This is a genomic window from Thalassovita sp. (assembly GCF_034670005.1).
GTDB lineage: Bacteria > Pseudomonadota > Alphaproteobacteria > Rhodobacterales > Rhodobacteraceae > Thalassobius.
This window is the reverse complement of the sequence record NZ_JAXMOH010000011.1, coordinates 1-111841: the sequence shown is the minus strand read 5'-3', so window position 1 is coordinate 111841 and position 111841 is coordinate 1. Positions and strand designations below refer to the sequence as shown.

Annotated in this window: 117 protein-coding genes and 1 tRNA gene (1 of these 118 cut by a window edge); 84 read left to right on the top strand and 34 right to left on the bottom strand. The window is 58.1% G+C overall.

What is annotated here, in order from left to right; genetic code table 11:
* Window positions 1-1523, top strand: the 3' portion of a protein-coding gene (locus VOI23_RS16355; RefSeq protein ID WP_323786041.1) for a proton-conducting transporter membrane subunit. The gene continues 28 nt to the left of window position 1, outside the view; 1523 of the gene's 1551 nt are visible here — the last part of the coding sequence; its start codon lies beyond the left edge, outside the window; its stop codon occupies window positions 1521-1523.
* 14 nt (window positions 1524-1537) lie between these two features.
* The gene (locus tag VOI23_RS16350) at window positions 1538-3946 is read left to right on the top strand and encodes a DUF2309 domain-containing protein (protein ID WP_323786039.1); all 2409 of its coding nucleotides are present in this window, start codon (window positions 1538-1540) and stop codon (window positions 3944-3946) included.
* Window positions 3947-4693: 747 nt separating this feature from the next.
* On the opposite strand, the gene VOI23_RS16345 is transcribed toward VOI23_RS16350, so the two are convergent.
* The 5 genes from VOI23_RS16345 to VOI23_RS16325 all read right to left on the bottom strand — a co-directional run bounded on the left by VOI23_RS16345 (window position 4694) and on the right by VOI23_RS16325 (window position 10775).
* Entirely contained in the window at window positions 4694-6319 is a 1626-nt protein-coding gene (locus VOI23_RS16345; RefSeq protein ID WP_323786037.1) for an ABC transporter ATP-binding protein, read from the bottom strand.
* Window positions 6316-7155 (bottom strand): ABC transporter permease, encoded by an 840-nt coding sequence (locus VOI23_RS16340; protein ID WP_323786036.1) that lies wholly within the window; start codon window positions 7153-7155, stop codon window positions 6316-6318. Before VOI23_RS16340 ends, VOI23_RS16345 begins: the two co-directional genes overlap by 4 nt.
* 10 nt (window positions 7156-7165) lie before the next feature.
* On the bottom strand, window positions 7166-8143 hold the full coding sequence (locus tag VOI23_RS16335; RefSeq protein ID WP_323786034.1) for an ABC transporter permease: 978 nt from the start codon (window positions 8141-8143) through the stop codon (window positions 7166-7168).
* 116 nt (window positions 8144-8259) lie between these two features.
* On the bottom strand, window positions 8260-9804 hold the full coding sequence (locus tag VOI23_RS16330) for an ABC transporter substrate-binding protein (protein ID WP_323786033.1): 1545 nt from the start codon (window positions 9802-9804) through the stop codon (window positions 8260-8262).
* An 89-nt stretch (window positions 9805-9893) separates the two neighbouring features.
* Window positions 9894-10775 (bottom strand): class II aldolase/adducin family protein, encoded by an 882-nt coding sequence (locus VOI23_RS16325; RefSeq protein WP_323786032.1) that lies wholly within the window; start codon window positions 10773-10775, stop codon window positions 9894-9896.
* Window positions 10776-10912: 137 nt separating this feature from the next.
* Between VOI23_RS16325 and VOI23_RS16320 the strand changes: the two genes are divergently transcribed.
* From VOI23_RS16320 to VOI23_RS16310, 3 genes are read left to right on the top strand one after another with little or no spacing between them, the layout of a single operon-like run.
* On the top strand, window positions 10913-11629 hold the full coding sequence (locus VOI23_RS16320; RefSeq protein WP_323786031.1) for a GntR family transcriptional regulator: 717 nt from the start codon (window positions 10913-10915) through the stop codon (window positions 11627-11629).
* Entirely contained in the window at window positions 11626-12654 is a 1029-nt protein-coding gene (locus tag VOI23_RS16315; protein ID WP_323786029.1) for a histone deacetylase family protein, read from the top strand. The genes VOI23_RS16320 and VOI23_RS16315 overlap by 4 nt, the downstream gene beginning before the upstream one ends.
* A gap of 48 nt (window positions 12655-12702) precedes the next feature.
* Complete coding sequence (locus VOI23_RS16310; RefSeq protein ID WP_323786028.1) at window positions 12703-14061, top strand: aspartate aminotransferase family protein; 1359 nt, start codon at window positions 12703-12705, stop codon at window positions 14059-14061.
* Between the two features lie 192 nt (window positions 14062-14253).
* Here VOI23_RS16310 and VOI23_RS16305 read toward each other — a convergent pair whose 3' ends face one another.
* Window positions 14254-15414 carry an NADH:flavin oxidoreductase/NADH oxidase gene (locus VOI23_RS16305; RefSeq protein ID WP_323786027.1) on the bottom strand — a complete coding sequence of 387 codons (1161 nt, stop codon included), beginning with the start codon at window positions 15412-15414 and terminating at the stop codon, window positions 14254-14256.
* 193 nt (window positions 15415-15607) lie between these two features.
* Here VOI23_RS16305 and VOI23_RS16300 point away from each other — a divergent pair, with 193 nt between their 5' ends.
* Both VOI23_RS16300 and VOI23_RS16295 read left to right on the top strand, forming a co-directional pair.
* Window positions 15608-16507 carry a LysR family transcriptional regulator gene (locus tag VOI23_RS16300; protein WP_323786025.1) on the top strand — a complete coding sequence of 300 codons (900 nt, stop codon included), beginning with the start codon at window positions 15608-15610 and terminating at the stop codon, window positions 16505-16507.
* Between the two features lie 421 nt (window positions 16508-16928).
* On the top strand, window positions 16929-18212 hold the full coding sequence (locus VOI23_RS16295) for an acyl-CoA dehydrogenase family protein (protein ID WP_323786075.1): 1284 nt from the start codon (window positions 16929-16931) through the stop codon (window positions 18210-18212).
* Window positions 18213-18474: 262 nt separating this feature from the next.
* Here the strand turns inward: VOI23_RS16295 and VOI23_RS16290 are convergent, their stop codons facing one another.
* The 3 genes from VOI23_RS16290 to VOI23_RS16280 form a co-directional block, all read right to left on the bottom strand.
* On the bottom strand, window positions 18475-18870 hold the full coding sequence (locus tag VOI23_RS16290; protein ID WP_323786023.1) for a GFA family protein: 396 nt from the start codon (window positions 18868-18870) through the stop codon (window positions 18475-18477).
* Window positions 18867-19454, bottom strand: a complete 588-nt coding sequence (locus VOI23_RS16285; RefSeq protein ID WP_323786022.1) for a hypothetical protein — start codon at window positions 19452-19454, stop codon at window positions 18867-18869. The genes VOI23_RS16290 and VOI23_RS16285 overlap by 4 nt, the downstream gene beginning before the upstream one ends.
* A gap of 203 nt (window positions 19455-19657) precedes the next feature.
* On the bottom strand, window positions 19658-20086 hold the full coding sequence (locus VOI23_RS16280) for a peptidylprolyl isomerase (protein WP_323786020.1): 429 nt from the start codon (window positions 20084-20086) through the stop codon (window positions 19658-19660).
* Between the two features lie 233 nt (window positions 20087-20319).
* On the opposite strand from VOI23_RS16280, the gene VOI23_RS16275 reads away from it, so the two are divergent.
* From VOI23_RS16275 to pcaD, 5 genes are all read left to right on the top strand, one after another.
* Window positions 20320-21006: a haloacid dehalogenase type II gene (locus tag VOI23_RS16275; protein WP_323786018.1), complete on the top strand. Its 687-nt coding sequence runs from the start codon at window positions 20320-20322 to the stop codon at window positions 21004-21006.
* On the top strand, window positions 21006-21839 hold the full coding sequence (locus VOI23_RS16270; RefSeq protein WP_323786017.1) for an alpha/beta hydrolase: 834 nt from the start codon (window positions 21006-21008) through the stop codon (window positions 21837-21839). Before VOI23_RS16275 ends, VOI23_RS16270 begins: the two co-directional genes overlap by 1 nt.
* A 4-nt stretch (window positions 21840-21843) precedes the next feature.
* Window positions 21844-22815 (top strand): threonine/serine dehydratase, encoded by a 972-nt coding sequence (locus VOI23_RS16265; protein ID WP_323786016.1) that lies wholly within the window; start codon window positions 21844-21846, stop codon window positions 22813-22815.
* Window positions 22816-23020: 205 nt separating this feature from the next.
* Complete coding sequence (locus VOI23_RS16260; RefSeq protein WP_323786015.1) at window positions 23021-24223, top strand: endonuclease/exonuclease/phosphatase family protein; 1203 nt, start codon at window positions 23021-23023, stop codon at window positions 24221-24223.
* A gap of 104 nt (window positions 24224-24327) precedes the next feature.
* Window positions 24328-25116 carry a 3-oxoadipate enol-lactonase gene (gene pcaD, locus VOI23_RS16255; protein WP_323786014.1) on the top strand — a complete coding sequence of 263 codons (789 nt, stop codon included), beginning with the start codon at window positions 24328-24330 and terminating at the stop codon, window positions 25114-25116.
* Window positions 25117-25153: 37 nt separating this feature from the next.
* On the opposite strand, the gene VOI23_RS16250 is transcribed toward pcaD, so the two are convergent.
* From VOI23_RS16250 to VOI23_RS16240, 3 genes are read right to left on the bottom strand one after another with little or no spacing between them, the layout of a single operon-like run.
* Window positions 25154-25900, bottom strand: a complete 747-nt coding sequence (locus VOI23_RS16250; RefSeq protein WP_323786013.1) for an aspartate/glutamate racemase family protein — start codon at window positions 25898-25900, stop codon at window positions 25154-25156.
* Window positions 25900-27063 carry a Xaa-Pro peptidase family protein gene (locus VOI23_RS16245; protein WP_323786012.1) on the bottom strand — a complete coding sequence of 388 codons (1164 nt, stop codon included), beginning with the start codon at window positions 27061-27063 and terminating at the stop codon, window positions 25900-25902. Before VOI23_RS16245 ends, VOI23_RS16250 begins: the two co-directional genes overlap by 1 nt.
* Window positions 27056-28105 (bottom strand): diaminopropionate ammonia-lyase, encoded by a 1050-nt coding sequence (locus VOI23_RS16240; protein ID WP_323786010.1) that lies wholly within the window; start codon window positions 28103-28105, stop codon window positions 27056-27058. The genes VOI23_RS16245 and VOI23_RS16240 overlap by 8 nt, the downstream gene beginning before the upstream one ends.
* A gap of 245 nt (window positions 28106-28350) precedes the next feature.
* Here VOI23_RS16240 and VOI23_RS16235 point away from each other — a divergent pair, with 245 nt between their 5' ends.
* A complete protein-coding gene (locus VOI23_RS16235; protein WP_323786008.1) occupies window positions 28351-29184 on the top strand; it encodes a transglutaminase family protein in 834 nt (277 codons plus the stop codon).
* A 219-nt stretch (window positions 29185-29403) separates the two neighbouring features.
* On the opposite strand, the gene VOI23_RS16230 is transcribed toward VOI23_RS16235, so the two are convergent.
* Window positions 29404-30144, bottom strand: a complete 741-nt coding sequence (locus VOI23_RS16230; RefSeq protein WP_323786006.1) for an N-formylglutamate amidohydrolase — start codon at window positions 30142-30144, stop codon at window positions 29404-29406.
* A gap of 118 nt (window positions 30145-30262) precedes the next feature.
* Here VOI23_RS16230 and pyk point away from each other — a divergent pair, with 118 nt between their 5' ends.
* From pyk to pheT, 7 genes are all read left to right on the top strand, one after another.
* Window positions 30263-31711: a pyruvate kinase gene (gene pyk / locus VOI23_RS16225; RefSeq protein WP_323786005.1), complete on the top strand. Its 1449-nt coding sequence runs from the start codon at window positions 30263-30265 to the stop codon at window positions 31709-31711.
* 29 nt (window positions 31712-31740) lie between these two features.
* Window positions 31741-31965, top strand: a complete 225-nt coding sequence (locus VOI23_RS16220; RefSeq protein ID WP_323786004.1) for a hypothetical protein — start codon at window positions 31741-31743, stop codon at window positions 31963-31965.
* Window positions 31966-32077: 112 nt separating this feature from the next.
* Window positions 32078-32278 carry a 50S ribosomal protein L35 gene (rpmI, locus tag VOI23_RS16215; RefSeq protein WP_323786003.1) on the top strand — a complete coding sequence of 67 codons (201 nt, stop codon included), beginning with the start codon at window positions 32078-32080 and terminating at the stop codon, window positions 32276-32278.
* A 15-nt stretch (window positions 32279-32293) separates the two neighbouring features.
* Window positions 32294-32656: a 50S ribosomal protein L20 gene (gene rplT / locus VOI23_RS16210; protein ID WP_058262815.1), complete on the top strand. Its 363-nt coding sequence runs from the start codon at window positions 32294-32296 to the stop codon at window positions 32654-32656.
* Between the two features lie 113 nt (window positions 32657-32769).
* Entirely contained in the window at window positions 32770-33843 is a 1074-nt protein-coding gene (gene pheS, locus VOI23_RS16205; protein WP_323786001.1) for a phenylalanine--tRNA ligase subunit alpha, read from the top strand.
* Window positions 33844-33933: 90 nt separating this feature from the next.
* Window positions 33934-34356 carry an ASCH domain-containing protein gene (locus tag VOI23_RS16200; protein ID WP_323785999.1) on the top strand — a complete coding sequence of 141 codons (423 nt, stop codon included), beginning with the start codon at window positions 33934-33936 and terminating at the stop codon, window positions 34354-34356.
* A gap of 24 nt (window positions 34357-34380) precedes the next feature.
* The gene (pheT, locus tag VOI23_RS16195; RefSeq protein ID WP_323785997.1) at window positions 34381-36780 is read left to right on the top strand and encodes a phenylalanine--tRNA ligase subunit beta; all 2400 of its coding nucleotides are present in this window, start codon (window positions 34381-34383) and stop codon (window positions 36778-36780) included.
* A 164-nt stretch (window positions 36781-36944) separates the two neighbouring features.
* On the opposite strand, the gene VOI23_RS16190 is transcribed toward pheT, so the two are convergent.
* Window positions 36945-37838 (bottom strand): LysR family transcriptional regulator, encoded by an 894-nt coding sequence (locus VOI23_RS16190; RefSeq protein WP_323785996.1) that lies wholly within the window; start codon window positions 37836-37838, stop codon window positions 36945-36947.
* 85 nt (window positions 37839-37923) lie between these two features.
* On the opposite strand from VOI23_RS16190, the gene VOI23_RS16185 reads away from it, so the two are divergent.
* From VOI23_RS16185 to VOI23_RS16090, 20 genes are all read left to right on the top strand, one after another.
* Entirely contained in the window at window positions 37924-38562 is a 639-nt protein-coding gene (locus tag VOI23_RS16185; protein ID WP_323785994.1) for a class I SAM-dependent methyltransferase, read from the top strand.
* A 76-nt stretch (window positions 38563-38638) separates the two neighbouring features.
* A complete protein-coding gene (locus VOI23_RS16180) occupies window positions 38639-39088 on the top strand; it encodes a YtoQ family protein (protein ID WP_323785993.1) in 450 nt (149 codons plus the stop codon).
* A gap of 65 nt (window positions 39089-39153) precedes the next feature.
* Window positions 39154-39351: a preprotein translocase subunit SecE gene (gene secE / locus VOI23_RS16175; protein WP_323785992.1), complete on the top strand. Its 198-nt coding sequence runs from the start codon at window positions 39154-39156 to the stop codon at window positions 39349-39351.
* Between the two features lie 196 nt (window positions 39352-39547).
* Window positions 39548-40081: a transcription termination/antitermination protein NusG gene (gene nusG / locus VOI23_RS16170; protein ID WP_323785991.1), complete on the top strand. Its 534-nt coding sequence runs from the start codon at window positions 39548-39550 to the stop codon at window positions 40079-40081.
* Between the two features lie 127 nt (window positions 40082-40208).
* Window positions 40209-40634, top strand: a complete 426-nt coding sequence (gene rplK / locus VOI23_RS16165; RefSeq protein WP_058262807.1) for a 50S ribosomal protein L11 — start codon at window positions 40209-40211, stop codon at window positions 40632-40634.
* Between the two features lies 1 nt (window position 40635).
* A complete protein-coding gene (gene rplA / locus VOI23_RS16160) occupies window positions 40636-41334 on the top strand; it encodes a 50S ribosomal protein L1 (protein ID WP_323785989.1) in 699 nt (232 codons plus the stop codon).
* Window positions 41335-41703: 369 nt separating this feature from the next.
* Window positions 41704-42222 carry a 50S ribosomal protein L10 gene (gene rplJ / locus VOI23_RS16155; RefSeq protein ID WP_323785988.1) on the top strand — a complete coding sequence of 173 codons (519 nt, stop codon included), beginning with the start codon at window positions 41704-41706 and terminating at the stop codon, window positions 42220-42222.
* Between the two features lie 71 nt (window positions 42223-42293).
* Window positions 42294-42674 carry a 50S ribosomal protein L7/L12 gene (gene rplL, locus VOI23_RS16150; RefSeq protein ID WP_058262804.1) on the top strand — a complete coding sequence of 127 codons (381 nt, stop codon included), beginning with the start codon at window positions 42294-42296 and terminating at the stop codon, window positions 42672-42674.
* A 252-nt stretch (window positions 42675-42926) separates the two neighbouring features.
* A complete protein-coding gene (rpoB, locus tag VOI23_RS16145; protein WP_323786074.1) occupies window positions 42927-47063 on the top strand; it encodes a DNA-directed RNA polymerase subunit beta in 4137 nt (1378 codons plus the stop codon).
* A 53-nt stretch (window positions 47064-47116) separates the two neighbouring features.
* Window positions 47117-51358, top strand: coding sequence for a DNA-directed RNA polymerase subunit beta' (gene rpoC / locus VOI23_RS16140; RefSeq protein ID WP_323785987.1), 4242 nt, complete (start codon window positions 47117-47119; stop codon window positions 51356-51358).
* 152 nt (window positions 51359-51510) lie between these two features.
* Window positions 51511-52398, top strand: a complete 888-nt coding sequence (locus tag VOI23_RS16135; RefSeq protein ID WP_323785986.1) for a DMT family transporter — start codon at window positions 51511-51513, stop codon at window positions 52396-52398.
* 7 nt (window positions 52399-52405) lie between these two features.
* Window positions 52406-53251, top strand: a complete 846-nt coding sequence (locus VOI23_RS16130) for a glycosyltransferase (protein WP_323785984.1) — start codon at window positions 52406-52408, stop codon at window positions 53249-53251.
* Between the two features lie 279 nt (window positions 53252-53530).
* The gene (gene rpsL, locus VOI23_RS16125; RefSeq protein ID WP_005621086.1) at window positions 53531-53902 is read left to right on the top strand and encodes a 30S ribosomal protein S12; all 372 of its coding nucleotides are present in this window, start codon (window positions 53531-53533) and stop codon (window positions 53900-53902) included.
* Between the two features lie 12 nt (window positions 53903-53914).
* A complete protein-coding gene (gene rpsG / locus VOI23_RS16120; protein WP_323785981.1) occupies window positions 53915-54385 on the top strand; it encodes a 30S ribosomal protein S7 in 471 nt (156 codons plus the stop codon).
* A gap of 21 nt (window positions 54386-54406) precedes the next feature.
* Window positions 54407-56524: an elongation factor G gene (gene fusA / locus VOI23_RS16115; RefSeq protein WP_323785980.1), complete on the top strand. Its 2118-nt coding sequence runs from the start codon at window positions 54407-54409 to the stop codon at window positions 56522-56524.
* A 54-nt stretch (window positions 56525-56578) separates the two neighbouring features.
* Complete coding sequence (gene tuf / locus VOI23_RS16110; protein WP_323785979.1) at window positions 56579-57754, top strand: elongation factor Tu; 1176 nt, start codon at window positions 56579-56581, stop codon at window positions 57752-57754.
* Window positions 57755-58190: 436 nt separating this feature from the next.
* The gene (rpsJ, locus tag VOI23_RS16105; RefSeq protein WP_058262002.1) at window positions 58191-58505 is read left to right on the top strand and encodes a 30S ribosomal protein S10; all 315 of its coding nucleotides are present in this window, start codon (window positions 58191-58193) and stop codon (window positions 58503-58505) included.
* A gap of 17 nt (window positions 58506-58522) precedes the next feature.
* A complete protein-coding gene (gene rplC, locus VOI23_RS16100) occupies window positions 58523-59248 on the top strand; it encodes a 50S ribosomal protein L3 (protein ID WP_058262001.1) in 726 nt (241 codons plus the stop codon).
* Window positions 59245-59862, top strand: a complete 618-nt coding sequence (gene rplD, locus VOI23_RS16095; RefSeq protein WP_323785978.1) for a 50S ribosomal protein L4 — start codon at window positions 59245-59247, stop codon at window positions 59860-59862. Before rplC ends, rplD begins: the two co-directional genes overlap by 4 nt.
* Window positions 59859-60155, top strand: coding sequence for a 50S ribosomal protein L23 (locus VOI23_RS16090; protein ID WP_058261999.1), 297 nt, complete (start codon window positions 59859-59861; stop codon window positions 60153-60155). Before rplD ends, VOI23_RS16090 begins: the two co-directional genes overlap by 4 nt.
* 138 nt (window positions 60156-60293) lie before the next feature.
* On the opposite strand, the gene VOI23_RS16085 is transcribed toward VOI23_RS16090, so the two are convergent.
* Window positions 60294-60623 (bottom strand): hypothetical protein, encoded by a 330-nt coding sequence (locus tag VOI23_RS16085; RefSeq protein ID WP_323785977.1) that lies wholly within the window; start codon window positions 60621-60623, stop codon window positions 60294-60296.
* Window positions 60624-61125: 502 nt separating this feature from the next.
* Here VOI23_RS16085 and rplB point away from each other — a divergent pair.
* From rplB to rplP, 5 genes are read left to right on the top strand one after another with little or no spacing between them, the layout of a single operon-like run.
* Window positions 61126-61968, top strand: coding sequence for a 50S ribosomal protein L2 (gene rplB / locus VOI23_RS16080; protein WP_323785975.1), 843 nt, complete (start codon window positions 61126-61128; stop codon window positions 61966-61968).
* 3 nt (window positions 61969-61971) lie between these two features.
* A complete protein-coding gene (rpsS, locus tag VOI23_RS16075; RefSeq protein ID WP_163848892.1) occupies window positions 61972-62250 on the top strand; it encodes a 30S ribosomal protein S19 in 279 nt (92 codons plus the stop codon).
* A 3-nt stretch (window positions 62251-62253) separates the two neighbouring features.
* Window positions 62254-62634, top strand: a complete 381-nt coding sequence (gene rplV / locus VOI23_RS16070) for a 50S ribosomal protein L22 (protein WP_323785974.1) — start codon at window positions 62254-62256, stop codon at window positions 62632-62634.
* Window positions 62634-63347 carry a 30S ribosomal protein S3 gene (rpsC, locus tag VOI23_RS16065; protein ID WP_323785973.1) on the top strand — a complete coding sequence of 238 codons (714 nt, stop codon included), beginning with the start codon at window positions 62634-62636 and terminating at the stop codon, window positions 63345-63347. Before rplV ends, rpsC begins: the two co-directional genes overlap by 1 nt.
* A gap of 13 nt (window positions 63348-63360) precedes the next feature.
* A complete protein-coding gene (rplP, locus tag VOI23_RS16060; protein WP_323785972.1) occupies window positions 63361-63774 on the top strand; it encodes a 50S ribosomal protein L16 in 414 nt (137 codons plus the stop codon).
* 83 nt (window positions 63775-63857) lie between these two features.
* Here rplP and VOI23_RS16055 read toward each other — a convergent pair whose 3' ends face one another.
* The 3 genes from VOI23_RS16055 to VOI23_RS16045 all read right to left on the bottom strand — a co-directional run bounded on the left by VOI23_RS16055 (window position 63858) and on the right by VOI23_RS16045 (window position 67044).
* Window positions 63858-64577 carry a hypothetical protein gene (locus VOI23_RS16055; RefSeq protein WP_323785971.1) on the bottom strand — a complete coding sequence of 240 codons (720 nt, stop codon included), beginning with the start codon at window positions 64575-64577 and terminating at the stop codon, window positions 63858-63860.
* A gap of 102 nt (window positions 64578-64679) precedes the next feature.
* Window positions 64680-65303: a 2OG-Fe(II) oxygenase family protein gene (locus VOI23_RS16050; RefSeq protein WP_323785970.1), complete on the bottom strand. Its 624-nt coding sequence runs from the start codon at window positions 65301-65303 to the stop codon at window positions 64680-64682.
* 103 nt (window positions 65304-65406) lie between these two features.
* Window positions 65407-67044, bottom strand: a complete 1638-nt coding sequence (locus VOI23_RS16045; protein WP_323785968.1) for a methyl-accepting chemotaxis protein — start codon at window positions 67042-67044, stop codon at window positions 65407-65409.
* Window positions 67045-67609: 565 nt separating this feature from the next.
* Between VOI23_RS16045 and rpmC the strand changes: the two genes are divergently transcribed.
* From rpmC to rpmD, 11 genes are all read left to right on the top strand, one after another.
* On the top strand, window positions 67610-67810 hold the full coding sequence (rpmC, locus tag VOI23_RS16040; protein WP_323785966.1) for a 50S ribosomal protein L29: 201 nt from the start codon (window positions 67610-67612) through the stop codon (window positions 67808-67810).
* Window positions 67811-67821: 11 nt separating this feature from the next.
* Window positions 67822-68052: a 30S ribosomal protein S17 gene (gene rpsQ, locus VOI23_RS16035; protein ID WP_323785965.1), complete on the top strand. Its 231-nt coding sequence runs from the start codon at window positions 67822-67824 to the stop codon at window positions 68050-68052.
* Between the two features lie 81 nt (window positions 68053-68133).
* Window positions 68134-68502 carry a 50S ribosomal protein L14 gene (gene rplN, locus VOI23_RS16030; protein ID WP_009805806.1) on the top strand — a complete coding sequence of 123 codons (369 nt, stop codon included), beginning with the start codon at window positions 68134-68136 and terminating at the stop codon, window positions 68500-68502.
* A 1-nt stretch (window position 68503) separates the two neighbouring features.
* Window positions 68504-68815, top strand: a complete 312-nt coding sequence (rplX, locus tag VOI23_RS16025) for a 50S ribosomal protein L24 (protein WP_323785964.1) — start codon at window positions 68504-68506, stop codon at window positions 68813-68815.
* Window positions 68808-69371: a 50S ribosomal protein L5 gene (gene rplE / locus VOI23_RS16020; protein WP_323785963.1), complete on the top strand. Its 564-nt coding sequence runs from the start codon at window positions 68808-68810 to the stop codon at window positions 69369-69371. Before rplX ends, rplE begins: the two co-directional genes overlap by 8 nt.
* A 17-nt stretch (window positions 69372-69388) precedes the next feature.
* Window positions 69389-69694 carry a 30S ribosomal protein S14 gene (rpsN, locus tag VOI23_RS16015; RefSeq protein ID WP_323785962.1) on the top strand — a complete coding sequence of 102 codons (306 nt, stop codon included), beginning with the start codon at window positions 69389-69391 and terminating at the stop codon, window positions 69692-69694.
* A gap of 13 nt (window positions 69695-69707) precedes the next feature.
* The gene (gene rpsH, locus VOI23_RS16010) at window positions 69708-70100 is read left to right on the top strand and encodes a 30S ribosomal protein S8 (protein WP_323785961.1); all 393 of its coding nucleotides are present in this window, start codon (window positions 69708-69710) and stop codon (window positions 70098-70100) included.
* A gap of 10 nt (window positions 70101-70110) precedes the next feature.
* Window positions 70111-70644: a 50S ribosomal protein L6 gene (rplF, locus tag VOI23_RS16005; RefSeq protein ID WP_058260865.1), complete on the top strand. Its 534-nt coding sequence runs from the start codon at window positions 70111-70113 to the stop codon at window positions 70642-70644.
* An 11-nt stretch (window positions 70645-70655) separates the two neighbouring features.
* Complete coding sequence (gene rplR, locus VOI23_RS16000; protein WP_323785959.1) at window positions 70656-71015, top strand: 50S ribosomal protein L18; 360 nt, start codon at window positions 70656-70658, stop codon at window positions 71013-71015.
* A 118-nt stretch (window positions 71016-71133) separates the two neighbouring features.
* Window positions 71134-71709 (top strand): 30S ribosomal protein S5, encoded by a 576-nt coding sequence (gene rpsE / locus VOI23_RS15995; protein ID WP_323785958.1) that lies wholly within the window; start codon window positions 71134-71136, stop codon window positions 71707-71709.
* A 12-nt stretch (window positions 71710-71721) separates the two neighbouring features.
* Window positions 71722-71907, top strand: coding sequence for a 50S ribosomal protein L30 (gene rpmD / locus VOI23_RS15990; protein ID WP_323785957.1), 186 nt, complete (start codon window positions 71722-71724; stop codon window positions 71905-71907).
* A gap of 134 nt (window positions 71908-72041) precedes the next feature.
* Here the strand turns inward: rpmD and VOI23_RS15985 are convergent, their stop codons facing one another.
* The gene (locus VOI23_RS15985; RefSeq protein ID WP_323785955.1) at window positions 72042-72887 is read right to left on the bottom strand and encodes a glycosyl hydrolase; all 846 of its coding nucleotides are present in this window, start codon (window positions 72885-72887) and stop codon (window positions 72042-72044) included.
* 319 nt (window positions 72888-73206) lie between these two features.
* Here VOI23_RS15985 and VOI23_RS15980 point away from each other — a divergent pair, with 319 nt between their 5' ends.
* From VOI23_RS15980 to VOI23_RS15960, 5 genes are all read left to right on the top strand, one after another.
* Entirely contained in the window at window positions 73207-74388 is a 1182-nt protein-coding gene (locus VOI23_RS15980) for an ATP-binding protein (RefSeq protein WP_323785954.1), read from the top strand.
* Window positions 74389-74555: 167 nt separating this feature from the next.
* Window positions 74556-75812 carry a PAS domain-containing sensor histidine kinase gene (locus VOI23_RS15975; RefSeq protein ID WP_323785953.1) on the top strand — a complete coding sequence of 419 codons (1257 nt, stop codon included), beginning with the start codon at window positions 74556-74558 and terminating at the stop codon, window positions 75810-75812.
* Between the two features lie 156 nt (window positions 75813-75968).
* Complete coding sequence (rplO, locus tag VOI23_RS15970) at window positions 75969-76427, top strand: 50S ribosomal protein L15 (RefSeq protein ID WP_323785952.1); 459 nt, start codon at window positions 75969-75971, stop codon at window positions 76425-76427.
* A gap of 121 nt (window positions 76428-76548) precedes the next feature.
* Window positions 76549-77910, top strand: coding sequence for a preprotein translocase subunit SecY (secY, locus tag VOI23_RS15965; protein ID WP_323785950.1), 1362 nt, complete (start codon window positions 76549-76551; stop codon window positions 77908-77910).
* Window positions 77907-78548 (top strand): adenylate kinase, encoded by a 642-nt coding sequence (locus VOI23_RS15960; protein ID WP_323785949.1) that lies wholly within the window; start codon window positions 77907-77909, stop codon window positions 78546-78548. Before secY ends, VOI23_RS15960 begins: the two co-directional genes overlap by 4 nt.
* 15 nt (window positions 78549-78563) lie before the next feature.
* Here the strand turns inward: VOI23_RS15960 and VOI23_RS15955 are convergent, their stop codons facing one another.
* The gene (locus VOI23_RS15955) at window positions 78564-78962 is read right to left on the bottom strand and encodes a BLUF domain-containing protein (protein WP_323785948.1); all 399 of its coding nucleotides are present in this window, start codon (window positions 78960-78962) and stop codon (window positions 78564-78566) included.
* Window positions 78963-79365: 403 nt separating this feature from the next.
* Between VOI23_RS15955 and rpsM the strand changes: the two genes are divergently transcribed.
* From rpsM to VOI23_RS15880, 15 genes are all read left to right on the top strand, one after another.
* Window positions 79366-79734: a 30S ribosomal protein S13 gene (gene rpsM / locus VOI23_RS15950; RefSeq protein WP_323785947.1), complete on the top strand. Its 369-nt coding sequence runs from the start codon at window positions 79366-79368 to the stop codon at window positions 79732-79734.
* 15 nt (window positions 79735-79749) lie between these two features.
* On the top strand, window positions 79750-80142 hold the full coding sequence (gene rpsK, locus VOI23_RS15945; RefSeq protein WP_058260853.1) for a 30S ribosomal protein S11: 393 nt from the start codon (window positions 79750-79752) through the stop codon (window positions 80140-80142).
* A gap of 110 nt (window positions 80143-80252) precedes the next feature.
* Window positions 80253-81269, top strand: coding sequence for a DNA-directed RNA polymerase subunit alpha (locus VOI23_RS15940; protein WP_323785945.1), 1017 nt, complete (start codon window positions 80253-80255; stop codon window positions 81267-81269).
* 137 nt (window positions 81270-81406) lie between these two features.
* Window positions 81407-81826: a 50S ribosomal protein L17 gene (rplQ, locus tag VOI23_RS15935; RefSeq protein ID WP_323785944.1), complete on the top strand. Its 420-nt coding sequence runs from the start codon at window positions 81407-81409 to the stop codon at window positions 81824-81826.
* Window positions 81827-82123: 297 nt separating this feature from the next.
* Window positions 82124-83188 (top strand): 3-deoxy-7-phosphoheptulonate synthase, encoded by a 1065-nt coding sequence (locus VOI23_RS15930; RefSeq protein ID WP_323785943.1) that lies wholly within the window; start codon window positions 82124-82126, stop codon window positions 83186-83188.
* Window positions 83189-83290: 102 nt separating this feature from the next.
* The gene (locus tag VOI23_RS15925; RefSeq protein WP_323785942.1) at window positions 83291-84670 is read left to right on the top strand and encodes a trypsin-like peptidase domain-containing protein; all 1380 of its coding nucleotides are present in this window, start codon (window positions 83291-83293) and stop codon (window positions 84668-84670) included.
* A 3-nt stretch (window positions 84671-84673) separates the two neighbouring features.
* Window positions 84674-85990, top strand: coding sequence for a replication-associated recombination protein A (locus VOI23_RS15920; RefSeq protein ID WP_323785941.1), 1317 nt, complete (start codon window positions 84674-84676; stop codon window positions 85988-85990).
* Between the two features lie 156 nt (window positions 85991-86146).
* Window positions 86147-86524 carry a fluoride efflux transporter CrcB gene (crcB, locus tag VOI23_RS15915; RefSeq protein WP_323785940.1) on the top strand — a complete coding sequence of 126 codons (378 nt, stop codon included), beginning with the start codon at window positions 86147-86149 and terminating at the stop codon, window positions 86522-86524.
* A complete protein-coding gene (locus tag VOI23_RS15910; RefSeq protein ID WP_323785939.1) occupies window positions 86521-87576 on the top strand; it encodes an RluA family pseudouridine synthase in 1056 nt (351 codons plus the stop codon). The genes crcB and VOI23_RS15910 overlap by 4 nt, the downstream gene beginning before the upstream one ends.
* Window positions 87573-88259: an HAD-IA family hydrolase gene (locus tag VOI23_RS15905; protein WP_323785938.1), complete on the top strand. Its 687-nt coding sequence runs from the start codon at window positions 87573-87575 to the stop codon at window positions 88257-88259. The genes VOI23_RS15910 and VOI23_RS15905 overlap by 4 nt, the downstream gene beginning before the upstream one ends.
* Entirely contained in the window at window positions 88256-88969 is a 714-nt protein-coding gene (locus VOI23_RS15900; RefSeq protein ID WP_323785937.1) for an ATP12 family chaperone protein, read from the top strand. The genes VOI23_RS15905 and VOI23_RS15900 overlap by 4 nt, the downstream gene beginning before the upstream one ends.
* Window positions 88970-89189: 220 nt before the next feature.
* Window positions 89190-90206 carry an amino acid ABC transporter substrate-binding protein gene (locus tag VOI23_RS15895; RefSeq protein WP_323785936.1) on the top strand — a complete coding sequence of 339 codons (1017 nt, stop codon included), beginning with the start codon at window positions 89190-89192 and terminating at the stop codon, window positions 90204-90206.
* Window positions 90207-90328: 122 nt separating this feature from the next.
* Window positions 90329-91576, top strand: a complete 1248-nt coding sequence (locus VOI23_RS15890) for an ABC transporter permease subunit (RefSeq protein ID WP_323785935.1) — start codon at window positions 90329-90331, stop codon at window positions 91574-91576.
* Window position 91577: 1 nt separating this feature from the next.
* Window positions 91578-92903, top strand: coding sequence for an amino acid ABC transporter permease (locus VOI23_RS15885; protein WP_323785934.1), 1326 nt, complete (start codon window positions 91578-91580; stop codon window positions 92901-92903).
* A gap of 11 nt (window positions 92904-92914) precedes the next feature.
* Window positions 92915-93706 carry an amino acid ABC transporter ATP-binding protein gene (locus VOI23_RS15880; RefSeq protein ID WP_323785933.1) on the top strand — a complete coding sequence of 264 codons (792 nt, stop codon included), beginning with the start codon at window positions 92915-92917 and terminating at the stop codon, window positions 93704-93706.
* Between the two features lie 78 nt (window positions 93707-93784).
* Here the strand turns inward: VOI23_RS15880 and VOI23_RS15875 are convergent, their stop codons facing one another.
* Entirely contained in the window at window positions 93785-94195 is a 411-nt protein-coding gene (locus tag VOI23_RS15875; protein ID WP_323785932.1) for a MarR family transcriptional regulator, read from the bottom strand.
* A gap of 169 nt (window positions 94196-94364) precedes the next feature.
* Here VOI23_RS15875 and VOI23_RS15870 point away from each other — a divergent pair, with 169 nt between their 5' ends.
* On the top strand, window positions 94365-95243 hold the full coding sequence (locus VOI23_RS15870; protein ID WP_323785931.1) for an EamA family transporter: 879 nt from the start codon (window positions 94365-94367) through the stop codon (window positions 95241-95243).
* Here VOI23_RS15870 and VOI23_RS15865 read toward each other — a convergent pair.
* Genes VOI23_RS15865 through argB form a run of 4 tightly spaced genes read right to left on the bottom strand, consistent with a single transcriptional unit; the run spans window position 95240 to window position 98066 of the window.
* Window positions 95240-95731 carry a histidine phosphatase family protein gene (locus VOI23_RS15865; protein ID WP_323785930.1) on the bottom strand — a complete coding sequence of 164 codons (492 nt, stop codon included), beginning with the start codon at window positions 95729-95731 and terminating at the stop codon, window positions 95240-95242. The genes VOI23_RS15870 and VOI23_RS15865 overlap by 4 nt on opposite strands.
* Complete coding sequence (locus VOI23_RS15860) at window positions 95728-96396, bottom strand: ferredoxin (RefSeq protein ID WP_323785929.1); 669 nt, start codon at window positions 96394-96396, stop codon at window positions 95728-95730. Before VOI23_RS15860 ends, VOI23_RS15865 begins: the two co-directional genes overlap by 4 nt.
* On the bottom strand, window positions 96363-97157 hold the full coding sequence (locus tag VOI23_RS15855) for a sterol desaturase family protein (RefSeq protein ID WP_295537426.1): 795 nt from the start codon (window positions 97155-97157) through the stop codon (window positions 96363-96365). The genes VOI23_RS15860 and VOI23_RS15855 overlap by 34 nt, the downstream gene beginning before the upstream one ends.
* A 60-nt stretch (window positions 97158-97217) precedes the next feature.
* Window positions 97218-98066 carry an acetylglutamate kinase gene (argB, locus tag VOI23_RS15850; protein ID WP_323786073.1) on the bottom strand — a complete coding sequence of 283 codons (849 nt, stop codon included), beginning with the start codon at window positions 98064-98066 and terminating at the stop codon, window positions 97218-97220.
* 131 nt (window positions 98067-98197) lie between these two features.
* Between argB and VOI23_RS15845 the strand changes: the two genes are divergently transcribed.
* Window positions 98198-98932 (top strand): SDR family oxidoreductase, encoded by a 735-nt coding sequence (locus VOI23_RS15845; RefSeq protein ID WP_323785927.1) that lies wholly within the window; start codon window positions 98198-98200, stop codon window positions 98930-98932.
* Between the two features lie 41 nt (window positions 98933-98973).
* Here VOI23_RS15845 and yihA read toward each other — a convergent pair whose 3' ends face one another.
* From yihA to ttcA, 5 genes are all read right to left on the bottom strand, one after another.
* The gene (yihA, locus tag VOI23_RS15840) at window positions 98974-99624 is read right to left on the bottom strand and encodes a ribosome biogenesis GTP-binding protein YihA/YsxC (RefSeq protein ID WP_323785926.1); all 651 of its coding nucleotides are present in this window, start codon (window positions 99622-99624) and stop codon (window positions 98974-98976) included.
* Window positions 99624-100373 carry an MOSC domain-containing protein gene (locus VOI23_RS15835; RefSeq protein WP_323785925.1) on the bottom strand — a complete coding sequence of 250 codons (750 nt, stop codon included), beginning with the start codon at window positions 100371-100373 and terminating at the stop codon, window positions 99624-99626. Before VOI23_RS15835 ends, yihA begins: the two co-directional genes overlap by 1 nt.
* Window positions 100370-102181, bottom strand: a complete 1812-nt coding sequence (yidC, locus tag VOI23_RS15830; protein WP_323785924.1) for a membrane protein insertase YidC — start codon at window positions 102179-102181, stop codon at window positions 100370-100372. Before yidC ends, VOI23_RS15835 begins: the two co-directional genes overlap by 4 nt.
* A 112-nt stretch (window positions 102182-102293) precedes the next feature.
* Window positions 102294-103814 carry a putative bifunctional diguanylate cyclase/phosphodiesterase gene (locus VOI23_RS15825; RefSeq protein WP_323785923.1) on the bottom strand — a complete coding sequence of 507 codons (1521 nt, stop codon included), beginning with the start codon at window positions 103812-103814 and terminating at the stop codon, window positions 102294-102296.
* 59 nt (window positions 103815-103873) lie between these two features.
* Complete coding sequence (ttcA, locus tag VOI23_RS15820) at window positions 103874-104743, bottom strand: tRNA 2-thiocytidine(32) synthetase TtcA (protein ID WP_323785922.1); 870 nt, start codon at window positions 104741-104743, stop codon at window positions 103874-103876.
* 460 nt (window positions 104744-105203) lie between these two features.
* Between ttcA and VOI23_RS15815 the strand changes: the two genes are divergently transcribed.
* Both VOI23_RS15815 and VOI23_RS15810 read left to right on the top strand, forming a co-directional pair.
* Window positions 105204-105863, top strand: a complete 660-nt coding sequence (locus VOI23_RS15815) for a DUF2202 domain-containing protein (RefSeq protein ID WP_323785921.1) — start codon at window positions 105204-105206, stop codon at window positions 105861-105863.
* 239 nt (window positions 105864-106102) lie between these two features.
* The gene (locus tag VOI23_RS15810; protein ID WP_323785920.1) at window positions 106103-106432 is read left to right on the top strand and encodes a hypothetical protein; all 330 of its coding nucleotides are present in this window, start codon (window positions 106103-106105) and stop codon (window positions 106430-106432) included.
* 2 nt (window positions 106433-106434) lie between these two features.
* Here VOI23_RS15810 and yidD read toward each other — a convergent pair whose 3' ends face one another.
* Genes yidD through rpmH form a run of 3 tightly spaced genes read right to left on the bottom strand, consistent with a single transcriptional unit; the run spans window position 106435 to window position 107271 of the window.
* A complete protein-coding gene (gene yidD, locus VOI23_RS15805; protein ID WP_323785919.1) occupies window positions 106435-106698 on the bottom strand; it encodes a membrane protein insertion efficiency factor YidD in 264 nt (87 codons plus the stop codon).
* The gene (gene rnpA, locus VOI23_RS15800) at window positions 106695-107114 is read right to left on the bottom strand and encodes a ribonuclease P protein component (RefSeq protein WP_323785918.1); all 420 of its coding nucleotides are present in this window, start codon (window positions 107112-107114) and stop codon (window positions 106695-106697) included. The genes yidD and rnpA overlap by 4 nt, the downstream gene beginning before the upstream one ends.
* 22 nt (window positions 107115-107136) lie before the next feature.
* Window positions 107137-107271, bottom strand: a complete 135-nt coding sequence (rpmH, locus tag VOI23_RS15795) for a 50S ribosomal protein L34 (RefSeq protein ID WP_005632162.1) — start codon at window positions 107269-107271, stop codon at window positions 107137-107139.
* Window positions 107272-107558: 287 nt separating this feature from the next.
* On the opposite strand from rpmH, the gene VOI23_RS15790 reads away from it, so the two are divergent.
* From VOI23_RS15790 to VOI23_RS15775, 4 genes are all read left to right on the top strand, one after another.
* Entirely contained in the window at window positions 107559-108299 is a 741-nt protein-coding gene (locus tag VOI23_RS15790; protein WP_323785917.1) for a TVP38/TMEM64 family protein, read from the top strand.
* Window positions 108299-109714 (top strand): dihydrolipoyl dehydrogenase family protein, encoded by a 1416-nt coding sequence (locus VOI23_RS15785; protein WP_323785916.1) that lies wholly within the window; start codon window positions 108299-108301, stop codon window positions 109712-109714. The genes VOI23_RS15790 and VOI23_RS15785 overlap by 1 nt, the downstream gene beginning before the upstream one ends.
* Before the next feature lie 19 nt (window positions 109715-109733).
* Window positions 109734-111152 carry a HAMP domain-containing sensor histidine kinase gene (locus tag VOI23_RS15780; protein ID WP_323785915.1) on the top strand — a complete coding sequence of 473 codons (1419 nt, stop codon included), beginning with the start codon at window positions 109734-109736 and terminating at the stop codon, window positions 111150-111152.
* Window positions 111153-111259: 107 nt separating this feature from the next.
* Window positions 111260-111336: transfer RNA gene (locus VOI23_RS15775), tRNA-Arg, on the top strand.
* A 251-nt stretch (window positions 111337-111587) separates the two neighbouring features.
* On the opposite strand, the gene VOI23_RS15770 is transcribed toward VOI23_RS15775, so the two are convergent.
* The coding region (locus tag VOI23_RS15770; protein WP_323785914.1) for a hypothetical protein at window positions 111588-111841 on the bottom strand (254 nt) is incomplete at its 5' end.

The following is a 111841-nucleotide window of genomic DNA, read 5'->3' as shown; positions in this document are numbered from 1 at the left end:
GCCCGCTCGTCTTGCTGGTGGCGGCGTTTTATGCGGCGCGGCATCCAGGGAGACGTCCCGGACTGGTGCCGAAGTTGACCGAGGCGGCCGCATTCGCCGCCTTCGCGACCACGGTAGTTGTTGCAACGCTCCTTGAGGTCAAAGGCCCCGGCACCTCGGCGCTGATCGGCCTGTTTGGCGTCGGCCTGTCCGTGCGGCTCGACGCAGTGAGCGCGGTGATGCTGGTTCTGGTCAGCTTCATCGGCTGGATCGTTCTGCGCTATTCGAAGACCTACATGGATGGAGAGGCCCGGCAGGGGGCATTCACAAGCTGGATGTCCGCGACGCTGGCTGCGGTTCTATTCCTTGTGATGTCTGGTAATTTGCTTCAGCTTTTCGTGGCCTGGACGCTCACAAGCCTGTCGTTGAACCGGCTGCTGCTGTTTTACCCCGAACGTGCGACGGCTCAGCGGGCGGCCCACAAGAAAGCCATAGTCGCGCGGCTGAGCGAAGGCGCACTGGCCGGCGCGGTCATCCTGCTGATCGCTGAAACAGGCACCACCGACATCGAAACGATCCTTGCGTCAGTCGAAGCCAACTGGCTGACGATGGCGGCGGCGTTGCTGATTGCCATGTCGGCGGCGCTGGCATCGGCACAATTCCCGGTGCATGGCTGGTTGACCGAGGTGATGGAGGCCCCAACGCCGGTATCCGCCCTGCTGCATGCGGGGGTTATCAATGCGGGCGGGTTCCTCTTGATCCGGTTCGCGGATGTGATGCTCCTGGCTCCGGGGGTCATGGCGCTTCTTGTCATGCTCGGTGGTTTCACGGCGCTGTTCGGTGGTTTGGTGATGCTGACACAGCCAGCGGTCAAGACGTCGCTGGCATGGTCGACCATCGCGCAGATGGCTTTCATGGTCATGCAATGCGGTCTGGCGCTTTTCCCGCTGGCCTTGCTGCATATCGTGGCGCACTCGCTGTACAAGGCGCACGCGTTCCTCAGTTCCGGTGAGGCCGTGCGCAATGTCGCGGCGATCCGCCGCCCCGGACCGATTGCAGTGCCGAGTGCGCGTAACGTCTTGCAGGCCTTCGCTGCAGCCATCGTAATCTACGGTCTTGTCGGCATCATTCTGGGGTTTGATGAAAAATCTATTCAGGCCATTGCCTTGGGCGTGATCCTTATCTTTGGTGTTGCCTACCTGCTAGCGCAGGGTTTTGCCGATGCGGCGCCGCGTGAGTTGATGCAGCGCACTGCAATCTATGCGCTGGTGACCTCGGTGAGCTATTTCGCGCTTCAGGTCGTTGCGCTGTCTCTCACAGATGGCAGCCTGCCTCCGACCCCGGCCCCGGGTCCCTTGGAGTGGGCCCTTATCATCCTCGCTCTTGTCAGCTTTGGCTGTGTAGCCGTGGCTCAGGCGACATTCCCGCTTTGGGCGTCGCACCCTGCAGCGGCAGGACTCCGCGTTCACCTGACTAACGGCCTCTATGCCAATGCTATCTTCGACAAGCTTCTGGACGGCTGGTCCAGGCGCCCAGCAGCCTGAAAGGAACAAACCTCATGTTTGCAAAACTTGAATCCTACCCCGCCGCCCTGTTGGAACTTGTCGCCGAGGCCAACAATGCTGCTAGGGCAATCCCGCCGCTGTTCCCGCTTTCCGCGAATGTCGCGGTGAATCCGTTTCTTGGTCAGGCCGGCGAGCCGCTCGCGGTCACCGCTGCGCGTCTGGCGCGGGTTGGCGGTGTCCGGATTACACCTTCGCGCGCGCATTGGGCAAGGAAACTGGACGCAGGTGAAATCGCTGAAACGGACCTTTTGGATGCGTTGTCCGCGATTGATGGGCGTTTCACTGCGCCGAGTCTGCAGGACATCAAAGCCGCGTTGGAAGACGAGGCAGCCGCGCCCAATGCCATTCCCACCGTGGCTGAGCTGGCGGCAGACGTGTCAGGCATTGACTGGCCGGCGCTGATCGAGGATCGCATCGGCGCATGGGCCGCCGGTCATTTTGACCAAGGTCAGGCTCTCTGGCAGCAGGTCAACACCGGCGGCGCCTTCAACGCATGGCGGGATTTCGCGTCGCGCGATCTGACGCCCGAGATCCAAGGCCTGAAGGGCTTTTGTTCGTTTGTGTCCAAAACCAACCGGTCGCATTGGCGTGCGATAGGCCGCGCGTCGGAAAAGCTCGGAGTGACCACCGGCGCCGCGCCGACAGCGTTCCACCGTTGGCTGATGACGCTGGGCGGATGGGCGCAATATGGGCGTTACCTTTTGTGGCAGGCAGAACTGGACGGCGAACAGGAAAGTACAGTGACCGAGCTTCTGGCAGTCCGGATGGTGTTCGACCAAGCGCTGTTTAACCTCTATGAAGACCAGATTTCGGCGCGTTGGTCGGAAGCTGTTGCGGCCCACCAGACCCCTGTCACACCGACAGGGGACATTGTCATCGACGCGGTGCTACAGGACGCGGCAGAAAGGGCTGAGCAGCGTGTTCTGGCCGACAGGTTGCTGCGGGCCACACCACGAACGGTCCGGGGCCGTCCGGATGTACAGGCGGTCTTCTGTATCGACGTTCGGTCAGAAGTCTTCCGCCGCGCCCTGGAATCTCAGGATGAAAACATCGAAACCATCGGTTTTGCCGGTTTCTTCGGGTTGGCGAGCGCGCACAAGGCCGCTGGCTCAGATGTGATCGAACGGCGCGGCCCGGTGCTCTTGAACCCCGGCGTGACAACACAGGCGGCCGAACCCGAGAAGACAAATCTCGATCGCAGGTATGCCGCGCGGGCCAAGCGGGCCTGGGGGCGGTTCAAGCTGGCTGCGGTCTCGTCTTTCGCCTTTGTCGAGGCGACAGGGCCGCTTTACGCCGGGAAACTGGTGCGGGATGCGCTGGGGTTGGGCGGGGTGGCCAAGGTCGATCCTGCTCCGCAGCTGGACCAGAAAATCGACCTGCAAACGCGTGTTGGAATGGCAAACTCAGTGCTGACGGCCATGTCGCTTACAGACAATTTTGCGCGGATCGTCATGCTGACCGGTCACGGTGCCGATGTGGTCAACAACCCGCACGAAAGCGCGCTGCACTGTGGTGCATGCGGCGGCTATACGGGGGATGTGAACGCCCGGCTTCTGGCGGGTTTGCTGAACGATCCCGAGGTGCAGCTTGGGTTGCGTAAAGAAGGGACCGAAATCCCCGCTGACACCGTTTTCCTTCCCGCAATGCACCACACGACGACGGACAGCGTCACACTCTATGAATACGATCTGCCTCAGGGCGATTCGACTGCCGGGCTTGCGCAACTGAAAGAGTGGCTGGCCACAGCAGGGAAACTCGCCCGTGCAGAACGTGCGAAACGCCTGCCGCGTGCGACCGGCGCGGGGACAATCCAGCAGCGGGCACGCGACTGGGCGGAAACGAGGCCTGAATGGGGGTTGGCAGGGTGCCGCGCCTTTGTCGCGGCGCCGCGCTACCGTACCGGCGGCGCGAACCTGTCGGGCCAGGCGTTCCTGCACAATTATGACTGGAAACGCGATGAGGGGTTCGGTGTTCTCGAGTTGATCATGACAGCCCCGGTGGTCGTCGCAAGCTGGATCAGCCTGCAGTATTATGGTTCGACCGTGGCCCCGGCCCTGTTCGGTGGTGGCAACAAGCTGCTGCACAACGTAGTGGGCGGCATCGGAGTCCTGGAGGGCAACAACGGCGCTCCACGCCCAGGTTTGCCGTGGCAATCCGTCCACGACGGAAACGGGCTCCAACATGATCCGCTGCGCTTGTCCGTGATCATCGAAGCCCCGCGCGAGGCGATGTCCGAGATCCTCGCGCGGCATCCCGGTATACGTGAGCTGTTCGATAACGGTTGGCTGCACCTGATCGCCATGGATGACAAAGGCGCGCTGGCCTGGCGCTATAGCGGGGACCTGAAATGGACCCCATTCAGAGGGCAGCCTGATGTCGCTTGCGCAATAGCGGCGGAATAGTCGGTCTTTGCGCCCGTGCGGGTATGACATAGGGACTACACCATTCTGCTTGAAGCAGAATGGTGTAGTCCCAGTTTTGCTGCATATCAGTGTTTCAATCAGTCTGCGACGCTACCTAAAAGCGTCAGGCCAGTGCGACGGGCCTCTCTGCACGTGGATAGTGCAGCTTTCGGCCGTCTCCGCGAGATCAACACGATTTTACAAATGAAGCTTCGTGCCTAATGCTGCACTTGTTGGGGCGGAGCAACATGAGTGGTCGGGGGTGCGGTCTATGAATGACTGCTTTTTCTTACCGGATCTTCAGGGCTGCTGCAGCCGATGGCGCTTGCACCTCATTCCAGCACTTTGAACCGGTTGGTGTCAGAAAACGCTATGCCGCGTACTTGGACTTTCAGGCATAAAAGGTGCATTTCGACATTCCCTGCTTTCGGCGCAGTTTAGCGCGCAGCGCCCCTACACCATGCTTGGTCAGGATGTTGATGATCTGATTTCGCTGTATCTCGTTTGCACCATTCTGCATCCTCAAGTTGATTCGAGCTCGAATTCCAATGGGAAGAAAATTTCCGGGGCGGAACACCTTCACCGCTAAGTACGGTACAAACAGAGTGATAAACCCAGTAAAAAGCCCGCCTCCCGGTGGGCCTTTTCGTGGTCGTGTTTGGCGCGCAAGGCGCGACAACAACAAGCGCGGTGCAACGCGGCCCGAGTTCTTCGTGTCTGCTTGCCTGTAAATCGACCAAGCAGCGCTTATAAACTCAGCGGTGCCTTGGCGAGATCCCAACCGCCCCCGGGGACGGCGGCAAGCAGGCGTTGGGTATAGTCGTTCTGCGGGTTCAGGAATACGTCTGACACTGGCCCGATTTCGACGAGATTGCCCTTCTGCATGACCGCGATACGGTCGCAAAGCTGGGCTGCAACGCGCAGATCATGAGTTATAAAGAGGATCGACAGGTTCAGCTGGCTGCGCAACTCGCGGAGCAAGTCCAGAACCTGTGCCTGGATCGACACGTCGAGGGCCGAAACGGCTTCATCCGCGATGATCAAGTCCGGGTCCATCGCGAGTGCGCGGGCGATACCGATACGCTGCCGTTGCCCACCAGAGAATTCATGCGGGAACCGATCCACGGCGTCCGAGCCGAGGCCGACGATTTCCATCAGCTCGCGCGCGCGGGACCGGGCCTGCTCCTTGGCGACACCCTTGGCGATCGGGCCGTCTGTCAGCGCGCGCAGAATCTTGTGTCGCGGGTTGAGCGAGGCATAGGGATCTTGGAACACCATTTGCACTTTGTATCGTGCGCGGCGCAGCTCGGATTCGCTCAACGCGGCCATGTCGATGCCGCCGACGAGGATTTGACCGCTGTCCGGCGTGACAAGCCGCACCACCGCCCGGCCCAGCGTGGATTTCCCCGAGCCGGATTCACCGACCAGCCCCAAGACTTCGCCCTTGGCGATGGACAGAGAAATATTATCGATGGCACACACTTCGCGGTGTGGCTTCATGAACCCGCCACCGGTGCGAAAAACCTTGTTGAGCGCTTTTACTTCTAGCGCCGGAGAGTTCTGAACCTCGGCATTTTGCGGGACCAGACCTGATGGGATCGCAGCCAAAAGGTGCTTGGTATAGTCGTGTTGCGGGTTTTTCAGTACCGCGTCGGCGGTGCCCCGTTCAACGATTTTTCCGTATCGCATGACAAGCACCTTGTCGGCGATCTCGGCCACGACGCCAAAATCATGGGTGATGAATATCACTGCCATGTCACGTTTTTTCCGCAGGTCGAGGATCAGCTTGAGGATTTGCGCCTGCGTTGTCACATCGAGCGCCGTTGTCGGTTCGTCGGCGATCAAAATTTGCGGTTCCAAAGCCAGAGCCATTGCGATCATCGCCCGCTGACGTTGCCCTCCGGAAAGCTGGAACGGGTAGGCGCGGATGATTTTTTCCGGGTCGGGTAAGTCGACTTCGCGCACCAGATCCAGCGCCCTTTTGCGCCGTTCCGATGGGGTGTGCCGTTTATGCGCCTCGAACACTTCGCTGATCTGGTCACCAATGCGCATAAGCGGATTGAGCGCAGTCATAGGTTCTTGAAAAATCATTGCGATCTTGGCGCCGCGCAGGTTTTGGCTTTCCGCTTCGGATTGGCGCAGGATGTCCTTGCCTTCGAAAACTGCGCGGCCCGCACCGACGCTCACGCCTTCAGGCAACAGACCCATGAGGGCGTTTGCCGTCATTGATTTACCCGAGCCGCTTTCGCCGACGACGCAAAGGATTTCACCCTTGTCGAGCGTGTAGCTGCAATCGTCCACGGCGAATTGCCGGTCCGCCCCGTCGGGCAGCTTGATGCTGAGATGCTCGATCGAGAGAACTGGATTGGTCATGTGCGACCCTTCCTTGACAGATGGGGATTCAAGGCGTCGTTCAGTCCTTCACCGATTAGGTTCAACGCCAGCACGGTTAGTACGATGGCGAGACCCGGAAAGAAGCTGAGCCACCAGGCCGAACGGATCACGGTACGTGCCGCGCCAATCTGATATCCCCAAGACATGATGTTGGGATCGCCAAGACCGAGGAAAGATAGCGAGCTTTCAAGCAGGATCGCAGTTGCAACCATGAGCGAGGCCATGACGATGATCGGTGAAACGGTGTTGGGCAGAACCTGACCCACAAGGATACGCAGGTTCGAAAGACCGGCCAGACGGGCGGCATCGACATATTCGCGCTTTGACACCGACATGACCTCGGCCCGCACGAGGCGCGCTACGGGGGGCCAACTGACGATGGCAATCGACAGTGTGATTGATGTCAGGGAAGGTTCGAGAATGGCCACCAGAACAATAGCCAGAGCAAAGTTCGGGATGGTTTGAAAGAACTCGGTAAAGCGCATTGCGCCTTCATCCAGCCAACCACCATAAAACCCCGCCGCTGCACCAAGGGGCACACCGATCAACAGGGCCATGACGGTCGAAATCAACCCGACCAATAACGAGACCTGCGCGCCATAAACAAGGCCCGCAGCCACGTTTCGCCCCAGCGTATCGGTGCCAAGCGGCAGCCCATCCACGGTATAGGGGGCGAGAAAGGGGCGTTGCACCATTGGCCAGGGGCCACGTGGGTAAAGCATCGGCGCAATCAGCGCGATGACGATAACTGCCAGCAGCAGCACCAGCCCGAGGACAGCGCCGCGATTCCTGGCAAAGCGTTTCCAGAAGCTCATGTCAGTCTCCTCAGGCCGAATGACGAATGCGTGGATCGATCAGGCGATAGACGATGTCGGTCACGATGTTGAACAGGATCACCATTGCGGCCGAAACCAAAAACACGCCTAGGATGGTGTTATAGTCCCGCGCCGCGAGGCTTTCGAACATCAGTCGCCCAATACCCGGCCATGCGAACACCGTTTCGGTCAGAACCGCGCCGCCAATAAGCTGTCCCGCCTGCAAACCGGCCAGTGTAACCACGGGCAAAAGCGCGTTGCGCAGAATATGGCGGCGACGGATCACTGCCGGGGAAAGGCCCTTTGCCCGCGCGGTCTTAACGAAATCCTGTTGCGCGACTTCCAGCATCGAGGCCCGTGTCATGCGCATATAGACCGCCATGAAAAACAGTCCCAGCGTCAGCGCCGGCAGGACCAGATGAGCCAGAATATCGCCGACGCGCTGGAACCCCGAATAATCTGCGCCAACGGTTTCGTAGCCAAATCCGGGCAGCCATCCAAGCTGTACCGAAAACACCAACACTGCCATCAGCGCCGCCCAGTATAGCGGAGTCGCATAGAAAATCAGGGCGAAGCCGGTCAATAGACTGTCGGCAAGCTTGCCCACGCGCGCCGAAGCCGCCACGCCCAGCATGATCCCGCATGTCAGTGATATCCCGAACGCCGACATGGTCAGGATGAGAGTGGCGGGCAACCGGTCAAGGATGAGTTCCAGCACGGGGGCACCTTGACGGAAGGAGTAACCGAGATCGAGCGTCAGCACGTTTCTGACATAAGTCCAGAGCTGGATGTAAAAGGGTTGGTCCAGTCCGAACTGGGCTCGCAGATCCGCGATCATCTGTTCATCTGCGGCACCTGCTTCACCTGCCAGCACCGCAGCAGGGTCGCCAGGCGCGGCGTGAATCAGAAAGAAGTTCAGAACCGCGATGGCAAGCAGCGTCAGAACAGCCTTTATCAAGCGTCCTAGAACAGCTCCGGCAATGTTCATTGGTCGTCCTTTGTCGGGAAGGCGGAAAGGAATGGCCAGGGGCACATTGTCCGCCGTGGCCGTATGGAGGAAGCACTGATCGGTACGGGGCGGGAATTCCCGCCCCGTACCTTCGATTACTCTTCGATCCAGGCGTCGCGCAGACCGTTGTTGAGCCCGACACCGGTGGTGATCAGGTTCTTAACGTTGCAGCGATAGATCGTCGGGAACTCGATTTCGAGCAACCATGCAACGGGTACATCTTCGACAATCTCCTTCTGGATTTCGGCGTAGAGCGCGGCCCGTTTTGCCAGATCGGGTTCAATCGCGGCGGCTTCCCATTTCTTGTCGAGCTCGGGGTTTTCATACCCTTCGACGTTGTTCCACGGGCTGCCTTTCTTGATCTGGCTCACGGTATAATTACGCGACACACCCAAGGCCGGATCGCCATACTGGTAGAGATAGGTGAAGGCCATATCGTAATCCCAATTGGCCGTCTTCTCGTTCCAGCCGGCAACATCGGCGGATTCGATGTCGACCACGATGCCGACTTCGCCAAGGTTCTGCTTGACCGCTTCAGCCCAGCGTTGCCAGGTTTCACCATAGGGCAGGGGCAGCAGGCGGACCGGTGTCCCGTCATAGCCCATGTCTGCCAGCAGCGCCTTGGCTTTTTCCGGGTCATGCGGGTACATCGGCACATCGTCGGAATAGAAGTTGGTCTTGGTCGAAACCGGACCCGTGGGCACGGTTCCAAAGCCGTTCCAGACCACGTCTTTTACGAATTCACGATCCAGCGCGAACATCACAGCTTGGCGGAACCGCTTGTCAGCGGTGGGGCCTTCGCGGTTGTTCAGCCACATCCAGGCGTGCGGTGCGAAGAATTCCCAGCCAGCCGAGGTCGAGCAGACATTGTCCATTTCGGTCAGGCGCTTCACGTCCCAGTTTTCGACGGCGCCACCGGGTAACACGTCGACTTCACCGGTTTCAAAGGCCACCGCGCGCGCGGCGGCGTCGGGAACCACGCGATAGTACACCTCATCCAGATGCGGCAGGCCATCGAGATAATAGTCATCGTTCTTGACCAGATGGATATAGCTGCCCTTGACCCATTCCTTGAACTTGAACGGACCGGTCCCGATCGGCGTCGCGTTCATCGGGTTGGTGGCGTAATCAGTGCCTTCATAAATGTGTTTGGGCACGATCGGCATCGAGCCGGTCTCGAAAGCGTTGATGAAAGGCCCGTAGGGTTCCTTCATATGGATGATCACGGTCAGATCGTCGGGTGTTTCGATGCCTTCCACATGGCTGAACGATGCGCGGAAACGTGCATGGCTGTCCTTGAGGAATTCGGTGGTGAACAGAACATCAGCCGAGGTGAAGGGTTCTCCATCATGCCATGTCACGCCTTCGTTCAGGTGGAACGTGTAGGTCATGCCATCTTCGGAGATTTCCCAGCTCTTGGCGAGCGAAGGCTGCGGTTCAAGATCAGAGTTATAGCGCAGCAGGCCTTCGTAAATCTGACCGGCAACCATCTGTGTCGGACCGTTTTGCACCAGCCCCAGCATCAGCCCGGGTGGTTCAGGCTGGACGACCACGTCCAGACGACCACCATCGGTCTGAGCCGATACGCTTTGAGCAAAGGCGGCTGCAACCAGAAAAGTTGTGAGCTTAAAGAACTTCATTTTTTCATCCCTGTTAATTTGGTTTTGGTGATGAGGTGTCCATGTTTGCATGGACTTTTTTTGTTCTTGGCCGCGGTCAGGCCGTGGTCTCAATCGGCATAGCCGGGCATTTTTTTGTCGAGAAGTCGCAGCATGGCCATCCATTCCGGATCATTGCCGGAACTGATGACTTTGTCATATCCGCTGGCATATTGTCCGGCGGTATGTGCGGCGACGTTGTCTGACAGCGGCGTGGGCGTCAATCCCATCGACAGTGCTGCGACCTGGGCCTTGCATGACCGTTCGAGATTCAGAGCCAGCCGAACGGCTTCGGCAATGGTGCGGCCACAGACCAGCACGCCGTGATTGCGCAGAATCATCACGTTCTTGTCGCCAAGGTCTGCAACGATGCGGGTGCGTTCGTCCAGATCGAGCGCAATCCCTTCGTAGTCATGATAGGCGATGGCATCGTGGAATTGGACAGCCCATTGATTCAGCGGCAGTAGGCCTTCCTTGACCGAACTGACGGCGACGCCCGCTACGGTATGGGTGTGCAAGACGCAAGCTGCGTCATGACGGGCCATGTGAACCGCAGAATGGATCGTAAATCCAGCGGCATTCACCCCCGCGCCATAGGGGTCATCCAGAATATTGCCCAATTCGTCGATGGTCACGAGGGTCGAGGCCGTAACTTCGTCAAAGCGCAGTCCAAACGGGTTCAGCAAGAAACGTTTTTGACCGTCCGGACCATCGGCCAGCCGGGCAGAAATGTGAGTATAGATGCTGTCATCCATCCCCATCAGCGCGATCATTCTGTAAGCGGCGGCCAGATCGTGGCGCAGCGAGGCTTCGTCTGGTGCGGCGGGGAATGTTGCCCTGACGGATTGCCCCTCCGCGGTTTGGTTTTTCGACGTGTGGACCATGTTCGGGTGGTCCGGCATCTCGCTGTTTCGAACCGACTGCTGGGGTCGGTTTGCTGTAATATCTGTCATTTTTTACCCAGTTTACTTGGTTGATGACAGCAAAAGGGCGTTGACCTGAGGAGTCAAGTAAATAGTCGACAATCGACAAATGATCAGATAGTCAAAAAGAGAAATGCGCTAAATATTGAGCCGATAAGGGGCGGTGTATGGGCAAGGGTGACGATGGTTTGCAGGATCAGGGTGGGGGCTTTTTACCACTGACGCGGGATGGGTTGGTTGATCAGGTGGCGAAGTCGCTGGCCGAAGCGATCCTGACGGGGCGGCTTTCCCCTGGTGACCGGCTGGCCGAATCAACCATCGCCCGACAGATGGACCTGAGCCGCGCGCCGGTGCGTGAAGCGTTGCGGCTGTTGGAAAGCTCCGGTCTTGTCGACTATAAGACAAATCGAGGTTTTTTTGTGCATTCCGTGTCCGCGGCGACGATGGACAACCTGTATGAGCTGCGGATCGTGATTGAATCCGCCGCCATCGCCCGGCTGGTTGAAACCAATGCCGAAGCTGCGCTTCCCGGTCTCAAGGCTCAGTTGAGAGAGCTCTATCGTTTGGCAGATAAGGCTACCGACATGATCACGCATGTGAATGCCGATCTTCAGTTTCACCGCCTGATATGCGAGGGGTCGGGGAACCCGCGCTATTTGCAGGTCTTCGACCAGATTGCGAATGAAACCAAACTGGGGCTTATGGTGATCGGACGTCTGTATGACGACCCCCATAAGATGGCGGAGACCCATGAACCCATCTTGGCCGCGATCGAGGCGCGCGATAGTGCTGCAGCTATAGCCGCTATTGACTATCATATCGGCGTTGCGCGTGAGGCGGTGACCAAATTGTTTGAAACGGATGAAGAAAGCTCTGACAGATGAAGTGTTATTATGCGGCCGCTACCGAATTGCATGACCCGGTGTTTCGACTCTCTGCCGGTGTGGTTGCACAGAACGCCGAACAGGCAGAGCGTGCGCATCTGCTTCTGGCGGGGCTGGCGAAGCTTGGCTACGTCACCGAGGAACCTTCGGCAGGTATCCCGCGAGAGATTCTCGAAAAGGTTCATACCGAAAATTTCCTTAAATTCATGGAAACGGCGTGGACCGAATGGCAGACACTGCCGGCTGCAGGCAAGGAAGTGATCCCCAACGTTCATGCGCTGAACGCGGTCAAAACTTATCCAGCTCATATTCTGGGAAAGGCAGGGTGGCATCTTGGCGATACCTCGGCCCCGATCGGCGAACATAGCTGGGTAGCGGCATTGGCCGGGGCCGCCACGGCTTATGCCGCCGCGCAGGCCGTGTTGCAGGGCGCTGATGCCGCCTATGGCCTGTGCCGACCACCGGGGCATCACAGTTCGGCCGATGTCGCGGCCGGGCATTGCATCGTGAATAACACCGCGATCGCTGTGGAAACGCTGCGAACAAAATATGGCAAGGTCGCTGTGCTGGATATCGACGTGCATCATGGGAACGGGACCCAGGACATCTTTTTTGAGCGTGACGACGTGTTGACGATCTCGATTCACGCCACGCCGGAAAGCTATTATCCTTTCTTTGTCGGTTATGAGCATGAAACCGGGGCCGGTGCGGGCGAAGGGTTTAACGTCAATATGCCTCTGGCGCGCTCGACCTCGGACGACGGATGGTGTGACGCGATCGCGGCCGCCCTTGACCGGATCGCGGAATTCGCGCCAGATGCGCTTGTCGTCGCCCTTGGGCTGGATGCGCACGAAAATGACCCGCTCAAGGGGCTGGAAGTGACGTTCGACGGATTTACCCGGGCTGGCAGCATGATTGCCGCGGCGGACCTGCCAACAGTTCTGATCCAAGAGGGGGGATACCTCTCGCCTGATCTGAGCATGTCACTTACTGCATTTCTTTCGGGCTATACCGGAAGAACCTAACGCTTACGAACACGGCGCAAATTGCCCACCGAGAAACCGGAGAACCTGATGACTACACGTTCAAATTCGCTGCAAGAAACCGACATCGCCCATCAATTGCACCCCTACACAAATGCCCGTGTGCACGAAAAGCAGGGTCCGATGATCATCACCAAAGGTGACGGTTGCTATGTCTATGACAGCGAGGGTAAAAAATACCTCGAAGGGCTTGCCGGGCTGTGGTCGGTTGGCGTCGGGTTTTCCCAGCCGCGTCTCGTCGAGGCGGCGGCCAAGCAAATGGCCGAGCTGCCCTATTATCAGAACTTTGCCCATAAGGCGCACGCACCGGGCATCCTGTTGTCCGAAAAGCTGGTGGAAATCACGCCGGAACATTTGACCAAGGTCTTCTATACCAACTCGGGTTCCGAGGCGAACGACACCGTGGTGAAGTTCGTTTGGTTCATGAACAACATGCTGGGTCGTCCGGAAAAGAAAAAGTTTCTGTCGCGTAACAAAGCCTATCACGGCATCACTGTCGCCTCTGGCTCGTTGACCGGCCTGCCTGGCAACCAGAAAGGCTTCGATCTGCCCGCGATCCCGGTCGTTCACCTGACCTGCCCGCATTACTATCGCTGGGCCGAAGAAGGTGAGACCGAGGCGGAGTTCACCGCGCGCCTGCTGAGAGAGGCCGAAGAAACGATCCTTGCCGAAGGTCCTGAAACCATTGCCGCCTTTATTGGCGAACCGGTGATGGGCGCGGGCGGCGTGATGACCCCGCCCGAAGGTTACTGGCCGGGCATCGAAGCATTGTGCCGCAAATATGATATCCTGCTTGTCTCGGACGAGGTGATCAACGGGTTCGGCCGCACCGGCAAACCCTTTGGCTGCGAACGCTACGGTTTCAAGCCCGACATTCTGGTGACATCGAAACAGTTGACGTCGTCCTACATGCCCTTGGCGGCGATCCTGATGTCAGACGAGGTTTATCAGGTGATCGCTGATTACACCGAACAGTTGGGCACTTTGGGTCATGGCTTCACTGCCGGGGGCAATCCGGTGGCTTGTGCCGTCGCTTTGGAAAACATCAAGATCATCGAAGAAGAGGATCTGATGGGCAACGTGGTGCGTCTTGAGGACAAGTTTCAATCGGGATTGCGCAAGTTTTCGGATCATCCGATGGTGGGTGAGGTGCGCGGTGTCGGCTTGATCGCCGGGATCGAGCTGGTGGCCGACAAGGCAACCAAGAAAAGCTATGAACCCGCAGGATATCTCGCTGCGACGGCTGCGAAACTCGCCGCAGAGCAGGGGCTGATCGTGCGCAATATCTATGAAACGATTGGCCTGTGCCCGCCGATGATCATTGATGACGCTCAGATTGACGAGCTCTTGGAAAAACTGGGTGCTGCGCTTGAACGTCTGCCGGCCTGATTTGCGGCACAGCGATCACTGATCCTGATGAGGGTTGGATAACGCTACCGGTGGGGACCATTTCGGGAAAAAACCGGTTTGGTCCCAGTCAGATCACCAAGCTTGGCCCGCCATTCGGAAATGGCGGGCCAATTATGTCTGGCGATTAGAGCGGGGCCCGGAACCGGCCCGCCGAAGCCGAGACCAATGGGGTCAGGAGTCGTCGTCGCCCTTGGGCACATAGAATTCAGATGTCTTTTGCCGGCCTGCCAGCCACCAACCCGACTGTTCGGGCCAGGTTTCAAACATCGTATCGTGGCCCAGATCACGCGCCGCATGAAGCGCCCAGTTGGGATCGACCAGCGCTTCGCGGCCGATGGCGATCAAATCCGCGCTTCCCTCAGCCAGAATGTTTTCGGCCTGCTGAGGGTGGGTGATAAGCCCGACGGCCATGGTGGTCATGTCAGCATCTTTACGGACCCGTTCCGCATAGCCGACCTGGAAACCCGGCTGGCGTTTCTGACCCTTAGAGGATGTCGCCGATCCTGCGATCCCGCTGGAAGAACAGTCCATAACATCGACCCCGATGCGGTTCAGTTCGCGGGCCAGTACGACGGTATCCTCAAGCGACCAGCCGTCTGGATGCCCGTCGACAGCAGAGGTGCGGAAAAACAGCGGTAGGTCGTCGGGCCAGACCGCACGTACCTTTTGCGCAATTTCCAGCGCCAGCCGCATGCGCCCGGACAAATCGCCGCCATATTCGTCGGTCCGCTGATTGGACAGGGGGGATAGGAAACTGTGAACCAGATAGCCATGCGCGCCGTGAATTTCCGCGATCTTATACCCGGCGGCAAGCGCCCGCGCCGTGGCTGAGGCGTAGTCGTCAAGCAACGCGTCGATGTCGGCCTTGGTCATGGCGTGTGGTTCTGGCCAGCCTTCAGCGACAGGCACCGCAGACGGGCCAACCGGTGTCCAGGGCATGTCGCCGCGCGCGATGTCCGCGTCATCCAAAGGACCGTTGCCGAACCATGGGCGCTGCATGCCGCCCTTACGGCCCGCATGTCCCAGTTGGATGGCCGGAATGGCGCCGTTCCGCAATGCGAATTGGGCAATGCGCGCATGACCGGGGATTTGGCTGTCGGTCCACAATCCAGGGCATCCGTGGGTGATCCGGCCCCGTTTCTGTACAGCTGTGGCTTCTGTAAAAATGATTCCGGCCCCACCCATAGCGAAGCGGCCGAGATGCGCCAGATGCCAATCTTCCATATGTCCGTCATGCGCGGAATATTGACACATCGGGGAAATCACGACGCGGTTGCGGGTCGTAACACCGCGCAGCGTCAGTGGCTGAAACAGGTGGGGTTCGGTGGTCATTGTCGATCCTTTGGTTGTTCAGACGCGACGCTATCTTGCGATTCCGCGAGTGGCAATCAATCACCGATACCAATTGTAGATTAGGATCGGGTGGGCGGGGACCAACGGGAAGGCCTTTATGGGTGAGGCACTGGCATCACCCAAATTTACCCGCTAGACAGAATCTATTCATAGGATAAATGGGGCTGGCCCGGTGAAACTGACGCAGATAGACCTAAATCTGTTCGTTGTCTTCGACACCATCTATGCCGAACGCAACCTGACCCGCGCAGCGGACCGGCTGTCGATCACACAGCCTGCAGTTAGCAATGCGCTGGCGCGCCTGCGGACCAATTTCAAGGATCCGTTGTTTATTCGCACCAGTAGCGGCATGCAGCCCACCGCCTTTGCCGAAAGCATTGCCGGTCGGGTCGGGGAAGCGCTTCAATCGCTACAGATCGCGGCTCAGCCAGCGGTGTTTTTCAACCCTGCTGCCAGTGACCGGCGGTTCCAGATCAGCATGTTGGATTTCAACGAGGCAAGCTTTCTGCCGCTGATCGGCAGAGCATTGCAAACAGAAGCGCCCGCGACAACGCTGCACAGTTTCCGGGTGCCACGCGCCGAACTGCGTCATACATTGGAACGCGGACATGTCGATCTGGCGATCGATATCCCGATCAACGATAATGCCGATCTGATCAGCCATACCCTGCGTTCGGAACATTTCGTCTGCGCGGTCCGCAAGGGGCACCCCGCTTTGCAGAAGGACTTTACCCTCGATAGTTATCTGGCTTTGGGCCACGTGCATGTGTCGGGTCGGCCCCGGGGCCGGGGGGCGATTGATATTGCGCTTCGGCGTATGAGACTGAAAAGAAATATTATCTTTCAACTTCAAAGCTATCTGGCGGTCAATACTTTGGTGCAGGATTCTGACCTTGCGGTCACGGTTACCGCGGGGTGGGCACGGGCGCTGAATCTGGAGGTGCTGCCTCTGCCCATCGACCTTGCCCCGATGGAGGTCAGGCTGCACAGGCATGTGCGCTCCAACGGCGACGCTGCGATTGTCTGGCTGTTCGACCTGATCAAAGACTTGCCGATGGTACTGGGCGATTGACATAGTCGGGTTTCGCAACGGGATGGCTGCGGATCAGGGGATTTCAATAAAATTCCAGGCACGGTTTCCACCGGGGTTGTCGTCGCGCAGTATTATAACTGCCGTGAATGGCTCCAATTATCAAAATAAATTTCATAAACGGTGTGACTTGAGGCACTATGACTACGAGGGTCACAATCCGAAGCAGCTCTGGCGCGTCACTATCTTGCGCCGATGTTTCGGTAAACCGATCCGATGGGAGGGAGAGTTGAACGCGATCTTCGGAGAGGACTGCGGCACGCCAAAAAGGTTGGTCCGGAATGGGCCGCGCTGCGCCGGGATCTCAAACGCCAACCCGCAACTGACATAGCCACAAATATATCGGGCGCCAAGGCTGCCGATACTGATACTGGAGCGCTGAATGGTACAAACCGCAGACAACATGAACAACCTGGAAATGTCCGAAAAGGCCCGGCCTTTGCTGGATGCCGTGATCAAGCATATTCAGGAAAACGTCGAACCCATCACCAAGGAATTCTTCGAACTTGGCGAAGGCCGGGCTGATCGCTGGTCTTATGCGCCGGGTCAACTGGAACTGCTGGAAAGCGTCAAGCAAAAGGCTCGCGATGCCGGGCTTTGGAACTTCTTCCTGCCCAACGCTGAAACCGGCGAGGGTCTGTCAAATCTCGATTATGCCTATATCGCTGCCGAGCTGGGCAAGAACCCGCTGGCACCGGAATCGCTGAATTGCTCGGCACCCGATACCGGCAATATGGAAGTGCTGGAACGTGTCGGTACGCCAGAGCAGAAAGAACAGTGGCTCAAGCCGCTGCTGGCTGGTGAAATCCGGTCTGCCTTTGCGATGACCGAACCGAATGTTGCATCTTCCGATGCGCGCAATATCTCCACCAGCGCGGTTTTGAAAAACGGCGAATGGGTGATCAACGGCGAGAAATACTATATTTCCGGCGCCGGCGATCCGCGCTGCAAGATCATGATCGTGATGGCCAAGACGTCGCCTGACGCTGAAACCTTCCGTCAACAGAGCCAAATTCTGGTACCGATGGATACGCCGGGCGTTGAGGTCCTTGGCCCGATGCATGTGTTCGGTCACGACGATGCGCCGCACGGCCATATGCATATTCGCTTCACCGATGTGCGTGTACCCGAGGAAAACATTCTGTGGGGTGAAGGCCGTGGCTTTGAGATCAGCCAGGTTCGCCTGGGGCCGGGCCGGATTCACCACTGCATGCGGTCGATTGGTGCCGCTGAAAGCGCACTGGAAATGTTGATTGCGCGCGGTGTCAGCCGTGAAGCCTTTGGCAAGCGGATCGTCGATCTGGGCAAGAACATGGAAACCATCAGCCGCGCCCGGATCGATATCGAGGCAATGCGCCTGATGGTTCTGAAGGCCGCCAAGGCGATGGACCTGCTGGGCAACAAGGAAGCCCGCATTTGGGTGTCGATGATCAAAGCGATGGTGCCCGAAAAGGCATGCGAAATCATCGACGCGGCAATGCAGGTGCATGGCGCGACGGGTCTGTCGCAATGGACGCCACTGTCGGGCATGTATACCGGCCAGCGCACCCTGCGGTTTGCTGACGGGCCGGACGAGGTGCATCATCAGGTCGTGGCACGCGCCGAGGTCAAAGAATTCGAGGCTTCGAACGAACGTCAGGCATCTGTGCGTGGTAAAATGTTGGGCAACATTTTTGCAGGGCCGTAAGGTCTGCTGGAGTGGTCTGGGAAGCGAAATCACAAAATCGCATCCATAGTCTCGAAGAAGCGGTGAGACCGGCGGTTCGATAGCTGCTTGGCGATAGTCACCGGCTCTACCGGGCGCTGCGCTTTCTTGTCTCGCTGGGCGGGGATTTGTCCCCGCCCGCGCTATGCGTAGCGATCAGATCAAAGCGCGCCATGCCTCACCTCCAAACCGGAGGTGAAGAAAAATACGATGGTCTTGTGAATTCCGTTTGTGGGGTCAGAATCTAGTCGACCACGATCTCACTGCCATGCACCCGCACGACTGACACCGAGACCGGGTCGAACCCGGTCAGGCAGCGGGTGTTGACCGCCCAGCCATAAAACCTCTGCCCCCCTTCTTGGCGTTCCTGCGGCGACGGGGCCGAAGGCCGGCGAAACGGCAAGATACCGCAATGCGGACAGAAATAGTCTTTTGCCGTATGGCTGCCCCATTCATACTGGCGCAAATCGTCCAGACCCGGGCTATGTAAAACCAACGCCGCTTCTGGAACCCGGAAAATCAGCGCTCCGCGCTGATGACAGATCGAACAATCGCAGACCCGAACATGATCAATATCTGCGGTGACCTCAAAGCAAATGAAACCACAATGGCAGCCCCCTTGCCAAACCCGTAGCGTCATTCCAAATCTTTCAATTCACGGCGCGATTTTGCCAGGCCGGCTTGAAAGCGTTCACCATCGCCATAATCCACGAAGCCGGTGTAGTAGTCATGCGGGGCTTCGATCCGGTCGGAATGTTTGATCGGGCACCAATAAGCTTCGGTCCGGCCAGCGATTTCACGGGTATAACCGATTACCCCGTTGCAATATCCGCAATAAATACAGTTCAGCTTTTGCAATCCGTTGAGATAGGCCAGATGTTGACGATCTAACCGTATATGATCGCGGCGCCGCACCTTGGGGATGCCGTAAACCGGGAAACAGATCGCGTGGTAGATGGTCACGAACAGGTCCAGAATGGCAAAGGGCACGATCAACGCATAGATCACCGGCGCGGACAGCACCACCAACGGCCTTGTCCGGGCCAGAAAGCGCAGCAGCGTCACCCGCAATAGCCGGTGCTGCTTGCGCACCTCTTCGTCAAAAACCACGCGCCCGTTTTCCAGCTCATACCGGAACGCGCGGCGACGCTTGGCTAGCTCCACCTCGACCTGTTCCTGCAACTCGCGGATACGCTCAAGAAGGGTTTCGGTTTTGTTGCTCATTTGGGTGCCTCACGTCAGGTTGATTGGCTAGCCTAGCACAGCTTGACTGCAAACCAAGTCTTTCGCCCAACGCCGCGCTGGTTCGTTTCGGATGGAAGCAGGCAAAAAGCAAGGCGCTTACGCGCCTTGCGGAAACGCCTTTACGACGCTTGCAAACGTAACTCGGTTTTCCGATCGAACCCGATGAAGCAGGAATGCCCCGCTCAGGCGATGCTGACCAGTTCGATGGCAAAGGTCAGTGCTTCGCCGGCCAGCGGATGATTGGCGTCCAGCGTCACTGTTTCGTCGGTCACTTCGGCGATGGTGACCGGCAATACCTGACCATCAGCGGTCTGTACCTGCAGCTGGGATCCGACCTCAAGCGGCAGATCAGCGGGAATTTCGGTGCGTGGCACGGCCTGAACGGCCTGTGGATTGGCTTCGCCATAGGCTTGGTCGCAAGGCACTTCGACAACTTTCTTGTCACCGACCTTCATCCCCGGCATCGCCGCGTCGAGTCCCGGAATGATCTGCCCGGCATCAACCTGGAATTCCAGCGGTTCCCGACCTTCTGAACTGTCGAAAACCGATCCATCTGCCAAAGTGCCGGTATAGTGAATACGAACGGTGTCTCCCGTTTTAACCTGAGTCATTGAATGTCCTGTGATGTGGGGGGATTGGAAAATGAGGCCGCCGTATCTGGTCAGGCGGGTGCTCTGGATGATGGAGCAAGCCTAACCGCAGCCGAACGCGATTGCAAATCTGCCCGGATCGCGTCCAGTAGTTGATCAGACCGGTCCTGAACTGCAAACGTACTACTACGTAAAACTCCGATCTTTCGCTGACGTGTCAGAAGTGCAAACGTTGCAGAAGGGAGGAAATCTTCATGAAGATTACAACGTGCGTATTCGACGCCTACGGAACTTTGTTCGACGTCGCTGCCGCCGCACGGCAGGCTGCCGCCGGGCCGGGAGGTGACAAATTGGCTGAAACCTGGCCCAAACTGGCCGAATACTGGCGCCTAAAGCAGTTGCAGTACAGCTGGATGCGTGCCCTGACCGGCAATCACACCGATTTCTGGCAAGTCACCCAAGATGGCCTCGACTGGGCATTGGAAGCCTGCGGATTGCAAGGCGATACCGACCTGCGCGAACGACTGCTGGCTCTGTATTGGCAATTGCAGGCATATCCGGAAGTACCGAAGATGCTAGCCGATCTGAAAGCAGCCGGACTGAATACCGCGATCCTGTCGAACGGGTCGCCGGACATGCTTCAGGGTGCGGTAGACAGCGCCGGGATTGGCGATCTGCTCGACGATGTGCTGTCAGTTGAAAGCGTTGGCATCTTCAAACCCGCCCCAGCGGTCTATGAACTTGTCGGCCAACGCTTTGGCTGCAGCAATGAACAGGCGTTGTTCGTGTCCTCAAACGGCTGGGATGCGGCGGCGGCGGGCGGCTATGGCTTTGTCACCGCTTGGGTGAATCGCGCCGGTGACCCGATGGATCGACTGCATTCCACCCCCGACCATGTCTTGACAGATTTGACCCAGATCCCCGATTTAGCGAGGTCCTGATGCCCCGATTTACCACCTCTGACGGCCTGTCCCTGCATTACGAAGACCAAGGGCAGGGCATGCCGGTTTTGTGCCTGTCGGGACTGACCCGAAACGCACGCGATTTCGATTTTGTCGCGCCGCAACTGGCTGGATACCGGATGATCCGGCTCGATTATCGTGGTCGCGGCCAATCGGACTGGGCTGAAGATTATCTCAGCTACAACGTCCCGCGTGAATCCAAGGATGCGCTGGAATTGCTCGATCACCTCGGCATCGACAAGACCGCGATCCTCGGCACCTCGCGTGGCGGACTGATTTCGATGGGATTGGCAGCGGTTGCCAAGGATCGGTTGCTGGGCATCTGTCTGAACGATATCGGCCCGGTACTGGAAACTGGCGGACTTGATTACATCATGGGCCATCTTGGCCGCCATCCGGATTTCAAGGATTTTGACGAAGCCGCCGCCATGCGCAAAAAGGCGATGGAACCGCTTTTCCCCGGTGTCCCGCTGAACCGCTGGCGCAAGGAGGTCACCCATACCCATGTCGAGACCCCAGAAGGTGTCAGGCTGAACTATGATCCGAAACTGCGCGACGCGGTGATCGAGGCCGGAGCGACCGGTACGGCCGATCTCTGGCCCTATTTCGACGCAATCGCTCCGCTGCCCTGCGCCATTATCCACGGTGCAAATTCCGACCTGCTCAGTTTTGAAACAGTTGCGGAGATGAAGCGGCGCAATCCTGATCTGATCGTTGCCCATGTTCCCGACCGGGCGCATATTCCGTTTCTGGACGAAGCCGAAGCGCAAGTTGCCCTGTCGGATTGGCTGGAAAAACTGAAGCAGGCATAAAGCAATGAATATCGACATGATCGAAGCCGCCGCAGAACGGCTCTCGGGACATGCCCGGCAAACCCCGCTACTGTCGTCGCCGTTTCTCGATGACATTGCCGGGCGCCGGGTTTTCGTGAAACCCGAATGCCTGCAACATACCGGCAGCTTCAAATTTCGTGGCGGCTGGTCTGCGCTGTCGGCGCTTGATCCCGAAACCCGCTCCCGTGGTGTGATCGCCTTTTCCAGCGGCAACCATGCTCAGGGCGTGGCTTATGCCGCTCAACAGCATGGCGTACCGGCGGTGATCGTGATGCCTTCCGACGCCCCAAAGCTGAAAATCGACAACACCCGCGCATTGGGTGCCGAAGTGGTGCTATATGACCGCACGACCGAAGACCGCGACGCGCTCGGGGCAGCATTGGCAGAAGACCGCGGATTGGTCCTGATCAAGCCCTTCGACGACCCGCAGGTGATCGCGGGTCAGGGAACAGCGGGTCTGGAAATCGCGCAACAAGCCTCCGTGTATGGCGTTGAGCAGGCCGAAGTCCTGATCCCTTGCGGCGGCGGCGGGTTGACCTCGGGCGTGGCGCTGGCGCTGGAAAAATACGCGCCCGAAATGGTCGTGCGCCCCTGCGAACCCGAAGGGTTCGACGATGTGAAACGGTCGATTGCCAGCGGCCATATCGAACGCAATCCGCGGCTTTCCGGCTCAATCTGCGACGCGATCATCACGCCGCAGCCGGGCGATCTGACCTTCCCGATCATGCAGCGGCTTTGCGGTAGCGGCATCGCGGTCAGCGACACAGACTGCCTGCGTGCCATGGCATTGGCCTTCTTGCGGTTGAAGATCGTGATCGAACCGGGGGGCGCGGCTGCGTTGGCGGCAGCGCTGTTTCATCGCGACGAAATCGAGGGTGCCACGGTGATCGCGATCGCTTCAGGCGGCAATGTGGACCCGGCCATGTTCATTCAGGCTTTGCAGGATCACGCCTGACACGGCCCGCTATGATCAAGCGTCCGTCCGGCGGCAGACAGCAACCCGGTTTCTTTGTTCGCCCATTGGGAATTGCGATACCTTCAAACAGGCATCCGCCGTCAATTTAGGCGCCCCCGGCTTGATTGCAAAGCTGTTTCGCGGTTGTCTGGGGCCAACGCATCTGCTGCCGCAGACTGCCACCTTTTTGACAGGCCCCATTCCCATGACCCATTTCACCATCGCCAGTTTCAATATCAAAAACCTGATCGGTGCCGAGCAGGAATATTATCAGTTCCAGACCTACACGCAGGAAGAATACGCCTGGAAACTCGACTGGGTCGCTGATCAGGTTCTGACCATGGACGCCGATATCGTCGGGTTTCAGGAAGTGTTCGAGGAAGCCGCCCTGCGCGAGGTGATCGAAGAGGCCGATATCCGGGGTGAGGCCTATAACGCCGCAGTGATCCCCGACGCGTCGAAACGCTATCACAAAAAGGCGATATTCAGAAAATTGGGCTATACGCCTTACCGCGATGCCGCGTTGGCCTTTGCCCCCAACAGCAACGATACCGGCGTGCCGGGGCAACGTCGCCCGGGCGTTGCCATCCTGTCGCGCATGGGCTTTGCCGAAGACCCTGAGATCATTCAGGACCTTGATCACCCTCTCACCATCCCGTTCCGCGAACTGACCGGCGAAGATGCAGGTCACTATACGATTTCCCGCCTATCGCGCCCGATCCTCAAGGTTCGGGTCCCGATCGGAGGTCAGGTGGTCACCGTTTTCTGTTGCCATTTCAAATCGAAACTGGGCGAATATATCAAGCCGCCCGGCGCGCCCTTCGCGCCCGAAGCGGACCTGACCCGCTATGACCCGGCGGGCCGTGCAATGGGCAGCCTGGGCAGCGCGTTGCGCCGCATGGCCGAAGCCTGGGTGCTGCGCCGCGCCATTCTGGCCGAACTGGACATGGGCCGTCCGGTCATCGCGCTTGGCGATTTCAACGACGGCGAACATTCGGTCAGCTCCGAAATCGTCGCGGGTGAAATCCCGTTCATCAACTATGCTTGGATGCTGCGCCACAATGCTCAGCACGAAGCCGACCGCTATTCCCGTGAAGAGGCCAAGCTGATCACCGACGCGGTCGACCGGGTGCGGCTGCATTCGGCGGAAAAGCTGTTCGTGCGCAAATCCATGCGCGACATGGTCTACACGGCGGCCTTCGGCGGTGTCTACGAATCCATCGACCAGATTTTCCTAAGTCGCCATTTCCATCCCGATTACAAGAAACGGATCGGCGAAATGAAATATTTCAGTACCTTCAACGATCACATCACGGACGGATCGCACCCTGAGGCACCCTATAACAAGCTCGCCTCCGACCACGGTCAGATCATGGCGCATATCCGGATGGGGGTTGAGGAGGGTTAAAAGGCGAAAGCCGGGCCAGTTTCATCGCTCGGATGAATCCCCATTTGACCCCGGCCCGATTTTCCCCGACTTTCCCAAAAACCCGACTACCGAAGGACCCAGCCATGCAAATCGCCGATCTCGGAGACATCAAGCTGCACTACCGCGAAGACGGCGATCCCGCGGGCGCTCCGATCGTCTTCGCCAATTCGCTCGGCACCGATTTCCGGCTCTGGGATAAGATCGTACCGCGCTTGCCCGAGGGCCTGCGCATCATCCGCTTCGACAAACGTGGCCACGGGCTTTCCGATTGCCCGCCCGGTCCCTATTCGATGGGTATGCTGGTACGCGATACCGAACGGCTGCTCGACCATCTGGAGATCAAGGATTGCGTCTTCGTCGGCCTGTCCATCGGTGGCATGATCGCACAAGGCTTGGCGGTCAAGCGGCTTGATCTGGTGCGTGCGCTGGTGCTGTCGAACACCGCAGCCAAGATCGGCCAACCCGAAATGTGGCAAGACCGGATCGCCGCGACCCGGCAGAACGGTATCGAAGCACTGGCCGACGCCACTATGGAACGCTGGTTTTCCCGCCCCTTCCGCGAAACCGTCGAATTGAGCGCATGGCGCAATATGATGGTGCGACAGCCGGTCGAGGGCTATATCGGCTGCTGTGCGGCGATTTCGGGCACTGATTTCTACACGCCCACCAGCGGTTTGCGCCTGCCTGCGCTCGGGATCGCCGGATCAGAAGACGGATCGACTCCGCCCGATCTGGTGCGCGAAACGGTAAACCTGATCCCCGGCTCGAAATTCCACCTGATCCGCAAGGCCGGCCATCTGCCCTGTGTCGAACAGCCAGAGGAATACACCGCCGCACTGACCGAATTCCTGCGCGAAATCGGGCACATCTGACTAGGCGCCTGCCCGGACCACGGTAGGCCGCGCCGGATCAGAGCCGGAACAAACCGCCCGGCGCTTGGGCGGTCAGCGGCGCACCTGCGCTGCGGGCCATGTGCCAGATCAGCGCCTGATTGCTGCTGATCACCGGCATGCCAAGCCGGTTTTCCAGATCGTCAATAATGTCGAATGTGCGTAGATTAGTGCAGGATAGAAACACCGCTTCAGCTCCTTCCGTCCTTCCCGCTTGCATCGCCGCGTCATGGATCGACTGCGGGTCGATCCTCGCAACCCGGGCCTCGATTTCTTCGCCGAAGGAAATCGTGTTGCGCACATCGAAGCCGTGCGCGCCGAACGTCGCGGAAACGGAATCGGCGACCGAAGCGATATAGGGGGATACGATGGCGATTGACCGGGCATTGACCGCCTGCAATGCTGCGACGCTGGCGGTTAACGGATTGCTGACAGCACGGGTGTTCACGCTGCCCGAAACAAGAGACGCGACCCTCTGGGCCCCGATCAGCGTGGTGCCCGAGGTACAGGCATATCCGACGGCATCGAACGCCGCTGCGGGTGGCAACAAAGCGGCGGCGCGCGGTAATTCTGCCTCCATCGCGGCAATCGTATCCGGGGTTAATTCAGCCCCTGACGGGATGCGCGAAATATGAAGGGCGACATCGGGCAGCGCAAAGGCCCGGCGGAAATCCTGTTCCACCGTTTCATCGACCTGCAGCACGATCAGGCCAAGCGTTGCCTTGGTTCCGATCGGACCGGTCAGACGGTAGGGAAAGGATGCCATCAGTGGAACTCCGGTAATTCGGGCGGGGTACGGGCCGACAGAAGTTCGGCCCCATCCGCGCGAAGTACGATGTTTTCTTCGTGTACCATGATCTTTCCCGGCGCGATTTCGACGCCTGGTTCCAGTGTCAAAACCATGCCTTCGCGCAGCACTGTGCCGTCCTTTGCTGTGACTGATGGCCATTCGGTCAACGTGACGCCAAGCCCGTGGCCCAAGCGACCGCTGCCGGGCTTGGCACCCTGCATGTGCAGCGCTCCGGTCAGAAGGTCATACAGATCGCGCGCGGTCATGCCCGGGCGCAGATCCGACAGCGCCACATCTGTTGCCGTAAACAGCGCGGCATGGGCCCGGCGCGCGGCGTCATCGGCTTTGCCAATGGCATAATTCCGGTCAAAATCGCAGAAATACCCATCGCGCACCGCCCCGGTGTCAAGCATCAGCACATCACCCGGGGCAAGCGGGCGCGACCCTGCCGGAGAAATCACATCGCCATACCCGCCCGGACCGGCGCCGCCGGCGACATAGCTCACCCAATCCGCGCCTTCCTGCAACAGGGCGATCTGGAAATCGCGGAACACCTGATCAAGCGGACGGCCCGCCCCGGCAAAATCCGGCACACGGGCAAAAGTGCGATCTGCAACGCCGCAAATCGCCCGGATCTTTTCGATCTCAGCCTCGGATTTGACCTCGCGCACTCGTTGTACCGTATCGGTCGCATCGACGAAACGGCGCGGCGCGATGCGCGCGCCCACCCGGGCGTAGTCGGCCAGTGGCATCCGCAGTTGGGTTTCAAGCCGCATCGGCACCCCGATAGACCCCGTTTCGGGTACCAAAGCGGTCAGTGTGTCGGCCAGCAGGCTCACACCGTCATCTTCCGGGTCCGGCGCATCCCATATGCGAATATCCGTCACCCAACAGCGCCGCATCAGGTCGGCCCCGATGGCGGGGATCACGGCGATGGGGGCGCCTGTGGCAGGGACGACAATGAACCACGGCCGCGCCGGGCTTTCCCAGAACCGGGTCAAGAAGCCAGTGACATAAAACACATCTGCGGGCGTCGTCAGTAAAAGCGCGTCCTGCCCGTCCGCCTGCATCCGCCGTTGCAGGCGCGTCACCCGTAGCCGGTATTCCGTTGCCGGAAAGATCAGCGACGGTTCAGCCATCTTCGGGTCCTTCGCTCAGAATGGCGAGAACGCGGGCTTGCGCACCAAGTTCGGGACGCGCGGCGAACAATGCGGCCAATCCGGCCCCGCCGGACGGGGTTGTCGGCAATCCGCTTTCGGCCAGCCGGGCAACCGCCGTTGCAGCCTCGTCTTCGCTGATCGTCACGAACAGATCGGCATCGCGTGCCAGACCGGCCAGCGCGATCATCGACGGCGTTTTGCAATCCAGACGTCCCATCGACGACACAGGACCTTCGGTTGTGATCAGGCGTCCGGCGCGGATGCTTTCAATCAGTGCCGGGGCGGCGTCGGGTTCCACGACGATAATGACCGGGTTCGCTCCCCAGACCGCCCGCGCATAGGCGGCAACCGCCGCCGCCAATCCGCCAACACCGGCCTGAAGGAAAATATGCGTGGGCGGCGTTTCAATCTGCTCTGCAATCTCGGCTGCGAGCTGCAAATAGCCTTCCATTACCCGCGTGGGCAGGTCCTCATATCCGGGCCATGAGCTGTCCGACAGCAGGGTCCAGCCGTTATCGTCGGCCGCCGCTTCCGCCGCCTCCATGCTGGCACCATAGGTTGCCCCGGCGCGCACCACATCGGCACCTTTCGCCCGCAATCGTTCTGCGAAGGCCTCGGGCACCGTCTTGGCCAGGTAAATCACTGCTCTGGCGCCGAACAGCCGCGCGCCCACTGCAACCGATAACCCGTGATTTCCTGCACTTGCGGTGACGAAAACCCGACCGGCAAGCGCCTGTATCCAGTCGTCGTCCTGAACAACTCCGGCCGCTTCCCGCGCGATAGCATAGGAGGCGCCAAGTGCCTTGAAGCTGCCCAGCCCCATACGGTCCCGTTCATCCTTGACATAAAGCTTGGCAATGCCCATCTGCGCGGCCAGGTTCGGCAAGTCCAGCAACGCGGTTTGGCTGTGCGCCGGGCATAGGGACAGCAATTCACCAACCGCTGTCGCGTCGCTCAGTGGAAATCGGGTCGCATCGGGCAGGCCGGTTCCGCGAAGGGGATTCTCAAAAAGGTCAGTCATGGTCGGGAACTCCTTTCTTTCCCGAGGCATAGCAGCGGTGCCCACACTCAGCCAACCTTTTCGTAACCGGATCGAATGCGGGGGGCTGTTTTCTCTTCGTGTTAAGGCAAGGCAATGCGGACAAAGCTTGCCCGGATGGTTATAGTACCCCAGACGCAAGACCGAGCGAATATGTTCGCAACCCTGCCAGAACTCTGGCGCAGCTCACCGACTTTTAAACAAAAACAATCTTCCGGAGCATTATAATGCGTATGCAACTGGGATGCCGACTGTCTTTCTGGCTTCCGCAACCGACCCCTATGATATTACTGCTAAACGTTCATTATTCACGCGCCAGCGATCTTGTCCGGCCGGATCTGTTGATGACCGATCCACCGGTCGAGATAGAGGCCTATCGGGATAGCTTTGGAAATTGGTGCAACCGATTGGTGGCGCCTCCGGGCATGATGACGGTCTCGACCGACGGGATTATCAAAGATTCCGGACTACCCGACCCGATTGATCTGTCAGCCGAGCAGCAACCGGTTGATCAGCTTCCAAGCGAGGTGCTGCCTTTTCTGCTGCCGAGCCGTTACTGCGAAAGCGACGTCCTTTCGGATTTCGCATGGAACCGTTTCAATCACGAACCTCTTGGTTGGCCGCGGGTTCAGGCGGTTTGCGACTTCGTCCACAATCATGTCCGGTTCGGCTATGAAAATTCGCGACCGACCCGGACAGCCGTGGAAACGCTGAATGAAGCTGTCGGTGTTTGCCGGGACTTCACGCATCTTGCGGTCGCCTTGTGTCGGTGTCTCAACATCCCGACAAGGTATTGCACAGGGTATATCAGCGATATCGGGCAACCACCGCCCTATGGCGCGATGGATTTTGCAGCCTGGATGGAAGTATATCTCGGTGGGAAATGGTGGGTGTTCGATCCGCGCAACAACGACGCCCGGCTTGGCCGCGTCCTGATCGCGCGTGGGCGTGATGCGGCTGATGTACCGTTGACCCACAGTTTCGGTCAGCACGAACTTAAAAATTTCGAGGTTTGGATCGGCGAAGTCGGGGAAACGACAGAACCGTCATCGGGGCAGTAACTTCCCGTTTGAACAAATCGATCTTGGTGCGGCGAGCGTTTGTATTGTGTTCAAATTTGTGAGTTCGCTTCCTGCGGGCGATTATTCTATTTTGGGTGAGCCCCCTGCAGGGCGACGATGGATCGGGAGCAGGCCCGCAACAGGTTGGATGCCATCCGGCTGCGTTTCGCGCTTACGGTCCGGATGGGCGCGATTCTAGTGCTGTTGCACTAGGGTTTTTCAGGCTCCCGACTGTTTAAGCGCCTGCTCCATGATCGGTGCCAGCCGATTACCCCACTCGCCCTGATGGTCTTTGGTTTCGATCAGGTCGTTGCGCAGTTCGATCAGGACGTTGGGCCGCTGATAGGCAATCGCGTGACGGGCAATCGCGTCCCCCGGTAGGTGACCGCCATAGGGTTCATTTTCCCCGACGCAAAGATCCTTTTCATCGCGCAGCAGCCGCAACATCGGTTTGGCCAGCCGGGTATCGGAGGCATATAGCAGGCCGATATGCCAGGGTCGCGGTTCGCGCCCCTGCAATTGCCGGGTGAAGCTGTGCACAGACACGATGACGGTGTCGTCCCGCCGCGCGGCCAGTTCTGCCAGCGCGGTGTGATAGGGGCGATAGCAGGCATTCAATCGGCGTTCCAGTTCGTCCGGACCGGCATGGCGATTGGCCGGTATGATGGTGCCGTCATAAAGCTTCATCAGCAGGGTCGGATCGTCTTCGCCCCGGTTGGGGTCGATCACCAGCCGGGAAAAGTTCGACAGGATGGCGGGCGCGTTCATTGCTTCGGCCAGTGCTTCGGCCAGTCCGGCTGCGCCGACATCATAGGCAATGTGGCGTTCCATGTCGCCCCGGGCCAGACCCAACTGGCCGTCGTTGACAAAGGGCGGCACCGTATTGGCGGCGTGGTCGCAGGTGATCAACCAGCGTGAGGGGCGATCCGCCCCGATTATGCGATAAGGTTCATAAGTCATGAAAGTTTCACTTCCTTTCATGCCCCTGTACGGCAGAATGCTACAAATGGGAATTGTCTGTATCGCCACAATCGCTATAAGTTAGCGGTAACACGTTCTGACGCAGCTAGGAGACGGAATGAGACGCTTTCGCAATGTTAAGATCGTGGCGACACTTGGGCCGGCTTCGAACGATTATGCAATGATCCGCAAATTGCACGAAGCCGGTGCAGATGTGTTTCGGCTGAATATGAGCCATGGCAGCCACGATGAGATCCGCGAACGCCATGCGATGATTCGTCAGGTCGAAAGCGATCTGGACAATCCGATCGGCATTCTGGCCGATCTGCAGGGACCCAAGCTGCGTGTTGGGGTTTTTGCCAAAAACGAAGAGATATTGGAAAACGGCGCGTCCTTCCGTTTGGATCTGGACCCGGCACCGGGCGATGTGAACCGGGTCTGCCTGCCGCATCCGGAGATTTTTGCCGCACTCGAAGTCGGGGCGGGCCTGCTGGTCAACGACGGCAAGATCCGGTTGCGGGTGACCGATTGCGGGACCGATTTCGCCGAATGCGAAGTGATCAATGGCGGCATGATTTCGAACCGGAAAGGGGTCAATGTACCCGACGTGGTTCTGCCGCTGGCGGCGCTGTCGGACAAGGATCGCAAGGATCTCGAATTTGTCTGTCAGCTTGGGGTGGACTGGCTGGCGTTGAGCTTCGTTCAGCGGCCCGAGGATGTCTGGGAAGCGCGGCAACTGGCCAATGGCCGGGCCTCGATCCTGTCGAAGATCGAAAAACCGGCGGCGGTGAAAGATTTTGATGCGATCCTTGATGTCAGCGACGGGGTAATGGTGGCGCGCGGCGATCTGGGCGTGGAATTGCCGGTGCAGAACGTGCCGTCGATCCAGAAGCAACTGATCCGCAAATGTCGTAAAGTGGCCAAGCCGGTGATCGTCGCCACCCAGATGTTGGAATCGATGATTGAATCGCCTATGCCAACGCGGGCCGAAGTGTCCGACGTGGCCAATGCGATTTATGAAGGGACCGACGCGATCATGTTGAGCGCGGAATCGGCGGCGGGTGAATTCCCGGTCGAAGCGGTCACCATGATGAACGATATCGCCATCGAGGTCGAAAGCGACGAGACCTATCGCGATGTCATCGACGCGTCGCGGTCGGCGGATCGCAAAACCGTTGCCGACGGCATCGTTGCCGCCGCCCGTGAAATAGCTGAAACCACCCATATCAAGGCCATCTGCTGTTTTACCCAATCGGGTACCACCGCTGCGCTGGTGGCGCGCGAACGGCCGAGGGTGCCGATCATCGCGATGACGCCCTTGCGCGACACCGCGCGGTGCCTGGCTCTGACCTGGGGCACCGATTGCGTGGTCATCAAAGAACCCGTCGACCGGTTCAAGCAGGCGGTGGTCAATTCGGCGCGCGCCGCGAGGATGGGCGGCTATGCCGGTGAAGAAGATCAGATCCTCGTTACCGCTGGTGTTCCCTTCAACGTGCCCGGCACCACGAACATTTTGCGTGTTGCGCCCTGCGCGGAACATTTGATCTATGCCACCGACCCGGAGTAACCTTTTCCGATAGAGGCGTGGAGAAGGCGATGGATTCCGATCTCATACTTGTCATTGGAGTGACCGTCGCGGGGTTTTCCATCCCGTCGATGGTATCAGCCTGGAGCGATGGCCTGATGCCGCGCGTGCCGATACTGAGCTTCCTGCTGGGCATGGCCTTGACGGTCTATGCTTATGTGCTCAAAGCGGATGGCGTTGACCTTACCGATATTCCGATGGCCTATATCCGAGTGGTCGGACGTATCTTGAACTGAATTATGCTTGCAATCGCGGCGGTTCCTTCGTAAAGGGGCGGCCTGTCTGCGCGGCCGGCCGATAGTGGCATGCCGAGTCGCGTGTAATCGTTGAATAGACAAGGAGACGAAAATGCCCAAGATGAAGACGAAGTCGAGCGCCAAGAAGCGCTTCAAGGTGACCGCGACCGGTAAGGTCATGGGGGGTCAGGCCGGCAAACGCCACGGCATGATCAAGCGCACCAAGAAATTCATCCGCGACGCACGCGGCAACACCACGCTGTCGGCTCCCGACGCCAAAATCGTCAAGGGCTTCATGCCCTACGACCGCTAAGAGAGGAGAGCTGATATGTCCCGCGTTAAAGGTGGTACCACAACTCACGCCCGTCACAAGAAGGTCATCAAGGCAGCCAAGGGTTACTATGGCCGCCGCAAGAATACCTTCAAGGTCGCCCGTCAGGCCGTCGACAAGGCGAATCAATACGCAACCCGCGACCGTAAGAACCGCAAGCGTAATTTCCGCGCATTGTGGATTCAGCGGATCAATGCCGCAGTTCGCAGCCATGACGAAGCGCTGACCTATTCGCGTTTCATCAACGGTCTGGGCCTGGCTGGCATCGAAGTTGACCGTAAGGTTCTGGCCGATCTGGCCGTGCATGAACCCGAAGCGTTTGGCGCCATCGTCGAAAAGGCGAAGGCCGCGCTCGCGTAAATCCCACACTGGGATCAAGATTAAAGAAGCCGCGGACCTTATCGGGTCTCGCGGCTTCTTGCGTTTTGGGCCCGCGCTGGGTAGCAGAGGCTTAACGGAATTGGAGGGGTCGGATGGACGATCTGAAACAGAAATACCTCAGCGCCATCGCCGATGCAGGCGATGAAGCCACGCTGGAGGAACTGCGCCTGCAGGCGGTGGGCAAAAAGGGCGAAGTGAGCCTGAGAATGCGTGCGCTGGGCAAGATGAGCCCGGAAGAGCGCCAGGTGGCCGGTCCCGCGCTGAACGCGCTGAAGGATGAAATCAATTCGGCGCTGGCGGCGAAAAAATCCGCGCTGGCCGATGCCGCGCTGGATGAACGGCTGCGCACCGAATGGCTGGACGTGACCCTGCCGGGGCGCGGCGACCGTCACGGCACAATCCACCCCGTCAGCCAGGTCAGCGAAGAAATCGCCGCGATCTTCGCCAATCTGGGCTTCGCCGTGGCCGAGGGTCCGCAGATCGAAACTGACTGGTACAATTTCGACAGCCTGAACATCCCGCCGCATCACCCCGCGCGGCAGGAATTCGATACGTTTTACATGCACCGGGACGCAGGCGACGACCGCCCGCCGCACGTGCTGCGCACCCATACCTCGCCGGTGCAGACCCGCGCGATGGAAAAGCAGGGCGCGCCGATCCGCGTGATCGCGCCGGGCCGGGTGTATCGTTCCGACTATGACCAGACCCACACGCCGATGTTCCATCAGGTCGAAGGATTGGCCATCGACCGCGACATTTCGATGGCCAACCTGAAATGGGTGCTGGAGGAATTCTTTGCCGCGTTTTTCGAAATCGACGGCATCAAGACCCGTTTCCGCGCGTCGCATTTCCCCTTCACCGAACCCTCGGCCGAGGTCGATATTCAGTGCAGCTGGGTCGATGGTCAGCTGAAGATCGGCGAAGGCGACGACTGGATGGAGGTTCTGGGATCGGGCATGGTGCATCCGAATGTTCTGCAGGCCGCAGGCGTGAACCCGGACGAATGGCAGGGCTTTGCCTTCGGCATGGGGATCGACCGTCTGGCGATGCTGAAATACGGCATCCCCGACCTGCGGGCGTTCTTCGACAGCGATCTGCGCTGGCTGCGCCATTACGGGTTCGCGTCGCTTGACGTGCCGACCCTGCATGGGGGGCTGAGCAGGTGATCCACCTGACCGTCTCTTGCAGGGCGGTCGCGACGGCAGCCTGTTGCCCAACGGAATTGATGCGCCGACTCTGCGATTGGGGATTAAGCAATGATTGACGAAATGGAAGACCTGCAAGTTACCTTTCCAGGGGCGGGAACGTTTACGTTCAGCGATGACAAGGTCCAGTCTGACGCTTTGCTGGCGTTGGTGCGTGCTGGTAAGAAAACCGCGAATTGTGCGGCTTTGGCTGATTTCGACGATGATCCCGAAGCATTGCCTAAAGTGGGCCGTCACGACATTGCCGCCAATTGGGACGGCACACCTGCCCTGATCATCCGCACCATATCGGTTCAGAATACCCGATTTTGCGACATCACCGAAGCGTTGGCTTTAACCGAAGGCGAAGACGATACGCTTGATGCTTGGCGTAAGCGGCATGAAGTCGCTTTCAGGGGTGAGGGCCGCTTTGACAACGAAATGATGCTGGTGTTCGAAACATTCGAACTGGTTGAGGATTTGGCAGACCGCTGAGCGGTGCCTTTGGAGGACATAAAAATGAAATTCACCCTTTCTTGGCTGAAAGAACACCTCGAAACTGAGGCGTCTCTGGACGAAATTCTCTACGCCCTGACCGATCTGGGTCTGGAAGTGGAAGGGGTCGAAGATCCGGCCTCGAAACTGGCCTCCTTCACCTTGGCCAAGGTCAAGCACGCCGAACAGCACCCCGATGCCGACCGTCTGCGCGTCTGCACGGTGGAAACCGACGAGGGCGACAAGCAGATCGTCTGCGGCGCGCCGAACGCGCGCGAAGGCATCACCGTGGTCCTGTGCAAGCCCGGCGATTACGTGCCCGGCATCGACGTGAGCCTGAGCGTCGGCAACATCCGCGGCGTCGAAAGCCACGGCATGATGGCGTCGGAACGCGAACTGGAGCTGTCGGACGAACATAACGGCATCATCGAACTGCCTTCGGGCGAGGTGGGGCAGAAATTCATCGACTGGCTGGCCCAGAACGATCCGGTGAAAGTCGATCCGGTGATCGACATCGCCATCACGCCAAACCGTCCCGATGCTCTGGGTGTGCGCGGTATCGCCCGCGATCTGGCAGCAAGGGGCCTGGGCGAATTGAAGCCGGTTACCGAGCATAATATCGACGGTCAGTTTTCCTGCCCGATCAAGGTGGTGATCGACGAAGACGCGCAAGAGGGCGGCTGCGAAGTGTTTGCAGGTCGGCTGATCCGGGGCGTGAAAAACGGGCCCAGCCCGGACTGGCTGCAACAGCGATTGAAGGCGATCGGTCTGCGGCCGATTTCGGCGCTGGTCGATGTGACCAATTTCTTCACCTATGATCGCAACCGGCCGCTGCACGTGTTCGACGCGGGCAAGGTCAAGGGCGACCTGCATGTGCATCGCACCAAGGGCGGCGAAACCCTGATTGGTCTGGACGAGAAGGAATACAGTTTCCCCGAAGATGCGGTGGTGATTTCCGATGACAATGGTATCGAATCCATCGGTGGCATCATGGGCGGATTGGCGTCTGGCTGTACCCTGGACACGGTCGATGTGTTTCTGGAAGCTGCCGTCTGGGACCCGATCCAGATCGCCAAGACCGGCCGCGCACTGAAGATCAACACCGACGCGCGCTATCGCAATGAACGCGGCATTGATCCGGCCTATAACATGCAGGCAATGGAAGACGCGGCGCAGATGATCCTTGATCTGTGCGGCGGCGAAGCGTCGGATGTGGTGGTGGCGGGGGCTGTGCCGGATGTGGCGCGGGCCTATACCCTGAATGCGGGCCGGGTCGTGTCGCTGGTCGGTATGGATATCGCCGAATCCGAACAGCGTCAGACCCTGACCAAGCTGGGTTTCCGGATGGAAGGCAATCTGGCGCACGTGCCCAGCTGGCGCCCCGATGTGCAGGGGCCGGCCGACCTGGTCGAGGAGGTGGCGCGGATTGCGTCGCTGACCAAGCTGGAACCCAAGCCGCTGGCGCGGCCTTCGGTCGGGGTTCCGCGCCCGATCCTGTCGCCGATACAGGTGCGCGAACAGATGGCGCGGCGCACGGCAGCGCAGCTGGGTTATAATGAATGCGTGACCTATTCCTTCATCGACAAGGCCTCGGCCATGCTGTTCGGCGGCGGGACGGATGCGACGATGCTGGATAACCCGATTTCCAGCGAGATGAGCCATATGCGCCCCGACCTGTTGCCCGGGCTGTTGCAGGCGGCGGCGCGCAATCAGGCACGTGGGTTCCACGATCTGGCCTTGTTCGAATGCGGTCCGGCCTTTGTCGGTGGCGAACCGGGCGAGCAGCGGTTGCAGGTCAGCGGCCTGCTGGTTGGGCGCACCGGGCCGAAGGATGTGCATGTCGCATCGCGGGTGGTCGATGTTTATGACGCTAAGGCCGATGCCGAGGCGGTTCTGGCCGCCATCGGGGCCCCCGCCAAGGTGCAGGTGTTGCGGAACGGTGAAGGCTGGTGGCATCCGGGCCGCCATGGCCAAATCTGTCTGGGACCGAAAAAGGTGCTGGGTGTCTTTGGCGAATTGCATCCCAAGGTTCTGGCCGAGATGGATGTGAAAGGACCTGCCGTGGCCTTCACGATCTGGCCCGAAGAGGTGCCGCTGCCGAAGAAGAAAGCGGCCACGCGCCCGGCACTGGAGCTGCGCGATCTGCAGGCGGTGGAACGCGATTTCGCCTTCGTGGTCGATGAAAAAGTCGAGGTGCTGACTTTGGTCAATGCCGCCGCCGGGGCCGATAAGTCCCTGATCGAAGCGGTCCGGGTGTTTGACCAGTTCATCGGCGGCAGCTTGGGCGAGGGCAAGAAATCCATTGCCATCACCGTGCGGTTGCAGCCGACACAAACGACGCTGAAGGAAAAGGACATTGAGGCTGTCGCGGCCAAGATCGTCGAGAAGGTCAGCAAGGCCACCGGCGGGGCGCTGCGTGGCTGAGTACAGCTTCGGTCGGCGGGGTTAAAGCCCGTCTGCCGGATTTGACAAGGGGGCCGCTCTAGGGTGGCCCTTTTCTTGTGGTGAGCGGAATTGGAGGCGCTGCCCCCGTCACCTTGCACGCGCCTCCCCCGGGGTGTTTCGGCTAATATGAAGCGCAGGTGGATTTAGCGGCTTTTCGACAGGAAATCGGCGAGCAGGTCGAAGACCAGACGGATGCGGCGGCTGGTGTGTAATTCGCGGTGGGTGGCGAGCCAGACCGGGAAGAGGATCGGCCCGAGGTCGGGCAGCACCCGTTCCATGTCGGGGGACATCCGCGCCACTGTCTCATCCATCGGGACGATCCCGAAGCCCTGACGCGCCAGTTCCCAGCCGACGAGTCCGCTGCCTGACCCGATGCGGAAATTGTCCTGCGTGACCGGCAGGCCCAGCGGGGTGAGATAGTCCCGCATGTTTTCGGCGTCGCCGTAATGGATGAAGTCATGATTTGCCAGGTCCGCCGGGCTTTGCGGACGACCCATCCGGTCGAGGTAATCGCGGGAGGCGTAGAAATGCGCCGTCGCTTCCTTCACCAACCGGGCGACCAGGTCGGGTTGTTCGGGGCGCCGATTGCGGATGGCGATATCGGCTTCGCGCCGCATCAGGTCGCGGATATCGTTGGCGGCTACGATATCGATCTGCAGGCGCGGGGCCTGAACGCGCAGTCGTTTCAGCGCCTGCGGCAGCACAAAGGCCGAAAACACATCCGAGGCGGTGATCCGGATCAGCCCCTCGATCGACTGCGATTGCCCTGAGGCGACCAGCGCCACGCGGTCGGCGGCTTCGCCCATGGCCCGGACATGGTCGAGCAGCTCTGTCCCCGCACGGGTCAGAAGCAGGCTGCGCCCGACCCGTTCAAACAACATCAGTCCGAGTTCTTGTTCTAATGCGGCGACCTGCCGGCCCAGTGTCGGCTGGGTCAGCCCTAGCCTGCGCGCGGCGGCGGAAAGCGAGCCTTCTTCGGCGGTGGCGAGAAAGGCGCGGACATGGTTCCAATCGAAAGGCAGAAGTGGGCTATCCATGCGATTACGTATAAAGCCGCTGCGGATTTTCGCAATTTCTTATGGCTTCCTGACTTTGTAGAGTGCGGCATGAAGGAGACCCGACATGCACAGTAGCGCAGATTTCTGGGACAAACTTGCAGTCCGCTATGCCAAATCGCCGATCCGCGATATGGAAGCATATGAATATACACTGGACCGGACCCGGTCCTACCTGAAGCCGACCGATCGGGTTCTGGAGCTGGGCTGTGGTACCGGCACTACCGCCGTCAAGCTGTCGGGTGACGCGGGGGAAATCGTCGCCAGCGACGTGGCGGCGCAGATGGTGGAGATCGGCAAGGTGCGTGCGGCGGAAGCCGGGGCCGGTAATGTCCACTTTGTGCAGGCCGACATGGATGATCCGGGATTGCGCGGAGTGCCCTATGATGTGGTCATGGCGTTTAACCTGTTGCATTTGATCGAAGCCACCGATGTGGCTCTGGCGCATATTTCCGACATGGTGAAGCCGGGTGGACTGTTCATTTCGAAAACAGCCTGTCTGGCCGAAGGTGGCGGTTCGTTGAAGCTGCGGGCGATCAAGCTGGCCTTGCCGCTGATGCGGTTGCTGGGCAAGGCACCTTTTGTACATTTTTTGACCATCGGCGCATTGGAACGGGCGGTTGAGCGCGCCGGCTTTGAGATCATCGAGGCAGGGAATTTCCCGGCCAATCCGCCCAGTCGCTATCTGGTCGCCCGCCGGAAATGAGAGGCAAGGCCCGCCCGGAGGCTGGGCTTTTATTGTCCGGCAGGTTATGACAGCCTCAAAAAACGAGGAGGCTGCAATGGCGTTGAAGGTCTATCTATCCGGCGAAATCCACACTGATTGGCGCGAACAGATTATCGACGGAGCCGCGGGGCTGGATGTCGAGTTCAGCGCACCGGTGACCGATCACGGCGCCAGCGACGATTGCGGCGTGGCGATCATGGGGGCAGAGCCGAATAAGTTCTGGCATGATCACAAGGGGGCCAAGCTGAATGCGATCCGTACCCGCAAGGGCATCGCCGATGCCGATATCGTCGTGGTGCGCTTTGGCGAGAAATACAAGCAGTGGAATGCGGCCTTCGATGCGGGTTATGCCGCCGCGCTTGGAAAGTCACTGATCGTGCTGCACGGGGCCGATCATCAACATGCGTTGAAAGAGGTCGATGCCGCCGCTTTGGCCGTGGCCGAAGAGCCGCGCCAGGTGGTCGAAATGCTGCGTTATGTGCTGAGTGGGGCACTGCCGGGCTGAGCCCTCTTGAATTCGTCCCGCGATACGCGTATCTGCGGCGCATTCCAGACAGAAAAGACGAAAGCATGGCACGCACAAATCCGCTTCAGTTCATTCAGCAGGTCCGCAGCGAAGTGGGCAAGGTCGCCTGGCCGACCCGGCGCGAGGTACTGCTGACCACCGTGATGGTGTTCATCATGGCGACGGTGACCGCGATTTTCTTTGCGCTGGTGGATCTGGCGATCAAGGGCGGATTACGCGGGCTGTTGTCGCTGTTTGGCTGAGGCCAGAGGCCTTGGATTGGAGCCTTTCCTCTTGAATTCGAATGGGTTCGGGGGTAGGTGACAGGCCTTATCCGGAAATGGCGTGCGGCGATTCGAGTTGCACGCCGCTTTTTTATTTCCGGGAGAAACGGGCAAGGGCCCGGGATTGATTGGAATTTTGCCCTTCGGGGCGCGTGGATGCAAGGACGGGATCAAGATGGCGAAGCGTTGGTATTCGGTGAGCGTTCTCTCGAACTTCGAGAAGAAAGTCGCCGAGCAGATTCGTCAGTCCGCAGAAGAAAACGGTCTGCAGGACGAAATCGAAGAAGTTTTGGTTCCCACCGAAGAAGTGATCGAGGTGCGCCGAGGCAAGAAAGTGACTTCCGAGCGACGCTTCATGCCCGGTTATGTGCTGGTGCGGATGGAAATGAGCGATCAGGGTTATCATCTGATCAACTCGATCAACCGCGTCACCGGATTCTTGGGGCCGCAAGGTCGCCCGATGCCGATGCGCGATGCCGAGGTGAACCAGATACTGAACCGTGTGCAGGAAGGCGAAGAAGCGCCGCGCACGCTGATCCGCTTTGAAGTGGGCGAGAAGGTCAAGGTTAACGATGGCCCGTTCGAAGATTTCGACGGCATGATCGAGGAGGTGGACGAAGATACACAGAAGCTGAAAGTGTCTGTGTCGATCTTTGGCCGCGAAACCCCGGTCGAACTGGATTTCACTCAGGTCACCAAACAGATCTGAGCGAACGGCCGCCCTGGTGGCGGCCCCCGAGAGTGGGAGGCGAGGGCATCGCGATGTCCGGACCAGACCACACAACTGAGAACCCCCGAGAACGCGTTCGAGGGGTGTTGGAAAAAGGAGAAGGCCAATGGCCAAGAAACTCGTCGGCACGCTGAAACTGCAGGTGCCCGCCGGTCAGGCAAACCCGTCCCCGCCGGTTGGTCCGGCACTGGGTCAGCGCGGCATCAACATAATGGAATTCTGTAAGGCGTTTAACGCCAAGACGCAGGACATGGAAGCTGGCGCACCGTGCCCGACCATCATCAGCTATTACCAGGACAAGTCCTTCACCATGGACATCAAGACGCCGCCCGCGTCTTATTACCTGAAAAAGGCTGCCAAGCTGAAGTCGGGCGCCAAGACGCCCGGTCGCGAAACCGTTGGGTCGGTGAGCGTGGCGCAGGTGAAAGAAATCGCCGAAGCCAAGATGAAGGATCTGAACGCCAACGATATCGAAGCGGCGATGCAGATCATCCTCGGGTCCGCCCGGTCCATGGGCATTGAGGTGAAGTAAGATGGCAAAGTTTGGAAAACGCACCACCGCTGCCCGTGAAGCTTTCGCCGGCAAGGAAAACCTGACTGTCGAAGAAGCCGTAGCGCTGGTTAAGGCCAATGCGACCGCCAAATTCGACGAAACCATCGAAATCGCGATGAATCTGGGTGTCGACACACGTCACGCCGATCAGATGGTCCGCGGCGTTGTTAGCCTGCCCAACGGCACCGGCAAAACCGTGCGAGTCGCCGTTTTCGCCCGGGGCCCCAAGGCGGAAGAAGCCCAGGCCGCAGGCGCAGATATCGTTGGCGCCGAGGATCTGATGGAAGCCATCCAGGGCGGCAAGATCGATTTCGATCGCTGCATTGCGACCCCTGACATGATGCCGGTTGTTGGCCGTCTGGGTAAAATCCTGGGTCCGCGCAACCTGATGCCGAACCCCAAGGTCGGTACTGTGACCATGGACGTGAAAGACGCTGTCGCGGCTGCAAAGGGTGGTGAAGTTCAGTTCCGCGCTGAAAAAGCCGGTGTGGTTCACGCCGGTGTCGGCAAGGCATCCTTCGACGAAGCCAAGCTGGTCGAGAATGTCAAAGCGTTCGTAGCGGCCGTGGCCAAGGCCAAGCCGTCGGGAGCCAAAGGCGCCTACATGAAGAAGATCGCGATCAGCTCGACCATGGGTCCGGGTGTAAGCGTCGACGTGTCGGCCGCCAACGCCGAGTAAGCTTTCTTTAGATCGATTTCGGATAAGGGCGCCCTCGTGGCGCCCTTATTCTTTGTAGCGAGAGCGGCAGCGGTTACCGGCGCGCGGGAGAATGTCAAATATTTTACCTTCCCCCCTTGGAAAGCTCCGGGAACTGGTCTAGACAGCATTGCGGAATAAAGCGTGCGATTCTTCGTGCGCTTTATTTTGTTTCGTCCAAGACGGTGGGTGGTGTCATCTGATGCCTTAATTTCCTGCCTGAGACGGGAATAACCAATTCAGCCTGGGTTCCTCGGGTGATTTTGGCTTTGCCCCGTAATTCGGACTTAGTCGCCGGGTTCGCCCGGCAGTGAAGAGCCGGGGGGCAACCCCCATAATTGGAGTGAAACTGTGGATAGAGCACAAAAAGAGAAGTTGGTCGACGAACTCGGCCAGATCTTTGAAAGCTCTGGCGTTGTGGTCGTAGCCCACTACGCAGGTCTCACGGTTGCTGAGATGCAGGACCTACGTGCTCGCGCCCGCGAAGCCGGTGGGTCCGTACGTGTCGCCAAGAACAAGCTCGCCAAAATCGCTCTGGAAGGAAAGCCCTGCGCAAGCATTGCTGATTACCTTTCGGGCATGACCGTTCTGACCTATTCCGAGGACCCCGTGGCAGCTGCCAAGGTGGCCGAGGACTTCGCCAAGGATAATTCGAAATTCGAAATCCTCGGCGGTGCAATGGGTGAGAACGCTCTGGATCGTGACGGCGTAACAGCCGTGTCGAAAATGCCCTCTCGTGACGAGCTTATTGCTTCGATCGTTGGCTGCATCGGCGCGCCTGCTTCGAATATTGCCGGCGCGATTGGCGCACCTGCTTCGAACATCGCGAGCATTCTTTCGACCATCGAAGAGAAGGCGGAAGCCGCGTAAGCAACCTTTTGATCTGCGTGGGGTAAAAACTCTCACGTTGGAACACATCTAAACGAACGGAAAACAGTAAAATGGCTGATCTGAAAGCACTTGCTGAGCAAATCGTAGGTCTGACCCTGCTGGAAGCTCAAGAACTGAAAACCATCCTGAAAGACGAATACGGCATCGAGCCCGCCGCTGGTGGCGCTGTGATGATGGCGGCAGCTGGTGGCGACGCCGGTGGCGCAGCCGCTGAAGAGCAGACCGAATTCGACGTCATCCTGAAGTCGGCCGGCGCTTCGAAGATCAACGTGATCAAAGAAGTCCGCGGCATCACCGGTCTGGGCCTGAAAGAAGCCAAAGAACTGGTCGAAGCAGGTGGCAAAGCCGTGAAAGAAGGCGTGTCGAAAGACGAAGCCGAAGAAATCAAAGGCAAGCTGGAAGCAGCTGGCGCCGAAGTCGAACTGAAGTAATCGGCTTTGGGGACGCAATTGTCCCGCTAAATTCAGGCTGGGTCCGGAATATCCGGGCCCAGCCGAACCTGTCTTAGCAAGGGCCTCTCTGATGCGAGAGGAGGGGCGTTTTCTAAGGTTTGGTTCTGTGATCGGGAGGTTTCTGGTGGGACAGAAACCATGAATGGATCGTAATCAACCTGTTTCAAATGGACGTGCTGCCGGGGCCCGACGGCAGGCGCGACCGATTGGAAACGAAAGGTGACGACTGTCATGGCTCAAAGCTTCCTTGGCCAGAAACGTTTGCGTAAATACTATGGCAAAATCCGCGAAGTGCTGGAGATGCCGAACCTGATCGAGGTTCAGAAATCCTCGTATGATCTATTCCTCCGTTCCGGCGATGCCGCTCAGCCCACCGAGGGCGAAGGCATCATGGGCGTGTTCCAGTCGGTTTTCCCGATCAAGGATTTCAACGAAACCAGTGTGCTGGAATTCGTGAAATACGAGCTGGAAAAGCCGAAATATGACGTCGAGGAATGCATGCAGCGCGACATGACTTACAGCGCGCCGCTGAAAGTCACCCTACGTCTGATCGTGTTCGATGTCGATGAAGACACCGGTGCCAAATCGGTCAAGGACATCAAGGAACAGGATGTTTTCATGGGCGATATGCCCCTGATGACGCCGAACGGTACCTTCGTCGTGAACGGCACCGAACGGGTGATCGTTTCCCAGATGCATCGGTCGCCCGGCGTGTTCTTTGATCATGATAAAGGCAAGACCCACAGCTCGGGCAAGTTGCTGTTCGCCTGCCGCATCATCCCATATCGCGGTTCGTGGCTGGATTTCGAATTCGATGCCAAAGATATCGTGTTCGCGCGTATCGACCGTCGTCGTAAGCTGCCTGTGACCACCCTGCTTTACGCTCTGGGTCTGGACCAGGAAGGCATCATGGATGCCTACTACAACACCGTCGAATTCAAGCTTGAAAAGGGCAAGGGCTGGGTCACCAAGTTCTTCCCCGAACGTGCCCGTGGCACCCGTCCCACCTATGATCTGGTCGATGCGGCCACCGGTGAAGTGATTTGCGAAGCCGGTAAGAAAGTCACGCCGCGCGCTGTCAAGAAGATCATCGACGAAGGCAAGATCACCGAATTGCTGGTGCCGTTCGAACATATCGTCGGCAAGTTCGTGTCCAAGGACATCATCAATGAAGAAACCGGCGCGATCTATGTCGAAGCTGGCGATGAGCTGACCCTGGAATATGGCAAGGACGGCGAAATCTCGGGCGGCAGCCTGCAGGACCTGATGGATGCCGGTATTACCGAGATCCCGGTTCTGGATATCGATAACATCACTGTGGGCGCCTATATGCGCAACACCATGGCGATGGACAAGAACATGGGCCGCGATACCGCGCTTATGGACATCTATCGTGTCATGCGTCCGGGTGAACCGCCGACCGTTGACGCGGCATCGGCACTGTTTGACACTCTTTTCTTCGATTCCGAACGTTATGATCTGTCGGCCGTGGGTCGGGTCAAGATGAATATGCGTCTGGCGCTGGATGCGGAAGACACCCAGCGGACCCTGCGCAAGGAAGACATCATTTCCTGCATCAAGGCGCTGGTCGATCTGCGTGACGGTCGTGGCGATATCGATGACATCGACCATCTCGGCAACCGCCGGGTGCGGTCTGTCGGCGAACTGATGGAGAACCAGTATCGCGTCGGTCTGCTGCGGATGGAACGCGCGATCAAAGAGCGGATGTCGTCGGTCGAGATCGACACGGTGATGCCGCAGGACCTGATCAATGCGAAACCTGCTGCAGCGGCTGTGCGTGAATTCTTCGGTTCGTCGCAGCTGTCGCAGTTCATGGACCAGACCAACCCGTTGTCGGAAGTCACCCACAAACGCCGCCTTTCGGCGCTTGGGCCGGGCGGTCTGACCCGCGAACGGGCTGGCTTCGAAGTCCGCGACGTGCATCCGACCCACTATGGCCGGATGTGCCCGATTGAAACGCCGGAAGGTCCGAACATTGGCCTGATCAACTCGCTGGCGACTTTCGCCCGGGTGAACAAGTACGGCTTCATCGAAACCCCGTACCGTGTTGTGACTGACGCCAAGGTGACCGACGAAGTCCATTACATGTCCGCGACCGAGGAAATGCGCCACACCGTGGCGCAGGCCAACGCGACGCTGGATGAGGATGGCAAGTTCATCAACGATCTGGTGTCGACCCGTCAATCGGGCGATTACACTCTGGCCCCGCGTGAAAACGTTGACCTGATCGACGTCAGCCCGAAACAGCTGGTGTCGGTGGCCGCCTCGTTGATTCCGTTCCTTGAAAATGACGACGCAAACCGCGCCCTGATGGGGTCGAACATGCAACGTCAGGCGGTGCCGCTGCTGCGCGCCGAGGCGCCGCTGGTCGGCACCGGGATCGAAGAAATCGTGGCCCGGGATTCCGGCGCTGCGATCATGGCGAAACGCGGCGGTATCATCGACCAGATCGATGCACAGCGTATCGTGATCCGCGCGACCGAGGATCTGGAACTGGGCGATGCCGGTGTAGACATCTACCGGATGCGCAAATTCCAGCGTTCGAACCAGAACACCTGTATCAACCAGCGTCCGCTGGTGAAGGTGGGCGATACCGTTCTCAAGGGCGAAGTGATTGCCGACGGCCCGTCCACTGATATGGGCGAACTGGCACTGGGTAAGAACGTGATGGTCGCGTTCATGCCGTGGAACGGCTATAACTACGAAGACTCGATCCTGATCTCTGAACGGATCGCACGCGATGACGTGTTCACCTCGATCCATATCGAGGAATTCGAAGTCGCCGCCCGTGACACCAAGCTTGGGCCGGAAGAAATCACCCGCGACATTCCCAATGTCGGTGAAGAAGCGCTGCGCAACCTCGACGAGGCGGGCATCGTTTACATCGGCGCGGATGTGGAACCGGGTGATATTCTGGTCGGCAAGATCACGCCAAAGGGCGAAAGCCCGATGACCCCGGAAGAAAAGCTGCTGCGCGCCATCTTCGGCGAAAAGGCATCTGACGTGCGCGACACCTCGCTGCGCGTTAAGCCGGGCGATTTTGGCACCGTGGTCGAAGTGCGTGTCTTCAACCGTCACGGCGTCGAGAAAGACGAACGTGCGCTTCAGATCGAACGTGAAGAGGTCGAACGTCTGGCCCGTGACCGTGACGACGAGATGGCGATCCTGGATCGCAACATCTATGCCCGTTTGAAAGACATGATCATCGGCAAGGTCGCAGTGAAAGGCCCCAAAGGCGTCAAGGCCAGCTCGGTCGTGACAGAAGAAGTGCTGGAAACTCTGACCCGTGGTCAGTGGTGGCAGCTGGCGTTGGAAGAAGAAGCCGACGCTCAGGTGGTCGAGGCGCTGCACGAACAGTACGAAGTGCAGAAGCGCGCACTGGATGCCCGTTTCGAGGACAAGGTCGAAAAAGTCCGTCGTGGCGATGACCTGCCGCCGGGCGTGATGAAGATGGTCAAAGTCTTTATCGCGGTGAAGCGCAAGCTGCAGCCGGGCGATAAAATGGCCGGTCGTCACGGCAACAAGGGTGTTATTTCCCGGGTTGTCCCGATGGAAGACATGCCGTTCCTCGAAGACGGTACGCCGGTTGATTTCTGTCTGAACCCACTGGGTGTGCCGTCGCGTATGAACGTCGGTCAGATTCTTGAAACCCATATGGGCTGGGCCGCACGCGGTCTGGGTCTGAAGGTTGACGATGCGTTGCAGGCTTATCGCCGCACGGGCGACTTGACCCCGGTACGCGAAGCCATGCGTGATGCATATGGGGAAGACGTCTATCAAGAAGGTCTGGTCGACATGGACGAAGATCGTCTGGTCGAAGCTGCGGGCAATGTGACCCGCGGTGTGCCGATCGCAACGCCGGTCTTCGACGGTGCGAAAGAGGCCGATGTGAACGACGCGCTCATTCGCGCCGGGTTCGATCAGTCGGGGCAGTCGATCTTGTTTGACGGCCGTACTGGTGAACAGTTCGCCCGCAAGGTTACAGTGGGTATGAAATACCTGCTGAAGCTGCACCACTTGGTGGACGACAAGATTCACGCCCGTTCGACCGGTCCGTACAGCCTCGTTACTCAGCAGCCGCTGGGTGGTAAGGCGCAGTTCGGTGGTCAGCGTTTCGGGGAAATGGAAGTCTGGGCTCTGGAAGCTTACGGCGCCGCTTACACCCTGCAGGAAATGCTGACGGTGAAATCGGATGACGTGGCAGGCCGGACCAAGGTCTATGAATCGATCGTCAAGGGTGAGGACAATTATGAAGCGGGCGTACCGGAATCGTTTAACGTTCTGGTTAAAGAAGTCCGTGGCCTCGGCCTGAACATGGAACTCCTGGATGCGGAGGAAAAGGAGTGAGGGCGTCGCGCCCTCTTCCCGTCCCCCCTTTCCGCAAAATTTGAGGTATCAAAATGAACCAGGAAATCACGAACAACCCGTTCAACCCGCTGACCCCGCCCAAGGTCTTCGACGAAATCCGCGTTTCTCTGGCATCGCCTGAGCGTATTTTGTCATGGTCCTACGGTGAGATTAAAAAGCCGGAAACCATCAACTACCGGACCTTCAAGCCTGAGCGCGACGGTCTGTTCTGCGCCCGTATCTTTGGCCCGATCAAGGATTACGAATGCCTGTGCGGCAAATATAAGCGGATGAAATATCGCGGCGTCGTCTGCGAAAAATGCGGTGTTGAAGTCACGCTGCAGAAAGTCCGCCGCGAACGGATGGGCCATATCGAACTGGCGTCGCCGGTTGCGCATATCTGGTTCCTGAAATCGCTGCCCAGCCGCATCGGCCTGATGCTGGACATGACGCTGCGTGATCTGGAACGGGTCCTGTATTTCGAAAACTACGTTGTCATCGAGCCGGGTCTGACCGACCTGCAATACGGCCAGATGATGACCGAAGAAGAATACATGGACGCCCAGGATGCCTATGGCATGGACGCTTTCACCGCCAATATCGGTGCCGAAGCGATCCGCGAAATGCTGTCCGCGATCGATCTGGAGGCCGAAGCCGAACAGCTGCGCGCCGACCTGAAAGAAGCGACTGGCGAACTGAAGCCGAAGAAGATCATCAAACGTCTGAAAGTGGTCGAAAGTTTTCTGGAATCGGGCAACCGTCCGGAATGGATGATCCTGACCGTGGTTCCGGTCATACCGCCCGAATTGCGCCCGCTGGTGCCGCTGGATGGCGGCCGCTTTGCGACGTCGGATCTCAACGATCTGTATCGTCGGGTCATCAACCGGAACAACCGTCTGAAGCGCCTGATCGAACTGCGTGCGCCCGATATCATCGTGCGCAACGAAAAGCGGATGCTGCAGGAATCGGTCGATGCGCTGTTTGACAACGGCCGTCGTGGCCGCGTGATCACCGGCGCCAACAAGCGACCGCTGAAATCGCTGTCGGACATGCTGAAGGGCAAGCAGGGCCGCTTCCGCCAGAACCTTTTGGGTAAGCGGGTCGACTTCTCGGGTCGTTCGGTCATCGTGACCGGTCCGGAACTAAAGCTGCATCAATGCGGCCTGCCGAAAAAGATGGCGCTGGAACTGTTCAAACCGTTCATCTATTCGCGGCTGGAGGCCCGTGGCCTGTCCAGCACCGTGAAGCAGGCCAAAAAGCTGGTGGAAAAGGAACGTCCCGAGGTTTGGGATATCCTGGACGAGGTGATCCGCGAACATCCGGTGATGCTGAACCGGGCACCGACGCTGCACCGTCTGGGCATTCAGGCATTTGAACCCACGCTGATCGAAGGGAAAGCCATTCAGCTTCACCCGTTGGTCTGTTCGGCGTTCAACGCTGACTTTGACGGCGACCAGATGGCGGTTCACGTGCCGCTGAGCCTTGAGGCGCAGCTGGAAGCGCGTGTGCTGATGATGTCGACGAACAACGTTCTGTCGCCCGCCAACGGCGCACCGATCATTGTTCCGTCGCAGGATATGATCCTTGGCATTTATTACACCACCATCATGCGCGAAGGCATGAAGGGCGAAGGCATGGTGTTCTCGTCGATTGAAGAGGTGCAATACGCTCTGGATACCGGTTCGGTGCATTTGCATTCCCGGATCACTGCTCGGGTGCCGCAGATCGACGAAAACGGTTTGGAAGTGGTCAAGCGTTATGAAACCACGCCGGGCCGGGTCCGTCTGGGCGCGTTGTTGCCGCAAAACGCCAAGGCGCCGTTCGATCTGATCAACCGTCTGCTGCGCAAGAAAGAAGTGCAGCAGGTCATCGACACCGTCTACCGCTATTGCGGGCAGAAGGAATCGGTCATTTTCTGTGACCAGATCATGTCGATGGGGTTCCGCGAAGCGTTCAAGGCCGGGATTTCCTTCGGCAAGGACGACATGGTCATCCCTGACAACAAATGGGAACTTGTCGACGAAACCCGCGATCAGGTGAAAGATTTCGAACAGCAGTACATGGACGGCCTGATCACTCAGGGTGAAAAGTACAACAAGGTTGTCGATGCCTGGTCGAAATGTAACGACAAGGTCACCGATGCGATGATGGGCACGATTTCGGCCGTGAAAACGGACGGAAACGGTGCCGAGATGGAACCGAACAGCGTTTACATGATGGCCCACTCCGGTGCACGGGGTTCGGTCACGCAGATGAAACAGCTGGGCGGGATGCGTGGCCTGATGGCCAAGCCGAACGGGGACATCATCGAAACGCCGATCATTTCGAACTTTAAAGAAGGTCTGACCGTGCTTGAGTACTTCAACTCAACCCACGGTGCGCGGAAAGGTCTGTCCGATACCGCTCTGAAGACGGCGAACTCGGGTTATCTGACCCGCCGTCTGGTCGATGTGGCGCAGGATTGCATCGTGCGTGAAAACGATTGCGGCACTGATAAATCGATCTTCGTCGAAGCGGCGGTGAACGATGGTGAAGTGGTCGCATCGCTGGCCGAACGGATCCTTGGCCGGGTGACATCGGAAGACGTGATGGCACCGGGATCTGAAGAGATCGTTGTGCCCAAAGGGACCATGATCGATGAACGCACTGCCGACGCGATTGAAGCCGCTGGTGTATTGTCGATGCAGATCCGCAGCCCGCTGACCTGTGAGGCCGATGACGGCGTTTGCGCGATGTGCTATGGTCGTGACCTGGCGCGCGGTACCAAGGTGAATACCGGCGAAGCCGTCGGCATCATCGCGGCGCAGTCGATCGGTGAACCGGGCACTCAGCTGACGATGCGGACGTTCCACATCGGTGGCGTTGCTCAGGGTGGCCAGCAGTCGTTCCTGGAAGCCAGCCAGGAAGGCAAGATCGAGTTTGAAAACGCGCAGCTGATCACCAACTCCAATGGCGAGGTTCTGACCATCGGTCGAAATCTGAAGCTTCGGATCATGGGTGAAAACGGCGAAGAACGCGCCAGCCACAAGCTCGATTACGGGACCAAGCTGTTCGTTGCCGAAGGCCAGCAGGTCAATCGCGGTGATAAGCTGTTCGAATGGGACCCCTATACCCTGCCGATCATTGCCGAAAAGAGCGGTATGGCGAAATTCGTTGACCTGGTCAGCGGTATTGCCGTTCGCGATGAAACCGATGATGCGACCGGCATGACCCAGAAGATCGTGATCGACTGGCGTGCCGCGCCCAAGGGTAACGAACTGAAACCGGAAATCATTCTGGTTGATGGCGACGGTGAGCCTGTTCGCAATGCAGCCGGCAACCCGATCACTTATCCGATGTCGGTTGACGCCATCTTGTCGATTGAGGAAGGTCAGGACGTTAAGGCGGGTGACGTCGTCGCGCGGATCCCACGTGAAGGTGCCAAGACCAAGGATATCACCGGTGGTCTGCCACGGGTTGCGGAATTGTTCGAAGCGCGCCGTCCGAAAGATCACGCGATCATCGCTGAAATCGATGGTTACGTGCGTTTTGGCCGCGACTACAAGAACAAGCGCCGCATCTCGATCGAACCGGCGGACGAAAGCCGCGAACCGGTCGAATACATGGTGCCCAAGGGCAAGCACATCCCGGTGCAGGAAGGCGACTTCGTGCAGAAGGGTGATTACATCATGGACGGCAACCCCGCGCCGCATGACATCCTTGCCATTATGGGTGTCGGCGCGTTGGCCGATTACATGATCAACGAGGTGCAGGAGGTCTATCGTCTGCAGGGCGTGAAGATCAACGATAAGCACATCGAAGTGATCGTGCGCCAGATGCTGAAGAAGTGGGAGATCGACGATAGCGGCGATACCACGCTTCTGAAGGGCGAACATGTCGAGAAGGCCGAACTGGAGGAGGCCAACGAAAAGGCGCTCGCTCGTGGCGGTCGTCCGGCTACCGGCGGTCCGATCCTGCTGGGGATCACCAAGGCATCGTTGCAGACCCGGTCCTTCATGTCGGCAGCATCGTTCCAGGAAACCACTCGCGTGCTGACCGAAGCTTCGGTTCAGGGCAAGCGCGACCGTCTGATCGGCCTGAAGGAAAACATCCTTGTTGGCCGTCTGATCCCTGCCGGGACCGGTGGTGCGACCGCACGGGTGCGCAAGATCGCGCGTTCACGTGACAACGTCGTGCTGGAAGCCCGCCGCGAAGAGGCCGAAGCGGCTGCAGCGCTGGCGGCTCCGATCGACGACGTGGTTGGTGGCGACGATTTCGACAATCTGGTTCAAACACCGGAAAGCCGCGACGAATAAGCGGCTGAGACTGAAGATAAAAAGGCCCCCGCATTGCGGGGGCCTTTTTATATGTGGGGCAGGGCTGCCTGGCCGGTCGGACGGTGCTTTTCTCTGGACGGCGCTACGAAAAATATGCAGCAGTTGCGGGTCTGTATTTCTGAGATCTGAAAATGCCTCTTTCCGACAATATGCGTGGTGCGTTGTTGATGATGGCCTCAATGGCGGCCTTCACCATAAACGACACTTTCATGAAGGCGCTGGCAGGCGAGGTGCCGCTGTTTCAACTGCTGTTCCTGCGCGGGATACTGACTTCGGTGTTTACAGGCTTCTGGGCGTGGCGGCTGGGCGCATTGCATCTTCGCTTGCCACGTCGGGATTTGGGACTGATAGCGCTGCGCATCGTGGCAGAAATCGGGGCGGCCTATTTCTTCCTGACCGCGCTGTTCAATATGCCTATCGCCAATGTCACCGCGATCCTGCAATCGCTACCGCTGACGGTGTCGCTGCTGGCGGCTCTGCTCTTTCGTGAAAGCTTGGGGTGGCGTCGGATGTCTGCGATCCTGGTCGGGTTGCTGGGGGTTTTGCTGATCGTTCGACCGGGGGCCGATGGATTCACGCTGTATTCCGTCTACGCGCTGATCGCGGTCGCGTTTGTTACGATGCGTGATCTGGTCACGCGCAGGCTATCGCGCAACACCCCGTCGATGCTGGTGACATGGACGACTTCAATGTCTGTAATGGTGTTTTTCGGTCTTGCTGGCCTCGGTCAGGATTGGGTCGAAATGGATATGCGGACATGGGGTTTCGTCCTTGCATCCTCAATTTCGATCATCGCGGGCTATTTGTGTTCGGTGCTGGTGATGCGGGTTGGCGAAATCAGTTTTATCGCGCCGTTCCGATATACCGGACTGATCTGGGCCTTAGCGCTGGGGTGGTTCGTTTTTGGGGAATGGCCGGCCCCAATGACACTGATCGGCGCAGCAATTGTTGTCTGTAGCGGTGTTTTCATGCTTTATCGGGAAGGCCAGATCGCCAAGCGGGCGAAACGTAACGGATGAATTGAATTTGACAGTCGAAGTCCAAATCCTTGGCTTGTGCCGGTGGTCCTATCCTTCCGCCCCGGGGGCATTTCAGAAAGAAGAAAAAGGCGGGTTCGAAACACTGCGGCAGGCGCTGTACGATCCTTTGCGGTTGGAGTTGCGGCTGTTCTATCTGGAACACGTGGTGTTGCCATCGCTCAGGGCGCAGACTGATCCGGATTTCAAGATCATCCTGTTGATGGGGGACACCCTGCCGGAACCGGCAAGGTCGAAGGTGCTGGAGTTGATTTCAGACATTCCACAGATCAAACCGGTTTTCGCCCGCGAAGGTCAGCACCATCAGGAGATTTGCCGCGACGTGATGGTGGCCGAACGCGATATGGACATGCGGGCGGTCGCCGAATTCAGACTGGATGACGACGATGCTGTCGCGGTTGATTTCGTCGAACGGACCCGTGATTTTTTCCCCAAGGTGAAGGGCATTTTCCGCAACGGTGGAAAATTGGCGCTGGATTTCAACAAAGGGTTCATCCTGCAGACTGATTTGTCGGGGGTCAAACTGATCCCTGTGACGACGCGCTATTGGACGCCCGGTCTTGTGTTGTATCTGCGGCCACAGGCAGCAGAAAGCTTGCTGCATTTCAATCATGCACAAATGTGGAAACGCATCCCGATGCTGTCCTTCCCGCGGGTGCCAATGTTCCTGCGCGGGGCGCATGGCGAAAACGACAGTTCAGTCAGCTATAACCCGCATAATTCCGAAGAAGTCTGGTTCGACAAGGACAAGTTGCCCGAAACCATGATGGAGCGTTTCAACATTCCTTTGGACCGGTTGAAAACGGCTTGGGACACGGTCCTTGACCGAGAATGACGCGGACGCCCCCGCGCTTGTTGACAAGCCTTCCGACTCCCCCTATACGCCCACCATCCGGCAAAGAGGGACGCCCCTGACGCCGATATCAAAATTGCAGTGGCCAAGTCCCAAGCTACTTTGAAGCTTCGGTCCTCTGGGAACTCACCGCGTCGTTCGCCTCGGAATGGGAACGATAGCGGTTTTTGCGTTATGCGGATGCGCGTGATGCAACAAAATGAACCGCCCCTGGCTTCGGCCGTGGGCTCACATGTGTAAGGAAACGGGGAAAGCGACCCAATGCCAACGATCCAACAGCTGATCCGCAAGCCGCGGCAGCCCAAAGTCAAACGTTCGAAATCCATGCACCTGGAACAGTGCCCGCAAAAGCGTGGCGTATGTACCCGGGTTTACACCACTACACCGAAGAAGCCGAACTCGGCTATGCGTAAAGTTGCAAAGGTTCGCCTGACCAACGGTTTCGAAGTCATTTCGTACATCCCCGGTGAAAGCCACAACCTTCAGGAACACTCGGTTGTCCTGATCCGTGGCGGTCGTGTGAAAGACCTTCCGGGTGTCCGTTACCACATTCTGCGTGGTGTTCTGGATACCCAGGGCGTCAAAGACCGTAAGCAACGTCGTTCGAAATACGGCGCCAAGCGTCCGAAGTAAGGAGATCACGATATGTCTCGTCGTCACGCTGCTGAGAAGCGCGAAGTACTGCCCGACGCCAAGTATGGCGATCGTGTGCTGACCAAATTCATGAACAACCTGATGATCGACGGTAAAAAATCGGTCGCGGAAAAGATCGTCTACAATGCGCTGGAACGCATTGAGACCAAGATCAAGCGCGCCCCCGTCGAAGTCTTCCACGAAGCCCTGGACAACATTAAACCGGCCGTCGAAGTTCGCTCGCGCCGTGTTGGTGGTGCGACCTACCAGGTGCCCGTTGAAGTGCGCCCCGAGCGCCGCGAAGCTCTGGCCATCCGCTGGCTGATTAACGCCTCGCGCGCCCGCAATGAAAACACGATGGAAGAACGCCTCGCCGGCGAACTGCTGGACGCAGTTCAATCGCGCGGTTCCGCCGTGAAAAAGCGCGAAGACACCCACAAAATGGCCGACGCGAACAAAGCGTTCAGCCATTATCGCTGGTAATTCCACGAAGGTACGAAACCAATGGCACGCGAATATCCGCTCGAACTGTACCGTAACTTCGGTATCATGGCGCACATCGACGCAGGCAAGACCACCTGCTCGGAACGTATCCTGTATTACACCGGCAAATCCCACAACATTGGTGAGGTGCACGATGGTGCGGCCACCATGGACTGGATGGAGCAGGAACAGGAACGCGGCATCACCATCACCTCGGCTGCGACAACCACTTTCTGGGAACGCACCGAAGATGGCGTGACCGCAGACACTCCGAAGCACCGGATGAACATCATCGACACCCCCGGCCACGTTGACTTCACCATCGAAGTCGAACGTTCGCTGGCGGTTCTCGACGGTGCGGTGGCTGTTCTCGACGCCAATGCTGGTGTTGAACCGCAGACCGAAACCGTGTGGCGTCAGGCTGATCGCTACAAGGTTCCGCGTATCGTCTTCGTCAACAAAATGGACAAGATCGGCGCAGACTTCTTTAACTGCGTCGAAATGATCGAAGACCGCACCGGCGCGCGCGCCGTTCCCGTCGGTATTCCGATCGGCGCCGAAACCGAACTGGAAGGCCTGATCGACCTCGTTACCATGGAAGAGTGGCTGTGGCAGGGTGAAGATCTTGGCGCATCGTGGGTCAAAGCACCGATCCGTGCCGAACTGAAGGACATGGCCGAGGAATGGCGCGGCAAGATGGTCGAAGCTGCCGTCGAAGAAGACGACGACGCGATGGAAGCCTATCTTGAAGGCGAAGAACCTGATGTCACTACCCTGCGCAAATTGCTGCGCAAAGGCACCTTGGCACTGCACTTCGTGCCGGTCCTGGGCGGTTCCGCGTTCAAGAACAAAGGTGTTCAGCCGCTGCTGAACGCAGTGGTCGACTATCTGCCCAGCCCGTTGGACGTTGTCGATTACATGGGCTTTTCACCCGATGACGAAACCGAAGAGCGTAATATCCCCCGCCGCGCGGACGATACCATGCCCTTCGCAGGTCTGGCGTTCAAAATCATGAACGACCCCTTCGTCGGTTCGCTGACCTTTACCCGGATTTATTCCGGTGTGTTGAGCAAGGGTGACTCGATCCTGAATGCGACCAAAGGCAAAAAAGAACGCGTTGGCCGTATGATGATGATGCACTCGATCAACCGCGAGGAAATCGAGGAAGCCTTCGCTGGCGACATCATCGCGCTGGCAGGTCTGAAGGACACCACCACTGGTGATACCTTGTGTGATATCAAGGAACCGGTGGTTCTGGAAACGATGACCTTCCCCGATCCGGTGATCGAAATCGCTGTTGAGCCCAAGACCAAGGGCGACCAGGAAAAGATGTCTCAGGGTCTGGCCCGTCTGGCTGCAGAAGACCCGTCCTTCCGTGTGGAAACTGACCTCGAATCGGGTCAGACCATCATGAAGGGCATGGGCGAACTTCACCTGGACATTCTGGTTGACCGTCTGAAGCGTGAATTCAAGGTCGAAGCCAATATCGGTGCGCCGCAGGTGGCTTACCGTGAAACCATCAGCCACGAAGCTGAAGTCGATTACACCCACAAGAAACAGTCGGGTGGTTCGGGCCAGTTCGCGCGGATCAAGATGGTCATCACGCCAACCGAAGCGGGCGAAGGCTACTCCTTCGAATCCAAAATCGTTGGGGGCTCGGTGCCGAAGGAATACATTCCGGGCGTCGAAAAAGGCATCCAGTCTGTCATGGATAGCGGCCCACTGGCTGGTTTCCCGGTGATCGACTTCAAGGTTGCCCTGATCGACGGTGCCTACCACGACGTCGACTCGTCGGTTCTGGCCTTTGAAATCGCGGCACGTGCCGGGATGCGCGAAGGTCTGAAAAAGGCTGGTGCGAAACTGCTCGAACCGGTCATGAAAGTCGAAGTGATCACGCCGGAAGAATATACCGGCGGTATCATCGGCGATCTGACGTCCCGTCGGGGTCAGGTGTCTGGTCAGGAAAACCGCGGCAACGCAATCGCAATCGACGCGAATGTGCCGCTGGCCAACATGTTCGGCTACATCAACACTCTTCGTTCGATGTCGTCGGGCCGTGCCCAGTTCACTATGCAATTCTCGCATTATGATCCCGTGCCGCAGAATATCAGCGACGAAATTCAGGCGAAATACGCCTAAGCGAATTCGGGGGACCGGCTGCACGGTCCCCCTTTCAAGACAAAGGAGGCCATCATGGCAAAGGAAAAGTTTGAGCGTAATAAACCGCACGTCAACATCGGCACGATCGGCCACGTTGACCACGGTAAAACCACGCTGACCGCAGCAATCACCAAATATTTCGGTGACTTCAAAGCGTACGATCAGATTGACGGCGCCCCGGAAGAAAAAGCCCGTGGCATCACCATCTCGACCGCGCATGTGGAATACGAAACCGACAAGCGTCACTACGCTCACGTCGACTGCCCCGGCCACGCTGACTATGTGAAGAACATGATCACCGGTGCGGCGCAGATGGACGGCGGCATCCTGGTTGTGAACGCGGCTGACGGCCCGATGCCGCAGACCCGTGAACACATCCTGCTGGGCCGTCAGGTCGGCATTCCGGCGCTGGTGGTGTTCCTCAACAAAGTTGACCAGGTCGACGACGAGGAACTGCTGGAGCTGGTGGAAATGGAAGTCCGCGAGCTGCTGAGCGAATATGATTACCCGGGTGACGATATCCCGATCGTCGCAGGTTCGGCGCTGGCCGCGCTGGAAGGCCGCGATCCGGAAATCGGCGAAAACAAGATCCGCGAACTGATGGCGGCCGTGGATGACTATATCCCCGAGCCCGAACGTGCCATCGACCAGCCGTTCCTGATGCCGATCGAAGACGTGTTTTCGATCTCGGGTCGCGGTACCGTTGTGACCGGCCGTATCGAACGTGGCGTGATCAATGTCGGCGACACCATCGAAATCGTTGGTATCAAGGACACTCAGACCACCACCTGTACCGGTGTTGAAATGTTCCGCAAGCTGCTGGATCGCGGTGAAGCCGGCGACAATATCGGCGCGCTGCTGCGCGGTATCGACCGTGAAGCGGTCGAGCGTGGTCAGGTTCTGTGCAAGCCGGGTTCGGTGAACCCGCACACCAAGTTCGAAGCCGAGGTCTACATCCTGACCAAGGACGAAGGCGGCCGTCACACCCCGTTCTTCGCGAACTACCGTCCGCAGTTCTATTTCCGGACCACCGACGTGACCGGCACGGTTGAACTGCCCGAAGGCACCGAGATGGTGATGCCGGGCGACAACCTGAAATTCACCGCCGAGCTGATCGCCCCGATCGCGATGGAAGAAGGCCTGCGCTTCGCCATCCGTGAAGGCGGCCGCACCGTCGGGTCGGGCGTTGTTTCGAAAATCATCGCCTAAGCTTCCCGCTTGGCAGAGATAGAAAGGGCCGCCCATTGGGCGGCCCTTTTTCGTTACCTGGGCTGGCAGTGTAGCTACCCTATAGCAGAATTTGATGCTGCCGCCGGGCAGCATTGATGAGACGGAGCCAATTGAAGCAGCCGAACCTGTCGAAATTGAAGATACAAGCAACCTTTGCTGCCTCATCTGTATTTGCGACGATGGCCTTTTTTTGGTCTACATAGTAAAGATGGACATAGGTTAGAGCCTAATTCATCCAGTTGCGGCGACGGCACAACATTGTCTCTTGTCACACCCTTTTTCCCCCTGTATGGAGCGCGAGTTCTCTACGTGAACGTCAAGGCGGGATGATTCCCGCCTTTTGGGTTCGATGAGGGGAGGCGATGAGCGCCTGTCCTCCTCTCAACTCCAACGCCTGAAGAAAAAGGCTGATATAATGCAAAGCCAAAATATTCGTATTCGGCTGAAGGCATTCGATTACCGGGTACTGGACGCCAGCACCCAGGAAATCGTCAACACGGCGAAGCGCACCGGCGCTCAGGTCCGTGGCCCGATCCCCCTGCCGAACAAGATTGAGAAGTTCACCGTTCTGCGTGGCCCTCACATCGACAAGAAATCCCGTGACCAGTTCGAGATCCGTACGCATAAGCGTATGCTCGACATCGTTGATCCGACCCCCCAGACCGTGGACGCGCTGATGAAGCTCGACCTGGCCGCTGGTGTGGATGTCGAGATCAAGCTGCAGTCCTAAGATCGGAGGGTATATAGATGCGCTCTGGTGTTATCGCTAAGAAGGTGGGCATGACCCGCCTGTTCATGGAAGACGGCAAACAGATTCCTGTGACCGTTCTTCAACTGGAAAACCTGCAGGTCGTTTCGCAGCGGACTGCGGATCAGCACGGCTATACTGCCGTTCAGCTGGGTGCCGGTTCGGCCAAAGCCAAGCGGACCAGCCAAGCCATGCGCGGCGTGTTCGCGGCGGCCAAGGTTGAGCCCAAGCGGAAGCTGGCTGAATTTCGCGTCAGCGAAGACAACCTGATCGAAGTCGGTGCCGAAATCTCGGCCGAGCATTATGTTGCCGGTCAGAAGGTGGACGTCGCAGGCACGTCGATTGGTAAAGGCTTTGCCGGTGCTATGAAACGCCACAACTTCGGCGGTTTGCGCGCTACGCACGGTGTGTCGATCAGCCACCGTTCGCACGGTTCGACCGGTCAGTGTCAGGACCCGGGCAAGGTGTTCAAAGGCAAAAAGATGGCCGGTCACATGGGGGCTGCCCGTGTTACCACCCAGAACCTCGAAGTCGTGAAAACCGATGCCGACCGTGGCCTGATCATGGTCAAAGGTGCGGTTCCCGGTTCCAAGGGCGGCTGGGTCACCATCAAAGACGCCGTGAAGAAGAAACTGCCCGAGAACGTTCCGTTCCCGGCGGCTCTGAAATCGGCTGCGACCGAGGCTCCGGCCGTGGAAGCTCCTGCCGAAGGGGGTGAAGAATGAAACTTGATGTGATCAATCTGGACGGCGGCACCGCCGGTTCGGTGGACCTGTCCGACGACCTGTTCGGCCTAGAACCCCGCGCCGACATCCTGCACCGTGTGGTCCGCTGGCAGCGTAACAACGCGCAGGCCGGTACCCACAAGGTCAAGACCCGCTCGGAAACCAGCTATTCGACCAAGAAGATCTATCGCCAGAAGGGCACCGGCGGCGCACGTCACGGTGACCGGAATGCTCCGATCTTCCGCAAAGGCGGTATCTACAAAGGTCCGACCCCGCGTAGCCACGGTCACGAGCTGACCAAGAAGTTCCGCAAGCTGGGCCTGAAGCACGCACTGTCCGCCAAGGCGAAAGCCGGCGAACTGGTCGTGATCGAAAACGCGGATGCCGAAGGTAAAACCTCGGCTCTGGCCAAGCAGGTGAAAAACCTGGGCTGGAAGCGCGCACTGATCATCGACGGCGCCACCGTGAACGAAGGTTTCGCCCAAGCAGCCCGCAACATCGAAGGTCTGGATATCCTGCCGTCGATGGGCGCAAACGTCTATGACATCCTCAAGCGTGACACTCTGGTGCTCACCAAAGCGGCTGTCGAAGCTCTGGAGGCACGTCTGAAATGACCACCAAAGCAGAACTCTATGACGTGATCCGCAAGCCGGTCATCACCGAGAAAGCCACCATGGCTTCTGAAAACGGTGCTGTGGTGTTTGAGGTCGCGATCGGATCCAACAAACCCCAGATCAAGGAGGCCGTCGAATCTCTGTTCGGGGTCAAGGTGAAGGCGGTCAACACCACCATCACCAAGGGCAAAGCCAAGCGTTTCCGGGGCACCCTGGGCAAGCGCAAGGACGTCAAGAAGGCCTATGTGACCCTCGAAGAGGGCAACACGATCGACGTGTCGACCGGCCTCTGATCGGATTGCCTGATCGAAGACATGAAAGCCCCCGCCGAAAGGCGGGGGCTTTTTGTATAAGAAACAGTATGTTACTGGCAAAGTTGCACGGATTTCATATAGCTAGCCTGTGCGCTCGAAAGTTTCTCCACAAAATTTTTAGTTAGACTTCAGCGCTTCTGCAGGAATATTCCCTCGGCAGCCTGCTTTTTCGCCGTCGATGACCATGATATCATGCGTGGCAAATCCCATATCTGTGATGATGACGCCTGTGCCGCTTGGAACAATGCAGGAAAGCAGTCTCATTACCAAAGCAGGGTTGGATTTGTGAACATTTGCCGAAATTAGGTCAAGCGCTTCATCATGAGATGCTTTGTTTTTCCACACGAACACCGTATCGCTACCTCCCAGCCCGTATACTTTGAAATCGGCGGCGTGCGCGCTTGATGCGGCAAGAACGAAAGCGACTGTTGCGAATTTCTTGAACATAGATAGCGATCCTATTAGTTTGACGCGTATACAGCTTAAGTTCGAGAACAACTCCCAATAAGTCAATCTTAGATAGTTTTATGCAGTGGAATGTCTCGCGCGAATAGCGGCCCTTGGGCCGCCGCGCATCGTCATGCTGGAAGCATGCCTTCGGCATGACGCGCCCCCACGCCGCAGCGATTTGGTTGGGCAGCGCATCGCGTTGGTCTTCTTCGGGCAAGGTCGAGATAAATCAATAGGATCGAAAGTTGGGATCGCCACCGCGCGCGTCGTCGATGCGCGGCTCTTGTGTGCGCAACAAATACAGGGCGAAAACGCCTTATTCCTATAGACACCTTCCTGCGACCCGGCTATACGACGCCAATCGCGTGGCCCCGGATTCGTTCCGGGGCCCGTGATTTTTAGCCGGGGACCTTCGGGGCCCTATCAAGTTGGTCACCTTTCGGGGGGGCTATAACCCGGGTGGGCAGGGGCCCATCTTACAATTCGGAAGACAGAAAGCATGGCACTCAAGTCGTATAAGCCGACGACGCCAGGCCAGCGTGGGCTGGTACTGATCGACCGTTCGGAGCTGTGGAAAGGTCGTCCGGTCAAATCCCTCACTGAGGGTCTGACCAAGAACGGCGGCCGTAACAACACCGGACGGATCACGATGCGCCGCAAAGGCGGCGGGGCAAAGCGCCTTTATCGTATCGTCGATTTCAAACGTAATAAATTCGATGTCGCCGCCACGGTTGAGCGGATCGAATATGACCCCAACCGGACCGCGTTCATCGCGTTGATCAAATACGAAGACGGCGAGCAGGCCTATATCCTGGCCCCGCAACGTCTGGCGATTGGCGACAGCGTGATCGCGTCGGCCAAGGCAGACATCAAGCCCGGCAACGCAATGCCGTTCTCGGGCATGCCGATCGGTACCATCGTTCACAACATCGAACTGAAGCCCGGCAAAGGCGGCCAGATCGCCCGCGCGGCAGGCACCTATGCCCAGTTCGTCGGTCGTGACGGTGGCTATGCCCAGATCCGCCTGAGCTCGGGCGAACTGCGCCTCGTGCGTCAGGAATGCCTGGCAACCGTGGGTGCCGTGTCGAACCCCGACAACAGCAACCAGAACTACGGTAAAGCCGGCCGTATGCGCCACAAGGGCATCCGCCCGAGCGTCCGCGGTGTCGTTATGAACCCGATCGACCACCCCCATGGTGGTGGTGAAGGCCGTACCTCAGGTGGCCGTCACCCGGTTACCCCCTGGGGTAAGCCGACCAAGGGCAAACGCACCCGTAATACCAACAAGGCGTCGCAGAAGCTTATCGTTCGCTCGCGTCACGCTAAGAAGAAAGGGCGCTAATATATGTCTCGCTCTGTTTGGAAAGGCCCCTTTGTGGATGCTTATGTGCTTAAGAAAGCCGAAGCATCGCGTGAATCGGGGCGCAAAGAAGTCATCAAAATCTGGTCGCGTCGTTCGACGATCCTGCCCCAATTCGTGGGTCTGACGTTTGGCGTTTACAACGGCCATAAGCATATCCCGGTCAACGTGTCCGAAGATATGATTGGCCAGAAGTTCGGTGAATATTCGCCGACCCGTACCTATTACGGGCATGCGGCCGACAAGAAAGCGAAGAGGAAGTAAGCCATGGGCAAGGCAAAGAACCCCCGCCGCGTGGCCGAAAACGAAGCAATGGCGAAAGCCCGGATGCTTCGCACCAGCCCGCAAAAACTGAACCTGGTTGCCGGAATGATCCGCGGCAAGAAAGTCGACAAGGCTCTGAACGATCTGACCTTCTCGAAGAAGCGGATCGCGCAGGACGTCAAGAAGTGCCTGCAGTCGGCCATCGCCAACGCCGAGAACAACCATAACCTGGACGTCGATGAACTGATCGTCGCCGAGGCCTATGTCGGTAAGAACCTGACCATGAAGCGCGGTCGCCCGCGGGCCCGTGGTCGTTTCGGCAAGATCATCAAGCCGTTCTCGGAACTGACCATCAAGGTGCGTCAAGTTGAGGAGCAAGTCTAATGGGTAACAAGACCAATCCGATCGGCATGCGTCTTCAGGTCAACCGCACCTGGGACAGCCGCTGGTACGCCGATACCAAGGACTACGGCGATCTTCTGATCGAAGACCTGAAACTCCGTGAGTTCATCAAGGATGAATGCAAGCAGGCCGGCGTGGCCCGCGTGATCATCGAACGTCCGCACAAGAAGTGCCGTGTGACCATTCACACCGCGCGTCCGGGCGTGATCATCGGTAAAAAAGGCGCCGATATCGAAGTTCTGCGCAAGAAGCTGGCGAACATGACCGACAGCGAACTGCACCTGAACATCGTCGAAGTCCGCAAGCCGGAACTGGACGCTCAGCTGGTGGCGGAATCGATCGCCCAGCAGCTGGAACGCCGGGTTTCGTTCCGCCGCGCGATGAAGCGTTCGGTTCAGAACGCTATGCGTATGGGCGCCCTGGGCATTCGTGTGAATGTTGCCGGTCGTCTGGGTGGTGCAGAAATCGCACGGACCGAATGGTATCGTGAAGGCCGCGTGCCTTTGCACACCCTGCGGGCCGATATCGACTACGCACATGCAGAAGCCGCGACGCCTTATGGCATCATCGGCATTAAAACCTGGATCTTCAAAGGCGAGATCATGGAACACGACCCGCAGGCTCGTGACCGTCGCGCCGCTGAACTTCAGGATGGCCCGTCCCCTCGTGGTGCTGCACCGCGCGGCCGTCGTTAAGGAGTCCTGAGATATGCTTCAACCAAAGCGTACTAAATTCCGCAAGATGCACAAAGGCCGGATTCACGGTCTGGCAAAAGGCGGCAGCGACCTGAACTTCGGCATGTACGGCCTGAAGGCCATTGAGCCGGAGCGGATCACTGCCCGTCAGATCGAAGCCGCACGTCGTGCCATGACCCGTCACATGAAGCGTCAGGGCCGTGTCTGGATCCGCATCTTCCCCGACCTGCCGGTCACCGCGAAACCGATCGAGGTTCGTATGGGTAAAGGTAAAGGGTCTGTGGATCGCTGGACTGCCAAGGTCAAGCCCGGCCGCGTGATGTTCGAAATCGACGGCGTCGACGAAGATGTTGCGCGTGAAGCGCTGCGTCTGGCCGCGATGAAGCTGCCGATCAAGACCCGCGTCGTCGTTCGCGAAGACTGGTAAGGTGGCGGTGGGGTGAAACCCCACTCTACGGAAAAATCGAAACCCCCGCGCGAGTGATCGCGCGGGGGTTTTGTTGTGATCGCCTATTGATCGAAATGTGTACGAAAGTTCAGGCCAATCGTTTCAATGAGCAAATAGGTGAGAGTAGCCATGTGCCATTTCGGCAATTGATTTTCAAGAACTGCCTGCAGCTCAGGATTTCCTCTTAGGTAAGCTATGCAAGACTGTTCGTCGGGAAAGGGGTTATCGCCAATCTTTTCCGATAACTCAGGCCCCTCTATCCGCATTCTTTCTAAAAAATTTCTCATAGCGAGCTCTAGAGCCATATTTTTAACAGCCACATGGCTTCCGAAGCTGTTGAGGGAATTATCAAATCGATCTTGATGGTCTGTCAGCTTGAATGAAACAGATGAATGAGCCGCTTTGTTCCTAATGCTTCTCAGTTCATCAATCGCTTTGAACGACTGATCGCTAATTACCCCGAGAACAAACAGAGCTTTGCTTTTCATTGAAAGGCTGCCAAATGCGCCGCCATAGCCTGTTGTGTCTTTGAAAACCTTGCCGCTGACGTTACTATTTTTATACTTAGAAATCATTTCAAAAAGAAATTCGTCTACTATGTGGCACGCCAAAAGCACGGAACCACGTTCGCTTTCTCCTAAAATGACGTTATAAATTTCTTCCAACCTATTTGGATATTGCATCCAGTCGCCCAAGGTCTTTCCTCCAGTTTCATCGGAAATGACAGAATACGATCCAATCGTATCTTTATCTTGCGGAGAGGAAAATGTGGATTGAGCCACCGTAAATTGTTTGTCACAGACCTAAACAAGCATTAGCAAACCTCAAGTTGAGATTCTACCCCGACCTACACCAATACTCAACCGCCCGTTCCAATCAGCGCCTCACTCGCCCCATTTGTAATTGAAGCTCACCGACACCCGGTCTTCCTCGGCCATGTTCATCGGCACTTCGTGGCGCAGCCAGCTTTCCCACAGCAGCACGTCGCCGACTTCGGGCTTCATGTAGATGAAGGTCTGCAGATCGCGGCGCGCGTCCTTGCGGCGGGCGGGGGCGGCCATCATCCGGGCGGACCGCGGGTCTTCCAGCTTCAGCGCGCTGGTGCCCTTGGGCATCGACACGTAGGTGGTGCCGGAAATCACCGAATGCGGGTGCAGGTGCGATGAATGCGTGCCGCCTTCGGGCAGGATGTTGATCCACAGGTCTTCCAGCATCAGTTCCTTGTCGCCCAGATCGAATTCAAGGTCCTTGGCAAAATTCGCCACGTGCTGGTCCAGAGACTTGATCACGTCGGCAAAAATCGGAAAGCGCCAACCAAGATCGGTCAGCGACGCATAGGAGGTGTAGCCGGGATAACCGTTCTCTTCGCACCATTCCTGACCAGCCTCGTCATCTTCGGCGATCGAGTAGCAGGAGGCTTCCAGCTCATCAGTATCGACGGCGGGGCCGAATTCACTGAGCTTGGCGCGGTAGAGGCGGGTGACGAAAAGCGATTCAATCTGTGACATGCAGGTGTCTTAGCGCAGCCCGCTGCAAAGGGCGAGAGGCTGTTGCGCCGCAGGTCAGATCCCTGCCGAATATCGGCAGGGATCGTATGGAAGGCCCGACCGGTCAGGCAACTTTGTTTTTCGGGGCTGACGTGAAATCAACCTTGTCGTCACCGTCCGACAGGTCCAGATCGAATTCGATGATGTCAGCGTTTACCGCAGCGGGGGCGGCGGTCGCCTCTTGCTCATTGTCTTCTGTGCCTGTTTCTTCGCTGTTTGAAACGAGCCGGAATTGTTCCATGGTTGTACGCAACGCCTGAGACTGGGCGGCCAGCTCTTCTGCGGTGGCGGAAAGTTCCTCGGACGACGAATGGTTGGTCTGGGTGATCCCGTCAAGCTGGGTGATCGACGTGTTGATCTGGGTCATGCCGATGGAAATCTCGCTATTGGATTTCGAGATATCGCTGACCAGCTGAGCGGTTCGTTCGATATTGGGAACCAGCCGGTCCAGCATTTGAACCGCCTTTTCGGCAACGCTGACCGTTTCATTGGTCAGCGACCCGATCTCGCTTGCAGCGGCCTGGCTGCGTTCAGCCAGCTTGCGGACCTCGGCGGCCACCACGCTGAAGCCGCGACCGTGATCGCCAGCGCGCGCCGCTTCCACAGCGGCATTCAACGCCAGCAGATCGGTTTGGCGGGCGATTTCCTGAATGATCTGAATTCGGTCGACGATAGTGGTGGTGTAGTCCATCGCTTCCTTGACTGCCGCGCCGCTTTCGCGGGCGTCGCTGGCCGAACTCGCCGCCATGCGTTCGGTTTCCTGGGTGGCGTCGGCGTTCTGCATCACATTGGCGGTCATTTGCTCGACTGCACTTGACGCGGTTTCGGTGGTTGTGGCCTGATCGGTGGCGGCTTCGCGCAATTGCTCCGAGGTCCGGGCCATTTGCACGGCCCCTGCGGAAACGTTGCCGGCACCAGCGGCGACCGATGATACGATTTCACGCAGCCCGCCAACCATCCGGTTTAGATTGTTCAGAAGGTCGTTGAATTCGCCTTTTTCCTTGTGCTCGACCATCTGGCTCAGATCGCCATTGGCCACATCGCGGCTCAGCGACACGGCCATACGGAAACCGCGGCTCAGCCTCCGATGGGTGCCGACGGCGCTCAGCAAATTGATGAACAAAGCAGACCCGACCAGAACCGCTACAATCATCCATGCCTGGGTGTAGATGCGTTCGGATTCGATCAGTGCGCGTTGCATTTTGGCGGTTTGGGCAGACGAGATTTTATCGGTAGCGATCGTCAAATCGTCCTGTACGGCATCTGCTTCTTGTAGCAGGGCCGATATTGACAGATCACTACCACCGTAGGACACGACCTCCATCACCTTTTCGAATGCTGTGCCGATCTGGTCATTCATCGTGGTGTAGGTTTCCAAAAATTCGACCATTTCCGCGTCGGCATCGTTGGCGGCGTCATTGGTGAGAAGATCCTGCTGGTAGCGCAGCATATCCAGCTCGTCGCTGATCGCTTTGCGGCTGTTGAAATCCTTGATCAACAGATAGTCGCGGATGGTAACTTGGGCCTCTTGTTGCAGCTTTGCCATTGCATCGATGCTGCGCAGTGTGCTGACATTGGTGTCGACGATCTGCTGGCCGCGCTGTTTCACTTCGCGCAACTGATAGAGTGCCATGGCGCCAACGGCGACGAACATCAGTGACAATATGAAGAAGGTAAAGGCGAGGCGGGTCTTTATCGTCATATACTTGGTCTTTCTTACAGCGTGGGGGGACTACCGGTTTCCAGCCCAACCAATGTCGTCAGATGAGTTTCGCACTGAAAACAAACTTTGAATGAAACGACTTCAGCAGGTAATAGAAGTTCCTGAATTTGTTGGGCACATGGCTGTGAACGGCCTGCAGTGAGTTTTTGTTAGGCCCCTGACAGGACTGGATTTCGATAATCTGGCTCTTAGCCCTGGGCGGGGAGCGAAGGGCAAAAAGGTGGCGGTTTGCCGACCTCTGACTGTCGTGATCCGGATTTTTGTCGGTCCAATTTCCGGAACAACTATGCAGTTCCATTGCAACAATCGCTCACTGGGACCGGGCAGGGAGGCTCCTGAAAAATCAGGGGGCGGAGTTCAGGGGGCGGAGTTCTGTGCCAAAATAGGGAAAGCTCCGGAACTTTCGCTTGCCACTCCTAAGCACACCCACTATAGAGCGACATCTCGCGGATTCCGGGTGACTGGGATTCGCGAATTTGTTTTGAAACCACCAGGAACAAGGTGACCTTTGGGGCCTTCTGGTGCAGTAGAAAAGGAAAAGGCGATGAACGCCAAGGAACTGAGTGAAAAGTCCCCGGACCAGCTCCGCGAGGAACTGGGTTCGCTGAAGAAAGAAGCGTTTAACCTGCGCTTTCAACAGGCCACTGGTCAGCTGGAAAACACCGCTCGCATGCGTCAGGTCCGCCGTGATGCTGCTCGTGTCAAAACCGTGTTGAACCAAAAAGCCCAAGCGGCTGCTGAATAAGGACCTGTCTGATGCCCAAACGTATTCTCTCCGGCACCGTTACCTCGAACGCCAACGCACAGACCGTGACCGTTCTGGTCGAGCGCCGCTTCACCCATCCGGTTCTTAAGAAAACCATTCGTAGGTCCAAAAAATACCGGGCTCACGACGAAAACAACCAATTCAACGTCGGTGACGCCGTCCGCATTCAGGAATGCGCACCGAAGTCGAAAACCAAGCGTTGGGAAGTGGTCGTCGCGTAAGCGATCCACTTTGCAAAGCTTTAATCGAAACCCTGGGGACACGGGTGACTGCAAGCCCCCCCACAGGTCGGGAGAAACCAAATGATCCAGATGCAGACCAATCTGGATGTTGCTGATAACTCCGGCGCTCGCCGAGTTCAGTGCATCAAGGTTCTGGGTGGCTCGCACCGTCGCTATGCGTCGGTCGGCGACATCATCGTGGTGTCGGTGAAAGAAGCCATCCCGCGCGGTCGCGTGAAAAAGGGTGACGTCCGTAAGGCCGTCGTCGTACGCACCGCCAAAGAAGTCCGTCGCGAAGATGGTACTTCGATCCGTTTTGACCGCAACGCCGCCGTTATTCTGAATAACGCAGGCGAACCGGTCGGCACCCGTATCTTCGGGCCGGTTGTTCGCGAACTTCGCGCGAAGAACTTCATGAAGATCATCTCGCTCGCCCCGGAGGTGCTGTAAGATGGCTGCCAAACTGAAAAAAGGCGACAAGGTCGTCGTCCTGACCGGCAAGGACAAGGGCAAAGAAGGCGTTATCGCCTCGATCGACCCGAAAGCCGGTAAAGCCGTGGTTGAAGGTCTGAACATGGCCATCCGTCACACCCGCCAGACTCAGACCAGCCAAGGCGGCCGCCTGCCCAAGGCAATGCCGATCCAGCTGTCGAACTTGGCCTATCTCGACGCAAATGGTAAAGCGACCCGTGTTGGCTTCCGTATGGAAGGCGACAAGAAAGTCCGTTTTGCCAAGACCACGGGGGACGTGATCGATGCTTGATACCGCGACTTATACCCCGCGTCTGAAGGCGCTGTATGTCGAAACGATCCGGGCCGCTCTGAAAGAAGAGTTCGGTTACAAGAACGACATGCAGATCCCACGTTTGGACAAGATCGTGCTGAACATCGGCTGTGGTGCAGAAGCTGTCAGAGACAGCAAGAAAGCCAAGTCGGCTCAGGAAGACCTGACGCTGATCGCCGGTCAGAAGGCCTTGACCACCGTTGCCAAGAACTCGATCGCTGGTTTCCGTGTTCGTGAAGGTATGCCAATGGGCGCGAAAGTGACCCTGCGCGGCGACCGGATGTACGAATTCCTGGACCGTCTGATCACCATCGCAATGCCTCGTATCCGCGACTTCCGCGGCGTGTCGGGCAAATCGTTCGATGGTCGCGGCAACTATGCCACCGGTCTGAAAGAGCACATCGTCTTCCCCGAGATCGATTTCGACAAAGTCGATGAAGTCTGGGGCATGGACATCGTGATTGCCACCACCGCGGATACCGACGCGGAAGCCAAGAGCCTGTTGAAAGCCTTCAACATGCCCTTCAATAGCTGACGCGGGGAGATAGAGTAATGGCTAAGAAATCCATGGTCGAACGCGAGAAGAAGCGCGAGAAGCTGGTGGCCCGTTATGCCACCAAGCGTGCTGCTCTCAAAGAGATCATCAATGACAAAGACAAGCCGATGGAAGAGCGTTTTCGCGCTTCTTTGAAGCTTGCTGAACTGCCGCGCAACAGCTCGGCTACCCGTCTTCACAACCGCTGTCAGCTGACCGGTCGTCCCCACGCTTACTACCGTAAGCTCAAGGTCAGCCGTATCATGCTGCGGGAACTGGGCTCGTTTGGCCAGATCCCCGGTTTGGTGAAATCCAGCTGGTAAGGGAGAGAGTGATATGAACGATCCTATCGGCGATATGCTCACCCGTATCCGTAACTCTCAGTTGCGTGGCAAGTCGACCGTGTCGACCCCCGCTTCGAAACTGCGCGGTTGGGTTCTGGATGTGTTGGCTGACGAAGGCTACATCCGCGGCTACGAAAAAGGCACTGATAGCAACGGTCATCCGACCTTGGAAATCAGCCTGAAATACTACGAAGGCACTCCTGTCATTCGCGAAGTGAAACGGGTTTCGAAACCCGGTCGTCGCGTCTACATGGGCGTCAATGACATCCCCGTTGTCCGTCAAGGTCTGGGCGTGTCGATTGTCAGCACTCCGAAAGGTGTGATGTCGGACGCAGCTGCGCGCTCCAACAATGTTGGCGGCGAAGTGCTCTGCACCGTCTTCTAAGGAGGTTGCAATGTCTCGTATTGGTAAAAAACCGGTTGACCTGCCCAGCGGCGTTTCCGCCACCGTGTCGGGTCAGACCATCGAAGTGAAGGGTCCGAAAGCGACCCAGAGCTTTACTGCAACTGACGATGTGACCCTGACGGTCGACGACAATGTCGTGACCGTGACGCCGCGCGGCAAATCCAAGCGCGCCCGTCAGCAGTGGGGCATGTCGCGCACCGTCGTGGCCAACATGGTCAAAGGTGTGAGCGAAGGCTTCAAGAAAGAGCTGGAGATCAACGGTGTGGGTTACCGGGCACAGATGGCAGGCAACGTCCTGAAGCTGAACCTTGGTTATTCGCATGAAGTCAACTTCGAGGTGCCGAACGGTGTAACCGTGACCTGCCCGAAGCAGACTGAAATCGTTATCGAAGGTGACGATGTGCAACTCGTCGGTCAGGTCGCGGCCAATATCCGCGAATGGCGTGCGCCGGAGCCCTATAAGGGCAAGGGCATTAAGTACAAAGACGAGTATATCTTCCGTAAGGAAGGCAAGAAGAAGTAAGGACGAGCAAAATGGCAAACAGCAAACGTACCCTGTTTCTGAAGCGCCGCTTGCGCGTTCGGAACAAGCAGCGGAAAGTGAATCGTGGCAAATTGCGCCTGTCGGTTCATCGCTCCAACAAGAACATCAGCGTGCAGCTGATCGACGACGTTCAAGGCGTCACCCTTGCCGCGGCCTCCTCTTTGGAGAAGGACCTCGGTGTGGTTGGCAAGAACAATGTCGAAGCAGCTGCCAAGGTGGGCACGGCAATCGCCGAGCGCGCCAAGAAAGCCGGCGTCGAGGAATGCTATTTCGACCGCGGCGGCTTCCTGTTTCATGGCAAGGTGAAGGCTCTGGCCGACGCTGCGCGTGAAGGTGGTCTGAAGTTCTAAAGACTTGCGGGGGACGTTCGCGTCCCCCCGATGATCCGGGACGCGCCCCCGTTTTGGGGCCGCCACCAGGATTGAGATATTTGGGCGCCTCGTCGCGCCAGCATGAAAGGAATGCCGAATGGCAGAACGTGATAACCGTCGTGGCAACCGCCGCGATCGTGATGAAACCCCGGAATTCGCCGATCGTCTGGTCGCGATCAACCGTGTGTCGAAAACCGTAAAAGGTGGTAAGCGCTTCGGCTTCGCTGCCCTGGTGGTTGTTGGCGATCAAAAAGGTCGCGTCGGTTTTGGTAAAGGTAAAGCGAAAGAGGTCCCCGAGGCCATCCGCAAAGCCACCGAACAGGCCAAGCGTCAGATGATCCGTGTGCCGCTGAAAGAAGGCCGCACCCTGCATCACGACATGGCAGGCCGTCATGGCGCCGGTAAAGTCGTTATGCGGACTGCACCGGAAGGTACCGGTATCATCGCCGGTGGTCCGATGCGTGCTGTATTCGAGATGCTGGGCATCAAGGATGTCGTGTCGAAGTCGATCGGGTCGCAGAACCCCTATAACATGATCCGCGCAACGCTGGACGGCTTGACCAAAGAAGCCAGCCCGCGTTCGGTTGCGGCCCGTCGTGGCAAAAAAGTGGCCGACATCCTTCGTAAGGATGAAGCTCCTGCACCGGCAGAAACCGCGCAAGCGGAAGCGTAAGGAGAAATCGACATGGCTACTATCGTTGTCAAACAGATCGGGTCTCCGATCCGCCGTCCCGCCATTCAGCGTCAGACCCTTATCGGTCTGGGCCTGAACAAGATGCACAAGACCCGCGAACTTGAAGACACCCCCGCGATCCGCGGCATGGTCAACAAGATCCCGCATCTGGTCGAGATCGTCGAAGAGCGCGACTAAGCTAGGCGAGCTAGCGGACAGACGTCCGGTTTGCTAAATGATACACCCTCGGTCAGAAATGACCGGGGGTGTTTTTTTACTTTGGGGGATTGAGTATCCTGATCGTTAGGCGCTGGAAAACCCAGTTTGCTGCCTTATTCGGTCAGGCCAGCAACCTTGCGTGATCCCACACGGGTCAGTATCCGGTCAAAGGCAAGCCCAACCGGGGTTGGTTCCATATTGCGGTCCACCAGGTTGATCTGAGGGGACTGGCCGTTCCAGGGATAAGGGTTGGCCGCGAACCAGGCGTGACGTTCGACAAAGGCCAGGTTTTCCATCATTGCGATGGCCTGTTCAGCGAAGCGCGCGTTTTGTTGATAGCTGACAGCACCAGGGCGGTTCCAGTCGATCATGGCGAATTCGGTTACCCAGATCGGGCGGCCATAGGCGCGGTGCACCGCTTGCAGCCATTTTCGGAAAGCCGCGACGTCGCCGTTTTTCGAATAATAATGTACCGCCATGAAATCGACCCGCAACCCGCGGCGGCCCACTTCGGTCATGAACCGGTGTTGCCACGATCCCTTGCCAAGCGTTTCACCCTGTGTCGTGGCCGGGGACCCGAGACGCAGGCCACGCGCTTCCAGCTTGGGCCAGAGCGCTGCGGCCTTTTTGACCGAGAGACCGGCCTGATGCTTGCCATTGTTGCGGTCGGGTTCGTTGAAGCCCAGCAAAGCTTTGGCCCGGCGGGACGACACAATGCGTTTATTCACGTCACGGGCATTGTGGATCATCGGCACGAATTCGACCGTACGGGACACGCCGCCGCGATGCCAAATCTGATCTGGGCGCCAGTTGTAATACCATTCAAGCCCGGGCCGTTGTTCGATCCATTCCAGAGTTGTTTTACCGGGGTTTTCCCAGGCACCAACGCCCGCTTTCTGTGCCAGCGCGGATTGCGCGAGAACAAGGATACCGAGAACATAGGTCAGAGTGCGGATCATTAATCTTTCACGAGCCTTAGACAGTGGATAAATGGTTTAACGGTAACGATACTGGAAAATATAGCAAAAATCAGGCCAGCCCGTGGCTTTTAGCGGATAATTGCCAGTGCCTGTCAGGTGTTCGGCATGGAGCTTTAGTTGCGAGGCGGGCAGCTGTCTTCACCTTATGGATCGAACAGATTTGCCTAACTCTCCTTTGGCGTGTGGTTTCAGTAGCTTATTGGGAAAAGGCACAAGACAAAACACTTGGCGGTTGTTGATAAAACATGCACCATAAAGTCAGGTATGCGAAGCATTCGCTTGTTGGAGGCGACCTGCATTGGCAGATTCTGGACTGGATCTCGATTCGATTGAGCAATTGGCAGGTCAGGTCGGCCATGCTTCGCCGAATGGGATCGTCATAACTAACAAGTCGGGGGCGATTGTCTGGGTCAACGCCTCATTTGAAAAAACTTTTGGTTACACCAGCCCGGATTTGATCGGAGAGCCGATTGAAGTACTTGTTCCCGATGATGTGAAAGGACGCCACGTAGCTTTGCGGGATGCATTTGCGCGTGAACCTTCACGGCGGCCGATGGGGGGAACGGTTGTTCTGTTCGGGCGGCACCGGGATGGCCGCAATATTCCCATTGAAGTCGGGCTTGGCAGTCTGGAAACCGCCGATCAGGTGTATTCGATCGCTTTCGTTATTGATGTCACGCCGCGCTACAGGCGTGAAAAAGAGCTGGAGATCTATCGCCGCAATCTGGAACAGATGGTTGATGAGCGAACCGAAGATCTGCGCATGGCACTGCGGTCAACCGAATCCAATGTAAAGCTGCTGCAAGACGTGCTGCGTTCTTTCAGTCACGAATTCCGGACGCCATTGAGCATTATCGTCGGCTATGCCGAAATGATGAAATCAATGGCGGACAACAATATTGTCGATTTCGACAGAGACCATGAGGATTACCCGGCTCTCATACTGGACGCAGGCAACATGTTGATCGAGTTGGCGGCGAAGGCGTCTCAGATGACGGTGGTTTCCACCGGCGGGGCGGTAGCGGATACCAAGCCGCTGGCATTGGATGAAATCGTGGAGCGGGCGCGCTGCCGCAGTGCCAAGTTGATGCGGTCCATGGTTTCGGAATTCCAGGTCAATCTTGTCGATGTTCCGATGGTGAGGGGCGATGAGGACCTTTTGATCCGCACCATGGATTTATTGTTCGAGAACGCGGCGAAATATGCCGGTGCTGACAGCAAGTTGATCATTTCGGCGGAAAAAAGGGCAGGGCGGTGCCGTTTGCGGCTGGATGATAATGGTGCTGGACTAAACGAGGGGGACTATCAAAGGGCGTTCGAACCCTTTGAGCGGCTGGGACAGAAACATGGCAGCGTGTCCGGTACCGGGCTGGGGTTAACATTGGCCCAGGCCTACATGACCGCGATGGGTGGAAGGATGGGAATGGAGCAATCACCGCAGGGCGGATTGCGCGTGTGGTTGGAATTGCCCTTGGCCTGAACACGTGCGAATTGGGGACGGGTATTCGGACCAACGAGATGTTGATATGACGGCATCGCAAGAGCGGCAAAAGTTCTATCTGACTTACAGCTTCTTTATTCCGGTAAGATATTGTTAATATCTGTCGTTCCAAGTCCTAATGGAATTGCGCGGAGCCGGAAGCTAATATGCCAAGACCCACGGATTACCCGGAAAATTCACAGGATACCCAGCCTGTGGAAGACGGTTTTGCTGGGCCGAATCTCGATTTTCTTTTGAAAGCGACCGCAGAAAGTTCCCCGAACGGTGTGATCATCGTGGATGATATGGGCATTGTGGTTTGGGCCAATCATTCTTTGTGTGATATCTTCGGGTATGAGCGCGGCGAGCTGCACGGCAAACGCTTGGAAATTCTGCTCCCTGAGCATTTGCATGATAAACACGTCAAACTGCGCTCCGGTTTCGTGGCGGCGCCGAAATCCCGGCCGATGGGGGGGAACCAGGTCCTGTTCGGGCGCCATCGGGATGGCCGGGACGTTCCTATTGAAATCGGTCTGACCGGAATAGTGGCCGACGGAAAGACTTATAGCACTGCCTTCGTGTCCGATATTACCGAGCGACTTTCGCAAAGCGATGAATTGCTGCGGCACCGTCGCAATCTGAAAGAGCTGGAGATTCAGCACAGAAATCTCGAAGAACTGGTGCGTGAACGAACCGAGGATCTGAGATTGGCGCTCAACTCGACACAATCCAATGTACAGTTGCTCAACAATGTTATGTCAACGCTCAGTCATGAAATCCGCACTCCGCTGAATACGATCATCGGTTATGCAGAACTGTTGGATTTACTTCACGTTGACGGGTCTCCGGAGTCGGGCAAAAGGCTGAGGGATTACGCAACATTCATTCTCGACGCGGGGGTAAACCTGATCAGCCTGACCCAAAAGGCGACCAATATGACGACGGTATCCACCGGCAGGGTGGCGTCGTCCATCGAACAGGTCGATCTTCTGGATGTTCTGGAAATGGCGCGTCAACGGAATGAACGGCTTCGGCCAAAACATGCGATCAGTTACCGTTTTCAGGTGCCCGATGGCCAAAAACTGCGTGCAAATACCGAACTGCTGGTTCGTGCGCTGGCACTGCTGTTCGAGAATTCCGAAAAATATGGCGGCAAGGATTGTCTGGTTTCCGTTACCGCAGAAGTAAGTGACGGAATGTGCCATATTCGGATTGATGACAACGGTCCGGGATTGGCTTCGGCGGATGCCCAAAGGGTGTTCGAACCGTTTGAACGGCTGGCTTACAAGCATAGCGACATATCGGGCGTTGGTTTGGGGCTGACCTTAGCGCGAACCTATATCGATGCGATGGGTGGCTGGATCGGGATGGAACAATCGCCAGCGGGCGGGGCGCGGGTCTGGATCGAATTGGCGGCAGCCTGAATTCAGGCGCAGCGATACAAGTTGTGACTCTTGCAATGCGCAGGCCTTGCGTCTATACGCCCCCGGTGGCCCTGTGTGCCACAGAATCAACAATCAAAAAAAGCCGCGTTTGATCCTATCACGCTTCGGGGATCATATCCGGCAAGGAGAAGCGAAATGAAACTGAATGAACTGCGCGACAATCCCGGCGCCACCCCAAAACGCACCCGTGTGGCCCGTGGCCCCGGTTCGGGTAAAGGTAAAATGGGTGGCCGTGGTATCAAAGGCCAAAAATCGCGTTCGGGTGTGGCGATCAATGGCTACGAAGGCGGCCAGATGCCGCTCTATCAACGCTTGCCCAAGCGCGGATTTAACGTCCCGAACCCCAAGAAATATGCCGTTGTGAACCTTGGCCTTCTGGCGAAATTCATCGACGCTGGCAAAATCGACGCCAAGGCTCCGATCACCGAAGACGTGCTGGTCGAAAGCGGTCTGGTGCGTCGTAAGCTGGACGGCGTACGCATTCTGGCCAAAGGCGATTTCAGCGCCAAGGTCGATCTGGACGTGACCGGCGCATCGAAGTCGGCCATCGAAGCGGTCGAAAAAGCGGGCGGCTCGCTGAAGGTCAAAGCGTAAGCGACAGCTTAACGGGTTGTGAGCGGCGGCTGAGCCGCTTACATAGGCCCAAGTTTTCCTAAGAACGCCGCCTGAGCTGGAAAACGCTCTAGGCGGCGTTGTCATATGAGAGAGACCACGCATGGTATCTGCAGTCGAACAAATGGCCGCGAACACAAGTTGGGCCGCCCTTGGAAAGGCGACCGAGCTTCGCAGCCGCATCCTGTTCACCCTGGGCCTTCTGATTGTCTACCGCCTCGGCACGTTCATTCCGGTTCCCGGAATCGACGGTGTGGCGCTGCGCGACTTCATGGAAGGTGCGGCCGCTGGTTTGGGCGGTATTCTGTCGATGTTTACCGGCGGTGCGCTCGGTCGGATGGGCATTCTGGCTCTCGGCATCATGCCTTATATCTCGGCGTCGATCATCGTACAGCTTCTGACCTCGATGGTGCCATCGATGGAGCAGCTGAAGAAGGAAGGCGACCAGGGCCGCAAGAAGATCAATCAGTATACTCGTTACGGCACCGTGGCCCTTGCCACGTTGCAGGCTTACGGGCTGGCAGCATCGTTGGAAGCGGGTGATCTGGTTACCGATCCGGGGCTGTTTTTCCGCGCCTCCTGCGTGATCACTCTGGTTGGCGGCACGATGTTCCTGATGTGGCTGGGTGAACAGATCACCAATCGCGGCATCGGCAATGGTATCTCTCTGATCATTTTCGTCGGCATCATCGCCGAAGTCCCCGCTGCGCTGGCCCAGTTCCTGAGCCAGGGCCGGTCTGGCGCGATCAGCCCGGCGGTGATCGTTGGCGTGTTGATAATGATCGTGGCGGTGATCGCGTTCGTTGTATTCATGGAACGCGCGCTGCGCAAAATCCATATTCAATATCCCCGCCGTCAGGTCGGTATGAAAGTCTATGATGGCGGATCGAGCCATCTGCCAATCAAGGTTAACCCGGCCGGTGTGATCCCGGCGATCTTTGCCAGTTCGCTGCTGTTGCTGCCGACCACGATCAGCACCTTCTCAGGGCAACAGACCGGGCCAGTCATGTCGACTTTGTTGGCATATTTTGGCCCCGGGCAGCCGCTTTACCTGCTGTTCTTTGTCGGTATGATCGTGTTCTTCGCCTATTTCTATACCTTCAACGTGTCCTTCAAGCCCGACGAAGTGGCGGACAATCTGAAGAATCAGAATGGTTTCGTTCCCGGCATTCGCCCGGGTAAGAAGACTGCCGAATATCTGGAATATGTTACCAACCGGATTTTGGTACTGGGCGCGGCCTATCTTGCGGCAGTTTGTCTCCTTCCTGAAATTCTGCGTCACCAGTTGTCGATCCCATTCTATTTTGGCGGTACTTCGGTACTGATCGTCGTGTCCGTGACCATGGATACGATCCAGCAGGTGCAAAGCCATTTGCTGGCACACCAGTACGAAGGGCTGATTGAAAAATCGCAGCTACGCGGTAAAGGGAAGAAACGCGCAAGGAAGGGACCCGCACGTCGATGAATATTATTCTGCTTGGACCGCCAGGAGCGGGCAAAGGAACGCAAGCCCGCCATTTGGTGGAAACCCGTAACATGATCCAGCTTTCGACCGGCGACATGCTGCGCGAAGCCAAGGATAGCGGCACCGAGATGGGCAAGATCGTGGCCGATGTAATGGCGCGCGGCGATCTGGTCACCGACGAAATCGTGATCGGCCTGATCCGCGAGAAGCTGGAAGGCGACAAGGCGGGCGGTTTTATCTTTGACGGTTTTCCCCGCACCTTGGGGCAGGCGGATGCTTTAGCCGAATTGCTGTCCGAGAAGGGTGAAAACCTGGATGCAGTGATCGAAATGCAGGTGGATGACGCTGCGTTGGTGTCGCGCATCACCGGTCGGTCGACTTGCAGCAACTGTGGCGAAGTTTATCACGACGAGACCAAGCCGTGGCCTGCCGACGGCAAATGCAGCAATTGCGGTGGCGGCAGCCAGAAACGCCGGGCGGATGACAATGAGGAAAGCCTCAAGCAGCGCCTGATGGAATATTACAAGAAAACCTCACCTCTGATCGGGTATTACTATGCCAAGGGTCAGCTAAGCACCGTGGACGGTCTGGGCGAGATCGAGGGTGTGCAAGCGGCGATTTCCGACATTCTTGGCTAGAACTGCTTTAGCAAATCAAGCAGAAAAACCGGGTTTGGCGATACGGATGATCGAATTACGTATCGCCTCTCCCCGCTTGGCGCCGACAGATTCCGGCAGTGTTTCGCAAGACACCAGTTCGGATGTCAAACAGCGATATCCCATCGCCCAGTGGCCGAATGATCGGCGTTCTATTTCCCAGAAGCCTTCCCGTTGAACGTCCTTGTGTCGCGAATCCCTTTTGATCGTCTCAAACAGACCGAGTATGGATTTTTCGGGCCCTTCCAGCACCTGATAGAAGGTCGACACGTCCCGAAGAAGGAAGCCGGTTATGTCTTGATCGATGTTGTGTTGTAACGCAGCGCGTAAGATTTCTTCGTCTTGACGGCTGCCAGCGTTGAAAAGGGGTTTGCTGGAGTAAAGCAATTGAAACATGTTAACCTACTACTTGGGACATACAAATCGGACTTGTGAGGATAGCGAACAATTTCGGTGGCTGTAAAGGCGATGTAAGAGCAGCGCGATGAAATCGAACGCGACAACACTTCAGTGCGACCTGTATTGCGAACGCTTTTTGAATGCCCGCATCGCTGCAGAGGCGTCCAATCAACAGTACTGCTTTGATAGGCCCCAATTCCTTTCGGGAATCCGGCCTTGACCTTGTGGAAAAATCCTCCTACCTACCCTCATCTCGGAGAGAGAATCATTTTTGCATCGCGGGATTTGCCCGTCTTGCAGATCACCTGATCAGCTGAGGCCCGGCGAAGAATAGCGTCGGGCTTACGTTGTGAAAAAAGGTTCTGGAGCTACGGAACCGCAACGAAAAGGAAAGTGACACGTGGCACGTATCGCCGGCGTAAACATCCCGACCGCCAAACGGGTTCCCATCGCCCTCACATATATCACCGGAATCGGCCCCTCCTCGGCTAAATCCATTTGCGAGGCCGTCAACATCGACGAAGCCCGCCGGGTTAACGAGTTGTCGGATGCCGAAGTTCTGGCCATCCGTGAACATATCGACGCCAATTACACCGTTGAAGGTGACCTGCGTCGTGAAGTTCAGATGAACATCAAGCGTCTCATGGACTTGGGCTGCTATCGCGGTCTGCGCCATCGCCGCAACCTTCCTGTGCGCGGTCAGCGTACCCACACCAACGCTCGTACCCGCAAAGGCCCCGCAAAGGCCATTGCCGGTAAGAAGAAGTAAGGGAGGTAGCTACCAATGGCACGTGATACCCGTCGTGGGGCCAAGAAAAAGGTCTCCAAGAATATCGCAACTGGCGTCGCACATGTGAACTCCAGCTTCAACAACACCAAGATCCTGATCTCGGACGTGCAGGGCAACGCCATTTCGTGGTCGTCGGCCGGCACCATGGGCTTCAAGGGCTCGCGTAAGTCGACCCCCTATGCCGCTCAGATGGCTGCAGAAGATGCAGGCAAGAAGGCTCAGGAACATGGTGTGAAAACCCTGGAAGTCGAAGTTCAGGGTCCCGGTTCGGGCCGTGAATCGGCGCTGCGCGCTTTGGCTGCTGTCGGTTTCAACATCACCTCGATCCGTGATGTGACCCCGATCGCGCATAACGGCTGCCGCCCGCCGAAACGCCGCCGGGTCTAAGAACATCTTATCAACTGGGGCTGTGCATCCGCACGGCCCCAGTACGTCATTTTGAAACCTCGGGCGTCTTGGCCTTCGGACATGGGGACAGGACAGGAATGGAGGGACGCATGATCCACAAAAATTGGGCAGAATTGATCAAGCCGACACAGCTTGATGTGAAGCCGGGCAATGACCCGACTCGTCAGGCCACTCTGGTCGCTGAACCGCTCGAACGCGGATTCGGTCTGACCTTGGGCAACGCGCTGCGTCGCGTGCTGATGAGCTCGCTTCAGGGCGCGGCCATCACCAGCGTGCAGATCGATAACGTTCTGCACGAATTCTCCAGCGTGGCCGGTGTTCGCGAGGACGTGACAGACATCGTTCTGAACCTCAAGGGCGTGTCGCTGCGGATGGAAGTCGAAGGGCCGAAGCGGCTGTCGATCAACGCCAAAGGTCCGTCGGTTGTCACCGCGGGCGACATCAGCGACAGCGCTGGGATCGAGATCCTGAACAAAGAACACGTGATCTGCCACCTCGACGATGGGGCCGATCTGTACATGGAACTGACCGTGAATACTGGTAAGGGCTATGTACCGTCCGACCGCAATAAACCAGAAGACGCACCGATCGGCCTGATGCCGATCGACGCAATCTATTCGCCGGTCAAGAAAGTCAGCTACGACGTGCAGCCGACCCGTGAAGGTCAGGTTCTGGACTATGACAAGCTGACCATGAAGATCGAAACCGACGGTTCGGTCACCCCGGAAGATGCCATCGCTTATGCGGCGCGCATCCTTCAGGACCAGCTGACGATCTTCGTCAACTTCGAAGAACCCGAAGCCGCTGGCCGTCAGGACGAAGATGACGGTCTGGAATTCAACCCGCTGCTGCTGAAGAAAGTAGACGAGTTGGAACTGTCTGTGCGTTCGGCCAACTGCCTGAAGAACGACAATATCGTTTATATTGGCGATCTGATCCAGAAAACCGAAGCAGAAATGCTGCGCACCCCGAACTTCGGCCGCAAATCTTTGAACGAGATCAAAGAAGTGCTGTCGGGCATGGGCCTGCATCTGGGTATGGATGTTGAAGATTGGCCGCCGGACAATATCGAAGATCTGGCCAAGAAATTCGAAGACGCTTTCTGAGTTGCGGCGGGGGAAACCCCGCCCTCTCAACACTGAATGCCCGGGTTGCCGGGGAAATACAGGGCCTTGCCCCAAGGAGAGCCGGTGACACGCATCGCCGGCCAGACAAAGCAAAACGCGATATTAGGAGATAGAAAATGCGTCACGCTCGTGGTTACCGCCGCCTGAACCGAACCCATGAACACCGTAAGGCCCTGTGGGCCAACATGGCCGGTTCGCTGATCGAACATGAACAGATTAAAACCACCCTGCCGAAAGCCAAGGAACTGCGCCCGATCGTTGAAAAGCTGATCACGCTGGCCAAACGTGGCGATCTGCATGCCCGCCGTCAGGCCGCATCGCAGCTCAAGCAGGACCAGTATGTCGAGAAACTGTTCGACATCCTGGGCCCGCGCTACAAGGATCGTCAGGGCGGTTACATCCGCGTCCTGAAAGCGGGTTTCCGCTATGGCGACATGGCCCCGATGGCGATCATCGAATTCGTCGACCGTGATCCGGCTGCCAAAGGTGCTGGCGACAAAGCCCGCCTGGAAGCTGAAGCTGCCGACGCAGAATAAGATATCCGGTCTCGGACCAGATGGAACCCCCGCCATTGGCGGGGGTTTTTCTTTGCCCACCTTTTGCCCGGAACGACGATATTCGCATTTTTTGTGATGACAGCGCCACGAATCCCCCTTAGCGTCCGGGACATGACCCAAACTTTTGCCGCAGTCTGGTTTTATTTTTATCCGAGCCAACCGGCGGTCGGAGGGGTCAACGCGTTCTGAACTAGGATCAGACAGCAGACATCACACCAACCGCCCCGCTGGGCGGTTTTTTTGTCCGCCCGGGGCCCCGACAAGGAAGCCCAGAAAATGGAAACCGAAAACCTACGTATCACCAGCATGCAAGAGCTGGTTTCGCCCGAAGACCTGACCGCGCGGCTGCCTGTCGCCGCCCGCACCGCCCAGACCGTGCTGGACGGGCGCGCGGCCATTCAAAACGTGCTCAGGGGGGCGGATGATCGTTTGATTGCCGTCGTCGGTCCCTGTTCTATTCATGATCCGGCAGCCGCGATGGATTATGCCAAGCGGCTGCAACCGTTGCGAAATGACCTGTCTGATACGCTGGAAATCGTCATGCGGGTGTACTTCGAAAAACCCCGTACCATTGGCGGCTGGAAAGGGTTGATCAACGACCCCCGACTCGATGGATCGTTCCGGATCAATGAGGGGCTGGAAATGGCGCGTAGGTTGTTGCTCGATATCAATGGGATGGGCCTGCCGGTGGGGACCGAATTCCTCGATACGTCCGTGCCGCAATACATTTCTGACCTGATGGCCTGGGCCGCCATCGGTGCGCGGACTACAGAAAGCCAGATCCACCGCGAAATGGCGTCGGGGCTGTCCTGCCCGGTTGGGTTCAAGAACGGTACAAGGGGCAATGTCCAGATCGCCATCGACGCGGTGCGTTCGGCCGCGCGACCGCATCACTTCATGGCATTGGGCAAAAACGGTCGTGCTGCCATTGCCGCCACCAGCGGCAATCCCGACTGCCATGTCATCCTGCGTGGTGGCGGCGGGACAAATTACGATGCGGCCTCGGTCGAAACCGCCTGCCGAAAGGCGCAACAGGACGGTATCCGCCCGCAGGTAATGATTGATGCCAGCCACGCCAACAGCAACAAGGACCCCGAAAAACAGCCGCTGGTTCTGGCCGATGTGGCCACTCAGATCGCGGCAGGTGACGGGCGCATCACCGGGGTGATGGTCGAAAGCCACCTTGTGGCCGGACGGCAGGAACTGGGAACTGCGCCGCTGGTCTATGGACAATCGATCACCGATGGTTGCCTTGGTTGGGACGACACCGTGATCGCGTTGAAACAGATGGCGAAGGCGGTGGAAAAGCGCCGGTCCCTTCCATTGCGTCGGGCCGGTTAAAGGGAACCGTGCAGGCTCCTGCCGCGTGGAGGGGCCTTCGGTGCTTGCAATCCGGCCCGTCGCTTCGCATATCAGGGGCAAGTCAATGAAAGGCGGACCAAAATGCTGCGTATCCTGATTTCCATTCTTCTTATCCTTGCCAGCCCTGTGGTGGCGGATACCAAGGTTCCGAAAAGCCAGATGGAAATTCAGTTGGGCTTTGCCCCCTTGGTGAAGCAGGCCACACCCGCAGTGGTGAATATCTATGCCAAGCGGATCGTTCAGGCCCGGCAAAGCCCGTTCCAGAACGATCCGTTCTTTCGCGGGATGTTCCGGGATTTCGGCGAAGTCCGGCCTCAGGTGCAAAATTCACTGGGATCCGGGGTGATCCTGTCCGAAGACGGCTATGTGGTGTCGAATTACCATGTGGTCGGAGATGCGGCGGAAATCCGCGTGGTGCTGAATGACCGGCGCGAATTCGACGCAAAAGTGGTTCTCGCCGATGAAGAAAGCGATTTGGCGATCCTTTCGCTGGACGGTGCCCGCGACATGCCGTTTCTGGACTTGCGCGACAGTGACGGCGTAGAGGTGGGCGAATTGGCACTGGCCATCGGTAACCCGTTCGGGGTCGGTCAGACCGTCAGCAGCGGCATCGTGTCGGGGCTGGCGCGATCGGGCACCGCGACCGGCAATGGACGCGGCTATTTCCTGCAGACGGATGCGCCGATCAACCCGGGTAATTCCGGTGGCGCGCTGATTGATGTGAACGGCCGCCTGATTGGCGTCAATACCTCGATCCTGACCCGCTCGGGTGGATCGAACGGGATCGGGTTTGCCATTCCTTCCAATCTTGTCGCGCAATTCGTGGCGCAGGCTCGGCAAGGCCATGATCGGTTCCTGCGCCCTTGGGCCGGGATGAACGGCCAACCGGTAGATGCCGATATCGCCGCCAGCCTCGGGCTTGACCGCCCCGGCGGCATCCTGATTTCGGGGCTGCACCCCGTCAGCCCGTTCCTGCAGGCGGGGTTTGCCCCGGGTGATGTTATCACGGCGGTAGACGGACAACCGGTGAACACACCCGCCGAGATGATTTTCCGCATGTCGGTGGTGGGGCTGGGCCAGGAGGTGCCGGTAACCCGGTTCCGGGATGGGGAAAACAAGGAATTTGGTGTCAGGTTGATCGCGGCCCCCGACACCCCGAAACGCGATACCCGGGTGCTGAACAAGAAGACGGCGCTGCCGGGGTTGGAAGTTTCCAATATCAACCCCGCCATTCTGGCCGAATACGGCCTTCCCTTGGGCAGCACCGGCGTAATGGTCGAAAAGCCCGGCCCTTATGGGGCGCGGGTCGGGTTGCAATCCGGCGATATCCTGCATGTGATTAACGGTAAAACGGTCGAAACCACCAAGGATGTCGAAAAGGCCCTGTCGGGTCGGGTACAGCGCCTGGCCTTCGACGTGCAGCGCGGCTTGCAGCGGCTGGTGATCCGGTTCAGGCTGTGAAACATGGCCGACCTGTTCGATCCCGCCCCCGGTAACCCGGACCAACACAGCAGCGCGCATAGGCCGCTGGCGGATCGTCTGCGGCCGCAGACGCTGGCGCAGGTGATCGGTCAGGATCAGGTTCTGGGGCCAGAGGCGCCGTTGGGTGTAATGCTGGGCTCGGGCAGTCTGTCTTCATTGATCTTTTGGGGGCCGCCGGGGGTGGGCAAAACCACCATCGCGCGGCTTCTGGCGGATGAAACCGATCTGCATTTCGTGCAGATCAGCGCGATTTTTACCGGTGTACCGGATCTGAAGAAAGTGTTCGAAGCGGCCAGGCTCAGGCGTCAGACCGGGCAGGGGACGCTTCTGTTCGTCGACGAAATCCATCGCTTTAACAAGGCGCAGCAGGACAGTTTCCTGCCGCATATGGAAGACGGCACCATCCTTCTGGTTGGTGCGACCACGGAAAATCCCAGTTTCGAACTGAACGCCGCCGTTCTCAGCCGGTCGCAGGTTCTGGTGCTGGAACGGTTGGCACTGGCCGATCTGGAACGTCTGGCACAGCGGGCGGAAAAGGAATTAAACCGGGCTTTGCCACTGGATGGGCCTGCGCGCGAAGCGTTGTTGGAAATGGCCGATGGCGACGGTCGGGCGCTGCTGAACCTGATTGAACAGGTGGCAGCCTGGACCGTCAAAGACAAGCTGACGGTGGAGGCGCTATCGCAGCGGCTGATGAAGCGGGCGGCAAAATATGACAAGTCGGGCGAAGAGCATTACAACCTGATTTCGGCGCTGCACAAATCTGTGCGTGGCTCCGACCCGGATGCGGCGCTGTATTGGTTTGCACGGATGCTGGAAGGTGGTGAAGATCCGCGCTTTCTGGCGCGGCGGATCACCCGGATGGCGGTCGAGGATATCGGTTTGGCCGACCCGCAGGCGCAATATCTTTGCCTGCAGGCCTGGGAAACCTATGAACGGCTGGGCAGTCCCGAAGGTGAACTGGCACTGGCGCAGGCGGTGGCCTATCTGGCGTTGGCCCCGAAAAGCAACGCGGTTTACATCGCCTACAAGGCCGCCCGGGCGAGCGCCCGAAAATCTGGTAGCGAACCGCCCCCGAAACATATCCTGAATGCACCGACGAAGATGATGAAGGAACAGGGCTTTGGCGCTGGCTACGCCTATGATCACGATGCCGAGGACGGGTTTTCTGGGCAGAATTATTTCCCTGAAACAATGCGCCGGCAAAGCTTCTACCTGCCTGTTGAACGCGGCTTCGAGCGGGAATTGAAAAAGCGGCTGGACTATTTCGAAAAGCTGCGCCGGCAGCGCGGCGCCTGAGTATTTCAGCCAAGATGAAATTTGTACTCCCCGATTTTATCTTGGCCAAAATACTCCCGCCGGAGGCGCAGGTCACCGGCCCGCGATTTTGGCTGGTCTGACTGTTCCAGCTTTGAAAACTTGACAATCCGGCAGTAGCAGATCAGGAGGGGCGCCATGTTGATAACGGCTTTTCAAGTCGCCCTCGGGGGCGCATTCGGCGCAATGCTGCGCTATCTTTCCGGAGTTGCCATCTTCAAGCTGATGGGCCCCGGTTTCCCTTTGGGTGTGCTTTTCGTCAATATCCTGGGATCGGGGATCATGGGGGCGATGTTGGTTTATCTTGGTCAGCGTGGATTGAGCCATCTCAACCCGTTCTTGATGACGGGGGTTTTGGGCGGTTTCACTACCTTTTCGGCCTTTTCTCTGGAAGCTTTCACGCTTTATGAACGCGGCGCCGTCGGGCAGGCGGCAATCTATGTCGGGCTATCGGTGCTGCTGTCTTTGATGGCGCTGGTGGCCGGAGTAAACCTTATGCGGTGGGCCCTGACATGAGTGCTGTACAAACACTGACCGTGGGGTCGGACGATGGCAATCAGCGGCTGGATCGCTGGTTGAAACGGCTGTTCCCGCATCTGGCACAGGGCCGCATCGAAAAGATGTGCCGCAAAGGCGAATTGCGCGTCGACGGTGGCCGGGTCAAGGCATCGACCCGGCTGGAAGCCGGGCAACAGGTGCGAATCCCACCCTTGCCGGACCCGGACGAGATGCCGAAAGCGGCGGCCAAACCCAGGCCCTCCACGGTTTCGCCCGAGGATGAAAAGCTCATTCAATCCTGCGTTTTGTACCGCGATGACCATATCATCGCGCTGAACAAGCCCGCCGGGCTGCCGACGCAGGGCGGTAGCAAGCAGACCCGACATGTCGACGGATTGACCGAAGCGCTGAAATTCGGGATGGAGGAAAAGCCGCGGCTGGTGCATCGGCTGGATAAGGATACTTCCGGGGTGCTGCTGCTGGCGCGCACCCGCGCGGCGGCGCAGGCGTTGACCGCCGCGCTGCGGCACAAGCAGACCCGCAAGATTTACTGGGCCCTGGTGGCCGGGGTGCCCACCCCCTATCTGGGCGAAGTCAAATACGGGCTGGTCAAGGCTGGTGGCCACGGTGCCAAGGGCGAGGGCGAAAAGATGGTTTGCGTGCATCCGCACGACATCGACAGAACACCTGGCGCGAAGCGGGCGCATACGCTGTATGCCACGCTCTATCGGGTTGCCGGGCGCGCGTCCTGGGTGGCGATGGAACCGTTGACGGGGCGTACCCACCAGCTGCGTGCGCATATGGCAGAGATCGGACATCCGATTATCGGTGACGGTAAATATGGCGGCTCGAGGCAGGAAAATATGGGGGATGGCTGGGGTGCGCAACTGGGCGGGGTGATCAGTAAAAAACTGCACCTGCATGCCCGGTCCATGACCTTCCTTCATCCGGTAACGAAAAAACCGGTGACGATTACGGCACCGTTGCCCGAACATATGAAACACAGTTGGGACACTTTCGGCTGGACCGAGGATCTGGCCGCCGACGATCCTTTCGAGACGCTGCAATGAACGACGCCCTGCGGCTGATCCTGTTCGATGTCGACGGAACGCTGGTGGACAGTCAGGGCGACATCGTTGCCTCGATGACGAGCGCCTTTGCGTCCGAGGGGATGGCACCGCCCGCGCGCGCGGCGATCCTTGGCATCGTTGGGTTGTCGCTCGACGTGGCGATGCCCAAGCTGGCGCCGGGGTTGGAACAGGCGGCCTATGCGCGATTGGTCGACGCTTATAAGGCGTCCTATATGGCGCTGCGCGCGGCGCAGGGGGCGCAGAAAAACTCGCCGCTTTATCCGCATATCCGTGCGGTACTGGATCAGTTGTCGACAATTGATCATTATCTGCTGGGGGTTGCCACCGGCAAATCCCGACGCGGACTGGATGCGCTGTTGGCAGGGCATGGCATGGAACATTTGTTTCTGACCCAACAGGTCGCGGATCACCATCCGTCGAAACCGCATCCGGCGATGATCATGTCGGCACTGTCTGAAACCAGTATAGCAGCGGAAAACGCGGTGATGATTGGCGATACCAGCTTTGACATGGATATGGCCCGGGCCGCCGGGGTGGGGGCGCTTGGTGTCGGCTGGGGCTATCACCGGGCCGAGGTGCTGGCTGGTCTGGCCGATGATGTGATCCATGATGCACGTGACCTGCCCGGCGCAATCGAACGTATGTGGGAGAGCAAGCAATGAGCATTCTTAAACCCAAGCGTTTCTGGAAAGAAGCCACACCAGAGCCGGTCGAAAACGGTTGGCAGGTGGCATTGGACGGACGTTCAGTCCGGACCCCCGCCAAACGGCTGATGGTCTTGCCCTCACTGCGGCTGGCGCAGGCGGTCTCATCTGAATGGGACGCTCAGGAAGACGAAATCGACCCCTCGCTCATGCCCTTTACCCGGATGTCGAATTCGGCGCTGGACAAAGTGGCGGTTCAGCATGATGCGGTTGCTGAAATGCTGGCCGAATATGGCGGTTCGGATTTGCTTTGCTACCGCGCGACTCATCCGCAAGAGCTGATTTCGCGACAGGCGGACGCGTGGGATCCGGTGCTGGACTGGGCTGCACAAAATCTGGGCGTTCGGTTGCAAGTTGTGTCAGGGGTGATGCCGATGGCGCAAAGTGAGGCCGTTCTGGATAGGATGCAGAAGTTGGTAAAGGATCTGGACGATTTCCAACTGGCCGCGTTTCATGACCTGGTCTGCATGTCTGGGTCTTTGATCCTAGGGTTCGCTGCGGTGCGGAACTATTGCGATATCGAACAAATTTGGCAAGTTTCGCAGCTAGATGAAACTTGGCAGACTGAACAATGGGGCGTCGACGAAGAAGCTGCGGCAAAGGCCGAGCATAAGCGGCAGGAATTCCTGCATGCCAAGCGATTTTTCGACCTAAGCGCGACGACGTGATCTGAGGCAGATATTATTCTGTAATTGGGGAAAAGATTACCTTTCCCTTGCGGAAACCCTTTGCAGTGCTCGCTTTTGACGAACTGTGACTTGACCTTTTGCGATGAAATCGCCCAAAGTTTGGTCACTGACGGGGGAACACCTGTCATATTCGTCCTCGATTCCGCAAAGGGGTCGAAAACCGCTCAACCACAGGGCGGACAATCAGGAAGAGGTAAACATGAAAAAATCCGTATTTCTTGGCGCGTTGACCGTTGCCGGCCTTTCGGCTGGTGTCGCAGCAGCCGGGACTCTCGATGATGTGAAAGCACGCGGCAAGCTGAACTGCGGTGTGACCACTGGTCTCGTTGGTTTCGCAGCGCCTGACGCAAACGGCCATTGGGAAGGCTTTGACGTTGGCGTCTGCCGTGCTGTCGCCGCTGCTGTCCTTGGCGACAAGGATGCCGTCGAATTCGTCCCAACCACCGGTAAGACCCGCTTTACCGCTCTCGCCTCTGGCGAAGTGGATATGCTGGCCCGAAACACTACCTGGACTTTCTCGCGCGATGTCGATTTGAAATTCGAATTCGTCGGCGTGAACTACTATGATGGTCAGGGCTTCATGGTTCCCAAGGAACTGGGCGTGTCTTCGGCCAAGGAACTGGACGGCGCGACCGTTTGTATCCAGACCGGCACCACCACCGAGCTGAACCTGGCGGATTTCTTCCGCTCGAATAACATCAGCTATGAACCGGTTCCGATCGAAACCAACGCCGAAGCTCAGCAGCAGTTCCTGGCTGGTGCCTGCGACGTCTACACAACCGACGCATCGGGCCTGGCCGCGACTCGTGCAACCTTCGAAAACCCGGGCGACTTTGTGGTTCTGCCTGAAATCATTTCGAAAGAACCGCTGGGTCCGCTGGTCCGTCACGGCGACGCCGAATGGGGTGACGTTGTGCGCTGGACGCTGAATTCGCTGATCGCAGCCGAAGAGCTGGGTATCACTTCGGCCAATATTGGCGAACTGTCGAGCGGCACTGACAACCCAGAAATCAACCGTATGCTGGGGACTGAAGGTACCTTGGGTGAAATGCTGGGTCTGGATGCCGAATGGGCCAAGCGCGCCATCATGGCGGGTGGTAACTACGGCGAATTGTTCGAAAAGAACATCGGCGCAAGCACCCCGATCGGTCTGGCGCGTGGTCTGAACGCACAGTGGACCGAGGGTGGTCTGCTTTACGCTCCGCCGTTCCGGTAATTTCTGCATTCTTAGGGCGCGGCGCAAGCCGCGCCCTTTCTACTCTATCAGTCTGACAAGATCGACCATCGGCCCTTGAGGCCAGTTAAAACAATAAGGTCGAATGACGGGGAACATCCCAAATGACAACACTTATCGACCCTCCCAAGGAGTCGTTCCGGCTGTCTATGTTGATTTACGACACCCGGTATCGGTCGATGACCATTCAGGTCGTCGCCATGCTCGGCTTCATGCTGCTGATCGGATGGTTAATCAACAATACCGCGCAAAACCTGCTGGATCTCGGAAAAGAACCGAGTTTCAAGTTCCTTGGTGAACCTGCCGGATATGACATTAACCAGCGCCTGATCGACTATGACAATCAGAACTCCCATATGCGGGCCGCCTTTATCGGTCTGCTGAATACCCTGCTGGTGGCAGTGATGGGCTGTATCACAGCGACCATTCTGGGTGTGATTATCGGTGTTTTACGCCTGTCCAAGAACTGGCTGATCGCCAAGCTGATGACGGTCTATGTGGAAACCTTCCGCAATGTGCCAGTGCTGTTGTGGATCGTGTTCACAATGGCTGTGCTGATCGAAACCTTACCCTCGCCACGCGCGTTCAGGGGGGTTGAAACCGGGTCCATAGTCGTCACCAACCGCGGCATTTATGTGCCCGAGCCACTGTTTTCCCGCAGCTTGGGGGACATTCATCTGTTCGGGGCGTCCAGTTTCCGTTTCAATGTCTCACTGGATCTGATCGTCGTCCTGATAGCATTAGGTCTGGGGCTGTTCGTCAGGCATAAAATCAAGCTGCGCGCCAATCGGATTCAGGAAGCAACAGGCAACCGTCCGACAACTTGGTATCTGAGCCTTGGCGCTGTGGTGGTGCCGCTGGCGATGGTACTGATCGGGTTGGGGTTCCATCTGGGCTATCCCGCATTGAAAGGCTTCAACTTTCAGGGCGGCACCCATATGCGCAATTCACTGATCGCGCTGTGGTTGGCTCTGTCGCTTTATACCGCGGCCTTCATCGCAGAAAATGTGCGCGCCGGTATCCTGGCCATTTCCAAGGGCCAGACAGAGGCTGCCGCGGCGTTGGGATTGCGATCCAACCGGATCATGAGCCTTGTCGTGCTGCCGCAGGCACTGCGGGTGATCATCCCGCCGCTGATTTCGCAGTATCTCAACCTGACCAAAAACTCGTCTCTGGCCATCGCCGTGGGCTATATGGACCTGACCGGCACATTGATGGGCATCACCCTGAACCAAACCGGCCGCGAACTGGAAACGGTTCTGCTGGGCATGCTGATCTATCTGGTGATCAGCCTGAGCATCTCGATGGTGATGAACTGGTATAACAACCGCGTCAAACTGGTGGAGAGATAACATGAACGATGTATCTTTTGTCCGCACAGAAATGCTGCAACAGCAGACGCCACCGGCCACGTCGGTCGGGATCGTTGGCTGGATGCGGGAAAACCTGTTTTCGGGCTGGCTGAATTCGATACTGACCGTGGTGTCGGGCCTGTTCGTCCTCTTCGTGCTCGAGGCGATCCTGAGCTGGGCCTTGTCTCCTACATGGGGGGCGATGTCGCTGAACGAATGCCGCGAAATCTTGGCTGGTCACGAAGGGGCTTGTTGGGGGGTGATCCGGGACCGCTGGGTGCAGCTTTTGTTTGGGTTCTATCCGCCTGAATCCTACTGGCGCCCGATCCTGACCTTCATTCTGCTGGCGGTCGCTTTGGCCCCCATATTGTTTGCCGAGAAAGTTCCGGGCAAGCTGATCTACTTCACCGCGATCTTCCCCTTCCTGATGCCTTGGCTGCTATGGGGCGGGACGATCTGGGGACCGCTGGCTGCGGCCGCCGGTTTCGTCATCGGCTTCTTTGTCTACAAGGCCGTGAATACGGCCGCAGGCAGCCTTGCTGCAGTGATCGCGGCCGTCGTTGCCGCGTTGGTCTGGTGGCTTATCCTGTCGGGATATGTGGTCAACGGCCTGCCGAATTCCGATGACCCCAACGCCGTAGGCGGGCTCAACGCGATTCTGCCCATCGGGCTGGAAGCCATCAACAGCCGGAACTTTGGCGGCATGATGTTGTCAATCACCATCGGCGTTGTCGCCATCGCTTGTTCGCTGCCCATCGGCATCGTTCTGGCGCTGGGGCGTCAATCTGATCTGCTGATCGTGAAATCTCTTTGCGTGGGTTTCATCGAATTCATTCGCGGTGTGCCGCTGATCACGTTGCTGTTCGTCGCCTCGACGCTGCTGAACATCTTCATGCCTCCGGGTACGAATTTCGACATCATCATGCGGGTGATCATCATGGCGACCCTGTTTGCGTCGGCCTATATGGCCGAGGTGATCCGGGGCGGGTTGGCCGCATTGCCGAAGGGACAGTACGAGGGCGCCGATTCGCTGGGGCTGGATTACTGGCAGGCGCAGCGGCTGATCATCATGCCGCAGGCGTTGAAAATCTCGATCCCCGGTATCGTGTCCACCTTTATCGGCCTGTTCAAGGACACCACGCTGGTGTCGGTGATCGGCTTGTTGGACCCGCTGGGCCTGTCGAATGCCATTCGTGCGGATTCTGACTGGAACGGGATTGTCTGGGAACTTTACGGCTTTATTGCCCTGATGTTCTGGGTCTTCTGTTTCTCCATGTCGCGTTATTCCATGTATCTCGAGCGCAAGCTCAGAACCGATCATCAGTAAGGAGATCACATATGTCTGATCTTGCAACCGACCGTAAAATCGACCGTTCCAAGATGCAGGTCTCGGATGAGGTCGCCATCGAAATCAGTGCCATGAACAAATGGTACGGTGCGTTTCATGTGCTGCGCGACATCAACCTGACGGTGAATCAGGGTGAACGGATCGTGATTGCCGGACCGTCAGGGTCGGGTAAATCGACCCTGATCCGCTGCATCAACCGGCTGGAAGAACACCAGCAGGGCCGCATCGTGGTCGATGGAACCGAACTGACTTCGGACCTGAAAAATATCGACAAGATCCGGTCGGAAGTCGGGATGTGTTTCCAGCACTTCAACCTTTTCCCGCATCTGACCATCCTGGAAAACTGCACGCTGGCACCGATCTGGGTACGCAAGACACCCCGGAAAGAGGCCATTGAGACGGCGATGCATTTCCTTGAGAAGGTCAAGATCCCCGAACAGGCCGACAAGTTTCCCGGTCAGTTGTCGGGCGGTCAGCAACAGCGGGTGGCGATTGCGCGCAGCTTGTGCATGAAGCCGCGCATCATGCTGTTTGACGAACCGACTTCGGCGCTGGACCCCGAGATGATCAAGGAAGTGCTCGACACCATGATCGAGCTGGCCGAGGAAGGTATGACCATGCTGTGTGTGACCCACGAAATGGGCTTTGCGCGGCAGGTGGCCAACCGGGTGATTTTCATGGATCAGGGCCAGATCGTCGAACAGAACGAACCAGAAGAGTTCTTTAACAACCCGCAAAGTGAGCGGACCAAGTTGTTCCTGAGCCAGATTCTGGGTCACTGAGGGTTATGAAATCGGGGGCGGTTGTCGCCCCCTTCCGGGCGTGCCTCTCTGGGGCGCGCCTTTTTCTTTGGCTGACCCTCAGTCATCTGGCGGCTCGAAAGCGGCAAGCCATTTGGCCAGCAGCCGGTCCAGTTCTTCCTGTTCCTTGGCGTTCAGCGCTTCGGTCATGCGGTTCTGATTGACGACATGGTCGGAAACGCAGGCATTGATCAGGTCAAGCCCCTTCACCGTCAGTTGTACCACCACGCTGCGGGCGTCCTGAGCCGACTTCTTTCGGTCGACCAGCCCCTTGGCTTCGAGCCGGTCCAACCGGTTGGTCATCGTGCCCGAGGTCACCATGGTCCAGTCCATCAATTGCGATGGCGTCAGCGCGTAGGGCGCGCCGGAGCGGCGCAGCGTGGCCAACACGTCGAAGCTGGCCGCGTTCAACCCATGAGCGGCAAATACCGTATCCAACCCTTGGGTCAGATGAGTCGTCAAACGCTTCATTCGTCCCATTAGCCCCATGGGACGTAGTTGAAACTCCGGGTGCTCGGCCCTCCATTGGGCCAAAATTTTGTCGACATGATCCATGGTTAGCAGTTTTCCCAATTAATATCTTGACGTCAAGGTTTTCTTGAATATCTTGACGTCAAGATAAAATGAACGGATATTGGATATGTCACGACAAACCGATCTGGCCCTAACCGGCCTTGCCCCGCTGATCTGGGGCAGTAGCTACATTGTCATCACCGAACTGATGCCCGATGGATTTCCATTGACGATTGCAATGCTGCGTGCGCTGCTGGCCGGGCTGATCCTGCTGGCCCTTGTGCGGCAATTACCGGGGCGCGATTGGCTTGGCCGCATCCTGCTGCTGGGCGCTCTCAATTTCTCGATTTTCTGGGCGGCGCTGTTCGCGGCGGCCTACCTGCTGCCGGGTGGTGTGGCCGCGACGCTGGGGGCGGTGCAGCCGCTGATCGTGCTGGGGCTGGCGCATATTCTGCTGGGCAGCCGGGTAACCGGGTTGGGCGTGGCGTCTGCACTGACCGGCATGGTCGGTGTTGCTCTGCTGATCCTTGGACCCGAGGCGCGGCTGGATGGCTTTGGTGTGATCGCGGCACTAATCGGGGCCGCATCTATGGCTGCGGGCGTAGTGCTGACCCGCAAATGGCAGCCGCCAGTTGCGCCGGTCACCTTTGCAGCGTGGCAGTTGACCGCCGGAGGGTTGATTTTGTTGCCTATCGCACTGTTGCTGGAACCCGGATTTCCACGCCCCGATTTCGATGCTGCTATCGGTCTTGCCTGGCTCAGCGTGATCGGCGCGGCGGCGACCTATTACCTGTGGTTCCGCGGAATCGCCCGGCTGGGACCGGCGGCGATCACCGGATTGGGCTTTCTCAGCCCGCTGAGCGCGGTTCTGCTGGGGTGGCTGGTGCTGGGGCAGGAACTGTCAGGGTGGCAGATGACAGGCGTTTTGGTCGTTTTGGCCAGCATCTGGGCCGGTCAGCGGGCGCAGCGCCCCGGACTGGTGCGGTTTGGGCTGGCAAAAGCCTAGATCAACTGACGAGGTATGATGAAATCGACAAGCCTGCCGGTGCCGGTCTTTGCGCCACCCCAATCGGCAATCGGCAGGTCGATCACGCTGGTCGCGCCGGTGGGATAGCGAAGAAAATCGGCATTCCCCGGCGCGGCGGTCAGCGCGGCCGCGAAGTCCGCGATACCGGGGTTATGAGCGATCATGAGTATGGTGGGCATCTGTTCCGCCTGTTGCAGTTGCTGCATCAGCACGCCGGGTGGGGCGAGATAGAGCTGAGGAAGCAACCGTACCTTGGCGCCAAGGTTCAACCGGTCAAGGGTTTCGCGGGTGCGGACCGCATCCGAACACAGAACCAGATCGGGCAAATAGCCACGCCCGCGCAGCCAACCCCCTAACGCCGTGGCCGACAGCCGCCCGCGTTTGTTCAGTGGTCGGTCATGGTCGGACAGGCTGGGATCATCCCACCCGGATTTGGCATGACGCATCAGGATCAGGCGCAGGGTCACAAGAAAGCTTTCATATGGAAGGCGGATTGTTCGGCCACCCTGCCATACCCCCGGCTGATCGGGCAAGCGCGTCTGACAAGGCAGCCGCCAGTCATGCAGTCGTCCCCCGCATCCGAGCGCAGGAAAGATTTGCAGGCAGGAACGTCATAGCCACGATCCGAAAGGGCGGCGATGGGGCAGGCTGTCAGGCAGGGCCTGTCGGCGCAGCTGTTGCAGGGGGATGCCGCAGGTTGAAGCGGTAGTGTTAATCTCTCGGCAAAGCCCAATGCGCCCCTGTAGGACACAAAGAGGCCCGCCCGGTCATGCACCAACAGGTGAACCGGCGATTGCCAGGCCCGCCCACTGTCCAAAGCCCAGCGGATGAATGGGTGATAGGGCGGACCGCCAAAGGGGAAAAACGCCTTGGCCCCGAACTCATCTGCCAAGGCCCCGATCACCCGGGTTGACCAACGGTCAATCGCGTCAGGATTGCCATCGCGATATTCCGGGCTTTGAATAAATCCGGGCCAGAAACCAGGTTCGCGCGGTCCCAGCAGAATCAGCGTTCCGATCCCTTCCAGATCGGTCGGGTGCAGCGCCCCGAAGATTTCTAAGGCGCTCTTATCGGCGCGGATTTCCAGCGCGGCGAGCGTCATTTGCGGAAAAACGGCAGGCTCAGTGCCCATCCGAGTTTGGTCGGTCTGTCATCCTGCCATTGCAGGCCGATGGTCATGTCGTCATGTCCCGCTTGCGGTTGGGCGATGTAGGTACCTAAAATCCTATCCCAGATCGACAATGCAAAGCCATAGTTGCTGTCATGTTCGTGCCGATGCACCGAATGGTGCACCCGGTGCATGTCGGGCGTTACCAGAACCAATCGCACAATCGCGTCCAGCCCCAGAGGCAGGCGCAGATTGGCGTGATTGAACAGGGCGGTGCCGTTCAGGATGATCTCGAACAGGATAATCGCCAAGGCAGATGGCCCGATCAGATAGACCAGCCCGATCTTCAGCAGCATCGAAAAGGCGATTTCAACCGGATGAAAGCGGATCGCGGTGGTGACGTCGATATCGCGGTCGGCATGGTGGACCCGGTGAAAGCGCCACAGGACAGGCACTTTGTGGGTAATCAGATGCTGGAACCAGATCGCGAAATCGAAAATGAGGATCGCCAGCATGACCTCAGCCCAGACCGGCAGGTCGATCCTATTGAACAGGCCCCAGCCGTTTTGTCCGGCATCCACTGCCGCGCCCACTGCCAGCAGCGGTAATGCCAGAGCCAGCGCCCTGAGCGCGATGGTGTCGATGATCTGCATCGCCCAATTGGTGAGCCAGCGTTTTGATCTGGGCTGAGTACGCGCTTTGCGCGGGGCTAGGGATTCGAGTAGCGCAAACAGGCTGAACAGGCCCAGAAAGGCAGTGAGGCGAATGATGGCTTCGTTTTCCATATGTCCAATCTAAGCTCACTGCGGAGACTGGCAATAGACATATTCAGAAAAATATATACTTTATCCGCGGATCAGCGACCCGGCACCATGTTCGGTATAAAGTTCCAGCAATGCGGCATTGGGTGCACGCCCGTCCAGAATCACCACCCCGCGCACGCCCTTTTCGATCGCATCGAGAGCGGTTTCGGTTTTCGGAATCATGCCTCCGGCAATGGTGCCATCTGCTATCAGCGCACGCACCTGTTCCGACGTCATTTCGGTCAGAACCTCGCCATCCTTGTTCTTGACCCCTGCCACATCGGTCAGAAGCAGCAGGCGGTCAGCCTGCAACGCCCCGGCTATGGCCCCGGCAGCGGTGTCGCCATTGACGTTAAAGGTTTCGTTGTCATTCACGCCAGTGCCCACTGGCGCGATTACCGGGATGATACCGGCATTATATAGATCACGGATCACCTGCACGTTCATTTCGACCGGCTTGCCGACGAAACCCAGTTCCGGATCGTCCGGTTCGCAGACCATCAGATCGTCATCCTTGCCGCAGATACCAACCGCGCGGCCACCTTCATCGTTGATTGCCTGCACGATTCGTTTGTTGACCAGGCCCGCCAGCACCATCTCGACCACCTCGACGGTGGCCTTGTCGGTGACTCGCTTGCCGCGGACGAATTGGCTTTTAATGCCAAGCTTGTCCAACATGCTATTGATCATCGGACCGCCGCCATGCACCACGACCGGGTTGACCCCGACTTGCCGCATTAAAACGATATCGCGGGCAAAATCCGCCATGGCCTCGTCGTCGCCCATCGCGTTGCCGCCGAATTTCACCACCACAATCGCCCCGGTAAAGCGCTGCAGATACGGTAGGGCCTCGGACAGGGTCCGGGCGGTGGCGATCCAGTCGCGGTTCATGCTCTGCTTTCTCATTGAATCCATCCCTAAACGGTTTCTGTGTTACCGGCTTCGCGTCGCCAAGCCAAGTGTCCCGTTGCACTCGTCCGCCCGAATGCTAGGGTTCGCGGGCACAGTGTGGGGCTGCATCAATGGAACAGTACAAGAAAACGCTTTTGTTGACCGGGGCCAGCAGGGGGATCGGACATGCCACGGTGCGGCGGTTTAACCGCGCCGGATGGCGTGTGATTACCTGTTCACGGGCGCCGTTTCCCAGCGAATGCCCGTGGGGCGGTGGCGAGGAAAACCATGTTCAGATCGATCTGGCCGACCCTTCCGACACGATCAAGAAGGTGTCAGAGATCCGCGACCGGCTGGACGGTCGACTGGACGCGCTGGTCAACAATGCCGGGATTTCACCCAAAGGCGAAGGCGGCGCGCGGCTGAACACGTTGGACACCGACCTGAAAACATGGGGGCATGTGTTCCACGTGAATTTCTTTGCCTCGGTGGTTCTGGCACGGGGGTTGCGCGAGGAATTGGCCGCCGCCAAGGGCGCTGTGGTCAATGTGACGTCGATTGCGGGCTACAGGGTGCATCCCTTTGCCGGGGCGGCCTATTCTACTTCCAAGGCGGCACTGGCGGCCCTGACGCGCGAAATGGCGCATGATTTCGGCCCTTTGGGGGTGCGGGTCAACGCGATTGCGCCGGGTGAGATCGAAACCGATATCCTTTCGCCCGGCACAGACAAGATGATTGAGGATATTCCACTGCGCCGGTTGGGCCATACCGACGAAGTGGCCAACACGATCTATTTCCTGTGCACTGATGCGTCGTCCTACATCTCGGGGACCGAGATCGAGGTGAATGGCGGTCAGCATGTCTGAGCGCGGCTGAGGCGGGCGCGGCCCGCCACGCTTTCTTTTCGTCAGATGAGTGATGCGATGGTACTGCGCAGGGTGGGGATACCGTCGCCCTTTTCACTGGAGGTCAGGATCAATTCGGGGAAGGCGGCGGGGTGTTTCGCCAGTTTCTCACGCACCTGTTTCAGCACATTTTCGCGGTCCTGTGCCTTCACCTTGTCGGTCTTGGTCAGTACGCATTGGAAGGTCACGGCGGAACTGTCGAGCAGCGACATGATTTCCTCGTCCACCGCCTTGATGCCGTGGCGCGCGTCAATCAGCACGAAGGCGCGGCGCAGGTTCTGGCGGCCAGACAGGTATTGTTTCAGTAGCCGTTGCCATTTTTCCACCACCGCCAGCGGCGCATTGGCAAAACCATAGCCGGGCAGGTCAACCAGATAATGATCATCATTGACCGTGAAGAAGTTGATCTCCTGCGTCCGCCCCGGTGTGTTGGACGCCCGGGCCAGACCCTTGCGCCCGGTCAGCGCGTTGATCAGCGATGATTTTCCGACATTGGAACGCCCGGCGAAACAGACTTCAAGCCGGTCCGAGGGCGGCAGGCCGGACATTGCCACGACGCCTTTGAGGAAATCGGTCTGACCGGCGAAAAGCTTGCGGCCCTTTTCGGCGCTGATCTCATCGGGTTCGTCGGCAAGCGGAAAGGGCAGTTGCATTACAGGATCTCCACCTTGTCGTTGATCGTTACCGTGCCCGATTTGGTGACCCGGGCATAAACGCCAAAATCCTGGTGACCAAAAGCGGCGTTCAATGCGCGCAATGTATCCGCATCTGCATGGCCTGTCTCGGGGTTTACGGTGGTCGCTTGGCAGCGGGTGATACGGGTTTCCACCTTCAACTCGGCAGCGCCGATCCGAATGGTTTTTCCGATAAGGTCGAATTCCGCAAAGGCAGGCCAGCCATCAATCCACAGATTGCCCCGGAACCGGTGAATCGAAAGGTCCGTCCCCATCTGTTCCCCGAGCGTTCTGAGCGAGCTGAGGTTCAGGACCGAGACATAGGGCTCGGGTACATCGGTCATCGCCTGATCTTTCAGGCTGACCACCTGGGCCGGGGCAGGGCGATTGTCGGGCCAGAAAGGGCGCAGCCAGTCGATCAGGGCGGCACCGTCCTCTAACGGTCGCACCGTGATGCTGTCGGCTTCTGGATGGGTTAGGGTGACGGTTTCGTCGGTCTCGTTGAGCGCTGCTTGAACCGCCATCAGCGGATGCCCGGCCACGCCGCGGATGAAATTGCCCTTGGCCATCCATTCGGTTGGCTGACCATTGAGCTGGGCCGCGTCATGCGCCACGGCCCAATGCCGGTCGAAAGGCAGAACGCGCCCCTCCGTGAGGGGCGCGCTTTGCAGGTCCTCATATCCGATCGACTTGATCGGATGGCGGACAATATGGGCCAGATGGCTCATTTTTCCGCCGACTTCTTACGCTTGAAGCTGCTTTTGATATTACCGAACACGTCCGGTTTGAAACCGTGGAAACGCATGATCGAATATTGCTGGATGAAGGTGATCGTGTTGTTGGTGATCCAGTACAACACCAGACCGCTGGCAAAGCTGCCCAGCATGAACATGAACACCCACGGCATCCAGGCAAAGATCATCTGCTGTGCCGGGTCGGTGGGGGCCGGGTTCAGTTTTTGTTGCAGCCACATCGAGATCCCCAGCAGGATCGGCAAGACACCCAGAGAGATGATCGCCAGGATCGAGTTTTGATCAGGCGCAGCGAAAGGCAGCAGACCAAACAGATTCAGGATCGAACTGGGATCGGGGGACGACAGATCGCGAATCCAGCCCAGCCAGGGGGCCTGGCGCAGCTCCATCGTGACCGAAATCACCTTATAGAGCGAAAAGAAGATCGGGATCTGGATCAGAAGAGGCAAACAACCCGAGGCGGGGTTCACCTTTTCCTTCTTGTACAGTTCCATCATGCCCTGCTGCACCTTCTGGCGGTCATCGCCAGCGGCTTTCTTCATTTCTTCCATCTTGGGCTGCAATTCCTTCATCTTCGCCATCGAAGAATAGGATTTATAGGCCAGCGGGAAGACGATCGCCTTGATCACGATGGTCAGGCCGATGATCGACCAGCCCATGTTGCCGATCAAGCCGTGCAGCGTATGGAGCAACCAGAAGATTGGCTTGGTGAAGAAGAAGAACCAACCCCAGTCGATTGAATCGATGAAACGGGTGACGTTGTCGTCTTTTTCGTAGGACCGGATGGTTTCCCATTCCTTGGCGCCGGCGAACAGACGCATATCGGCTTCGATCGTTTCGCCGGGGGCCATGGTCAGGGTCTTGAGCACCGCTTCGGTCTGATAGACGTCGCGGGCTTCGTCGTATTTCACCACTGATTTGAACGGCGTGCCTGCGGCGGGGATCAGGGTCGACATCCAGTAGTGATCGGTAAAGCCGACCCAGCCTGCTTCGGTGACCTGGGTGACCTCGGCCAACGTACCTTCGCGTTCATTGTAGTCGAGCTTGGTGATTTTCTTGTATTTGGTTTCGTTCAGTTCCCCATCCGACATGGAGATTGACCCCTTGTGCACGATGGGCGAGCTTTTGTCGCTTAGCGGTTCGCCGTGGCGCGCGATCACGCCATAAGGGGCCAGCGTCACCGTGGCTGTGCCACTATTCTGCACGCTTTGGCGGACCGAGAACATGTAGTTTTCATCGACCGTCATTTCGCGGCGGAAGGTCAGACCCGCGCCGTTGTCCCAAGTCAGGGTAACCGGGCTGTCGGTCGACAATGTGCTTCCGCTTGTAACCGACCAGATTGTGTTGGCGCCAGGTACCTGATCCAGCGTAAGCCCTGCTCCCGGGGCCCAGCCCCACAGCGCGTAATAGGGATGCTCGGTGCCCAGCGGCGCCAGCACTTCAACATTACCGGAATCCGAATCCAGAGTGTCGCGGTAATCCTTCAGCTGCAATTCGTCGATCCGCCCACCCTTGAGCGAAATCGACCCGGCCAGGCGCGGGGTGTCAATGGTCAGCCGCGGAGCGTCGGCGCCGGATTCGACCACGGCGGTCAGTGCTGCGGTCCCGGTGCTGGCGGGTTCAACCGTGGGCGCGGTGCCGACGGCGGGGGCCTGCTGGGTCGCAACAGCGGCGTTGGGATCGGCGGCGTCCTGTTCCGGAGGGGGAAACAGAAGGAACCATACCAGGATTACGGCAAAGCTGAGAGCGGTTGCCAAGATGAGGTTTTTGTTCTGATCGTCCATCGGGGGTGCGTGCCTGTCCTTGGAATTCTTCGGTGCCGGTTCAACAGAGTGCGGCCCCAAAGGTCAAGCGGATTCACCCAATACCGCCTGATCTGCGGCGTTTCGGTAGGGCTTAGCCGGTGCGGCGTCCGATCCGAGGGGTATTCTTGCGTTTTATGTCATTGTTGCGAATCCAGTCCAGAGTCTGGTCGAACGGCATCGGGCGTGCAATTCCGAAGCCCTGAACATGGGTGCAGCCAAGCTGTGCCAGCATGGCATGTTCCCCGGCGGTTTCCACCCCTTCGGCGACGGTTTCCAGCCCCAACCGATCCGCCATGGTCAGGATCGCTGCGACCATTTTCTGCTGCTCGGGGTCGGTGTCGACCTTCATCACAAAGGATCGATCGATCTTGATCCGCCTGACATCGAACCGACGCACCGAAGCGATCGAACTGTGACCGGTGCCGAAATCATCAAGGTCGATAACGCAACCGAGTTTCGCCAGCGCGTTGATATTGCGCGCAATCACATCGTCGGGCGAGGCCGAAACCACGGTTTCCAGAACTTCAACCGAGAGACGGTTCGGCGATAAATCCAGACGGTCCAGTTCCCATGTCACCCGGTCGGCAAGTTTCGGATTGCGCAATTCGGCCGAGGCGAAATTGACCCCGATTCTGGGAACCTCAACCCCGGAAGCATCCCATTTGGCCAGCGCCAGCAACGACTGGGTCAGCATCATCTCGCCCAGGTTTTCGATCAACCCGCAGCGTTCAAGCAGCGGCAGGAACTCCGACGGCGGCACCACGCCGCGGTGCGGATGGATCCAACGCGCCAGCGCCTCGAACCCGGTGACCTGGCCGGTATCGGTCGAAATCTGAGGCTGGAACCAAGGTTGGAACTGGCCGGTTTCCAGTGCCCGTTCGATATCGCGGGCCATTTCGACATGGCCACGATGCACCGTTTTCATACCCGGGGCATAGCTGCGGATTGCCGAAGGACCGTTGCTGCGGGCATCGTCCAGCGCCGCTTCGGCGGCATCGAGCAGGTCATCGGATTGTGGTGTACCGACCTGGCCATCCAGCACGAACCCAATGGAGCAGGAGACATAAACGCTGCTGGCGTCGACCGATATCGGATCCTCGATCGCGGACTGCAGGCGGCGGGCCAATTGTATCGCGGTTTCCAGGTCGATCTGGCGCACCGGCGCCAAAACCACTGCATATTCTCCGGCGTCGCGTTGCAGTACGTAATCGCCCTGTCGCAGCGCCGATCCAATCCTGTCGACCATCCGGCCGGAAATCCGTTGCGCAACGCTGCGCCCGTGATGGTCGATCAGCTTGTCGAAATCATCCAGCGCCAGCAGGAAACAACCCAGATGCAGATCTTTGCGCCGGGCCCGAACCAGACTGTCGCGCAGCAGGTCGGGCAATTGCGGCGGGCTGTCGTCAATCAGCGCGGGACGCCATTGGGTGAACCCGCCTGCGACGCCAAAAAGCACCGGCAGCCCCAGCGAAACAATCAGCAGCCAAACTTCGCCGCCCAGCCAGAAGGCCCCCAGCACGACGGCGGGCAGAAAGGCGAGGATATGAGGTCCGGACAGTGCGCTGCGCAGCTTGCGGCGCAGTTCTTCCATCGCCCGCGGGATGTGCTGCATGATAAATGCCCTTTTCGCAAAACTTGCTGAAAGGCTAGGGCGAGAATCTCAAGAGGGGCTTAACGAAGTTTGGGAATAACGTCCGAAATCTGGTCAATTTTATCGTTACCCAACGTTAACCCTGCGAAGTCGAACAATTTCGGGTCCAGCATATGCGAGGGCCGGATATTCATCAGCGCCCGGAACATGACCTGACGGCGGCCGGGGCTGTTCTTTTCCCACTGATCGAGAATCTGTTTAACCTGCTGTCGTTGCAACCCGTCCTGCGATCCACACAGATCGCAGGGAATGATAGGATAGTTCATCGCGCGGGCAAATTTTTCGCAATCGGCTTCGGCAATATGGGCCAGCGGGCGATAGACGAACAGGTCGCCTTCCTCGTTCACCAGTTTCGGCGGCATGGTGGCCAGACGTCCGCCATGAAACAGGTTCATGAAGAAGGTTTCCAGGATGTCGTCGCGGTGATGGCCCAGCACCACGGCGCTGCAGCCTTCTTCGCGTGCGATCCGGTAAAGGTTGCCACGGCGCAGCCGCGAACACAGCGCGCAATAGGTCCGGCCCTGCGGCACCTTATCCATCACAATGCTATAGGTGTCCTGATATTCGATTCTGTGCGGCACCTGCATTTTTTTCAGGAATTCTGGCAGCACCGTGGCCGGGAATCCCGGCTGGCCCTGATCCAGGTTGCAGGCCAGCAACTCGACCGGCAACAGCCCGCGCCATTTCAGCTCATATAGCACCGCCAACAGGGTATAGCTGTCCTTGCCACCCGACAGGCAGACCAGCCATTTGGCCCCCTTTTCCACCATGCCATATTGTTCGACTGCTTCGCGGGTATAGCGTACGATCCGCTTACGGAGCTTCTTGAACTCTGTCGTTTGCGGGGCACCGTGGAACAGCGGGTGAATTTCATCTGCATCGTCAAGCATGTCGGGCCTCCGAAAGATCAGCGGCATATGCCATGCGGTCGCGGCGTTGCAAAGCCCTATGCGGCTTTCGGCCTGAAATTACGGTGATTCCGGTTTGATAAACTGACCAGAGAGGGGCGTTTGATGCGAGAATCGCATGATCAGAAAATGGTCGTATCTGGTCCGTTTTTGTGCGCATTGCATGTCCGGTCAAAATCAATGTTCAGGGGTAGGGTGACACCGTAGGTGCCCCACTTTTAACTTGGACTACTCTGATGTTGCTGCTCACAAGCTCTCTGGTGTGACGTCGGGTTTCTGACAGAAAAGAAGTCTTTATTTCAAGGGTTTGGGCGGGGTTTTGCCTGCCTATTGGCGGGAAACGGCTGGACTGTGTCTGGTGACTTGCCCAGCTGCGGGTTTTCACATATCAAAATTGGAATATTATTAATGAGTGAAATGCGCACCAAGAAGAGGAAGAAAAATGGTGAAAGCTAGGTTTCAGTATCAATACGGTAAAGAGTTCGGAAGCAGGGACGGCGGCCCACGCCATCAGGTCGAGCAAACCGCAGAAACGGTTGTCCGACCCATTTCGGTGACCTATGGCAGCGAAACGAACGTTGAATCTCTCTTTATCGACAAGAGGGGCGGAGAAACGGGTTTCTGGACCGGCGAGACGGACAGGCAAACCCTTTCGGCCACCTATAGCGACGAAGCGATCAGCGAATTGCTTTTCATGATCGAAGAGGAAAAACTTGCCGGTGATGTCTACGAGGCCTTCTACGATCTCTATGGGCTGAACATTTTCGCGAATATCGCGGCATCCGAAGACCAGCATTTCAACGCGCTGATCAACCTAGCCGAAAGCATCGGGCTGGACGTCGACGAATTCGTCTACGAAGACGGCGGCACCTTTATCAATGCAGATCTGCAGGACATGTACGATGAACTGATCGCGCAAGGCACCGAATCGGTCCGGGCTGCGCTCGAAGTCGGCATGGCGATCGAGAAGAAAGATATGGTCGACATCGCCGATGCCGCTGAGGCGGTCGAAGGCACGGCACTTGCCTCAATCTACGAAAACCTGCTGGCAGGGTCGGCCAACCACTTGGAGGCGTTTCAGGACGCCTTGCTGTTGGCCTGAACCTGAGGGCACAACTGGACACAACCGCAGGCCGGCAGGAATGCCGGCCTTTTTCGTTGCGGCAGTGGCAGGGCAGGCGCCAAGGTTTTACCCGTCTGACGGATTTGAACTGGCTGTCGAAGATTTCACACGAGTTGTGTGTGGATTGATCTGGCTCAATCTAACCGCGTAAGAGCCCAGCTAACGTATCTGCATTGGCGCGGCCCAAAGGTTGGGCAGCAATTCACGGGGGTACGGGAATGGCATCTGTTTCAAGCTTTTCATTCGATCTGGAGGCGCAGGGGCGCAAAGCCAAGCTGCATATCAAGATCGGGGCGGCACCGGGCATTGAGGAATGGCGCAGTTACCCGCCCGAATTTCTGGGCGCAACCAATGGAACGGTGGCTTGGCGAAAGAACGAAATCGGGTTATTTTCAGACTCTGGTAATCTGGAAGGGGCCTTTACCTACGGAATTCTTGTCATCCCCGAAATCGGGCTGGACAATGTCGCGATCGGCACCGTGGGGAACGCACGGTTCGAAAACTGGGGGCCGGGCAAATGGATCCTCAAGAACAAGCTGGTGAATTGACCCTAGGCCCGGTCTTTGCCGCAGCGCGCATCATGGTCCGGATCGCAACCCGGCACTGGGTCATAGCCATCCCCACCCAAGGGATGACAGCGCCCGATCCGTTTGGCGGCCAGCCAGCTGCCCTTGATCGCACCATGCTTTTCCAGCGCTTCCAGCGCGTAGGCGCTACAGGTGGGTTGATAGCGGCAGTTAAACCCGACCCAGGGGCTGAAGATCAGCCGATAGGCCCGCACGGGCAGGGCGGCGATATGGGCAAGCGGGGTCATGTACGATCCTGATGCAGCTTCTTTAACGCAGAGATAAGATCGTTTTGAAGCTGATCAAAGGGGCGCGACGCTGTGACCTCGGCTCTGCCGATCAGAACATAATCCCAGCCATCACGGCCATGATCCGGCAGGATCAGCCGCGCCACTTCGCGCAGCCGCCGTTTGGCGCGGTTGCGTGCCACGGCATTGCCGACCTTCTTGGAACAGGTAAAGCCGACGCGGATGCCCTGCGTCGGCTCATCATTGCTGCGTCTGCGCGCCTGCACCATCATGCCGCCGGTGCCCTGCCTGCGGGCGCGGGCCGCACGCAGGAAATCGGGGCGTTTTTGCATGGTAGACAGGCAAACAGAAACCGCCGGGGGGGTGATCCCGGTGTTGGCGTTAACGCCATTCACAGGGGCCTCCGGCGGTGTCATCTGTCCGTCAAATCGGCTGAGCTTATGCGCTCAGCGACTTGCGGCCACGGGCGCGGCGCGAATTCAGAATCTTGCGGCCTGCTTTGGTGGCCATACGCGCACGAAAACCGTGGCGCCGTTTGCGAACCAGGTTCGAGGGTTGGTAGGTGCGTTTCATCGCTCCGTCTCCAATTCAACTGTGGCCTGGCGAGCGGATTCGCCCGGCCCGATATATCCGAAGCCCGTCCTATAGGGGGGAGTGTCCGACAAGTCAAATACCAGATCGGGCTTTTGCAACAAAAAAGCCGGGGAAACCGGCATAGGCCATCGCAATTGTTACAAAAGCCCGATTCAGCGAAGAATATACATGATTTTCAGGCTGAATGATCAAGCCACTGTGATGTCCCTGTCAAATCGGCGGCGAAACGCGCATCTTGTTTTTCACACAAATAGAAAAGCGCCCCGATGACGACACCCGGTTCAGAAAAAACGCCCCGCCGCCGCCATGTTGTGCATTACATCCCTATGATCGCCATTGCGACGGTGGCGGTTCTTGGAGCAGTGTATCTGCGCGACTACCTGTCCTTTGAAGCGTTACAGGAAAACCGCCAGATGCTGTTGGATTTGCGCGACGAGAATTATGCGCTCAGTGCCTTGCTTTTCATGGCGGCCTATGTGGCGATTGTCGCCTTTTCTTTGCCAGGGTCGGCGATTTCGACACTGACGGGCGGATTTCTGTTCGGCATCTTTCCCGGCGTTCTATTCAATGTCACGGCGTCGACCATCGGTGCGGCCCTGATCTTTTTGGCGGCAAAATGGGGTATGGGTGACCGGCTGGCCGACCGGATGGAGGCCAGCACGGGCACGGTGAAGCGGATCAAGGATGGAATCGATGAAAATCAGTGGTCGATGCTGTTCCTGATCCGTCTGGTCCCCGCAGTGCCGTTCTTTGTCGCCAATCTGGTGCCTGCCCTGGTCGGCGTGTCACTGTCGCGCTATCTGGTTTCGACGTTTTTCGGCATCATTCCGGCCGGTCTGGTTTTCACCTCGGTCGGTGCCGGGTTGAGCGAAGTGTTCGAGCGTGGCGAAACCCCTGATCTGGGCGTGTTTTTCGAACCTGCAATTCTGTTGCCGCTGCTGGGGCTCTGCGCGCTGGCGTTGCTGCCCGTACTCATTAAGGCCCTGCGCGGCCGGAAAGGAATCTGATGACTCGGATAAAAACCGATCTTCTGGTCATCGGAGCCGGATCCGGTGGCCTGTCGGTTGCTGCCGGAGCGGTGCAGATGGGGGCCGATGTGACCCTGCTGGAAGGCGACAAAATGGGCGGCGATTGCCTGAATTATGGTTGCGTGCCGTCCAAGGCGCTGCTGGCCGCCGGTCACGCCGCCCATGCGATGGGGGCGGGGGCCGCGATGGGCATCACGCCGGTTGTGCCGGAAATCGACTATGCGGCGGCCAAGGATCATGTGGCGGGGGTGATCGGCCAGATCGCGCCGGTTGACAGTCAGGAACGGTTCGAAGGTCTGGGCGTTCGGGTAATCCGTGAATATGGCCACTTTACCGGGCCGCGGACGGTCCGGGCAGGCGCCACCGAAATCACCGCGCGGCGCATCGTGATTTCGACCGGGTCGTCCCCCTTGGTGCCGCCGATCCCGGGGCTGGGTCAGGTGCCCTATCTGACCAATGAAACCCTGTTCGATCTGCGCGACAAACCCGATCATCTACTGATCATCGGCGGCGGCCCCATTGGCATGGAAATGGCGCAGGCGCATCGTCGTCTGGGCTGTCAGGTAACGGTGATCGAAGGCATGACTGCGCTGGGCAAGGACGATCCGGAACTGGCCGCGATCGCGCTGGAAAACCTGCGCGCCGAAGGTGTCGAGATTGTCGAGAATGCGCAGGCGCAGCAGATCACCGGTCGGGACGGACAGATCACCGTTGAAACGCCAAAGGGCGCATTTACCGGGTCACATTTGTTGGTCGCGGTGGGGCGCAAACCGAATATCGACACGCTTGATCTGGAAAAGGCCGGGATTGAAACCACCCGCGCGGGGATCAAGGTCGATGATCGTCTGCGCAGCAGCAACCATAAGGTTTATGCGATCGGCGACGTTGCGGGCGGGCTGCAATTCACCCATGTCGCGGGGTATCACGCCGGGCTGATTATCAAGCAGGTGCTGTTTGGTCTGCCTGCACGGGTCAACACCGCGCATATCCCCTGGGCCACTTTTACCGACCCGGAAATCGCCCAGGTCGGCCTGACCGAAGCGCAGGCACGCGACCTGTATGGTGACAGGATGGAGGTCGCCCGGTTCGACTACAGCCATAACGACCGCGCCATCGCTCTCCGGCAGGACAAGGGGCTGATCAAGGTGATGGTGGTCAAAGGTCGCCCGGTCGGGGCCTCGATCGTCGGCTATCAGGCCGGCGAATTGATTGCGACCTGGTCTCTGGCCATCGCCAATAAGATCAAAATGTCGGGCATTTCTGCCATGATTGCGCCCTATCCCACCATTGCAGAGCTTAACAAGCGTGTTGCGGGGGCCTATTTCTCTCCCAGACTGTTTGATAACCTAGCGGTCAAACGGGTCGTCCGGCTGGTGCAAAAGCTGCTGCCGTGACCCGCATGACGGAGTGTATATGCTGAACACGCTTTCAGGCCGTTTTTTGGTGCTGACCATCATCTTCGTGATGCTGGCAGAAGTGCTGATCTTTGTACCTTCGGTCGCGCGATTCAGAGAGGACTACTTGCTCTCGCGTCTGGAACGGGCACAGATCGCATCCTTGGCTCTGCTGGCCGACGACATGATTTCGCCCGATCTGGAAGAGGAATTGCTGCGCAATGCCGAGGTGTTTAATGTGGTGCTGCGCCGCGATGAAGCGCGGCAGCTGATCCTATCGGCACCGATGCCGCAATCGATCGGTGCCACCTTTGATCTGCGTGATGCCCCCGCCTTTACCCTGATCCGGGATGCCATGGCCCGGCTTGCCAATCCCGAACCACAGATCATCCGGGTCATTGGCGACCCGGTGCGCAAGGCTGGGCTTCTGATCGAGATCACGATGGAAACCGGCGGGTTGCGCACCGCGATGATCGATTACGGGTTGCGCATCCTGCTGCTGTCGGCGCTGATTTCGGTGGTGACGGCGATGCTGTTGTTCCTGGCGGTGCAAAGGTTTCTGGTCCGCCCGATCAAAGGGATGGTGCAGCAGGTTCAAGCCTATGCGGCCGACCCCGAAGACGCCCGCCGTATCATTCAGCCACAATCCAGCCTACAGGAATTGCGCCACGCCGAAGAGGCGCTGGCCTCAATGCAAAGCCAGCTGACCAGCGCGTTGAAACAGAAGGAAAGACTGGCCCAACTGGGCGCGGCGGTGGCCAAGATCAGCCATGATTTACGCAACATGCTGACCAGCGCGCAATTGTTCACCGACCGGATCGAGATGTCCGAAGATCCCGGCGTGAAACGCCTGGCACCCAAACTGGTGAATTCGATCACACGGGCGGTGCACCTGTGCGAATCCACCTTGGCCTTTGGTCGGGTCGAGGAACCTGCCCCAAGGCTGGAACGGGTCCGTCTGGCCGATCTGGTCAGTGACGTGATCGACAGTGAAAGATTGTCGGTGGGCGATCACGATCTGTCCTTTTCCGAAGACATTCCGGCGGATTTCCATCTGCGCGCCGATTCCGAGCAGCTGTACCGCGTGATTTTCAATCTGGTGCGCAATGCCCGTCAGGCGATCATACGGTCAGGGGCGCCGGGTGAAATCAGCGTGGCCGCCTACGAAGACGATGAACAATGGATCGTCCGGGTTTCGGATACCGGTCCGGGCCTGCCGCCGAAAGCGCAGGAATTCCTGTTCACCCCGTTTCAGGGGGGCGCCAGCAAGGGCGGCACCGGGCTGGGGCTGGTCATTTCACAGGAATTGGTGCGTGGCCATGGCGGCCAATTGCGGCTGCGCCAAACCGGAGCGGACGGCACCGTGTTCGAAATCTGCCTGCCCAAAGGCGATCTCAACGAGTTCACGGCCCTCCAACGGGTCGAGGCGGCGTCCTGATCTAGGGGATTGAAAACGTACGATTTCCAAGCCAGTTCAGCGGATTGGAAGTTTCTTCAATTTTGCCCTTGCAAAGGTACGCGGCAAGGTCTAAACCCCGCCTCCACGGACCGATAGCTCAGCTGGATAGAGTACCTGACTACGAATCAGGGGGTCGGGGGTTCGAATCCTCCTCGGTCCGCCACAAAAACCCTGTCAGATGCCAAGCAAAACCGACTTTTGTGACAGGTAGCTGACCCAGGCGGCGGAACTTCCTGAAATCATAGCGACGTTGCTCAGTTGAGCGGGTGATCGTAAGATCCGGCCAATCCAGCCTTTGTCTGATCTCGGAAGCCTCGCTTGGTCAAAAGCCTACCTGCCACTCCCGGAACGAATTTCCCCCAATTGCCGCTGACGGTGGCACATGCCGCGTGTGAGCCCGCTACTTCCTTGCTGTCACGACTTGCGGCCAGGAACGGCGCCGTTTCGATGCAGAGGTTCTGCGGAGACATTGCCTTTCCGATCGACCCGCTCTTTCGGGGTGAGAAGGTGGCCATAGAACAATTGGCCCAGCTTGCAGGGTGTGTCCGTCGTCAGAGTTTTTCGGAATGCTGAGCTTGTTTCGTAACGGAGGCTCTGGTTCGGTTTGTATTTGAGTTTATGCGGCAGCGGATTGGTGCTGCAAGCGACGTTTTCGGATCGTCTGTTTC

What these genes read in the sequence shown, in the direction of transcription:
- VOI23_RS16350 (WP_323786039.1), top strand. Translation starts at nt 1,538, where the DNA reads ATGTTTGCAAAACTTGAATCCTACCCCGCCGCCCTGTTGGAACTTGTC.
- VOI23_RS16345 (WP_323786037.1), bottom strand. Translation starts at nt 6,319, where the DNA reads ATGACCAATCCAGTTCTCTCGATCGAGCATCTCAGCATCAAGCTGCCC.
- VOI23_RS16340 (WP_323786036.1), bottom strand. Translation starts at nt 7,155, where the DNA reads ATGAGCTTCTGGAAACGCTTTGCCAGGAATCGCGGCGCTGTCCTCGGG.
- VOI23_RS16335 (WP_323786034.1), bottom strand. Translation starts at nt 8,143, where the DNA reads ATGAACATTGCCGGAGCTGTTCTAGGACGCTTGATAAAGGCTGTTCTG.
- VOI23_RS16330 (WP_323786033.1), bottom strand. Translation starts at nt 9,804, where the DNA reads ATGAAGTTCTTTAAGCTCACAACTTTTCTGGTTGCAGCCGCCTTTGCT.
- VOI23_RS16325 (WP_323786032.1), bottom strand. Translation starts at nt 10,775, where the DNA reads ATGACAGATATTACAGCAAACCGACCCCAGCAGTCGGTTCGAAACAGC.
- VOI23_RS16320 (WP_323786031.1), top strand. Translation starts at nt 10,913, where the DNA reads ATGGGCAAGGGTGACGATGGTTTGCAGGATCAGGGTGGGGGCTTTTTA.
- VOI23_RS16315 (WP_323786029.1), top strand. Translation starts at nt 11,626, where the DNA reads ATGAAGTGTTATTATGCGGCCGCTACCGAATTGCATGACCCGGTGTTT.
- VOI23_RS16310 (WP_323786028.1), top strand. Translation starts at nt 12,703, where the DNA reads ATGACTACACGTTCAAATTCGCTGCAAGAAACCGACATCGCCCATCAA.
- VOI23_RS16305 (WP_323786027.1), bottom strand. Translation starts at nt 15,414, where the DNA reads ATGACCACCGAACCCCACCTGTTTCAGCCACTGACGCTGCGCGGTGTT.
- VOI23_RS16295 (WP_323786075.1), top strand. Translation starts at nt 16,929, where the DNA reads ATGAACAACCTGGAAATGTCCGAAAAGGCCCGGCCTTTGCTGGATGCC.
- VOI23_RS16290 (WP_323786023.1), bottom strand. Translation starts at nt 18,870, where the DNA reads ATGACGCTACGGGTTTGGCAAGGGGGCTGCCATTGTGGTTTCATTTGC.
- VOI23_RS16285 (WP_323786022.1), bottom strand. Translation starts at nt 19,454, where the DNA reads ATGAGCAACAAAACCGAAACCCTTCTTGAGCGTATCCGCGAGTTGCAG.
- VOI23_RS16280 (WP_323786020.1), bottom strand. Translation starts at nt 20,086, where the DNA reads ATGACTCAGGTTAAAACGGGAGACACCGTTCGTATTCACTATACCGGC.
- VOI23_RS16275 (WP_323786018.1), top strand. Translation starts at nt 20,320, where the DNA reads ATGAAGATTACAACGTGCGTATTCGACGCCTACGGAACTTTGTTCGAC.
- VOI23_RS16270 (WP_323786017.1), top strand. Translation starts at nt 21,006, where the DNA reads ATGCCCCGATTTACCACCTCTGACGGCCTGTCCCTGCATTACGAAGAC.
- VOI23_RS16265 (WP_323786016.1), top strand. Translation starts at nt 21,844, where the DNA reads ATGAATATCGACATGATCGAAGCCGCCGCAGAACGGCTCTCGGGACAT.
- VOI23_RS16260 (WP_323786015.1), top strand. Translation starts at nt 23,021, where the DNA reads ATGACCCATTTCACCATCGCCAGTTTCAATATCAAAAACCTGATCGGT.
- pcaD (WP_323786014.1), top strand. Translation starts at nt 24,328, where the DNA reads ATGCAAATCGCCGATCTCGGAGACATCAAGCTGCACTACCGCGAAGAC.
- VOI23_RS16250 (WP_323786013.1), bottom strand. Translation starts at nt 25,900, where the DNA reads ATGGCATCCTTTCCCTACCGTCTGACCGGTCCGATCGGAACCAAGGCA.
- VOI23_RS16245 (WP_323786012.1), bottom strand. Translation starts at nt 27,063, where the DNA reads ATGGCTGAACCGTCGCTGATCTTTCCGGCAACGGAATACCGGCTACGG.
- VOI23_RS16240 (WP_323786010.1), bottom strand. Translation starts at nt 28,105, where the DNA reads ATGACTGACCTTTTTGAGAATCCCCTTCGCGGAACCGGCCTGCCCGAT.
- VOI23_RS16235 (WP_323786008.1), top strand. Translation starts at nt 28,351, where the DNA reads ATGCGTATGCAACTGGGATGCCGACTGTCTTTCTGGCTTCCGCAACCG.
- VOI23_RS16230 (WP_323786006.1), bottom strand. Translation starts at nt 30,144, where the DNA reads ATGACTTATGAACCTTATCGCATAATCGGGGCGGATCGCCCCTCACGC.
- pyk (WP_323786005.1), top strand. Translation starts at nt 30,263, where the DNA reads ATGAGACGCTTTCGCAATGTTAAGATCGTGGCGACACTTGGGCCGGCT.
- VOI23_RS16220 (WP_323786004.1), top strand. Translation starts at nt 31,741, where the DNA reads ATGGATTCCGATCTCATACTTGTCATTGGAGTGACCGTCGCGGGGTTT.
- rpmI (WP_323786003.1), top strand. Translation starts at nt 32,078, where the DNA reads ATGCCCAAGATGAAGACGAAGTCGAGCGCCAAGAAGCGCTTCAAGGTG.
- rplT (WP_058262815.1), top strand. Translation starts at nt 32,294, where the DNA reads ATGTCCCGCGTTAAAGGTGGTACCACAACTCACGCCCGTCACAAGAAG.
- pheS (WP_323786001.1), top strand. Translation starts at nt 32,770, where the DNA reads ATGGACGATCTGAAACAGAAATACCTCAGCGCCATCGCCGATGCAGGC.
- VOI23_RS16200 (WP_323785999.1), top strand. Translation starts at nt 33,934, where the DNA reads ATGATTGACGAAATGGAAGACCTGCAAGTTACCTTTCCAGGGGCGGGA.
- pheT (WP_323785997.1), top strand. Translation starts at nt 34,381, where the DNA reads ATGAAATTCACCCTTTCTTGGCTGAAAGAACACCTCGAAACTGAGGCG.
- VOI23_RS16190 (WP_323785996.1), bottom strand. Translation starts at nt 37,838, where the DNA reads ATGGATAGCCCACTTCTGCCTTTCGATTGGAACCATGTCCGCGCCTTT.
- VOI23_RS16185 (WP_323785994.1), top strand. Translation starts at nt 37,924, where the DNA reads ATGCACAGTAGCGCAGATTTCTGGGACAAACTTGCAGTCCGCTATGCC.
- VOI23_RS16180 (WP_323785993.1), top strand. Translation starts at nt 38,639, where the DNA reads ATGGCGTTGAAGGTCTATCTATCCGGCGAAATCCACACTGATTGGCGC.
- secE (WP_323785992.1), top strand. Translation starts at nt 39,154, where the DNA reads ATGGCACGCACAAATCCGCTTCAGTTCATTCAGCAGGTCCGCAGCGAA.
- nusG (WP_323785991.1), top strand. Translation starts at nt 39,548, where the DNA reads ATGGCGAAGCGTTGGTATTCGGTGAGCGTTCTCTCGAACTTCGAGAAG.
- rplK (WP_058262807.1), top strand. Translation starts at nt 40,209, where the DNA reads ATGGCCAAGAAACTCGTCGGCACGCTGAAACTGCAGGTGCCCGCCGGT.
- rplA (WP_323785989.1), top strand. Translation starts at nt 40,636, where the DNA reads ATGGCAAAGTTTGGAAAACGCACCACCGCTGCCCGTGAAGCTTTCGCC.
- rplL (WP_058262804.1), top strand. Translation starts at nt 42,294, where the DNA reads ATGGCTGATCTGAAAGCACTTGCTGAGCAAATCGTAGGTCTGACCCTG.
- rpoB (WP_323786074.1), top strand. Translation starts at nt 42,927, where the DNA reads ATGGCTCAAAGCTTCCTTGGCCAGAAACGTTTGCGTAAATACTATGGC.
- rpoC (WP_323785987.1), top strand. Translation starts at nt 47,117, where the DNA reads ATGAACCAGGAAATCACGAACAACCCGTTCAACCCGCTGACCCCGCCC.
- VOI23_RS16135 (WP_323785986.1), top strand. Translation starts at nt 51,511, where the DNA reads ATGCCTCTTTCCGACAATATGCGTGGTGCGTTGTTGATGATGGCCTCA.
- rpsL (WP_005621086.1), top strand. Translation starts at nt 53,531, where the DNA reads ATGCCAACGATCCAACAGCTGATCCGCAAGCCGCGGCAGCCCAAAGTC.
- rpsG (WP_323785981.1), top strand. Translation starts at nt 53,915, where the DNA reads ATGTCTCGTCGTCACGCTGCTGAGAAGCGCGAAGTACTGCCCGACGCC.
- fusA (WP_323785980.1), top strand. Translation starts at nt 54,407, where the DNA reads ATGGCACGCGAATATCCGCTCGAACTGTACCGTAACTTCGGTATCATG.
- tuf (WP_323785979.1), top strand. Translation starts at nt 56,579, where the DNA reads ATGGCAAAGGAAAAGTTTGAGCGTAATAAACCGCACGTCAACATCGGC.
- rpsJ (WP_058262002.1), top strand. Translation starts at nt 58,191, where the DNA reads ATGCAAAGCCAAAATATTCGTATTCGGCTGAAGGCATTCGATTACCGG.
- rplC (WP_058262001.1), top strand. Translation starts at nt 58,523, where the DNA reads ATGCGCTCTGGTGTTATCGCTAAGAAGGTGGGCATGACCCGCCTGTTC.
- rplD (WP_323785978.1), top strand. Translation starts at nt 59,245, where the DNA reads ATGAAACTTGATGTGATCAATCTGGACGGCGGCACCGCCGGTTCGGTG.
- VOI23_RS16090 (WP_058261999.1), top strand. Translation starts at nt 59,859, where the DNA reads ATGACCACCAAAGCAGAACTCTATGACGTGATCCGCAAGCCGGTCATC.
- VOI23_RS16085 (WP_323785977.1), bottom strand. Translation starts at nt 60,623, where the DNA reads ATGTTCAAGAAATTCGCAACAGTCGCTTTCGTTCTTGCCGCATCAAGC.
- rplB (WP_323785975.1), top strand. Translation starts at nt 61,126, where the DNA reads ATGGCACTCAAGTCGTATAAGCCGACGACGCCAGGCCAGCGTGGGCTG.
- rpsS (WP_163848892.1), top strand. Translation starts at nt 61,972, where the DNA reads ATGTCTCGCTCTGTTTGGAAAGGCCCCTTTGTGGATGCTTATGTGCTT.
- rplV (WP_323785974.1), top strand. Translation starts at nt 62,254, where the DNA reads ATGGGCAAGGCAAAGAACCCCCGCCGCGTGGCCGAAAACGAAGCAATG.
- rpsC (WP_323785973.1), top strand. Translation starts at nt 62,634, where the DNA reads ATGGGTAACAAGACCAATCCGATCGGCATGCGTCTTCAGGTCAACCGC.
- rplP (WP_323785972.1), top strand. Translation starts at nt 63,361, where the DNA reads ATGCTTCAACCAAAGCGTACTAAATTCCGCAAGATGCACAAAGGCCGG.
- VOI23_RS16050 (WP_323785970.1), bottom strand. Translation starts at nt 65,303, where the DNA reads ATGTCACAGATTGAATCGCTTTTCGTCACCCGCCTCTACCGCGCCAAG.
- VOI23_RS16045 (WP_323785968.1), bottom strand. Translation starts at nt 67,044, where the DNA reads ATGACGATAAAGACCCGCCTCGCCTTTACCTTCTTCATATTGTCACTG.
- rpmC (WP_323785966.1), top strand. Translation starts at nt 67,610, where the DNA reads ATGAACGCCAAGGAACTGAGTGAAAAGTCCCCGGACCAGCTCCGCGAG.
- rpsQ (WP_323785965.1), top strand. Translation starts at nt 67,822, where the DNA reads ATGCCCAAACGTATTCTCTCCGGCACCGTTACCTCGAACGCCAACGCA.
- rplN (WP_009805806.1), top strand. Translation starts at nt 68,134, where the DNA reads ATGATCCAGATGCAGACCAATCTGGATGTTGCTGATAACTCCGGCGCT.
- rplX (WP_323785964.1), top strand. Translation starts at nt 68,504, where the DNA reads ATGGCTGCCAAACTGAAAAAAGGCGACAAGGTCGTCGTCCTGACCGGC.
- rplE (WP_323785963.1), top strand. Translation starts at nt 68,808, where the DNA reads ATGCTTGATACCGCGACTTATACCCCGCGTCTGAAGGCGCTGTATGTC.
- rpsN (WP_323785962.1), top strand. Translation starts at nt 69,389, where the DNA reads ATGGCTAAGAAATCCATGGTCGAACGCGAGAAGAAGCGCGAGAAGCTG.
- rpsH (WP_323785961.1), top strand. Translation starts at nt 69,708, where the DNA reads ATGAACGATCCTATCGGCGATATGCTCACCCGTATCCGTAACTCTCAG.
- rplF (WP_058260865.1), top strand. Translation starts at nt 70,111, where the DNA reads ATGTCTCGTATTGGTAAAAAACCGGTTGACCTGCCCAGCGGCGTTTCC.
- rplR (WP_323785959.1), top strand. Translation starts at nt 70,656, where the DNA reads ATGGCAAACAGCAAACGTACCCTGTTTCTGAAGCGCCGCTTGCGCGTT.
- rpsE (WP_323785958.1), top strand. Translation starts at nt 71,134, where the DNA reads ATGGCAGAACGTGATAACCGTCGTGGCAACCGCCGCGATCGTGATGAA.
- rpmD (WP_323785957.1), top strand. Translation starts at nt 71,722, where the DNA reads ATGGCTACTATCGTTGTCAAACAGATCGGGTCTCCGATCCGCCGTCCC.
- VOI23_RS15985 (WP_323785955.1), bottom strand. Translation starts at nt 72,887, where the DNA reads ATGATCCGCACTCTGACCTATGTTCTCGGTATCCTTGTTCTCGCGCAA.
- VOI23_RS15975 (WP_323785953.1), top strand. Translation starts at nt 74,556, where the DNA reads ATGCCAAGACCCACGGATTACCCGGAAAATTCACAGGATACCCAGCCT.
- rplO (WP_323785952.1), top strand. Translation starts at nt 75,969, where the DNA reads ATGAAACTGAATGAACTGCGCGACAATCCCGGCGCCACCCCAAAACGC.
- secY (WP_323785950.1), top strand. Translation starts at nt 76,549, where the DNA reads ATGGTATCTGCAGTCGAACAAATGGCCGCGAACACAAGTTGGGCCGCC.
- VOI23_RS15960 (WP_323785949.1), top strand. Translation starts at nt 77,907, where the DNA reads ATGAATATTATTCTGCTTGGACCGCCAGGAGCGGGCAAAGGAACGCAA.
- VOI23_RS15955 (WP_323785948.1), bottom strand. Translation starts at nt 78,962, where the DNA reads ATGTTTCAATTGCTTTACTCCAGCAAACCCCTTTTCAACGCTGGCAGC.
- rpsK (WP_058260853.1), top strand. Translation starts at nt 79,750, where the DNA reads ATGGCACGTGATACCCGTCGTGGGGCCAAGAAAAAGGTCTCCAAGAAT.
- VOI23_RS15940 (WP_323785945.1), top strand. Translation starts at nt 80,253, where the DNA reads ATGATCCACAAAAATTGGGCAGAATTGATCAAGCCGACACAGCTTGAT.
- rplQ (WP_323785944.1), top strand. Translation starts at nt 81,407, where the DNA reads ATGCGTCACGCTCGTGGTTACCGCCGCCTGAACCGAACCCATGAACAC.
- VOI23_RS15930 (WP_323785943.1), top strand. Translation starts at nt 82,124, where the DNA reads ATGGAAACCGAAAACCTACGTATCACCAGCATGCAAGAGCTGGTTTCG.
- VOI23_RS15925 (WP_323785942.1), top strand. Translation starts at nt 83,291, where the DNA reads ATGCTGCGTATCCTGATTTCCATTCTTCTTATCCTTGCCAGCCCTGTG.
- VOI23_RS15920 (WP_323785941.1), top strand. Translation starts at nt 84,674, where the DNA reads ATGGCCGACCTGTTCGATCCCGCCCCCGGTAACCCGGACCAACACAGC.
- crcB (WP_323785940.1), top strand. Translation starts at nt 86,147, where the DNA reads ATGTTGATAACGGCTTTTCAAGTCGCCCTCGGGGGCGCATTCGGCGCA.
- VOI23_RS15910 (WP_323785939.1), top strand. Translation starts at nt 86,521, where the DNA reads ATGAGTGCTGTACAAACACTGACCGTGGGGTCGGACGATGGCAATCAG.
- VOI23_RS15905 (WP_323785938.1), top strand. Translation starts at nt 87,573, where the DNA reads ATGAACGACGCCCTGCGGCTGATCCTGTTCGATGTCGACGGAACGCTG.
- VOI23_RS15900 (WP_323785937.1), top strand. Translation starts at nt 88,256, where the DNA reads ATGAGCATTCTTAAACCCAAGCGTTTCTGGAAAGAAGCCACACCAGAG.
- VOI23_RS15895 (WP_323785936.1), top strand. Translation starts at nt 89,190, where the DNA reads ATGAAAAAATCCGTATTTCTTGGCGCGTTGACCGTTGCCGGCCTTTCG.
- VOI23_RS15890 (WP_323785935.1), top strand. Translation starts at nt 90,329, where the DNA reads ATGACAACACTTATCGACCCTCCCAAGGAGTCGTTCCGGCTGTCTATG.
- VOI23_RS15885 (WP_323785934.1), top strand. Translation starts at nt 91,578, where the DNA reads ATGAACGATGTATCTTTTGTCCGCACAGAAATGCTGCAACAGCAGACG.
- VOI23_RS15880 (WP_323785933.1), top strand. Translation starts at nt 92,915, where the DNA reads ATGTCTGATCTTGCAACCGACCGTAAAATCGACCGTTCCAAGATGCAG.
- VOI23_RS15875 (WP_323785932.1), bottom strand. Translation starts at nt 94,195, where the DNA reads ATGAAGCGTTTGACGACTCATCTGACCCAAGGGTTGGATACGGTATTT.
- VOI23_RS15870 (WP_323785931.1), top strand. Translation starts at nt 94,365, where the DNA reads ATGTCACGACAAACCGATCTGGCCCTAACCGGCCTTGCCCCGCTGATC.
- VOI23_RS15860 (WP_323785929.1), bottom strand. Translation starts at nt 96,396, where the DNA reads ATGGGCACTGAGCCTGCCGTTTTTCCGCAAATGACGCTCGCCGCGCTG.
- VOI23_RS15855 (WP_295537426.1), bottom strand. Translation starts at nt 97,157, where the DNA reads ATGGAAAACGAAGCCATCATTCGCCTCACTGCCTTTCTGGGCCTGTTC.
- argB (WP_323786073.1), bottom strand. Translation starts at nt 98,066, where the DNA reads ATGAACCGCGACTGGATCGCCACCGCCCGGACCCTGTCCGAGGCCCTA.
- VOI23_RS15845 (WP_323785927.1), top strand. Translation starts at nt 98,198, where the DNA reads ATGGAACAGTACAAGAAAACGCTTTTGTTGACCGGGGCCAGCAGGGGG.
- yihA (WP_323785926.1), bottom strand. Translation starts at nt 99,624, where the DNA reads ATGCAACTGCCCTTTCCGCTTGCCGACGAACCCGATGAGATCAGCGCC.
- VOI23_RS15835 (WP_323785925.1), bottom strand. Translation starts at nt 100,373, where the DNA reads ATGAGCCATCTGGCCCATATTGTCCGCCATCCGATCAAGTCGATCGGA.
- yidC (WP_323785924.1), bottom strand. Translation starts at nt 102,181, where the DNA reads ATGGACGATCAGAACAAAAACCTCATCTTGGCAACCGCTCTCAGCTTT.
- VOI23_RS15825 (WP_323785923.1), bottom strand. Translation starts at nt 103,814, where the DNA reads ATGCAGCACATCCCGCGGGCGATGGAAGAACTGCGCCGCAAGCTGCGC.
- ttcA (WP_323785922.1), bottom strand. Translation starts at nt 104,743, where the DNA reads ATGCTTGACGATGCAGATGAAATTCACCCGCTGTTCCACGGTGCCCCG.
- VOI23_RS15815 (WP_323785921.1), top strand. Translation starts at nt 105,204, where the DNA reads ATGGTGAAAGCTAGGTTTCAGTATCAATACGGTAAAGAGTTCGGAAGC.
- VOI23_RS15810 (WP_323785920.1), top strand. Translation starts at nt 106,103, where the DNA reads ATGGCATCTGTTTCAAGCTTTTCATTCGATCTGGAGGCGCAGGGGCGC.
- yidD (WP_323785919.1), bottom strand. Translation starts at nt 106,698, where the DNA reads ATGACCCCGCTTGCCCATATCGCCGCCCTGCCCGTGCGGGCCTATCGG.
- rnpA (WP_323785918.1), bottom strand. Translation starts at nt 107,114, where the DNA reads ATGACACCGCCGGAGGCCCCTGTGAATGGCGTTAACGCCAACACCGGG.
- rpmH (WP_005632162.1), bottom strand. Translation starts at nt 107,271, where the DNA reads ATGAAACGCACCTACCAACCCTCGAACCTGGTTCGCAAACGGCGCCAC.
- VOI23_RS15790 (WP_323785917.1), top strand. Translation starts at nt 107,559, where the DNA reads ATGACGACACCCGGTTCAGAAAAAACGCCCCGCCGCCGCCATGTTGTG.
- VOI23_RS15785 (WP_323785916.1), top strand. Translation starts at nt 108,299, where the DNA reads ATGACTCGGATAAAAACCGATCTTCTGGTCATCGGAGCCGGATCCGGT.
- VOI23_RS15780 (WP_323785915.1), top strand. Translation starts at nt 109,734, where the DNA reads ATGCTGAACACGCTTTCAGGCCGTTTTTTGGTGCTGACCATCATCTTC.